Annotated in this window: 99 protein-coding genes, 1 other RNA gene and 1 pseudogene; 50 read left to right on the top strand and 51 right to left on the bottom strand. The window is 38.2% G+C overall.

All coding sequences use genetic code 11. The features are described 5' to 3' along the window. Positions 1-85 precede the first annotated feature (85 nt). The 6 genes from AC27G3_RS15430 to AC27G3_RS15405 form a co-directional block, all read right to left on the bottom strand. Complete coding sequence (locus AC27G3_RS15430; protein WP_487123055.1) at positions 86-559, bottom strand: Dps family protein; 474 nt, start codon at positions 557-559, stop codon at positions 86-88. A 537-nt stretch (positions 560-1,096) separates the two neighbouring features. Then, entirely contained in the window at positions 1,097-1,579 is a 483-nt protein-coding gene (locus tag AC27G3_RS15425; RefSeq protein WP_487123054.1) for a hypothetical protein, read from the bottom strand. Positions 1,580-2,024: 445 nt separating this feature from the next. Continuing rightward, positions 2,025-2,270, bottom strand: coding sequence for a hypothetical protein (locus AC27G3_RS15420; protein ID WP_487123052.1), 246 nt, complete (start codon positions 2,268-2,270; stop codon positions 2,025-2,027). Between the two features lie 446 nt (positions 2,271-2,716). Continuing rightward, positions 2,717-2,911, bottom strand: a complete 195-nt coding sequence (locus tag AC27G3_RS15415; protein WP_487123050.1) for a hypothetical protein — start codon at positions 2,909-2,911, stop codon at positions 2,717-2,719. A 918-nt stretch (positions 2,912-3,829) separates the two neighbouring features. Continuing rightward, an RNA gene (gene rnpB / locus AC27G3_RS15410) (RNase P RNA component class A) lies at positions 3,830-4,238 on the bottom strand. 42 nt (positions 4,239-4,280) lie between these two features. Beyond that, complete coding sequence (locus AC27G3_RS15405; RefSeq protein ID WP_487123049.1) at positions 4,281-5,198, bottom strand: LysR family transcriptional regulator; 918 nt, start codon at positions 5,196-5,198, stop codon at positions 4,281-4,283. Between the two features lie 169 nt (positions 5,199-5,367). Between AC27G3_RS15405 and aptA the strand changes: the two genes are divergently transcribed. The 5 genes from aptA (at position 5,368) to AC27G3_RS15380 (ending at position 12,202) form a co-directional block, all read left to right on the top strand. Further along, the gene (gene aptA / locus AC27G3_RS15400) at positions 5,368-6,723 is read left to right on the top strand and encodes an omega-aminotransferase AptA (protein ID WP_487123047.1); all 1,356 of its coding nucleotides are present in this window, start codon (positions 5,368-5,370) and stop codon (positions 6,721-6,723) included. Between the two features lie 88 nt (positions 6,724-6,811). Beyond that, a complete protein-coding gene (locus tag AC27G3_RS15395; protein ID WP_487123045.1) occupies positions 6,812-8,302 on the top strand; it encodes a CoA-acylating methylmalonate-semialdehyde dehydrogenase in 1,491 nt (496 codons plus the stop codon). A 46-nt stretch (positions 8,303-8,348) separates the two neighbouring features. Continuing rightward, complete coding sequence (locus AC27G3_RS15390) at positions 8,349-9,224, top strand: cupin domain-containing protein (RefSeq protein ID WP_487123044.1); 876 nt, start codon at positions 8,349-8,351, stop codon at positions 9,222-9,224. A 47-nt stretch (positions 9,225-9,271) separates the two neighbouring features. Beyond that, complete coding sequence (locus AC27G3_RS15385) at positions 9,272-10,753, top strand: aldehyde dehydrogenase family protein (protein ID WP_487123042.1); 1,482 nt, start codon at positions 9,272-9,274, stop codon at positions 10,751-10,753. Positions 10,754-10,786: 33 nt separating this feature from the next. Continuing rightward, on the top strand, positions 10,787-12,202 hold the full coding sequence (locus AC27G3_RS15380) for an NAD(P)/FAD-dependent oxidoreductase (RefSeq protein WP_487123040.1): 1,416 nt from the start codon (positions 10,787-10,789) through the stop codon (positions 12,200-12,202). 30 nt (positions 12,203-12,232) lie between these two features. Here AC27G3_RS15380 and AC27G3_RS15375 read toward each other — a convergent pair whose 3' ends face one another. Further along, positions 12,233-14,176: a methyl-accepting chemotaxis protein gene (locus AC27G3_RS15375; protein ID WP_487123038.1), complete on the bottom strand. Its 1,944-nt coding sequence runs from the start codon at positions 14,174-14,176 to the stop codon at positions 12,233-12,235. Positions 14,177-14,339: 163 nt separating this feature from the next. On the opposite strand from AC27G3_RS15375, the gene waaA reads away from it, so the two are divergent. Continuing rightward, entirely contained in the window at positions 14,340-16,340 is a 2,001-nt protein-coding gene (gene waaA / locus AC27G3_RS15370; protein WP_487123036.1) for a lipid IV(A) 3-deoxy-D-manno-octulosonic acid transferase, read from the top strand. Between the two features lie 37 nt (positions 16,341-16,377). Here waaA and AC27G3_RS15365 read toward each other — a convergent pair whose 3' ends face one another. Both AC27G3_RS15365 and AC27G3_RS15360 read right to left on the bottom strand, forming a co-directional pair. Next, a complete protein-coding gene (locus AC27G3_RS15365) occupies positions 16,378-17,538 on the bottom strand; it encodes an HDOD domain-containing protein (RefSeq protein ID WP_487123034.1) in 1,161 nt (386 codons plus the stop codon). A 103-nt stretch (positions 17,539-17,641) separates the two neighbouring features. After that, positions 17,642-18,298 (bottom strand): TetR/AcrR family transcriptional regulator, encoded by a 657-nt coding sequence (locus AC27G3_RS15360; protein WP_487123032.1) that lies wholly within the window; start codon positions 18,296-18,298, stop codon positions 17,642-17,644. Between the two features lie 170 nt (positions 18,299-18,468). On the opposite strand from AC27G3_RS15360, the gene coaD reads away from it, so the two are divergent. After that, on the top strand, positions 18,469-18,951 hold the full coding sequence (gene coaD / locus AC27G3_RS15355; protein WP_487123030.1) for a pantetheine-phosphate adenylyltransferase: 483 nt from the start codon (positions 18,469-18,471) through the stop codon (positions 18,949-18,951). Here coaD and mutM read toward each other — a convergent pair whose 3' ends face one another. The 8 genes from mutM to radC all read right to left on the bottom strand — a co-directional run bounded on the left by mutM (position 18,952) and on the right by radC (position 23,246). Next, positions 18,952-19,767 (bottom strand): bifunctional DNA-formamidopyrimidine glycosylase/DNA-(apurinic or apyrimidinic site) lyase, encoded by an 816-nt coding sequence (mutM, locus tag AC27G3_RS15350; protein ID WP_487123029.1) that lies wholly within the window; start codon positions 19,765-19,767, stop codon positions 18,952-18,954. A gap of 19 nt (positions 19,768-19,786) precedes the next feature. Continuing rightward, positions 19,787-20,347: a hypothetical protein gene (locus AC27G3_RS15345; protein ID WP_487123028.1), complete on the bottom strand. Its 561-nt coding sequence runs from the start codon at positions 20,345-20,347 to the stop codon at positions 19,787-19,789. A gap of 46 nt (positions 20,348-20,393) precedes the next feature. Next, on the bottom strand, positions 20,394-20,549 hold the full coding sequence (gene rpmG / locus AC27G3_RS15340) for a 50S ribosomal protein L33 (RefSeq protein WP_487123026.1): 156 nt from the start codon (positions 20,547-20,549) through the stop codon (positions 20,394-20,396). Between the two features lie 9 nt (positions 20,550-20,558). Continuing rightward, positions 20,559-20,795, bottom strand: coding sequence for a 50S ribosomal protein L28 (gene rpmB / locus AC27G3_RS15335; protein WP_487123024.1), 237 nt, complete (start codon positions 20,793-20,795; stop codon positions 20,559-20,561). A gap of 264 nt (positions 20,796-21,059) precedes the next feature. After that, a complete protein-coding gene (locus tag AC27G3_RS15330; RefSeq protein ID WP_487123022.1) occupies positions 21,060-21,449 on the bottom strand; it encodes a hypothetical protein in 390 nt (129 codons plus the stop codon). Then, complete coding sequence (locus AC27G3_RS15325) at positions 21,436-22,104, bottom strand: AAA family ATPase (RefSeq protein WP_487123020.1); 669 nt, start codon at positions 22,102-22,104, stop codon at positions 21,436-21,438. Before AC27G3_RS15325 ends, AC27G3_RS15330 begins: the two co-directional genes overlap by 14 nt. Before the next feature lie 87 nt (positions 22,105-22,191). After that, positions 22,192-22,497, bottom strand: coding sequence for a PilZ domain-containing protein (locus AC27G3_RS15320; protein WP_487123018.1), 306 nt, complete (start codon positions 22,495-22,497; stop codon positions 22,192-22,194). Between the two features lie 77 nt (positions 22,498-22,574). After that, the gene (gene radC / locus AC27G3_RS15315; protein WP_487123016.1) at positions 22,575-23,246 is read right to left on the bottom strand and encodes a RadC family protein; all 672 of its coding nucleotides are present in this window, start codon (positions 23,244-23,246) and stop codon (positions 22,575-22,577) included. Positions 23,247-23,366: 120 nt separating this feature from the next. Between radC and coaBC the strand changes: the two genes are divergently transcribed. From coaBC to AC27G3_RS15295, 4 genes are all read left to right on the top strand, one after another. Further along, positions 23,367-24,593, top strand: coding sequence for a bifunctional phosphopantothenoylcysteine decarboxylase/phosphopantothenate--cysteine ligase CoaBC (gene coaBC / locus AC27G3_RS15310; protein WP_487123014.1), 1,227 nt, complete (start codon positions 23,367-23,369; stop codon positions 24,591-24,593). A gap of 81 nt (positions 24,594-24,674) precedes the next feature. After that, positions 24,675-25,259, top strand: coding sequence for a nucleoid occlusion factor SlmA (gene slmA, locus AC27G3_RS15305; RefSeq protein WP_487123012.1), 585 nt, complete (start codon positions 24,675-24,677; stop codon positions 25,257-25,259). A 62-nt stretch (positions 25,260-25,321) separates the two neighbouring features. Then, positions 25,322-26,791: an aminoacyl-histidine dipeptidase gene (locus AC27G3_RS15300; protein ID WP_487123010.1), complete on the top strand. Its 1,470-nt coding sequence runs from the start codon at positions 25,322-25,324 to the stop codon at positions 26,789-26,791. Between the two features lie 45 nt (positions 26,792-26,836). Further along, the gene (locus AC27G3_RS15295) at positions 26,837-27,493 is read left to right on the top strand and encodes a response regulator (protein WP_487123009.1); all 657 of its coding nucleotides are present in this window, start codon (positions 26,837-26,839) and stop codon (positions 27,491-27,493) included. A 28-nt stretch (positions 27,494-27,521) separates the two neighbouring features. Here AC27G3_RS15295 and AC27G3_RS15290 read toward each other — a convergent pair whose 3' ends face one another. The 4 genes from AC27G3_RS15290 to AC27G3_RS15275 all read right to left on the bottom strand — a co-directional run bounded on the left by AC27G3_RS15290 (position 27,522) and on the right by AC27G3_RS15275 (position 33,570). Further along, positions 27,522-30,965: a hybrid sensor histidine kinase/response regulator gene (locus tag AC27G3_RS15290; protein ID WP_487123008.1), complete on the bottom strand. Its 3,444-nt coding sequence runs from the start codon at positions 30,963-30,965 to the stop codon at positions 27,522-27,524. A 73-nt stretch (positions 30,966-31,038) separates the two neighbouring features. Beyond that, positions 31,039-31,479: a hypothetical protein gene (locus tag AC27G3_RS15285; RefSeq protein WP_487123006.1), complete on the bottom strand. Its 441-nt coding sequence runs from the start codon at positions 31,477-31,479 to the stop codon at positions 31,039-31,041. Positions 31,480-31,585: 106 nt separating this feature from the next. Next, the gene (locus AC27G3_RS15280; RefSeq protein ID WP_487123004.1) at positions 31,586-33,322 is read right to left on the bottom strand and encodes a sodium:solute symporter family protein; all 1,737 of its coding nucleotides are present in this window, start codon (positions 33,320-33,322) and stop codon (positions 31,586-31,588) included. Next, positions 33,322-33,570, bottom strand: coding sequence for a DUF4212 domain-containing protein (locus tag AC27G3_RS15275; protein ID WP_487123002.1), 249 nt, complete (start codon positions 33,568-33,570; stop codon positions 33,322-33,324). The genes AC27G3_RS15280 and AC27G3_RS15275 overlap by 1 nt, the downstream gene beginning before the upstream one ends. Before the next feature lie 283 nt (positions 33,571-33,853). On the opposite strand from AC27G3_RS15275, the gene AC27G3_RS15270 reads away from it, so the two are divergent. From AC27G3_RS15270 to AC27G3_RS15260, 3 genes are all read left to right on the top strand, one after another. Next, complete coding sequence (locus AC27G3_RS15270) at positions 33,854-35,740, top strand: putative nucleotidyltransferase substrate binding domain-containing protein (RefSeq protein WP_487123000.1); 1,887 nt, start codon at positions 33,854-33,856, stop codon at positions 35,738-35,740. 10 nt (positions 35,741-35,750) lie between these two features. Continuing rightward, positions 35,751-36,425 carry an exonuclease domain-containing protein gene (locus AC27G3_RS15265; RefSeq protein ID WP_487122999.1) on the top strand — a complete coding sequence of 225 codons (675 nt, stop codon included), beginning with the start codon at positions 35,751-35,753 and terminating at the stop codon, positions 36,423-36,425. Positions 36,426-36,696: 271 nt separating this feature from the next. After that, on the top strand, positions 36,697-37,749 hold the full coding sequence (locus AC27G3_RS15260; protein ID WP_487122997.1) for a DcaP family trimeric outer membrane transporter: 1,053 nt from the start codon (positions 36,697-36,699) through the stop codon (positions 37,747-37,749). Positions 37,750-38,095: 346 nt separating this feature from the next. Here AC27G3_RS15260 and AC27G3_RS15255 read toward each other — a convergent pair whose 3' ends face one another. Then, positions 38,096-40,507: a Tex family protein gene (locus AC27G3_RS15255; RefSeq protein WP_487122995.1), complete on the bottom strand. Its 2,412-nt coding sequence runs from the start codon at positions 40,505-40,507 to the stop codon at positions 38,096-38,098. A gap of 201 nt (positions 40,508-40,708) precedes the next feature. Between AC27G3_RS15255 and AC27G3_RS15250 the strand changes: the two genes are divergently transcribed. Continuing rightward, entirely contained in the window at positions 40,709-40,981 is a 273-nt protein-coding gene (locus AC27G3_RS15250; RefSeq protein ID WP_487122993.1) for a hypothetical protein, read from the top strand. Positions 40,982-41,055: 74 nt separating this feature from the next. Continuing rightward, positions 41,056-41,556 carry a transcription elongation factor GreB gene (greB, locus tag AC27G3_RS15245; RefSeq protein WP_487122991.1) on the top strand — a complete coding sequence of 167 codons (501 nt, stop codon included), beginning with the start codon at positions 41,056-41,058 and terminating at the stop codon, positions 41,554-41,556. Here the strand turns inward: greB and traF are convergent. Both traF and AC27G3_RS15235 read right to left on the bottom strand, forming a co-directional pair. Next, positions 41,528-42,985 carry a conjugal transfer protein TraF gene (gene traF / locus AC27G3_RS15240; RefSeq protein ID WP_487122989.1) on the bottom strand — a complete coding sequence of 486 codons (1,458 nt, stop codon included), beginning with the start codon at positions 42,983-42,985 and terminating at the stop codon, positions 41,528-41,530. The genes greB and traF overlap by 29 nt on opposite strands. A gap of 115 nt (positions 42,986-43,100) precedes the next feature. Next, the gene (locus AC27G3_RS15235) at positions 43,101-43,958 is read right to left on the bottom strand and encodes a peptidylprolyl isomerase (protein ID WP_487122987.1); all 858 of its coding nucleotides are present in this window, start codon (positions 43,956-43,958) and stop codon (positions 43,101-43,103) included. 142 nt (positions 43,959-44,100) lie between these two features. Between AC27G3_RS15235 and AC27G3_RS15230 the strand changes: the two genes are divergently transcribed. The 9 genes from AC27G3_RS15230 to AC27G3_RS15190 all read left to right on the top strand — a co-directional run bounded on the left by AC27G3_RS15230 (position 44,101) and on the right by AC27G3_RS15190 (position 56,258). Then, on the top strand, positions 44,101-44,811 hold the full coding sequence (locus AC27G3_RS15230; protein WP_487122986.1) for a DUF445 domain-containing protein: 711 nt from the start codon (positions 44,101-44,103) through the stop codon (positions 44,809-44,811). 291 nt (positions 44,812-45,102) lie between these two features. Further along, the gene (locus AC27G3_RS15225; protein WP_487122984.1) at positions 45,103-46,290 is read left to right on the top strand and encodes an amino acid aminotransferase; all 1,188 of its coding nucleotides are present in this window, start codon (positions 45,103-45,105) and stop codon (positions 46,288-46,290) included. Between the two features lie 154 nt (positions 46,291-46,444). Further along, positions 46,445-47,116 carry a guanylate kinase gene (gene gmk / locus AC27G3_RS15220; protein WP_487122982.1) on the top strand — a complete coding sequence of 224 codons (672 nt, stop codon included), beginning with the start codon at positions 46,445-46,447 and terminating at the stop codon, positions 47,114-47,116. A gap of 132 nt (positions 47,117-47,248) precedes the next feature. Then, the gene (gene rpoZ / locus AC27G3_RS15215; protein WP_487122980.1) at positions 47,249-47,536 is read left to right on the top strand and encodes a DNA-directed RNA polymerase subunit omega; all 288 of its coding nucleotides are present in this window, start codon (positions 47,249-47,251) and stop codon (positions 47,534-47,536) included. A gap of 263 nt (positions 47,537-47,799) precedes the next feature. After that, a complete protein-coding gene (gene spoT / locus AC27G3_RS15210; RefSeq protein ID WP_487122978.1) occupies positions 47,800-49,908 on the top strand; it encodes a bifunctional GTP diphosphokinase/guanosine-3',5'-bis pyrophosphate 3'-pyrophosphohydrolase in 2,109 nt (702 codons plus the stop codon). 43 nt (positions 49,909-49,951) lie between these two features. Then, a complete protein-coding gene (locus AC27G3_RS15205; RefSeq protein WP_487122976.1) occupies positions 49,952-50,341 on the top strand; it encodes a RidA family protein in 390 nt (129 codons plus the stop codon). 47 nt (positions 50,342-50,388) lie between these two features. Next, positions 50,389-51,096: a tRNA (guanosine(18)-2'-O)-methyltransferase TrmH gene (gene trmH / locus AC27G3_RS15200; protein WP_487122974.1), complete on the top strand. Its 708-nt coding sequence runs from the start codon at positions 50,389-50,391 to the stop codon at positions 51,094-51,096. Positions 51,097-51,115: 19 nt separating this feature from the next. Next, on the top strand, positions 51,116-53,194 hold the full coding sequence (gene recG, locus AC27G3_RS15195; protein ID WP_487123060.1) for an ATP-dependent DNA helicase RecG: 2,079 nt from the start codon (positions 51,116-51,118) through the stop codon (positions 53,192-53,194). A 340-nt stretch (positions 53,195-53,534) separates the two neighbouring features. Further along, positions 53,535-56,258 carry a TonB-dependent receptor gene (locus AC27G3_RS15190; protein ID WP_487122973.1) on the top strand — a complete coding sequence of 908 codons (2,724 nt, stop codon included), beginning with the start codon at positions 53,535-53,537 and terminating at the stop codon, positions 56,256-56,258. A gap of 104 nt (positions 56,259-56,362) precedes the next feature. Here the strand turns inward: AC27G3_RS15190 and AC27G3_RS15185 are convergent, their stop codons facing one another. Continuing rightward, entirely contained in the window at positions 56,363-56,581 is a 219-nt protein-coding gene (locus AC27G3_RS15185) for a hypothetical protein (protein ID WP_487122972.1), read from the bottom strand. A gap of 148 nt (positions 56,582-56,729) precedes the next feature. Between AC27G3_RS15185 and ubiE the strand changes: the two genes are divergently transcribed. The 5 genes from ubiE (at position 56,730) to AC27G3_RS15160 (ending at position 63,304) form a co-directional block, all read left to right on the top strand. Beyond that, entirely contained in the window at positions 56,730-57,515 is a 786-nt protein-coding gene (gene ubiE / locus AC27G3_RS15180; RefSeq protein ID WP_487122970.1) for a bifunctional demethylmenaquinone methyltransferase/2-methoxy-6-polyprenyl-1,4-benzoquinol methylase UbiE, read from the top strand. A gap of 4 nt (positions 57,516-57,519) precedes the next feature. Further along, positions 57,520-58,188 carry a ubiquinone biosynthesis accessory factor UbiJ gene (locus tag AC27G3_RS15175; protein ID WP_487122969.1) on the top strand — a complete coding sequence of 223 codons (669 nt, stop codon included), beginning with the start codon at positions 57,520-57,522 and terminating at the stop codon, positions 58,186-58,188. Then, positions 58,148-59,830, top strand: coding sequence for a ubiquinone biosynthesis regulatory protein kinase UbiB (gene ubiB / locus AC27G3_RS15170; protein WP_487122968.1), 1,683 nt, complete (start codon positions 58,148-58,150; stop codon positions 59,828-59,830). Before AC27G3_RS15175 ends, ubiB begins: the two co-directional genes overlap by 41 nt. 306 nt (positions 59,831-60,136) lie before the next feature. Continuing rightward, complete coding sequence (locus tag AC27G3_RS15165; RefSeq protein WP_487122967.1) at positions 60,137-61,429, top strand: metal-dependent hydrolase family protein; 1,293 nt, start codon at positions 60,137-60,139, stop codon at positions 61,427-61,429. A gap of 45 nt (positions 61,430-61,474) precedes the next feature. After that, positions 61,475-63,304 carry a DUF885 domain-containing protein gene (locus tag AC27G3_RS15160; protein ID WP_487122966.1) on the top strand — a complete coding sequence of 610 codons (1,830 nt, stop codon included), beginning with the start codon at positions 61,475-61,477 and terminating at the stop codon, positions 63,302-63,304. A 108-nt stretch (positions 63,305-63,412) separates the two neighbouring features. On the opposite strand, the gene AC27G3_RS15155 is transcribed toward AC27G3_RS15160, so the two are convergent. The 3 genes from AC27G3_RS15155 to AC27G3_RS15145 all read right to left on the bottom strand — a co-directional run bounded on the left by AC27G3_RS15155 (position 63,413) and on the right by AC27G3_RS15145 (position 65,576). Next, the gene (locus AC27G3_RS15155; RefSeq protein ID WP_487122964.1) at positions 63,413-63,823 is read right to left on the bottom strand and encodes a GNAT family N-acetyltransferase; all 411 of its coding nucleotides are present in this window, start codon (positions 63,821-63,823) and stop codon (positions 63,413-63,415) included. A gap of 252 nt (positions 63,824-64,075) precedes the next feature. Next, positions 64,076-64,795 carry a subclass B1 metallo-beta-lactamase gene (gene bla, locus AC27G3_RS15150; protein WP_487122963.1) on the bottom strand — a complete coding sequence of 240 codons (720 nt, stop codon included), beginning with the start codon at positions 64,793-64,795 and terminating at the stop codon, positions 64,076-64,078. 52 nt (positions 64,796-64,847) lie between these two features. Further along, a complete protein-coding gene (locus AC27G3_RS15145; RefSeq protein ID WP_487122962.1) occupies positions 64,848-65,576 on the bottom strand; it encodes an SIMPL domain-containing protein in 729 nt (242 codons plus the stop codon). 194 nt (positions 65,577-65,770) lie between these two features. Here AC27G3_RS15145 and AC27G3_RS15140 point away from each other — a divergent pair, with 194 nt between their 5' ends. The 3 genes from AC27G3_RS15140 to htpX all read left to right on the top strand — a co-directional run bounded on the left by AC27G3_RS15140 (position 65,771) and on the right by htpX (position 68,418). Next, positions 65,771-66,403: a 1-acyl-sn-glycerol-3-phosphate acyltransferase gene (locus AC27G3_RS15140; RefSeq protein WP_487122961.1), complete on the top strand. Its 633-nt coding sequence runs from the start codon at positions 65,771-65,773 to the stop codon at positions 66,401-66,403. Between the two features lie 184 nt (positions 66,404-66,587). Further along, on the top strand, positions 66,588-67,115 hold the full coding sequence (locus AC27G3_RS15135) for a PEP-CTERM sorting domain-containing protein (protein WP_487122960.1): 528 nt from the start codon (positions 66,588-66,590) through the stop codon (positions 67,113-67,115). 406 nt (positions 67,116-67,521) lie between these two features. Then, positions 67,522-68,418, top strand: a complete 897-nt coding sequence (gene htpX / locus AC27G3_RS15130; RefSeq protein ID WP_487122958.1) for a protease HtpX — start codon at positions 67,522-67,524, stop codon at positions 68,416-68,418. A gap of 24 nt (positions 68,419-68,442) precedes the next feature. Here the strand turns inward: htpX and rep are convergent, their stop codons facing one another. Beyond that, the gene (gene rep, locus AC27G3_RS15125; RefSeq protein ID WP_487122956.1) at positions 68,443-70,467 is read right to left on the bottom strand and encodes a DNA helicase Rep; all 2,025 of its coding nucleotides are present in this window, start codon (positions 70,465-70,467) and stop codon (positions 68,443-68,445) included. A gap of 131 nt (positions 70,468-70,598) precedes the next feature. Here rep and ubiK point away from each other — a divergent pair, with 131 nt between their 5' ends. Next, complete coding sequence (gene ubiK, locus AC27G3_RS15120) at positions 70,599-70,853, top strand: ubiquinone biosynthesis accessory factor UbiK (RefSeq protein ID WP_487122954.1); 255 nt, start codon at positions 70,599-70,601, stop codon at positions 70,851-70,853. Positions 70,854-70,913: 60 nt separating this feature from the next. Here ubiK and AC27G3_RS15115 read toward each other — a convergent pair whose 3' ends face one another. From AC27G3_RS15115 to AC27G3_RS15070, 10 genes and pseudogenes are all read right to left on the bottom strand, one after another. Then, positions 70,914-72,404 (bottom strand): DUF418 domain-containing protein, encoded by a 1,491-nt coding sequence (locus AC27G3_RS15115; RefSeq protein ID WP_487122953.1) that lies wholly within the window; start codon positions 72,402-72,404, stop codon positions 70,914-70,916. A gap of 164 nt (positions 72,405-72,568) precedes the next feature. After that, entirely contained in the window at positions 72,569-73,438 is an 870-nt protein-coding gene (locus AC27G3_RS15110; RefSeq protein WP_487123059.1) for an SPFH domain-containing protein, read from the bottom strand. 260 nt (positions 73,439-73,698) lie between these two features. Next, positions 73,699-75,069, bottom strand: coding sequence for an oxygen-independent coproporphyrinogen III oxidase (gene hemN, locus AC27G3_RS15105; protein WP_487122951.1), 1,371 nt, complete (start codon positions 75,067-75,069; stop codon positions 73,699-73,701). An 86-nt stretch (positions 75,070-75,155) separates the two neighbouring features. After that, on the bottom strand, positions 75,156-75,644 hold the full coding sequence (locus tag AC27G3_RS15100) for a DUF2489 domain-containing protein (RefSeq protein ID WP_487122949.1): 489 nt from the start codon (positions 75,642-75,644) through the stop codon (positions 75,156-75,158). Positions 75,645-75,684: 40 nt separating this feature from the next. Further along, on the bottom strand, positions 75,685-76,269 hold the full coding sequence (gene yihI / locus AC27G3_RS15095) for a Der GTPase-activating protein YihI (RefSeq protein WP_487122947.1): 585 nt from the start codon (positions 76,267-76,269) through the stop codon (positions 75,685-75,687). A gap of 153 nt (positions 76,270-76,422) precedes the next feature. Further along, positions 76,423-76,947, bottom strand: coding sequence for a VOC family protein (locus AC27G3_RS15090; protein WP_487122945.1), 525 nt, complete (start codon positions 76,945-76,947; stop codon positions 76,423-76,425). A gap of 165 nt (positions 76,948-77,112) precedes the next feature. Then, entirely contained in the window at positions 77,113-77,970 is an 858-nt protein-coding gene (gene purU / locus AC27G3_RS15085) for a formyltetrahydrofolate deformylase (RefSeq protein ID WP_487122943.1), read from the bottom strand. A gap of 153 nt (positions 77,971-78,123) precedes the next feature. Then, positions 78,124-78,351, bottom strand: a pseudogene (locus tag AC27G3_RS15080) (VF530 family protein); the annotation flags it as partial. Between the two features lie 100 nt (positions 78,352-78,451). After that, a complete protein-coding gene (locus AC27G3_RS15075) occupies positions 78,452-79,180 on the bottom strand; it encodes a glutathione peroxidase (RefSeq protein WP_487122941.1) in 729 nt (242 codons plus the stop codon). Positions 79,181-79,234: 54 nt separating this feature from the next. Then, complete coding sequence (locus AC27G3_RS15070; protein WP_487123057.1) at positions 79,235-80,905, bottom strand: ATP-binding protein; 1,671 nt, start codon at positions 80,903-80,905, stop codon at positions 79,235-79,237. Positions 80,906-81,181: 276 nt separating this feature from the next. Between AC27G3_RS15070 and hutG the strand changes: the two genes are divergently transcribed. Both hutG and AC27G3_RS15060 read left to right on the top strand, forming a co-directional pair. Next, positions 81,182-81,973, top strand: coding sequence for an N-formylglutamate deformylase (gene hutG / locus AC27G3_RS15065; RefSeq protein ID WP_487122939.1), 792 nt, complete (start codon positions 81,182-81,184; stop codon positions 81,971-81,973). Positions 81,974-81,981: 8 nt separating this feature from the next. Continuing rightward, positions 81,982-83,358: a formimidoylglutamate deiminase gene (locus tag AC27G3_RS15060; protein WP_487122937.1), complete on the top strand. Its 1,377-nt coding sequence runs from the start codon at positions 81,982-81,984 to the stop codon at positions 83,356-83,358. 62 nt (positions 83,359-83,420) lie between these two features. Here AC27G3_RS15060 and AC27G3_RS15055 read toward each other — a convergent pair whose 3' ends face one another. Then, the gene (locus tag AC27G3_RS15055; RefSeq protein ID WP_487122935.1) at positions 83,421-83,777 is read right to left on the bottom strand and encodes a hypothetical protein; all 357 of its coding nucleotides are present in this window, start codon (positions 83,775-83,777) and stop codon (positions 83,421-83,423) included. Positions 83,778-83,889: 112 nt separating this feature from the next. On the opposite strand from AC27G3_RS15055, the gene ccoG reads away from it, so the two are divergent. From ccoG to AC27G3_RS15035, 4 genes are all read left to right on the top strand, one after another. Next, positions 83,890-85,326, top strand: a complete 1,437-nt coding sequence (ccoG, locus tag AC27G3_RS15050) for a cytochrome c oxidase accessory protein CcoG (RefSeq protein ID WP_487122934.1) — start codon at positions 83,890-83,892, stop codon at positions 85,324-85,326. Beyond that, positions 85,326-86,306 carry a serine/threonine protein kinase gene (locus AC27G3_RS15045; protein WP_487122932.1) on the top strand — a complete coding sequence of 327 codons (981 nt, stop codon included), beginning with the start codon at positions 85,326-85,328 and terminating at the stop codon, positions 86,304-86,306. Before ccoG ends, AC27G3_RS15045 begins: the two co-directional genes overlap by 1 nt. Positions 86,307-86,352: 46 nt before the next feature. Further along, positions 86,353-87,000: a thiol:disulfide interchange protein DsbA/DsbL gene (locus AC27G3_RS15040; RefSeq protein WP_487122930.1), complete on the top strand. Its 648-nt coding sequence runs from the start codon at positions 86,353-86,355 to the stop codon at positions 86,998-87,000. Between the two features lie 162 nt (positions 87,001-87,162). Further along, a complete protein-coding gene (locus AC27G3_RS15035; RefSeq protein WP_487122928.1) occupies positions 87,163-87,567 on the top strand; it encodes a VF530 family protein in 405 nt (134 codons plus the stop codon). Positions 87,568-87,706: 139 nt separating this feature from the next. Here the strand turns inward: AC27G3_RS15035 and AC27G3_RS15030 are convergent, their stop codons facing one another. The 3 genes from AC27G3_RS15030 to AC27G3_RS15020 all read right to left on the bottom strand — a co-directional run bounded on the left by AC27G3_RS15030 (position 87,707) and on the right by AC27G3_RS15020 (position 93,414). Further along, positions 87,707-89,857 (bottom strand): TonB-dependent receptor plug domain-containing protein, encoded by a 2,151-nt coding sequence (locus tag AC27G3_RS15030; protein ID WP_487122926.1) that lies wholly within the window; start codon positions 89,855-89,857, stop codon positions 87,707-87,709. Between the two features lie 632 nt (positions 89,858-90,489). Then, entirely contained in the window at positions 90,490-91,779 is a 1,290-nt protein-coding gene (gene gabT / locus AC27G3_RS15025) for a 4-aminobutyrate--2-oxoglutarate transaminase (protein ID WP_487122924.1), read from the bottom strand. A 168-nt stretch (positions 91,780-91,947) separates the two neighbouring features. Further along, positions 91,948-93,414: an NAD-dependent succinate-semialdehyde dehydrogenase gene (locus AC27G3_RS15020; RefSeq protein WP_487122923.1), complete on the bottom strand. Its 1,467-nt coding sequence runs from the start codon at positions 93,412-93,414 to the stop codon at positions 91,948-91,950. A 145-nt stretch (positions 93,415-93,559) separates the two neighbouring features. On the opposite strand from AC27G3_RS15020, the gene AC27G3_RS15015 reads away from it, so the two are divergent. The 3 genes from AC27G3_RS15015 (at position 93,560) to AC27G3_RS15005 (ending at position 98,714) form a co-directional block, all read left to right on the top strand. Then, positions 93,560-94,483, top strand: a complete 924-nt coding sequence (locus AC27G3_RS15015) for a LysR family transcriptional regulator (protein WP_487122921.1) — start codon at positions 93,560-93,562, stop codon at positions 94,481-94,483. A 609-nt stretch (positions 94,484-95,092) separates the two neighbouring features. Beyond that, entirely contained in the window at positions 95,093-97,837 is a 2,745-nt protein-coding gene (gene polA / locus AC27G3_RS15010; protein WP_487122919.1) for a DNA polymerase I, read from the top strand. A gap of 664 nt (positions 97,838-98,501) precedes the next feature. After that, a complete protein-coding gene (locus tag AC27G3_RS15005) occupies positions 98,502-98,714 on the top strand; it encodes a cysteine-rich CWC family protein (RefSeq protein ID WP_487122917.1) in 213 nt (70 codons plus the stop codon). Between the two features lie 30 nt (positions 98,715-98,744). On the opposite strand, the gene AC27G3_RS15000 is transcribed toward AC27G3_RS15005, so the two are convergent. The 4 genes from AC27G3_RS15000 to AC27G3_RS14985 all read right to left on the bottom strand — a co-directional run bounded on the left by AC27G3_RS15000 (position 98,745) and on the right by AC27G3_RS14985 (position 100,623). Next, positions 98,745-99,167 (bottom strand): hypothetical protein, encoded by a 423-nt coding sequence (locus AC27G3_RS15000; protein ID WP_487122915.1) that lies wholly within the window; start codon positions 99,165-99,167, stop codon positions 98,745-98,747. Between the two features lie 82 nt (positions 99,168-99,249). Beyond that, entirely contained in the window at positions 99,250-99,435 is a 186-nt protein-coding gene (gene arfA, locus AC27G3_RS14995; protein WP_487122913.1) for an alternative ribosome rescue factor ArfA, read from the bottom strand. 125 nt (positions 99,436-99,560) lie between these two features. Continuing rightward, on the bottom strand, positions 99,561-99,977 hold the full coding sequence (locus tag AC27G3_RS14990) for a VOC family protein (protein WP_487122911.1): 417 nt from the start codon (positions 99,975-99,977) through the stop codon (positions 99,561-99,563). 31 nt (positions 99,978-100,008) lie between these two features. Continuing rightward, positions 100,009-100,623: an NADPH-dependent FMN reductase gene (locus AC27G3_RS14985; RefSeq protein ID WP_487122910.1), complete on the bottom strand. Its 615-nt coding sequence runs from the start codon at positions 100,621-100,623 to the stop codon at positions 100,009-100,011. 229 nt (positions 100,624-100,852) lie between these two features. Here AC27G3_RS14985 and AC27G3_RS14980 point away from each other — a divergent pair, with 229 nt between their 5' ends. The 3 genes from AC27G3_RS14980 (at position 100,853) to AC27G3_RS14970 (ending at position 103,122) form a co-directional block, all read left to right on the top strand. Then, a complete protein-coding gene (locus tag AC27G3_RS14980) occupies positions 100,853-101,746 on the top strand; it encodes a dienelactone hydrolase family protein (RefSeq protein WP_487122908.1) in 894 nt (297 codons plus the stop codon). 117 nt (positions 101,747-101,863) lie between these two features. Continuing rightward, a complete protein-coding gene (locus tag AC27G3_RS14975) occupies positions 101,864-102,442 on the top strand; it encodes a Crp/Fnr family transcriptional regulator (protein WP_487122907.1) in 579 nt (192 codons plus the stop codon). Between the two features lie 167 nt (positions 102,443-102,609). Further along, positions 102,610-103,122 carry a YgjV family protein gene (locus tag AC27G3_RS14970; protein WP_487122905.1) on the top strand — a complete coding sequence of 171 codons (513 nt, stop codon included), beginning with the start codon at positions 102,610-102,612 and terminating at the stop codon, positions 103,120-103,122. Here AC27G3_RS14970 and AC27G3_RS14965 read toward each other — a convergent pair. Genes AC27G3_RS14965 through AC27G3_RS14955 form a run of 3 tightly spaced genes read right to left on the bottom strand, consistent with a single transcriptional unit; the run spans position 103,111 to position 106,384 of the window. Continuing rightward, positions 103,111-104,193, bottom strand: a complete 1,083-nt coding sequence (locus AC27G3_RS14965) for a lipase family protein (protein ID WP_487122903.1) — start codon at positions 104,191-104,193, stop codon at positions 103,111-103,113. The two genes, AC27G3_RS14970 and AC27G3_RS14965, sit on opposite strands and share 12 nt — an antisense overlap. A gap of 10 nt (positions 104,194-104,203) precedes the next feature. Then, positions 104,204-105,277 carry a hypothetical protein gene (locus AC27G3_RS14960; protein ID WP_487122902.1) on the bottom strand — a complete coding sequence of 358 codons (1,074 nt, stop codon included), beginning with the start codon at positions 105,275-105,277 and terminating at the stop codon, positions 104,204-104,206. A 9-nt stretch (positions 105,278-105,286) separates the two neighbouring features. Then, positions 105,287-106,384, bottom strand: coding sequence for a hypothetical protein (locus AC27G3_RS14955; protein WP_487122901.1), 1,098 nt, complete (start codon positions 106,382-106,384; stop codon positions 105,287-105,289). A gap of 238 nt (positions 106,385-106,622) precedes the next feature. On the opposite strand from AC27G3_RS14955, the gene AC27G3_RS14950 reads away from it, so the two are divergent. The 4 genes from AC27G3_RS14950 (at position 106,623) to AC27G3_RS14935 (ending at position 111,341) form a co-directional block, all read left to right on the top strand. Continuing rightward, positions 106,623-107,228 carry a DUF1294 domain-containing protein gene (locus tag AC27G3_RS14950; protein ID WP_487122899.1) on the top strand — a complete coding sequence of 202 codons (606 nt, stop codon included), beginning with the start codon at positions 106,623-106,625 and terminating at the stop codon, positions 107,226-107,228. A gap of 142 nt (positions 107,229-107,370) precedes the next feature. Then, entirely contained in the window at positions 107,371-108,558 is a 1,188-nt protein-coding gene (locus AC27G3_RS14945) for a JmjC domain-containing protein (protein ID WP_487122897.1), read from the top strand. 212 nt (positions 108,559-108,770) lie between these two features. Then, a complete protein-coding gene (locus tag AC27G3_RS14940) occupies positions 108,771-110,240 on the top strand; it encodes a carbon starvation CstA family protein (protein WP_487122896.1) in 1,470 nt (489 codons plus the stop codon). 282 nt (positions 110,241-110,522) lie between these two features. Further along, positions 110,523-111,341 carry a substrate-binding periplasmic protein gene (locus AC27G3_RS14935; protein WP_487122894.1) on the top strand — a complete coding sequence of 273 codons (819 nt, stop codon included), beginning with the start codon at positions 110,523-110,525 and terminating at the stop codon, positions 111,339-111,341. 168 nt (positions 111,342-111,509) lie between these two features. On the opposite strand, the gene AC27G3_RS14930 is transcribed toward AC27G3_RS14935, so the two are convergent. After that, positions 111,510-111,719, bottom strand: coding sequence for a hypothetical protein (locus AC27G3_RS14930; RefSeq protein ID WP_487122892.1), 210 nt, complete (start codon positions 111,717-111,719; stop codon positions 111,510-111,512). Between the last annotated feature and the right edge of the window lie 132 nt (positions 111,720-111,851).

Here is a 111,851-nt window from a genome sequence, read left to right as displayed (position 1 = left end):
GCAATAAGCGGCTTGAAACAGTTTGCTAAAATGTGCAGCGAAGCGAAACCAAGCAAACTGTTTCAAGTCCGACTTGATTGCCTTGTTATGATTTTTTAGTTGCTCTTAACATCCAAGCTGTTTTTTCATGTACACGCATACGGTCAGAGACAAGGGCGGCTGTTGATTCATCATCCGCACTCTGTGCAATCTTTAAGACTTCGCGAGAAGTTTTAATTACTTGTTCGTGACCTTTGGTTAGTAACTCGACCATTTCCGATGAACTTGGAACTCCATCTACCTCTTTGATAGAGCTAAGTTTTGAAAACTCCTTGTAAGTTCCCGGTGCTGGAACATCTAGAGTTCTAATTCGTTCAGCAATATCATCAACAGCAACAGCTAACTCTGTATAATGTTCTTCAAACATCAAGTGCAATTCACGAAATTGTAAACCAGTTACATTCCAGTGAAAGTTATGAGTCTGTAAATATAAGGTGTAAGAATCAGCTAATAGTTTTTTTAAACCATCTGATATTTCTGTTCTATTTTCCTTGCTAATACCAATATCTATATCTGTCATTTTTATTTCCTCATATGTGATTTTTGAAAAATCTACGCCTCGTTAAACGACTAAATCATAACGCCACAATAAGCGGCTAAGTACAATTTGCTATAATGCGCGAAGCGCGAGCAAACTGTACGTGTCCGTTTGATTGCCTTGTTATGCGCTGGTTGTGATGACCACAAACAGCGCAATTTATATAAGGTTTCGTGGCAGCCCGACCGTAGAAGTAAAAAACTCCCAAGCAGCGCGACACACCAAACCATGAATTTTGAGCCACTTAATAAACGTGGCTTTTACCACCCAAATTACCTTGGCGAAAAACTGCTTAGCCAAAAGCTAAATCAGTACATTTGGCACTAAAGTTACCAAGATAAAGTTAAGGCAACAAGTGCAATAATATTTGTGAAATGCTCACCGTGAAAAACAATTTAAATTGAATTCGCGTTGCCTGCATAACGCCTTGTTAAGAGGCTTTTTGCAATTGGCTAAAATGTGAAGCGAAGCGGAACCCAGCCAACTGTAAAAAGTCCTGCTTTAACAACTTGTTATATTTCATTTGCTATAAACGACAAGCGGACTCCCTAAATCAGACCACATACCTTTAATTATAGTTTGCCACTCTTCCTTTTCTTTAGAGTTTAAAGTGCTTAAGTCTTTTTCTACTTGCACTAGATCTATAAATGTTGAACAACCGCCAGTCGCGTAAAGACCATCTTTAGTTACGTGTGCGAACACAAGAAATGTATTTCCAATTGTTGGAGCGGGACCACCACAAGAATTGTTTTCAATATTTGTTTTAATAAAAACAGAGTTAAGTACAGCCTGATTTTTCCATACTTGCTGAACTTTCAATTCTGTTTTGTAAAATGAAGTATCCCAATCCCCTGATATTTTAACTGTTTTCAGTGCTACACCAGTGAAAATTGCGTCATATTCGTTCATTTCGTCTTTAAAGCTTTTTGCTTCGCTGAAACAAGAACATCCGAATACCGTCAGCGGAGAAAGCATAAGAGCAAATAAAATAATCCTCAACATATACCAAACTCCTTTGAAATATAACGCCTCAATTAATGGGCGAAAAATGGTTGGCTATAATCGCGAAGCGAAGCCAACTGTTTTTTGTCCTATTAAATTGCTTGTTAGTTATGCGGTGTTAATGCGGCTTGACCGCCCCACCTTACTAAAACAAACAACCGTAAATTTTGTAAACGCAACATTACCAACAAACTATTGAAAAGTTAAGGCTTAACGTGATTGAGATTACATGGAAGTTTGAACGCTAAACGCGACAGGTAAAACCTAGACACTTCCTGTGATGAACCACTTTGATTAACAAACTCACCAGAATTTGAAACCACTTTCCTTAGTAAAACTTAATAGCAAACTAACGCCCTGTTAACAGGCAAAAAATAGTTGGTTAAAATTAGCGACGAAGGAGCAAAACCAACTGTTTTTTGTCCTTGTTTAACAGCTTGTTATGTTACTTTTTACGAACAAAGTAATGTTTATAATAGTAATGTAAAACATAGCTAGATATTAAGATAGGGAAAAAGACAGAACTTAATACATTTACCAAACTCACCGCTGAAGGCTCAAGTAAAATAATACTAATAGAAATACTTAAACCTAAACCGAAAAGTACGCATAAAATAGCTATACCGAACAAAACTATTTTACGCGTAAAATCAGACTCTCGCGATTCTAAATTATTAACACCTACACTCATTGACTTCCCTAGTAACATAACGCCTCAATTAATGGGCGGAAAATAGTTGGCTATAATCGCGAAGCGAAGCCAACTGTTTTTTGTCCTATTAAATTGCTTGTTAGTTATGCGGTGTTGATGCGGCTTGACCGCCCCACCTAACCTAAACAAACAACTCTAAATTTTATTACCGCAACATTACCAACAAACTATTGAAAAGTTAAGGCTTAACGTGAATTGCACTACATGGAAGTTTGAACGCTAAACGCGACTGGTAAAACCTAGACACTTCCTGTGATGAACCACTTCGATTAACAAACTCACCAGAATTTGAAACCACTTTCCCTAGTAAAACTTAATAGCAAACTAACGCCTAATTAACAGGCAAAAAATAGTTGGTTAAAATAAGCGACGAAGGAGCAAAACCAACTGTTTTTTGTCCTTGTTTAATTTCTTGTTAGCTGTATTTACGATGCTGAGTCGTTATTAAACCGACCACCTATAATACTTGCCGAAACTGCACACCATACCGCAGAAACAGTTCCCATTAATGCAGGTGTAGATTCTATTGCAGATGACATGTGAAGACCAAATAATGTTGCTAATAGCCCAACTGATAAACCAGCAATTGCAAAGGATTGATTTCGTAATTGAATTTTCATGTAACACTCCATGTTTTGATAAATGATTATACTGCTAACAGCTTACTAGTTAGGTAAAACCCGTATTTAAACACGGGTTTTACCTTTCTTTCATGTTTTTTAATTAAAGTAAGAATACATGTGTTTTTTATCTTAATCAATTAGTTAAATAATACCTGGCCAACTGGTTGATGTGTAAAAGCGTGGTAAAACCCCTCTTTCACGCAAAACAATGTTTAAAAACAACAACTGTAGTTATAAACAGTGGTTAATTATAATAATTTCACTTAAAAGTTTTATTTATATAAATTGTTGATATCTAGGATGTGCCAAACAAAAAAAGTCGCTTTAGTTTGGGTATGAACGGATAGGACAATGATTGTCCAGAAAGCAAAAACCCCCCCACCGAATAGGCAGGGGCTTGATAATAGGTGAGTTGATCGTAAGCCGCTTTAGTTTAGGTATGAGCGGATAGGACAATGATTGTCCAGAAAGCAAAAACCCCCCACCGAATAGGCAGGGGTTTGATAATAGGTGAGTTGATCGTAAGCCGCTTTAGTTTAGGTATGAGCGGATAGGACAATGATTGTCCAGAAAGCAAAAACCCCCACCGAATAGGCAGGGGCTTGATGATAGGTGAGTTGATCGTAAGCCGCTTTAGTTTAGGTATGAGCGGATAGGACAATGATTGTCCAGAAAGCAAAAACCCCCACCGAATAGGCAGGGGCTTGATAATAGGTGAGTTGATCGTAAGCCGCTTTAGTTTAGGTATGAGCGGATAGGACAATGATTGTCCAGAAAGCAAAAACCCCCACCGAATAGGCAGGGGCTTGATAATAGGTGAGTTGATCGTAAGCCGCTTTAGTTTAGGTATGAGCGGATAGGACAATGATTGTCCAGAAAGCAAAAACCCCCACCGAATAGGCAGGGGTTTGATAATAGGTGAGTTGACCGTAAGCCGGGTTTTGTCTAGGACAATCATTCGTCTAGGCCTTAAATCGCTCTAAGGCTCAAGCAACCTACCCGGTTTCCACGCGAGCCACGCTTATACTAAATAATCGAAATTATATAGTCATGAAACCCTATTTGGTCTTGCTCCGGGTGGAGTTTACCCTGCAATTACTGTTACCAGCAATCCGGTGCGCTCTTACCGCACCCTTTCAGCCTTACCTGTTCCGCAAGCGGTCATCGGCGGTCTTCTCTCTGCTGCACTTGTCGTCGGCTTGCGCCGCCCAGGCGTTACCTGGCACCCTGCTCATTGGAGCCCGGACTTTCCTCCCCTTTATCCGTATACCTTCAGTTTACACCTTAGATACAACGATAAAGCAGCGATTGTCTGGCCAACTCGAGGCGCATTCTACCTGCTGTGTTTACTCTGGGCAAGTAGAAGCTAAACTTTCTGCAACTCTTCTAAATAGGCATCTAATATTAAATGACTGCGCGCGCCCTTACTGGTAATCGCAGAAAAATTGGTATAAAACTGTCGGCCATGTGTTTCAATTGCTCGAATTTTATCTTGCGAAGTCCAGCGTTGGGCAAAGTGCGTGGGTAAAAAGCCAATAAATCGCCCCGTTAAAATTAAAAAGGCAATACCTTCTCTGTCTGTCGATGTGGCTGTCGCTTTAAGCTTGCGCTGTTGCTGTTTTATGTCTGCCGACTGCGGATAATTTGGCACTACAGCGTCGTATTGTGCTAGTGCTTCATCACTTATTTCGTGCAGGTCATGCTTAAATAAGGGATGCTGTTCACTGCAATAGAGTAGCGATTGCTCTTTATATAATGGTACGTAAGTTAGCCCTGGCAAAGTACGAAATTCGGGGACAACACCAATATGCAATTTACCATTTAGCACCGCGCTTTCTATATCGTTTGGCGGCATCATTCTAATATTAATCACCACCTCAGGCGCACGATGTTTTAAAGCGCTAAGTGCACGGGTAATACTCATTTTTTCAATAGTTACTAAGTTGTCTGTGATACCAATATTAAGCTCACCCACCAACTCAGTATTCATAGCATTTATTTCAGCACGAAAATTTTCAATGCTCCCCAATAACAACAATGCCGATTGATAAACTTGCTCTCCTTGTGGCGTTATTGAAAATCCAGATCTGCCGCGATGACAAAGTTTCATATTCAATAATGATTCAAGTTCAGAAATGGCTAAACTGATTGCAGGGCGACTTATATTAAGTTCTACTTCGGCAGCAGCAAAGCCTCCCGATTCAATAACCACTTTATAAATGCGCAATAAACGGATATGGGCATCACCTAATTGTCTGGGTAATAAATTTTTACTTTTTGTCATACACAACCCCGCGATAATCAATAAATTGAGCCAATACTATAGTTAACCAATTACTTAACTTAACTTAAAAAACATTAACTTTAATAACGTATTAAATCATTGATAATAAGGTCAAGCAATCGCCTTGGGCGAAATTTATAAAAATGGTATTCATTGTTGAGGCAATCGTATGACTAACAACACAAACAATAATCATGGCATTAGCCAAGCTCAGCTTGACGCTCATTGGATGGCTTTTACCGGTAATCGTGAATTTAAAAAAGATCCTCGCATTATTGTCTCAGCTAAGGGTAATTATTATACCGACAGTAACGGACGACAAATTTTTGATGGGCTTTCAGGGCTGTGGACATGTGGCGCAGGTCATGCGCGTGAAGAAATAACAGAAGCAGTCAGTAAGCAAGTCGCTACTTTAGATTATTCGCCAGCCTTTCAATTTGGTCACCCAAAGTCATTTGAGTTAGCTCACCGTATTACTGAATTAATGCCAGACGGACTTAATCGGGTATTTTTTACTGGCTCAGGTTCTGAATCTGTTGAAACCGCGCTAAAAATTGCACGCGGTTACTGGCGTAAAAAAGGCATGCCAAGTAAAACGCGCTTTATTGGCCGTGCAAAAGGTTATCACGGCGTGAACTTTGGCGGTATTAGTGTGGGGGGGATTGGCCCTAATCGCGCTATTTATGGTCAAGGGATTGAAGCGGGTCATTTGCCACACACTATGATCAACGGCAATCAGTTTACTAAAGGGATGCCCGCACAAGGCGCTAATTTAGCAGATGAACTAGAAGAAATGGTGGCTTTATACGATGCATCTAACATTGCCGCTGTTATTGTAGAGCCATTAGCTGGTTCTGCAGGTGTTATTCCGCCACCAGTAGGGTATTTAAAACGGTTACGCGAACTTTGTACTAAACACAATATTTTACTTATTTTTGATGAAGTCATTACCGCTTTTGGCCGTATGGGTTCAAATACAGGCGCTGAAGAATTTGGCGTAACACCCGACATTATGACCGTTGCAAAGCAGTTAACTAATGGCGTTATTCCCATGGGCGCAGTAATAGCCAAACAAGAAATTTATGACACCTTTATGGAAACAGGTGGGCCTGAGTACATGCTAGAGCTGCCACATGGTTACACGTATTCAGCGCATCCAGTAGCTTGCGCTGCGGCATTGGCATCATTAGATATTTTAGCAAACGATAATTTACCTGAGCGCGTTAAATCAATCGCACCTTATTTTCAAGAATCGTTGCACAGCTTAAAAGGCGCATCACATGTAAGTGATATTCGTAATTACGGTTTAGCTGGAGCATTAAGCATCGCTGCTTTTGGTGCTGAACAAGGCAAACCAGAGCCAGGAAAACGTCCATATGAAATTGCCATGAAAATGTGGCAAAAGGGATTTTACGTACGCTACGGCGGCGACACTATTCAATTGGGTTTACCTTTTACTACGCAATTATCTGAAATTGATAGTTTAGTAAACGCCCTAGGCGAAACACTCGGTGAAATTAAGTAACCGAAACATTTACAATAAATCAAACGTATAACACGCGGACATGTACTTTCGCGTGTTGGCACAAATTTACAGCTTTAAGGATTACAAAATGACAACTGTTGGCCACCTAATAAACGGTGAAATAATTAATAACGATTCACGTACACAAGATATATTTAACCCAGCAACGGGTGAATCAAGCAAGAAAGTCGCGTTAGCAAGTAAGCAAACGGTTGAACAAGCCATTGCTGCAGCAGAAGCCGCCTTTCCACAATGGCGTAATACACCACCTATTAAACGTGCACGAGTGATGTTTCGCTTTAAAGAATTGTTAGAGCAAAATGCCGATAAAATTTGCCAACTAATTGGTCAAGAGCACGGTAAAATTTCACATGATGCGGCAGGAGAATTACAACGCGGCATTGAAAACGTTGAATACGTGTGTGGCGCACCAGAGTTATTAAAAGGCGAGCACAGCAAAAATGTAGGCCCTAACATTGACTCTTGGAGCGAATTTCAACCGTTAGGAGTCGTTGCAGGTATTACACCGTTTAATTTTCCAGCTATGGTGCCTATGTGGATGTTTCCATTAGCCATTGTCTGTGGAAATACCTTTGTACTTAAACCTTCTGAGCGTGATCCTAGCTCGACACTATTTATCGCGCAATTACTTAAAGAAGCAGGTTTACCTGACGGCGTAATGAACGTGGTTAATGGCGATAAAGAAGCGGTAGACACTCTGTTGAACGATCAACGCATTAAAGCGGTAAGTTTTGTTGGCTCAACACCTATTGCTGAATATATTTATGCCACAGCTAATGCGAACGGTAAACGCTGCCAAGCGTTGGGCGGCGCTAAAAACCATGCGATTATTATGCCTGATGCCGATATGGACAATGCAGTAAACCAACTACTTGGTGCAGCTTTTGGTTCATCGGGCGAGCGTTGTATGGCGCTTTCTGTTGCTGTTGCAGTTGGCGATGAAGCGGCTGATGCACTTATTGCTAAAATGAGTGAAGGTATGAAAGGTTTGAGTGTTGGCGATTACAGTAATGCCAATAACGATTTTGGTCCGGTAATTACTGCCGCACATCGCGATAAAGTCAATGGTTATATTGAAAGTGCAAAAGAAGAAGGCGCGAATATTGTTGTTGACGGTCGTAATCCAAGCGTTGCCGGTTTTGAAAACGGTTTTTTTGTTGGTGCCACGTTAATTGATCATGTCACCCAAGACATGTTTAGTTACCAAGCAGAAATTTTTGGCCCAGTACTCCAAGTGGTACGTGTTAAAACCATGCAAGAAGCTATGCAATTAATTAACGATCATGAATACGGCAACGGCACTTGTATCTTTACCCGCGACGGCGAAGCAGCGCGTTACTTCTCTGATAACATTCAAGTAGGCATGGTAGGTATTAATGTTCCATTACCCGTGCCTGTGGCTTATCATAGTTTTGGTGGTTGGAAGCGTTCACTATTTGGCGATTTACATGCGTACGGTCCTGATGGCGTTCGTTTTTACACCAAACGTAAAACCATTACCCAACGTTGGCCATCAAGTGGTGTTCGTGAAGGGGTAAGTTTTGCCTTTCCGAGCTAATGTAAAGTTAAATAATTAAATAACGCCATCTCAACAAATTAATGAGATGGCGATTTTTTCATTAAAAACAGACATACTCTTTTGTTACCCTAAAGTAGGTATCACCCGTTTAACAGCCAATAAAACGAGTAAAACAATGTCAAACAAACAAATTATTCGGTTAAGCACTCAACCAAAAAATTTCGGTAAAGTGACCGACGAGCTCGACAGCGACATGTTCGAATCAACCGTTCCCGAGCAACATACACACAGTTACTATGAGGATGAAACACTTGGCTTATACGTCGGTGTTTGGGATACCACTGACATGGTTGAAAACGCAACCCCATACGCTTGTGATGAGTTTATGGTGGTGCTTGAAGGCCAAGCGGCAATTAAAAATATCAAAACAGGTGAAATTGAAATTGTAAATGCAGGCGAAAGTTTTGTTATTCCCAAGGGCTATGATTGTCAGTGGCAACAAAGTGGTTATTTACGCAAGTTTTATATGATATCTGAACATCCCGACGAAATTATCCCTGTAGTGCCAACTTTTGATGGCATTGTTAATATTAGTAAGCTGCATAATAGCGCCTCTAAACACGCAATTGATATTAGCCAGTCAACCAGAGCTAATAAAAGCTTTATTATGAAGTCAGGCAAGCCGGTTAAAAAAGGCCAGCACCTGTATCAAGACAGTACCGGAAATTTTTTCTCAGGCATTTGGCAAAGCCAAGCATTTGAAACCGTACAACAAGCGTTTCCTAGAAATGAATTTATTTATATTCAATCAGGCACATTAGTATGCATAGACGAGCATAATAAAAGTCATACCTTTACTTGTGGTGACGCGGTTTTTATTCCTCAAGGTACCATGTGCCATTGGCGAGTAGATGACAGTGTTTGTGCTTTTTATGCGGTTTTACAATCTAACAACAAATAAAACTATCAACACACAACAAACTAAACTATCTAACAAGAGGTTAATCCATGATTACCGTTAAAGGGCATTACATTGATGGTCAATGGCAGCAGGCTAAAAGTGACACGACTTTTGCCACCATTAACCCTGCCACTGAACAAGTTATTACTGATATCCCTGCAGGCAATCAACAAGATATCGACCTTGCAGTAACAGCAGCACGACAAGCATTTGACCATGGCCCTTGGCCAAAAATGAGCGGTAAAGAGCGTGGCAGCTATTTGCGTAAAATGGCTGAGATAATTACTCGCCGGTTAGACGAATTATCTAAACTTGAGGTATTAGACAATGGTAAACCTTACCCAGAAGCGAAATGGGACATTGAAGATACCGCCGGCACCTTTGAATTCTACGCTAAACTCGCTGAAGAAATGGATACCGAAGAAGATCAAATTATTACCTTGCCTGAAGCTGACTTCTCTTCAACAGCTTCAAAAGAACCAATTGGCGTAGCAGGGGCAATTATTCCATGGAATTTTCCAATGTTGATGGCCGCTTGGAAAGTTGCGCCAGCTCTAGCTGCTGGTTGTACTATGGTATTAAAACCATCAGAAATAACGCCGATTACCGCCTTAGCACTAGCTGAAGTAGCCGACGAAGCAGGCCTTCCCAAAGGCGTACTTAATATTGTTAATGGCTTAGGTGTTGATGCTGGGCAAGCATTAGTTGAGCATCCTCAAATTGATAAACTTGCCTTTACAGGGTCTGTTCCAACAGGTTCAAAAATAATGGCTATGGCGGCTAAAGATATTAAAAACATCAGTTTAGAGCTTGGCGGAAAATCGCCTTTTGTTATTTTTGCAGATTCTGATATTGATAAAGCGGTTGAGTGGATCATGTTTGGTATATTTTGGAATCAAGGTCAAGTTTGCTCAGCTACTTCTCGCGTACTCGTTGAAGAATCTTTATACCCTGCTTTGCTAGAACGATTAACCATTGAAGCGAAAAAAATCACTATAGGCGAAGGTAACCAAGCAGGGACCTTATTAGGCCCCTTAGTGAATAAAGACCAATTCCAAAAAGTGCTCGTCGCAATCGAAAAAGGTGTCAGTGAAGGGGCTAAAATCGCCACTGGCGGCGTTCGCCCTGAAGGACTTACTCAAGGCTACTACCTTGAGCCCACGGTACTAACCGATATGGCAGAAGACAGCTGGATTTGGCAAGAAGAAATTTTTGGTCCAGTCGTTTGTATTAAGTCCTTTAAAACAGAACAACAAGCTATTGCCATGGCGAATAACTCTCGCTTTGGTTTAGCCGCTGCGGTTATGTCCAAAGATGATGCCCGTTGTGAACGCGTAGCAAAAGCATTTAGAGCTGGCATAGTTTGGGTGAATTGTTCACAACCTACCTTTGTTGAAGCGCCTTGGGGCGGTTATAAACAATCAGGTATTGGTCGCGAACTTGGAGAATGGGGCTTGAATAATTATCTCGAAACCAAACAAATTACCCGCTTTAACTCCACAGAGCCTTGGGGTTGGTACATCAAATAATTTAACGAAGTCACACAAGTTAACGAGTCATTTATGCAACAACATATTCAAGCGTTACAAGATTCAAAGTATTGTCCTCTGTGGCACGATCAAGCCGAGGTGAGGCCTGAGGTTTTGCCTGCGCTATCAGCAGATATAAGCTGCGACTTATTAATAGTTGGCGGTGGCTTTACCGGCCTTTGGGCAGCACTGCAAGCAAAAGAACGCCAAGCAGATGCTGACATCGTTTTAATTGAAAATACCTTTATTGCCGACGGCGCATCAGGTCGCAATGGCGGTTTTTTAAATTCGAGCCTTGCTCATGGTGAAACCAATACCGATCATCACTTTCCTGGTGAAGCAGACAAGCTGCATGCACTGGGTCAGCAAAATATGGCCGAGTTACTTGAAACCTTAGCTCGTTATAATATTGATGCCCGATACGAAAAAGTAGGCGAAACCGAAGTAGCCACTCATGCTGGCGCAGTAGAAGCATTACGCGAAGACTACGAATCAGAGAAAGCCGCAGGTGATGATGTGGTGTGGTTTGATCAAGACGCCATGCAAGAGCAAGTGAATTCTCCAACTTATTTAGCTGGGCTTTGGCGTCGTGATGGACAAGATGGTGTGGTTGATCCAGCACGAATTTGCTGGGGATTAAAGCGAGTATTATTGGAACTCGGCGTACGCATTTTTGAAAATACGCCTTTAACTCGTTGTGATCCGCTTGGTAAAACTAAAATGCGCTCTACAGCGCTTACATTTACTATTGAAAGCGATAAAGTGTTAATGGCAACCAATGCCTATCACAACCCTGTAGCTGCCGTTCGACGGACCACAATTCCTGTGTGGGATTATCAATTAGCGACTGAACCTTTAACCGATGAACAGCTAGCAAGTATTCGTTGGCACAAATCTCGACATGCTATTGGTAATCATGCGAATATGTTTCATTACTACCGAATGACCCAAGACAATAGAATTACCTGGGGCGGCGGCGGAGCAGTTCGCTATTATTTCAACAAAGACACTGACATAACTAGATGTGCCGATAAACCAGCATTATTTGAACAATTGTCGAAAGAATTTTTTGAAACCTTTCCACAATTGGCAGGCGTAAAATTTAGCCATCGTTGGAGTGGTGTTATTGCCACCTCTACGCGTTTTTGTATGGTGCCAGGTGCTACATACAATGGGCGTCTTGCTTGGGCGGTAGGTTATACAGGTTTAGGTGTTGGTGCGACACGTTTTGGTGCCAGAATAGGTATTGAATTATTAGGCTATCAGCCAAGCGATATATTGCAAATGCAGTTTGTCACTAAAAAACCTATGCCATGGGCTCCTGAACCCTTTCGTTGGTTTGGTGTTAAATTTACGCAAAAAGCTTTAGTTAAAGCCGATCAAAATAACGGTAAACGCGGCTTGTGGTTAAAATTACTCGATGCCATGAACCTTGGTTTCACTTGTTAATTCACGCTATGTTTTTGTTTTTTTAGCTGATTAATTCGTTTTAAATTGAGCAACTAACTGCTGTAAACGCGTTTTTTGCTCATCAAGATCTTCAAGCACTGACTTGGTATCTTGTGATAAGTCCACCACTTTAGTTGACATATCGGCAATACGAGTAATGTTAACATTTAGCTCGCCAATTACGTTAGACTGCTCGTTGGTTGCACTGGCGACTGAAGTATTCATGTTAGCAATTTCACTAATTTCCACGACTACTGAATTTAACGCATCGCTAGCAACATTCGTTTTTTCTAAGCCCTCTTTTGCTAATAAGCCATTTTGTGCCATCGCTTTTACTGTTTCTTGAGCTTGTTGTTGAAGCTTCTCAATAACATCCTTAATTTCGCCTGTGGAATTTTTTGTTCTCCCTGCTAGCGATCTTACTTCATCAGCAACTACAGCAAAACCACGTCCTTGCTCACCGGCTCGTGCGGCTTCAATGGCTGCATTTAAGGCTAATAAATTTGTTTGCTCGGAAATACTACTAATCGTTTCGACCACAGAGCTAATGATTTGAGTTTGATCGGCCAAGGCTTGAATTTTTTGTTGCGTATCTGCGTTACTCACATCTAGCTGTTGCATGGCATTGTTGGTATCTCGAACTTGTTGGTTAATCTCTTCGACTTGCGTTTGTGTGACTTCGGTTTTATCGGCAGTACTGCCGGCTAAATTACTAACTTCTTGAATACTTTGGTTCATTTGTGTTGTTGCTGTGGCTACCGAGTCTGACTCTAATTGCTGAGATTTGGCGTTTTCGTCAATATTATCGGCCATAGAATTGAGTGAAATAAAAGACGATGCCATCGTAGCTTCAGTTCCTTTTATATCGATCATTATGTTTCGCACTTTCTCAATAATAGCGTTAAATCCTTGAGCTAATAGCCCCAATTCATCTTTGCGGCTTTCATCAAGTTGTTGTGTTAAGTCGCCACCACGCTGCGCCATCTCCAGTAACCGATCACCAATGTCTACAATAGGTTTAGTAATACGTCTGGCGACAATACTCATTAAAAAGATAAAACCAATGGCAATCACTAGATTTAATAATGCCGTTTGCGACAATGCCGAACGCACAGCCGACATAGGCTCATCTACTGGTAACATCGCGAGCACCTTCCAATTAAATTCAGGCAAACCAATACTGGCAACATAATAATCAGTATTTTTATGAGTAACTTGGTCAAAAACATAGTCAGATCTCGACGTTAATAATTGACTAGATGCGCTGGCAAAGCCGTCAAACTCACGTAAATTTTTATTCGCTTTAGCTGTAATACTAGGGTGAATAATGACCTTACCGCTATTATCGGTAACAAAAACATAGCCTGTTTCGCCGACCTTATTCGTTAAAATATCGGCGCTGACCTGTCCTACTTTGTAACCCAAACCAACAACCGCTAAATTTTGCCCTTGATAAGTAACGCGATAATTAACAAAAGCAATAAGTCCTGACTTTCCTGCTTCTTCATCGAATGCTATTTCAAAATTATTATCGCTGGTTAAAAACGTATCAAACCATTGATCATTGTCACTGTCTAAAGTTCTGATAATACCTTCTTGGGTGATATAGTTTTTAGATAAGTTAGACACCCAATAGACAGAAAGCGCATTGTTTTCTTGCTGCATTAAGCTTAAAAAGTCGATAACTTGTTGCAACTCATCTTCTGGCTCGCCTGCTAGCGCCCAATCAATAAGAAATTTGTTTTGGCTGATGCTTTGCGACAAAACTAGCGGAGTGCTCAGTTGGTACCTAATTCTAGCCGCTACTTTTTCTAGTTGATTTGGCAGTAAATCAGACGCTATGCTTTGTTCTGAAACCTTAGTAAAGGCATTGTTAGAAAGAAGTATGCCCGCAATAGAAAGCGTTAATAAAGAGACTGCGATAATGGCAATTAATGCATGTCTTATTTGTATTTGATTAAACCATTCTCTCATTTTAAGCTCCTGTTCGATGATTTATTGAGTATAGATGTTCGCTTCATTTTTTCTAGTGAGCAGTCCGGTTTCATTGAAAATATTCTTTTAAAATAACTCACTTAAGCGCTAGTATTAGGTATACTTTAACTATCGATTTTGAGTTTTTTTCTAGAGCTATCCCTTGAAATATTTTTTCTCTCTACTGTTTTACCGATTAATATTACTATTGCTTTCACCTTTAGTTCTTGCCGTTTTAGTGATCAAATCTAGAAAGAACACTGCTTTTCGCCACCGCTTATTAGAACGTTTAGGTGTTATAAATCATAACTTCAAAGCTAACGGCATTGTTGTGCATGCCGCCAGTGTTGGAGAAGTTATTGCCATCAAACCTTTTGTTGACCAGCTATTACTTACTTACTCTGATTTACCAATAACTGTAACCACCTTTACCCCCACGGGATCTGCCCAAGTAACTAAATTATTCGGTGACAAGGTTCAGCACTGTTATTTTCCTATTGATATCTTTATTTGTTCTTGGTGGTTTTTACGAAAATTAAAGCCACAAGCCATTGTCTTTATGGAAACGGAACTTTGGCCAAATATTATTGCGCAAGCGGCCAATAAAAAAATTAAGTTATTACTAATTAACGCACGATTATCCGCTCACTCTATGCAGAGTTATCGCAAGTTATTATGGTTGATAAAACCAAGCGTTAATCGCTTTGATAAAATTTTGCCTCAATCGTTATCTAATTTACAAAACTTCATCGAGCTAGGTGCCAAACAAGAAAAATGTGAATGTTTGGGTAACCTTAAATTTGATATTAGCGCCAACCAAACCATTACAGATAAACAAGCTGAGTTAGCGGCTTTCTTACCCCAAGGTAGAAAAATATGGATCATGGCCAGCACTCACCAAGGCGATGAGGCACTTGCGCTGAGTGTATTAAAAGAATTACAACCCACTCACCCTGAGCTTTTGCTAGTTATTGTTCCTCGCCACCCAGAGCGGTTTCAGTCTGTTGCACAATTGTGTGCAGAACAACAAATCAACACGGTTACCAGAAGCAATAAAGCTAGGATTACCGATGCAACGCAAGTATGGCTGCTCGATTCACTCGGAGAGTTAATGGCGGCTTATGCTTTATCTGACATTGTCACTATGGGCGGCAGTTTCAGTGAAATAAATGGTCATAATCCCTTAGAGCCTGCGCTATTTAAAAAGCCGATTATTGTCGGTCCTTATATGGCCAATTTTTCAGAAATTAAACAGCAACTTGACGATGTTCACGGCATTTTATCACTAACATCTACTCATGCATCTGAATTGGCGCAGACTATACTTAGCTTACTTAATGACGAAAGTAAGCAACAACAACTAGGAGAAAATGCCTACCAAGTGGTGATGAATAACCAAGGAGCAAGTCAGCAAAGTGTCGCCGCATTACAAGAGATACTTTGTGCGAAAGATGTGATTGTCAGTGTTAAAGCAGCCAATAGCTATTATCAGTACAATAGCGCGTTAATCGAGAATTTCAGCCCTGAGATGCTATCAGCCACTTATTGGCAACAACAAAACGCTATTACAGGTTCTGCCCAAGGAAGAGGAACCACTTGGTTTATCCAGCATCATGAGCAACATTGGGTGTTACGACATTATTTTCGAGGCGGTTTAATAGGAAAATTTAATAAAGACAGTTACGTTTTTACTTCTGTAGCAGCAAGTAGAGCCGCGAAGGAGTTCAGCTTGCTCAGCCAAATGCAAACATGGCAATTACCAGCTCCTAAGCCTGTTGCTTATCAAGTAGTTAAACATGGAATGTTTTATCGAGCGGACTTATTAAGCTCTAGAATAGAAAATGCGCAAGACTTAGTGGCTCTTTTAAGCAAAGAAGCACTACCTGAAGCTGTTTGGTTACATATTGGTGCAACCATAAGACGCTTTCATGACAGAGGGGTTTATCATCACGACTTAAACGCTCATAATATTTTGCTTAATGAGCATAGCCAAGCGTGGTTAATAGACTTTGATCAAGGAGAATTAAGGACAGTTGACTCGCGTTGGCAACAAACGAATTTAGATCGCTTATTACGCTCTTTTAGAAAAGAGCAAACGCAATTAAGCCAATTTTATTGGCAAGAAAAAGATTGGCAGATGCTTTTAAAAGGCTATTTTCAATAAAATAGTTAATGCAAAAATAGCCTTAATAAAAAAGCGATTAAACAGCAGTTTGCTCTATAACCTTATTAATTTTCTTTCTAAAGCTTTCGTCTGCGATAACTTTATTAATTTTATCAAGACCCGCTTTTTTAATATTCTCCTGCGTGTAGTAAAACTCTACTTCACCAAGGGCTTCAAAGCTAACTTCTTCTAATTTAGAAATATCACGCACATCGCCAAATGCCACTAAATCACCCAGTCGGCATGACAAATAGCATAAAAGAATTTGACGAAGCTGCTCACCCGAAAGTTCTTTTTCCGCTGTACCATTAGTTAACAATAATAAACTGTAATCAATGCCAGCTTCAATTGACCGTGGTAATTGCCATTGCTGTGCTAAATGCTTACCGACGACTGCCGCGTTAGTGCCAATGGTACTTTGAAAGACTTTAGTCCGTTCATACAAGGTATAGTCATCGAGGTAGTAACCTGCAATTGACGGTTTATAAGATAAAATCGCCAAGTCACCTAAATATGAAAGTAAACAAAGAGTTGATAACTCTGCAGCATTGTCTTCGCCCATTTCTTTGGCAAAAAGTAAACAAAATGAGCTGGCAAGATAGCTCGCTGTCCATAACTTGTTATACGCTTCATTTTGTAGTTTATCTTCAAACTGCATGTCATTTTGAACCGCAAATTGTAAAGCGATATTTTTAACTTGGGTGATGCCTAAAAAGATAATGGCATGATTAATATTAGTTATCGGTTGGCGTAAAGCAAATAAGGGGGAATTAACGGCATTAAGTATCTTTGCTGTCATTTCGGCATCTGTTTTAATTAAATCGAAGAGCTCGTTTGGTTCAAACGTTCCCTGTGTTAACGGCAATAACAAAGGATGAGGTTTGCGAAAAGATTGACTAATTTCAGCGACAATACTTTGCTGCTTGTCGTCAAGTTTCTCTGATGGGATTAACTTAAAGGTTAAAAAATCAGCTGGAATTTCAAAAACAGGTTTGTCTTGGGCTAATGCGTTATTTGTGGTGCCCGAGTCATTACTATCTAGAGAAAGCTGATTAATTTTAGTGGTAGATTTTAAACCTTGATTATAAGTGTTGGAATTATTATGGCGGTTAGCTGCATTCTTCGAGCGATTTAATCGTAAAACAATATAAATTAAAATAACCAGTATACTTACTGGAATAACTATATCTGCCGACATATAAATATCCTTTTCAATAAATTCAAATTCGCTTAATGCTAATTAAAAAAATAGCTAAGCAAAGTTTTTTGTTAACTATATATAATTAATTAAGCTAAGGGAATTAGGCAACTGCTAATATTTCATTACAACGCTTTAAATACAATTCGCGTGCTTTCATAAACTCAGGCAATCCAAGTTCGGTTGTGTAAGGTCGAATAATAACAAGAATTTTTAATACGCCTTGATAAAATACCGCGTCGTTTATTTCTACCTTATTATTTTGCGTTTGATAAAAGCTTAACCAAAAAGTATTTACTAATCGCAATAAACTAACAATATCGGCTAACTCATTTTCTTCAAAATCAATCACACCAGCGCCTTTTAAAGAAAGCATCATATCGCTCACACGATCAGTAATAATATGTTGCACTTCCACGTACTTATCATGCAATAAAGGGTTTTTCGCTAATAATACAGGAAGGTTACTGTAGAAAAACCTAAACTTCATCATTGCTTGAAAAACCGCATCCATATATAAAATTATCGCATCTAGAGGTTTTACATCAGGTGTAACCTGAGGAAAAGTATCAAGAACAATATTACGGGCGTACTCTTCATAAATAGACAAGATAATGTCTTCTTTATTGCGAAAGTGATAATACAAATTTCCAGGGCTAATACCAAGGTGGGCCGCAATATGATTGGTCGTTACGTTTCGCTCTCCTTGTTCATTAAATAATTCAATGCTCGCCTGTATAATTTTATCGCGTGTTTTCATGAATTGTCGCTGTCACATTTTTAAAATTGAATTATTCCATCATACTATCAAAAAGACTAAAACTGGAAGCTTTTCGAGTAAATACTTTAATAAAACTTGTTTTGTTGGTTGTCATTTGGTAAAAATGCGCTTTACAATAGCCCTATCGGCGCACAAATTGACAACTAATTATGACAATAAAAGCAATTTACCCTGGTACTTTTGATCCTGTAACTAATGGCCATACTGATTTAATAGAGCGAGCAAGCCGCTTGTTTCCTGAAGTTATCGTGGGTATAGCAGCAAGTCCAAGCAAGAAACCTCTTTTTGAATTAGCACACCGTGTTGAAATGTTAGAGCAAGTCACGCAACACCTGCCTAACGTAAAAGTGATCGGTTTTAGCGGTTTGTTAGTGGATTTTGCTGAAGAAAATAACGCTAAAGTGTTAATTCGTGGTTTACGTGCGGTGTCAGATTTTGAATACGAGTTTCAGCTAGCTAATATGAACCGCCGTTTATCTCCCGACTTAGAAAGTGTATTTTTAACTCCCGCTGAAGAAAACTCATTTATTTCATCGACCTTAGTAAAAGAAGTGGCACTACATCGCGGTGATGTCAGCCAATTCGTTCATCCTGTAGTAGAAACTGCACTATTAAAAGCACTTAAAAAATAGCTAATCACTTTGGCAGCTTGGGCAAAACACTGAGCTGCGATTTGACTGCCTAATTTCTTCTAGTCTTGTATCACAATTTAAACACTTTTCTTTACCTCGCCCATAAACAAACAAAGACTGAGCAAAATAACCCGGTTTACCATCTGCCTGAGTAAAGTCTTTGAGCGTTGTGCCGCCTTGAGTGATAGCTTTTGACAGAACCGTTTTTACTATTTCTGTCAGCTTTTTTAATCTCGACTCACTAATGCTGCCAGCCAATGAGGTAGGTAAAATACCCGCTAAAAATAGTGCTTCATTTGCATAGATATTACCGACACCAACAACGACATTGTTATTCATTAGAAAGCTTTTTATCGGTACTTTTCTGTTTTTAGCTTTATTAAATAGGTAATCACTAGAAAATTCATCACTTAATGGCTCAGGACCCATTTTAGTTAATAAACCTTGTTCATCTATATGTTGATCGAACCATAATACAGCGCCAAAACGTCGAGTGTCATTCAGCCGCAACGTTTTACCATGAGAGAAGGTTAAGTCAAAGTGGTCATGTTTAGCGACTGGTGTTGCGCTATCAATGATACGGATAGTGCCCGACATCCCTAAATGTAAAACCAAGGTCCCTGTGGCAAAGCGAATCAATAAGTATTTAGCTCTGCGCTCTACTTTTTCAACTTTAAGCCCAGTAAGTAACTTTACTTCTTCAGGTATAGGCCAACGCAACTGAGCAACGCGCACAACAACATCAGTTACCGTTTGATCAATAATATGTGGACTAATGCCTAATCGGCATACTTCAACTTCTGGTAACTCAGGCATAAATAAGCTCGTAATTAAATTAAGGGTAAAGGGGAGTAGGCAGTAACTGGCGAAATAATTGTATTGGTAGGGCAATCCATTGATTATTTAACATGTTTTTAATTAATAGTTGATCAGCAAGGGGATATACCATTAATCGCTTGGCATCTTGTTGACCTGCTAAGGTAATGATCACTTCGATGGCTGTTTGACCTGAAATTTCAATATCGCCCGCTTGTAATAATCCCGCACTTTTTTGCCATGCTAACATCATTTGATCGATAGTCTGAGGCGTAATGGCAACTGAATTTTCGATAAATTCAATTCTCCATGATTGACCGACTCGTTCTATAGTAAATTTATTAGCGACAGTTAACGTTAAAATAACCGCATGATCAGATAAAACCAACTGCTCTCCATTATCGTTGGTTGATGCCTCAGTAGTATCAGGAAACAATTTATTATTGGTTAGATTAATTAATAAAATCATCACCATAACACTAATAATAATAACGTTGTTCCACGCTGTTCGAGATAATTTCATTGATGATTTATCATGTTGAGTATGTCGTAAAACACTATCATACTTAATTTTAGGCAATAAAAAACCCGGTAAAACCGGGTTTTTAACAATCCAAAAAGCTAAATTACTTAATTTTTGCTTCTTTGTAGACTACGTGCTTACGTACTCTAGGATCGAATTTTTTGATTTCCATTTTTTCAGGCATAGTCTTTTTATTTTTATCTGTAGTATAAAAATGGCCAGTACCAGCACTAGAAACTAAACGAATTTTATCACGCATGATGATTCCTTAAACTTTTTCGCCACGGGCACGAATGTCAGCTAATACTGCATCGATGCCTTTTTTATCGATAATACGCATTCCTTTCGGAGTTAAACGTAATTTAACGAAACAATTTTCGCTCTCAACCCAAAAACGGTGAGATTGAAGGTTAGGTAAAAAACGACGACGTGTCGCGTTTCTTGCGTGCGAACGGTTGTTTCCAACCATTGGCTTCTTGCCGGTTACTTGGCAAACTTTAGACATGTGAGTCACTCCAAAAATTAATGTCAGCTCGAGCTATTTTTTCCATTAGGCCGTCGCCTAAGGATCGTAAAATTAGGTGGCACATTATAGAGAAAGTAAATGTTGAATGCTAGTAATAATAAACTTAAAAGTAAAACCATTACTTTTATCTTTATATTACAGTCTATTAGGGAGTCAAAAACCGTTATTTTACCGTGATTTTTTCCCTTTTTTCGCTGAAAATTTGATCTGATCTCGCTAACAACTTGTACGGATATCGATCCTTTAATCGATCTTTGACTTTAAAAGACGTGATAGTTTTTTCTGCTGTTCTTCATTACACAGTTCGTTAATTAATATTCGAATAATTCGCGATTTAGCGAGTTTACTCTCTTTAGCGAGTAATTCTAACTGTGAAATAGCATCTTCACTTAAAGTAAAAGTCGCATGGCGTTTAGACTGCTTCAGCTTTTTAGAATCATGCTTAGGCCAATCGCTTTTCGCCGCTCTTTGTTTTGCAAGGACTACGGCTTGTTCAAGGTTAAGATTATCGGCATTAACAACTTTAGGCTTCCCTACAGCGTAATCTTCAGCGTCAGAGATAAACTCATCGACAGTAAAATCTTTCTTTTTAGTTTTTTCAGTGTTCGATTTTTTTAAATCAATTAAACTCATGGGAATCATCCGGTTTCATCGCCATTAACTCCTCTGCGATGGCAATCATTTCTTGCGCGGCCTTACCTTCTGGATCGAGCTCGATAACTGAAGAACCTTGTTCTTCACTATCATCGTAGATATTGCGGTTGTATGTCACGGCTTCTAATACATTGATGCCATAAGAGCTACAGACTTCTTTTGCTTCAGCAATACGTTTACCTTGGCTAGGCAAGGCAGGACATTGTGCAATTAAAAATGAAGCGAGTAATTTAGGGTTTACCATTTTACAAGTGCTCAGCATATCTTCCATATGCGGTACGGTTTTTAAGTCGCGCCTTTTAGGGCGTAATGGAATAACTACATGATCTGCTACCGACATGGCCGCACGAAGGGCTAGGTTGTCTTGCCCACCACAATCAACAATAACGTAATCATAATGTTGATTTAAGCTCATTAAGTCGTTGCGAATTTTTCCATACAGTTGAATACAATTAATAGTGGTTAATGTTGGGTCGGTATTGCGCGCTTGAATCCAGTCTGATGTGGTGCGTTGTGGATCACAATCAACCATTAAAACAATCGCTTTTTTATTACGAGCAAAATATACCGCTAAATTTTGAGCTAGACAGCTTTTTCCACTACCGCCTTTCTCACCACCTACTAATATCATCATTCGATTTTTCCTTCACTCTGTTGATCGATAACACTATTAACTATAGTTCAAATTAAGCATTTTATGATTATTGGCTGTGATTAATTATTACGAGGTCAATATTAAACCAATTTCGAACCAGCCATTTTTTTGTTCGATGCAGCGCAATACTTTACCATCTAATTTTTGAGCGTTTGGATTAGCTGCCTTAAATAAAATTGTAACAGGAGTAGACACAGGGATAGCCTCATCACAATCAAGCTTTAGGCCACCTCGAGAAAAATCCAAGCAGACAATTTTTTTCTTTTTTTCATGACCTTTTTCATCTGTCCAAGTGATATCGACTAGCTCTTTCTCCATATCAAGACGAAATGATTTTCGACGCTCTACTCCACCATTACTACTTTGTGTCATAAGCTGCTCCTGAATAACTGTTATTAAGGTTAATTTCAAATTAACTGGCATTTAGCCTTGTTGCAACATTTTATTGATTAAATATCACCATTTTCTGCAAATGAATAACAACAATTTCCTGCGACAATAATGTGATCTAATACGCGTACATCTATTAGTGCTAATGCTTGTTCAAGCCGAGTAGTAATTTGCTTGTCGGCAATACTCGCTTCGGCAACGCCTGATGGATGATTATGACTTAATATTACTGCCGCTGCGTGGTATTTTAATGCATGTTCAACCACGACTCTCGGGTAAACGGCCGCAGCATCAATAGTGCCAAAAAACATAGGCTCAAATTTCACAACCTGATGCTGATTGTCTAAAAACATCACCGCGAATACTTCTCGTGTTTCATGGCGTAATTCGGTAATTAAATAATCTCGAGTAGCTTGAGATGATGTTAACGCAATCCCTTTTTTAAGTTCCTCGGCTAAATAGCGTTTCGACATTTCTAAACACGCCTGTAATTGAACAAACTTAGCGGTTCCTAAGCCATGCTGCCCACAAAATTCTTGTTGATTAGCCTGATAAATACCAGCAATACTGCCAAAATTTGTAAGTAAATTTCTGGCTAAATCAACCACATGACAACCTTTAAATCCAGTTCGCAAAAAAATAGCAAGAAGCTCTGCATCACTGAGACTTGCTGCCCCTAAATTTAATAGTTTTTCCCTTGGGCGCTCATTATCAGGCCAATCTTTAATCATAGTTGCATCCTTGCATTTGTTTACAGTGAAAATGTCATTATCTGTCGCTTGTTAATTTCAACTATTAGCAATAAATGCTATCGTATTGCCAAGCGTTTATAACTTTAAGATTAGCAGGTTATGCAAATACTTCAGGATAAAAATATTGTTCTTGGTATCACAGGTGGTATCGCTGCCTACAAAACACCCGAATTAGTTCGTCGCCTTAAAGAACATGGCGCAAATATCAGAGTCGTCATGACTGAAGGCGCTAAAGCCTTTATTACCCCTATGACCTTACAAGCCGTTTCAGGTAATGGTGTCGCCGATAGTTTGCTCGACACCCAAGCGGAATTGGCAATGGGTCATATTGAGTTAGCTAAATGGGCTGATTTAATTATTATTGCGCCAACCACCGCAGATGTTATTGCAAAATTAGCCTGCGGCTTGGCCAATGATTTACTGTCGACTTTGTGCTTAGCTTCGTCCGCACCTATAGCGATTGCACCTGCAATGAACCAGCAAATGTGGCATGCAAAAGCGACACAAAGTAACATTGCCACGTTAACTCAGCGAGACGTTACCATTTGGGGACCGGGTTCAGGCGAACAAGCTTGTGGTGATGTCGGCTTAGGCCGTATGCTAGATGTTGATGACCTAGTTAGCCTGTGCTGTGAATTTTTTAGCGCAAGTACGTTAAATAAACCGCTGCTCAACCAACACTGGGTCATTACCGCAGGCCCTACTAGAGAAGCGATTGATCCTGTACGTTACATTTCTAATCATAGCTCTGGAAAAATGGGCTATGCCATTGCACAAGCCGCTGAAAATGCCGGCGCAAAAGTAACCATTATTTCAGGTCCTGTCTCAATTAAAGCGCCTAAAAATTGCCAATTAATTGCAATTAACAGCGCGATGGAAATGCACAAACATGCCTTAGAGCAAGCGCAAACTGCTCAAGTTTTTATCGCTTGTGCCGCTGTTGCCGACTATCGGATTGCTGAAGTTTCATCACAGAAAATCAAAAAGTCCGCAGACTCATTACAACTTAATTTAGTAAAAAATCCTGATATTGTTGCCGATGTTGCAGCCCTAGATAAAAAACCTTTTACTGTCGGGTTTGCCGCTGAAACACAAAACATGGCGCAATACGCATTAGGAAAATTACAAAAGAAAAAATTAAATATGATTGCTGCTAACGATGTCGCACAATCTGGACAGGGTTTTAATAGTGATGACAATGCGCTCACAATTTTTAGCCAACAAGATGGTCAAGTGAATGAAATTGAAATACCATTAGCAAGTAAGCAAGTAATTGCTAACCAGTTAGTAGCTATTATAGCGGACAACTATCAAAGCAAAAAATAAATACCAAGACTAAGCTCGCCTTATTTATAGGCATTTAGCACAACAAAATATCAAAATTAAGCCAAAAGAGAATAATAAAATATGACGGCCAACGCAAAACCTAACCGTAAACAACAAATATTAGAATGCTTAGCATTAATGTTACAAACAGAACAAGGTCAACGAATTACTACCGCTAAGTTAGCGGCAGAGGTAGGTGTTTCAGAAGCTGCTTTGTATCGTCACTTTCCTTCTAAGGCGAGAATGTTTGAAGGCTTAATTGAATTTATTGAGGAATCTGTTTTTTCACGTATTAATTTGATCTTAACTGATCACAAAGAAACATTGGTTCGTTGTCATCATATACTCCATGTTTTATTAATATTTGCCGAAAGAAATCCTGGTATGTGTCGTATTCTTTCGGGAGATGCTCTTATGGGAGAAAATGAGAGATTACGTGCCAGAGTACATTTGTTTTTTGAAAAACTTGAGTCTCAATTCAAGCAAGTGTTACGCGAAAGAAAATTACGCGAAGGCAAAGGCTTTACCATTAGTGAGCAAGCTTTAGCGAATTTACTTGTCGCATTTGCTGAAGGTAAAATTAGCCAATATGTTCGTTCTGATTTTGCCAAAAAACCCAGTGATGAATTTAACAATCAATGGCAATTTTTAATGGCTAGTAAATAACAAGCACATAGATAAAACGCCAGCATTACCAAGATTAATATACTACTTTATCAGGAAAAACAATGAGCACTTTGTCACACCTTGAACCTGCTTCTTTATGGCAGCTCTTCGAAAAAATTTGCAGCATTCCACATCCATCAAAGCATGAGCAAAAAATTTCTGCTTGGATCCAGCAATGGGCTATAGCGCTTGGTTTAGCGATTAAAGAAGATGCAGTAGGTAATTTAATTATTAAAAAACCAGCCACCGCAGGCATGGAAAACCGTCAAGGCGTTATCTTGCAAGCTCATATGGATATGGTGCCACAAAAAAATAATGACACAGAACATGATTTTTTAACCGATCCTATTCGCCCTTATATTGTCACCGAAAACGATGGTGATTGGGTAACCGCACAAGGAACAACATTAGGTGCAGATAATGGGGTTGGTTTAGCTTCTGCGTTAGCTGTATTGGCAAGTACTGATATTCCTCATGGACCTCTTGAAGTATTAGTGACCATTGATGAAGAAGCCGGTATGACCGGTGCCTTTGGTTTAGAGTCAGGCTGGCTAGACGGTGAAATATTAATTAATACCGACTCCGAACAAGAAGGCGAAGTATACATGGGCTGTGCTGGCGGGATCGATGGTTCAGCCAGTTTTGACTTAGCATTTGAACCGACTCCTGAACAAAGCCAAGCATTTAATTTGTCTATTACCGGTTTAAAAGGCGGGCATTCTGGTGTCGATATTCACACAGGACGAGCTAATGCGAATAAGCTATTAGTCCGCTTTTTATTAATGGCTAGCGAACAGTTTAGCATTCGCTTAACTGAGCTTAATGGGGGAAGTTTACGCAATGCGATTCCTCGTGAGGCTAATGCCAGTTTTGTCGTGGCTAAAGATCAAATTCCTGCCCTTAAAGCAGCACTAAGTGAATACCTTAATACGATTCGCCAAAATTTAGGCTCAATAGAAACTGCTATTGATATGCTATTAATATCTCCTGAAGATTTTAATGAGTGTTGGAGCCTTAGCGTACAACAAAATATTTTACGTGCGTTAAATGCTTGTCCTAATGGCGTTATTCGAATGAGTGATGATATTGAAGGCATTGTAGAAACATCTTTAAACTTAGGGGTTATTCGTTGTAAAGGTCCTAAATTTTTTGCGATGACTTTGATCCGCTCTTTACATGATGATGGTCGTTTAGAAACTCAACAGACTATTCAATCTTTATTTGAATTAGCTGGCGCTAGTATTAATTTTAGCGGTGCTTACCCTGGTTGGAAGCCAGATACGAGTTCTGCCATTATGCAAACGGTACGTGATACTTATCAAACACTCTTTGGTAAAATTCCAGAGGTTATGGTGATTCATGCTGGGTTAGAATGCGGTTTATTTAAAACGGCTTATCCAAATTGGGACATGGTTTCTTTTGGCCCGACAATTAAATTTCCACATTCGCCAGACGAAAAAATTCAAATTAGTTCTGTCGCGCAATATTGGCAATTATTATTAGCCACATTAAATGCTATTCCTTCGAAGTAAAAAGGGGTAAATTAACGCTTGGATTACACATAAGCAGGAAACTATATGATTCAGCCAGAAAAAATAATAATAGCTGATGATCATCCGTTGTTTAGGCAAGCTTTGTTAAGCACATTAAAAACAAAGTTTGCTCAAACTACGTGGTTAGAAGCACAAACCATTGAGGCATTAGAACAGTTATTAACTGACAATAATGACAGCGATTTAGTTCTGCTTGATCTTAATATTCCTGGCGCACATGGTTTTAATACCTTAATTCATGTGCGTACCCATTTCCCGCAAATTCCTGTGGTGATTGTTTCGGCTTACGAAGATCAAGAAACCATGAGTAAAGCTATGGAATTTGGTGCGGCGGGATTTGTGCCAAAATCAACACCTGTTGAAGATATTTTTAGTGCTATACAACAAGTGTTAAGTGGCGACTTATGGCTTCCCGCTAACTTCCAACCACTATCGCCTTCTCAAGATAGTAGTAATATAGCAGAGCGTGTTTCAAGTCTTACTCAACAGCAATATCGAATATTAATGATGTTTGCTCAAGGCATGTTAAATAAACAGATTGCCTATGACTTAAACGTATCAGAAGCAACCATAAAAGCTCATGCCACGGCGATATTTAGAAAACTTGACGTGCGTAATAGAACTCAAGCGGTGATCGCTATTGGCCAACTGGACTTAACAGACAAAGGCTTTTCTGCTTAGTTGTTTTGAATTGCCTTCCTGAGTATCACTAGTCGAGATAGTTAGCTGATAGCTTTTGCGCCAACTTGGCGCTCATTAACGCTCTAAGTGCTGCAGGTTTAACTAACTTACGCATAAAGCCAACGTCATGCTTTTTCGTTTTCTCTTCAATATCAATTTCTGTGGTGGCGGTAATTAGTATTGCTGGCAGATAGTGCTGACACATTTTTCTAAGTGTTTTAATTAATGCCAAGCCATTTTCACCTTGGTTGAGCTGGTAATCGACCAGTAAAATCGCAATTTCATCGCGGTGAGCCAAAAAAACTTCTGATGCTGATGCTACCGAATTCGCGGTATGCACTGTACATTGCCATGCTTGTAATAACTCTTTCATGCCATTGAGAATATCAAGGTCATTATCAATACATAGCACGGTTACCCCTTTAAAATTACTACTTAACTTAGGCTTAAAAGCTGAAATTACCGTTTCAGCTGACACTTTAGGAGTGCTAACACTAAAGTTACAACCTTGGCCTTCAATAGATTTAAGCTGCAGAGGGTGATGAAGTAACTGGCAAAAACTTTGAGTGATATTAAGTCCTAACCCTAACCCCTTCATAGAGTTTTTATTATTCATTGGTGTATCTAATTGAATAAACTGCTCAAAAACAATTTGTTGCTTATCTAACGGGATCCCGGGACCATTATCTAAAATGTGAATACTCGCTGTGTTATTAACACACCTTGCCCCCAACAATACTTTGCCAGGGCTTGCATAACGAAAAGCATTTCCAATAAGGTTTTGTAAAATACGATGCAGTAAGTTGCGATCGGAGCGTATCCAAAGGCTAGTGGCTACCACTTTAAACTCAACATGATATTCTTCAGCTTTAGCTGAAAACTCAACCGCTAAACTGTCAAAGACCTCCGACAAAGCAAAATTTTGGATCTGCGGTTTGATGTTCCCGCTTTCTATACGGGCAACTTCACTCAAGTCAGCCAATAAATCGTTTGCCACTTTTAACGAATGATCGATGTTTTGTACTTGCCGCATTTGCGTATTATTTAACTGGCTTTGTTCAGACAGTGCAGAGGTAAATAAACGGGCAGCTTCAAGTGGTTGCATTAAATCATGACTACAAGCTTTAAGGTATTGGCTTTTTTTAATGTGTGCTTGCTCGGCTTTTTCTCTGGCATTTGCTAATGCTTCATTGGTTTGAGCCAATTTTTGAGTACGCTCTTTTACCCGTGTTTCGAGATCTTGATTCGCTTCTTTTAATACGTTTTCAGCTTCTCTAAAAGCCGTGATATCTGAAAAAATCATCACAAACCCGCCATCGGGTAAAGGGTTACCTTCAATGCGGATCACTTGCCCACTGCGATGCTGTCGCTCTGATTTATGAGAGGAGCTCGTTCGTAAATGATCTAATCGCTTTTTCACTTCAAAATCAATATCGCCAGAGCCACATAAACCACGCTCAACATTAAAACGTATTAAATCTTCAATAGGGCTGCCGACAAACACAAGTTCACTCGGGTAATCAAACAAATCAAGGTAGCGTTTATTCCACGCCACTAGTTTTAAATTGTTATCAACAATAGACATACCTTCACTGGCATTTTCTATCGCACTTTGCAGTAAATTTTGGCTAAACACTTGTTGTTGATTCGATGCATCTTCGACCAAGGTAGCTACATCATCAAAGGCAATTTCTCTACCATCAAGGGCCGAAGACAGCACTAATCGCGCACTCGATGCCCCCATTACACTGGCTAAGGTTTTTTCAGTATGCAAGAGTAACAATTGGTTATAACTACTATTACCTTCTTCTTTATTAAAGTCTTGTTGTTGAAATTGGTTAAAACTTCGTTTTGCTTTATCAATGCCAACAAAACGAGACACCAATAATTCAAGCTCGCGGTAATCAAGCAGACGGTTTTTATGATAATTTGACAGCTTAGGTGGTTGCCACTCCATAAATAATGACGCTTGCACTCTTTCTTGAACACTTTGTCGACTAATTTGAGAAACAGCCCACATAACAATAATGTTAGCCGTTAAACTCATTAATGTTGCGGTGGTATTTACCGGTAAAAAACCTTGTTCAAAAGGCTGCGCGTATAAACCAAATTGCGGTAAAAAGTTAAGTGTTAGCCACAACATAAAACCAACTAAAATCCCACCATAAACGCCTGTTAAACTTGCTCGCCGCCAATAAAAAGTAGCAACTAAAGCTGGTGCTAATTGGGCAAATGCGCCAAAAGCAATTTCACCTAAAGAAGATAAGGTATCGGGCGATGCCATCAAAAATACGCCATAACCAAGCATAATAACTAAAAGAACTAACAGCTTACGTATGGTTAATAAGCGTAGTCGAAATTGATCATAGTCTCGGCTTTTGCTTTTCGATGACCGAAATAACATAGGAAAAACAATTTCATTACTGAGCATAGTGCTCAACGCTATCGTCGAAATTATGACCATAGAGCTTGCCGCAGAAATAGCGCCCAAAAATCCTAAAAGGGTTAACCAAGTTTGTTGGTCAGTCCAAGGTAGAAACAGCACAAAAGCATCTGATGGCACACTATCACCTAACAATAATTGACCGGCTAAACCAAGGGGAATAGGAAACAAAGCAAATACCAATAAATAAAGTGGAAAAATTCGGCGACTTAACCAAGTATCTTTCTCGTCTTTTAACTCAACGACCATCACTTGAAATTGACGAGGCAAGGAAATAAAAGCCGCCATGGTGATAACGGTCATCGCAAGAATAGCGGTAACATTAGGTAAGGCGAGTTGTTGTTCTAACAAAACATTAGCGCCTGCTTTTCGCCATATATCCATAGGCGAGTCAAACAAAACAAAGCAAACAAACAAGCCAACAGCAATAAATGCAACCAGTTTGACTAAAGACTCAAAAGCTATCGCTAACATAACACCGGGGTGGCGCTCGGTGACATCAAGATTACGAATACCAAAAACAATAGTAAAACCGGCTAACACTAAACTGGCAATTAAACCAAAGCGCCATGGCACCATGGTTTGCTCAACTTGTAATTGGGCAAAAGAATAGACAATCGCTTTTAATTGAAGTGCGATGTAGGGCATGGTGCCGATTAACGCAACTATGGTCACCATCATGGCTAATTTATGAGACTTACCAAAGCGAGCCGCCAGCAAATCTGCAATAGACGTTAAATTAAGTTTTAAGCTGACGCGAATAATTCGTTGAATAAAAGGCCAGGCAAATACGAATAAAACTATCGGTGCTAGGTATATCGGTAAATGCGAAAGAAAGTTAGTGGAAGCTTGCCCTGTTGTCCCCAAAAAACTCCATGACGTACAATAAACACCTAAGGTAAGGGCGTAAATAATCGGTTGAGATTTTTTAATTAAACTATGTCGATATTTATCCCCTAAATAAGCGATTAAAAATAGCAAACCAATGTAGGTTAAACTTAAGGTAATTAATTGCCAGTTAGGAAACATAATTGCTCAATACGATGCGACATATCACTAGATATTATTCGCTTTCTTTGTAATTGTCAGTTAAAAGTCGTGATTATTGAGTCGTTTGCGTATAAAACTCTGAAATATAACGACCACCTTTAATATTGGCGATTAACCGCATTTTATAGCTTTGCCCTTGCGCTTCAATTAGCTCTCTTAGCTGAGTATTGGCATGCCAATAATAAGGACTTTCAATCATACCCAGAGGATATTCCGTTGCGTGGTTGTCTTTATTCACTAAGAATAAAGTAGCGCTGTCCAGCGGAAATGTCGTGTTTACTGTGGTTTTGCCACTTTTATCATAAATGCTGATTTCAAACTCGCCTGCTTTTAAAATACAACTTTCATTAATAACATCACAATGCCCTACCGGAAAAAGTTGTACTATTTTTTCTTTATTTGCTTTGTTTTCTTCATAAAAATCAGCGGCGATAAAACCCAGAACCGCTAGAATGGGTGCAACCATAAAGGCTACTTTAGTGTGTCTACTCATTGATAATTAATCTTCCATTGCTAACAATAAAAAAGGAGCGCAAGTTGGTCACTTGCAACTCCTATTATTAAACTTGATGTAAAGCTAATTTGATAATGCGTTAACTCTAGTGATCACTAACCGCAGCTGTGCCACCTGGTGTACGCATATTCTCAACCATAGCTTGAACATTTGCTGGTGCTGGACCTGTTACTTTGAGTACGGCAAATGCTACCGCAAAGTTAACAATAGCGCCAACTGCACCAAAGGCATTTGGTGAAATACCAAAGAACCAGTTTGGTTCCATTGAGCCTAAGAACGAAGTTCCCTCAATAAATAATAAGCCTTTATGTTGGAAAACATACAACATTGTAATGCCAATACCAGAACACATACCAGCAACTGCTGCAGTACCACTCATGGTTTTAGAGAAGATGCCCATCATAAGTGCAGGGAATATTGACGATGCTGCTAAACCAAAGGCAAGTGCCACTGTTCCTGCGGCAAACCCAGGCGGATGCAGCCCCAAATAACCTGAAACTAATATCGCCAATGTCATCACTATTCGACCTGAAAGCAACTCATTTTTCTCTGATAAGTCAGGCGTAAGTACCCCTTTCATTAAATCATGAGAAATGGACGATGATATGGCCAACAATAGACCTGCTGCGGTTGAAAGCGCTGCAGCTAAACCACCCGCGGCAACTAGTGCGATAACCCAGTTAGGTAAATTCGCGATAGCCGGGTTAGCAAGTACCATAATATCATTATCAACTTTCACCATTTCATTGGTAGCTTTATCAGCGGTGTATTGTACTTTACCGTCACCATTTTTATCTTCAAATTGTAATAAGCCTGTTTTTTCCCAGTCTTTAAACCACTGTGGACGTTCTGAATATTCTAGATTTTGACCAGCAACTGGCTCAATAGTATTCATTAAGTTTAAACGTGCCATAGCGCCAACTGCAGGAGCAACGGTATACAGTAATGCAATAAATACTAAGGCATAACCTGCTGAAGAACGCGCTGCTTGTGCTGAAGGAACGGTAAAGAAGCGCATAATTACGTGAGGAAGACCCGCCGTACCAATCATTAACGACATGGTATAAGCGAACATATTTAAAGTGCCGCCCATGTTATCGGTAGTATATTCTTTAAAGCCTAATTCCGTTATCACTAAATCAAGCTTGTCGAGTAAATAAACACCGCTACCATCCGCTAACGTGCTACCTAAACCAAGTTGAGGGATTGGGTTACCTGTTAATTGTAAAGAGATGAAAACAGCAGGAATGGTGTAAGCAAATATCATTACACAATATTGTGCGATTTGTGTGTAAGTAATACCTTTCATACCGCCAAGTACTGCATATACCCAAACTACAAACATACCTATGCCTAATCCTAAACCATAATCAACTTCTAAGAAGCGTGAGAAGGCAACCCCAACCCCTTTCATTTGACCAATGATGTAGGTAAGGGAGGCAATAATTAAACAAACCACAGCAACAATACGAGCCGTTTTTGAGTAATAACGATCCGAAATAAATTCAGGAACAGTAAATTTACCGTGTTTGCGCATGTAAGGGGCAAGTAACATAGCCAATAGTACATAGCCGCCGGTCCAACCCATTAAAAATACCGAGCCACCGTAACCTAAAAATGCGATCATACCTGCCATTGAAATAAACGACGCCGCGCTCATCCAGTCAGCACCAATCGCCATACCATTTTGCATTGGCGTTATACCGCCACCAGCAACATAAAAATCACTGGTAGAGCCCGCACGTGCCCACCATGCAATACCAAAGTAAAGCGCAAATGAGCCGAAAACAGCGATATAAGTATAAAGTTTTAACTCATCCATTATGACTCCTCCACATGGTATTTTTTATCGAGCTCGTTCATTTTTTTAGAATACCAAAAAATTAAACCAACAAATGTATAGATAGATCCCTGTTGAGCAAACCAGAAACCGAGCTTGTACCCCCCAAGGCGAATTGAATTCAGCGGTTCTACTAATAACAAGCCAAAGCCAAATGAAACAACAAACCAAATGACGAGACATATTAATATTAAGCGCAGATTCTCCTGCCAATATGTTTTCTCTTCCACAATATTCTCCTAGCAACGTTAGCGTTTTTAGTTTTTTTATACGCTTGGTTATTTTTGTAATAATTTAGGAGCAGTTCATTGCAGATTTACTTTTAAACGTCACTCTTGTGTTAGAGAATTGATTAAAATAAATCCATAGTTAACTTATCCTAATAAACACACTAGCAAGCATCCTTTTTAACGGGTATTAAACTTTAGTCTAGATCTGCATCTTTAATATTGACTTAAACTGTTGAACGACACTAAATTGTTCATCATACGGTATTAAAAATAAGTAATAACTATGGACGCAGATTTATCTGAAATTACAGCTTTTGTAGAGAAAATCCCTCCTTTTGACTTACTTTCTCAAGAAGTCATCGATAAATTGGTGCGGGAAATTAGTATTACTTACCTACGTGCCGGGGAAAGAATTCCACGCAATACAGAGCAAGCGGCTCAATTATATATTTTACGAAAAGGCGCTTTAGCTTATTTAGCCGCAGATCAGACCTTAATTGCTAAATACGGCGAAGGAGACATGTGTACTGTTTTTTGCCGTGATGAACCTAACAACGCCAATAAAAGCCAAAGGGTAAACTCAACGACATGCGTGATGGTTGAAGAAGATGCTTTACTTTATTGTATTGATTATCAGACCTTAAAAGCTTTAGTAAACAACACACCTGAAATCAGTGCTTTTTTCGAACAAAATTCCGCTCAGCGTCTCAATAACCGTATGCTCGAAATTAACGAACAAGCCATCTTAGCTTCATCGTTAAGTAATACCTCGGTCAAAGACTTTTATCGCCACCCCATTGCCACAATTTCAGCCGACGCTAGCATTCAAAGTGCCGCCATAAAAATGACCGAACTAGGCTTTTCCTGTTTAGTTGTCATTAATAAAAACGCCAATATGACTCAACCAGCAGGAATAATAACCGATAAAGATATCCGTCAACGTTGCGTTGCACAAGGGTTGCCGATAACAAGTCTAGTCAGTGAAATAATGACTCGTGATATCACGACTATTGATATTAAAAGTAATGCCTTCGATGCATTAATCGCGATGACAAGTAAACATATTCAACATTTACCGATTACTGAAAACGCAAAGCTTGTCGGTATGGTAACCGTTACCGATTTAATTAATAACGAAGGCCATAATGCTATTAACTTAACCAGTATTATTCATAAAGCCCATAGCATTGATGAGTTAGTAAAAATTAGCCATCTTTTGACCAAGTTACAAATTAAGCTAACAAAGCTAGGAACAAGTGCCGATCATATTGGCAAAAGTATCAGCGCTATTGCAATGGCTTTTACTGCCCGTTTAATAGAACTAGCAGAAGCCAATTTAGGACCTGCTCCTGTTCCCTATGCTTGGTTAGCAGCAGGATCTCAAGCACGACAAGAACAACTAGCTCACTCTGATCAAGACAATGCACTTATTATCTCTGATAATATGACAGCAGAAGACGATCAATATTTCAGTCAACTGGCAACCTTTGTCTGTGATGGATTAGCCAAATGTGGTTTTGTCTATTGCCCTGGCGATATCATGGCAACGAACCCCAAATGGCGACAAACACAAAGCCAATGGCAGCATTATTTTGATCAATGGATCGATACCCCAAATCCGTCAGCGTTATTGTTTAGTAGTGTATTTTTTGATTTAACGACCGTGTATGGCGATACCAGTTTATTGAGTGAAGTACGTGAAAACATGCTGAAAAAAACCCAAACAAACACCTTGTTTATTGCCCATTTAACCGCTAACGCACTAAGCTTTAGACCACCGCTTGGTTTTTTTAGAGATTTCGTCTTAATTCAAAATGGTAAACATAAAGCGACATTAGACATTAAACACTATGGTATTGCTCCCATTGTTGATTTAGCCAGAATTTACGCGTTATCAGAAGGCATTACCGCGGTTAATACCATTGAGCGTATTCAACAAGCCGCAGGGACAGGGTCATTAAGTCGAGCCTCTGCAGACAATTTAATAGATGCCTATGAATTTTTAACTATGGTGCGCTTAAAGCACAGAGAAAAACAGCTGCATAATAATATTTCACCCGACAGTTATATTTCACCTAAAGAAATATCAAAACTGGAACGTGAGCATTTAAAAGATGCATTTAAGGTTATTAAAACGCTGCAAGATCATCGTCAATCGGCAGTGAGATAGGACCTCAAAAATGTTACTTAATTGGCTACTAAGCTATGAAGCACAACGTAAACGCTTATTAAAGAAAGTACCTGATGGCGCCCTAAAAGACTATTTAGCCGTCCCTTTACCGAACATGAATACATTAATTAAAGATCTACCAATCTTGTCGGTAGATTTTGAGACCACAGGCTTAAATGCCATTAATGATAAATTGCTCAGCGTTGGGTTTGTTGAAATTGTGCATCAACAAATAAAGCTCGGTAGTAGCTACCATCAAATTATTAACACGCAAAGTGATTTATCGGCAGACAATGTCATCATACATCAAATAACCGACGAGCAACGCTCAAAAGGGCAACCATTAAAAACAGTCGTTGAACAATTATTAAAAGCATTAGCTGGAAAAGTAATGTTGGTGCATTTTGCTCGAATTGAGAAGCAATTTTTAAAGCAAGCGTGTCTGGAGCTTTACGGCTTTGCACCACCTTTTTTAATGCTTGATACTTTAGCAATTGCAAAACGAAAACTGGACAGACGCGATGTTGCTTACGATCCGTCAGAGCTGAGGCTTTCATCGCTTCGACAAAAAAAAGGCTTACCCAACCACTTTGCTCATAACGCATTAAACGATGCAATTGCTACCGCTGAATTGTTTATTGCTCAAAACCGTGAGAGCGACGTAACCCTTAAAAAATTACTATAAACGCGTTTCAATTAAACAATAGAGCCGCCTCTTAAACGCTATCGAAATAACAAAATATGTGACTTCGATAACAATATTCTTTTGCTGTCCAGCTCATAAAATTCGACTATTCACGTCATCTTCTATATTTATTTTATGTCTTAGACTTAGGTCTAATTACAAATTGTAATTTTATTCACTATGTTAGTAACCAAGTAAAAAATAATAAAACACCGCCAAAAAAGTTAGCAGTATAAGGCTTTGGCTATTTTTTGATCATGGGGAAGATAAAATGTTTAACAAAACAAAACTATTATTAGCAACGGGATTATTAACAATGGCCGGTGCTGCTAATGCCAGTTATGAGTTTAAAATTTCAGAAGACGACACCTTAACGTTTGGTGGTTATATTAAAATTGATACCCGATATGTAGACGGTACAGCAGGCTATAAAGATTTTTGGACAGGCTCAGCTCCTGTTGTTGCCGACAGTTCGCAATTTAAAATGTTTGCCAACGAAACTCGTTTTAATACCAAATATGTACACGGTGATGTAACTGGATTTATTGAAATGGATTTTTACGGCGGTGGCGGTAATGAAATTATTTCTAACTCTGTTCACCCTCGACTACGTCATGCGTTTATTAAATACAAAGACATTTTAATTGGTCAAACTTGGACCACTTTTATGAACACTAGTGCACTGCCTGAAACTGCTGATTTTGCCGGCCCAATGGTTGGTGAGGCTTTCGTGCGCAATACACAAATTCGCTATACCATGGGTAATGTTCAAGTGTCCTTAGAAAATCCAGAATCGTACGGCGGTGATGCATCCCAAGACTCACTCCCTGATGTTATAGCCAAATACACCTTCAATGGCGATTGGGGTAATGTTTCCGTGGCGGGTTTGTTCAGACAATTAAACAGTAACCCAGCACAAACTCCCTCAGGAGAAAGTGAGTCTGAAACGGCATTAGGTTATTCTGTAGCTGGACAAATTAAAACCTTCGGTAAAGATGATTTTCGCTTTCAAATTCATGGCGGTAATACCGGTCGTTATGTTGGCGTAACAGCACAACAAGATATAGTAGGGACTGAAGCAGAAGAGTCGTTATCTTTTATGATGGCGTATCGTCATCATTGGACCAAAGACACTCGAAGCTCAGTGTTTTACGGTAATATTACTACTGACATAACCGATGCTGATCGTAGCCATTGGGGTGTGAATATTTTCAAGAACTACACGCCTAGCTTATCTTTCGGTGCAGAAGTAGGTCAATACCTTCAAGATGATACTGATTCTGACTCTATGTATCTGCAATTCTCAGCGAAGTATGTTTTATAAAGTGTGCTCTGAAAAGTGATACATTAAAAAGTTCAACCTTGCGTAGTAACCTCTTTTGAGGTTTTTTAGAGAAGTTTCGGCTTCTCTTTTTTTATGTCTATGAATTAAAATATAAGCAAAAAAAAACCAGCTGAAATACAGCTGGCTGATACCATCAAAAGTTTCTCTTTAGTGTCGCTAGAAGAGAACAATAATTCGTGCCTTAACCGCTATGTGTCCTAGGCATAACAGTCAAGCAAACGAATTATTGTTGCCGCAAAAATCTAGAGAGCAACCAGAGATAATGCGACAACAACTAAATAGTAATCATTCTCATTTGCATTGTCAATATTTTATTTGGAATCATTTATTTTTTTAGTTTGGCAAAGGCATCGGCAAACGCATTACCCATAGCAGCATTGCTTTCATCTTTTGCTTTACGCGGTTTATGGGATCTTTCGTTATGCTTATTTTGCACGTTTTTATTGGTAACTTTTCTTTCTTTAACAGGAAGTTGGCTAGAGGTTTTCGAGTTATTACTAGCTTGGGTTGTCTCGTCTAAGCGCATAGTTAAGCTAATACGCTTACGCGGTGCATCAACTTCCACCACTTTCACTTTAACAATATCACCTGCTTTGACAATCTCTCGTGGATCGCTAACAAATTTATTCGTTAATGACGATATATGTACTAAGCCGTCTTGATGCACGCCAATATCAACAAAAGCACCAAAGTTAGCAACATTTGAAATTACCCCCTCTAAAATCATTCCCACCGTTAAATCGGCAACTGTGTTAACTCCCTCTTTAAAGGTCGCTGTTTTAAATTCTGGGCGAGGATCACGACTAGGTTTTTCTAACTCATTTATAATGTCTGTAACCGTTAACTCTCCAAAGTGGCCTGCTGCATAACCCTTACTACTGATGTCTTGAACAAATTCGGCCACATTTAGTTTTTCTTGTACGGTTTTATTGCCAATAACAGATTTTGTATCTAGGTTGAGTTTAGCGATAATCGCTTCAACAATCGGGTAAGTTTCAGGGTGAACGCCTGAGGTATCTAAAGGGTTGTTCCCGTCGAAAATACGTAAAAAACCTGCGGCTTGTTCGAAGGCTTTAGGGCCTAAACGAGGGACTTTTTTTAATTCTTTTCGGTTATTAAATCGGCCATGTTCATCACGGTAATTCACCACATTTTGTGCCATAGTTTTATTTAAACCTGACACTCGCATTAATAATGGTGCAGAGGCACTATTTAAATCAACCCCGACAGCGTTTACGCAATCTTCAATCACATTATCTAACGATGAGCTTAACTGGCTTTGACTAACATCATGTTGATATTGGCCTACACCAATTGCTTTAGGGTCTATTTTCACTAACTCAGCTAATGGATCTTGTAAACGGCGAGCAATTGAAACTGCACCTCTAATTGAAACATCTAGCTCTGGAAATTCACTTGCAGCAAGTTCAGAGGCGGAGTAAACAGACGCCCCTGCTTCACTGACAATAATTTTAGCAACACTTGGCGCGGCACTATCAGGCGATTGTGCTTGATGCTTTTCTTTCAAGGTACTTATCACTTCACCGATAAGTTTATCGCTTTCCCTTGAAGCTGTGCCGTTACCTATAGCGACCAGTTCAACTTTATGCTGCACACATAAATTCACTAATGTACGCACTGATTTATCCCAATGATTTTGCGGAGCATGCGGGAATATCGTCGCGGTATGTACTAGTTTCCCAGTACCATCAACAATCGCTATTTTACAACCCGTACGTAAACCGGGATCTAAACCTAAAGTCGTTTTAGGACCCGCAGGTGCCGCCATTAATACATCATTTAAATTGGTTGCAAAAACCTTAATAGCTTCAACTTCCGCTTGTTCTTTTAAGTTGCCTAACAAGTCAGTCTCTAAAGTAGGAGACAGCTTAATTTTCCAGGCACTTCTTACTACTTTAGTTAAAAATTTTGCGCCTGCTTGCGAAGTTAAACGCAAATTATAATGCTCTGAAATTAGTTGCTCCGCGCTAGAGTGCTCATTAGCGGCTTGTCCTGGATCCACTTCAATATTTAATTGTAAGCAGCCTTCATTTCGACCGCGTAACATAGCTAACATGCGATGAGACGGTACCGATTTTAATTTTTCAGAATGCTCAAAATAGTCTTTAAACTTGGCACCTTCTTGTTGTTTACCTTTAGCCATTTTACTGGTGAGATGCGCTTGTTTTAACAAATGTTTACGCAATTTTTGTAACAAGTTAGCGTCTTCAGCAAAGCGTTCAATCAGAATATAAAGCACTCCTTCAAGCACAGATTTTTCATCTATAAAACCTGCATCTTTATTAATAAATGCTTGAGCCTCATCTTCTGGTACTAATAACCAGTTCTGATATAGCTTATTCGCTAATGGCTCTAACCCAGCCTCAATGGCGATTTGCCCTTTTGTTCGGCGCTTGGGACGATAGGGCAGATATAAATCTTCTAAACGGGTTTTATTGTCTGCTTGTTCAAGCTCTTTTTGCAGCGCTGGCGTTAATTTACCTTGTTGATCAATTGTCGATAAAATTAACGCTCGACGATCGTTTAATTCACGTAAATAATTTAAGCGCTGATGCAGGTGGCGCAGATGATTATCGTCCAAACCATTCGTTGCTTCTTTACGATAGCGCGCAATAAAAGGGACGGTTGCGCCGTCATCCAATAATGCGATTGCTGAATTAATTTGTGAGGTTTGTACATTTAGTTCTTGAGCAATTTGTTCTGCGATTGACATCATTGAATCGAAAATCCGTTGTTAATCATCTTAATATTAAGCGCATTCTATCAGTAATTTTACTGAAAGGCAGTGCTAAAAACTTACCACCATTTACTGTTTGTTTTACGTACAAAAAATAACATTTTAACAACAGCTCCATACAGTAACATTTAAGCTTTTATTTATTATTAAAGTTAACTAAAAAAAGTAAGAGATAGAATTATGCAATGTTCAACGATAGAGACAACTCAACAAACCAAAGCAACTAACGATCGTAGAATGACAGAGCCACCTTGTTTAGACACTATGTGGGATCAATTGACATTAGCTCAGCAATTTTCCCTATCGAGTTTAGGGCAATTTGGTTATACATTAAGTTTTACTCGCAACGTTTACTCTAGGGTAATTGCGGTTTTGCATTTAAATAATAAAACTGCAACCATCAACGAGGAAGGTGTAATTAATATTACTTCCAGCCTTGATGTTCGCCATTAGTGATTAAGGCGTGTAACTGAGTGAAATTATACATATAATACAATTTCAAACGGTTAACGATTAATGACTAGATCATGAAAAAATCAAACTACATCACTAGAGCGGGTTGGGATCGACTCGATCAAGAATTAAAATTTCTTTGGAAAGACGAGCGTCCTAGAATTACTCGTTCAGTCTCAGAGGCCGCAGCCCAAGGTGATCGTAGTGAAAATGCCGAATACATTTATGGCAAAAAGCGATTAAGAGAAATTGACAGGCGCGTTCGTTTTTTAATGAAGCGACTCGATGATTTAACCATTGTATACCCTGAAAAGCAGCAAGAAGGTAAAGTGTTCTTTGGCGCTTGGGTAACACTGATCAATGAAGACGATGAAACTAAGGTTTATCGATTAGTCGGCCCAGACGAGTGGGATGTAAAGCAAGGGGACATCAGTATTGATTCTCCTATGGCAAGAGCGCTTTTAGGTAAGCAAGTTGATGATGAAGTCGTAGTTCAAACCCCTGATGGCGAAAGAGTGTTTGACATAATCGCAATTCGATATACAGCTAGTATTCAAACTGAACACCCAATCTAACATTTATACCACGTCTTATTTTATCTCCTTCTAAATTAACCGTATCTAAAGTGGTGGCTATATCTAGGTTGATAAACTTCATTACTGTAATGCCAGCGTTTAAATAACTGAGTTTAGTCCCTGCTAAATTTCGACTTAAACCGACTCTTGCACTGGGCAGCCACCAACTATCGGTTGCATAACCTGCGGTTAAGGTTGCCCACTGATACTTATCTCTCATTGGATCTTCAACAGGATTTGCATCTATTTCTGCATGCAGGCTCCAATCTCTTTGCTCGGTAAAAATACCGGCTTCTAATCTCACTTGACGCTGCATGGTAAATTCTTTATTAAAATCAACTTTTTTTAATATTTCAGTAGATTGGAAAGCTGATTCATCTATTTCTGGGTATTTAAATGTCTGTTCTATCAAGTTGGTAACTGACATCCCTACTTGATAATGCAATGACGACCAAACGAGGCCAAGATCCATGTCAAAGCCATTTTTATAAATAAAATTGGTATTTCTAATATCATCAAATAATGCTTCAGAGTCTGTAATTTCACCAAGACGCGCGCTGACATTTGTTAAGCCGACCCGATAAAATGAAGGTTTTACTCCCCAATATAATTGACCTAAGTCGTTCTCAAATGCTTTATGGCTATACGATAGGGAAAATTGTGCAATTTTAGTCGCTTTAATTAGCAATAAACTGTCATTATCTATCGTAAATTTAGTTTTTTTATTTTGAGGATTATAAAATAGTGTAATACCACCAGATAAATCTAACGTTTGTACGGGATCATTTTCAGAAAAGCTAGGTAAGCTTTCTAATGCACTTTTTGCTTGTTCGGCATCAAATTCAATATTTTCAAAAAGTCCGGTAGCTCTGGCATTACCTTTAAAGGATAAGCCCATCAACAGCGTACCCTTGTATAAATTATCATTGAGAATAAAACTCGCTTCACTGGTCGCTTCTGCTTTTCCATATCCTTCAGCCGCGATAATAGCAAGCAGCGCAGCTGAAGCCACCGCTTTGTTTTTTATCGCCCCCACTCTATCTTCCAAGTCAGGATATTCCAGTAATAAATTATCCCATGTGTAATCTGTATTTGAGCCTTCAATTGATGTGGGAATATCTATACCACTAGTATCACTAGGTGACTTGAAATCACTCGATAATTCATCAATCTTATCAAATAAATCATCCAAATCGCCATATTCAAGACCACCGCCAATTTCTATAGCGCCGCCTTTCATAACTTGTGGATCATCTAACTCAATAACCAATGCTGCTGCAGCTGGATTTCCCGCATTAAACAAGGATTTTTGAGAATAATTTAAACTTGCACTTCGCGGCTGTATATCTGCCCAAGCAACAGGAGTGAAAAGTATGATAAGCCCAATAAATAGTAAAAACCTTTTATTGGAATAAAAATGAATAATCATAACTGCGGTAACCTTCCTTTATGGCAATAATATAGAACGCTATACTCGAATTATTATATTAAAATAAGCGATAAAATTATATAAATCACCTGAATTTACTGTATTAGTGCTGAATTTAAATTTCACCTAATCGACTTCGCACAACTATTTGACAGACATCTAAAACAGGTGGTGGTTTATGGTAAAAGAAATCATTATCACGGTGGCGTGTTTTTACTAACCGTTTCGCAAAACCTTCGCTGCCGGTATCCTCCACTTCAATAATCAGTTGCTGCGCCTTTGGCAGTTCAGACATCAGTTGAATATCAATAATTTTAGTATGATCTCGGCTATCTACGGCAAATTCACCTTCAATGGTTGATGTTCTTTTAATCGATTGTATATGTTCCATACCATAAACTACCCGACCGAAAATTGTCATGTTGCGATCTAAATAGCGAGGCGCTTGACCAATTGAAAAATAAAAATGACTTGTCGCAGTATCTTTGCCTGTTTCACGCGCCATTGCTAACGTCCCTGGACAATGGGTTAACCAAGCTTTTTGCTCTTTCGCTGAATAACCAATAGCAAAGCCATCTTTAAAACCTGTTTGCTCTGCAAATAAATCCTGCTGTTGTACGGGTGTAAAAGAAAAGCTTTTATTAGTGGTCCATTGGTCTTCGATAGCCAACTTAGTGATAGATTTATCTTTATCACTCCCATCTTTTGGACCTGCTTGAGCAACAAAACCTTCAATAACACGATAAAATGAAGTGTTTTGATAAAAGTCTTCTTGAGCGAGTGTTTTAAATCGTGCAACATGATTAGGTGAAAATTGGGGTGTTAATTCAACAACCACCTTTCCTTGGGGTAAGGTCATCAAGATTGTATTTTGCAGCTCTAATTGACGCCATTGAATTTCTCCTGAATCAGCTGCGCCACATGAATTAATAATTAACAAGCTGGCTAGCATCATAATTTTTTTCATCAACATTCTCACTCATTCAACAAAAACAATTCAGACAACTGTGGTAATTATTACCTACGAGAGAGCTAAAGTTAATTACTTTATTGCTTGGCATTAGCCAAAGTTGTTATTATGCCCGAAAATATTTAACCTTTTGATGGATTTTATTGTGAATAAAAGCATTATCACTAACCTTATTGCCCTAGCGTTAACTGTTGTAGGCTATTTTCTTGCCCAACCTATAGTATTTACTATTGGTTTATTTGCGCTTTCTGGTGCAATAACTAACTGGCTAGCCGTGCATATGCTCTTTGAAAAAGTTCCAGGTTTATATGGCTCAGGCGTAATTCCTGCCCGCTTTGAAGACTTTAAAGCAGGTATTCGTAATTTAATGATGGAACAATTTTTTACCAAAGAAAATATTGACCGCTTTTTAACGAGTGAATCAGGCACAGCTAAGGCTATCGATTTATCACCGGTCATCGAAAAAGTCGACTTAGCTCCGGCTTTTGATAGCTTAGTTGATGTTATTGAAAATTCCTCATTTGGTGGCATGTTAGCGATGGTTGGCGGTAGTGAAGCATTAGTTCCCCTAAAAGAACCTTTTATTGCAAAAATGAAAGTTACGGTTAGCGAAATAACACAAGGTGACGAATTCAATGCAATGTTGCGTACTGAACTTGAGCAACCCAATGTAATTGAAGGCATGCAAGAGAAAGTTAGTGATATTATTGAACAACGCCTTAACGAATTAACTCCTGTATTAGTTAAAGATATTATTCAAACGATGATCAGAAAACACTTAGGTTGGTTAGTCGTTTGGGGTGGTGTATTTGGCGGAGTTATTGGTTTGATTGCTGCTATTACTAAGACTTTTTAATACCACTACTTTTATTATTTTCACTATGCGGTAACGATTCAATTGCTGAAAGTTGCCGCATTTTTGTCAGATTGACAAACTTTGTAACCTCCACAGAAAACATTCATAAACTCCCTCGTTATTTGATAGTGCCAATTGGCATAAAACCAACTGTTTTTTTTCACACAAAATGCTTTAGTTTACCCCTATATTTAAGCTATGCTAGCTCTTTAAATCTAGGGCTATATGATAAAATAATTACGACGGCGTAATTATTGAAAAAAGTCCATCAGAAATAAGGTAAACGGAGTCATGTTTGGTCGTTTGAAAGCTTTGCCAGCCGATCCAATTTTAGGATTGTTGGCTAAATATAGAGAAGATGTTAACCCACAAAAAATCGATTTGGGTGTTGGTGTATACAAGAATGAAGCTGGTCACACCGCAGTTTTAGATTGTGTGAAAAAAGCTGAGCAACATCGAACAGATACCGAAGACAGTAAAGTTTACATTGGTCCAACTGGCTCGCCTTTATTTAATGAAGAAATGAGCAAGCTTATTTTTGGTGCTCATAAAGTGCTAATCGAAAACCGCGCTCGTACTTTTTCAACACCGGGTGGAACAGGCGCACTTCGCGTTGCTGGCGAATTTATTAACTCGTGTAAATCAGGAACGACTATTTGGGTGTCTAATCCTACATGGGCAAACCATAAAGCGGTTTTTGAAGCGTCAGGTTTAATCGTTAAAACTTACCCTTATTACGATTATGAAAACAAAACTTTAGATTTTGACGGCATGTTAGCGGCGCTAAAACAAGTTTCATCTGACGATGTTGTGCTATTACACGCTTGTTGTCATAACCCAAGCGGTATGGATTTAACCAACGAGCAATGGCAACAAGTGGTTGAAGTAACCAAAGGTGTTGGTTTTACACCACTGATTGATATGGCCTATCAAGGTTTTGGTGCTGGCTTAGATGAAGATGCTTATGGTTTGCGTTTAATGGCCGAAAACGTTAAAGAGATGATTGTATGTAGCTCATGCTCTAAAAACTTTGGTTTATACCGCGAACGTATTGGCGCTTGTACCTTAATTGCTGAATCAAGCCACTCAGCAGATTTAGTTGCTTCGGTTTTAGCCTATGTTATCCGCGGTATTTACTCTATGCCGCCAGCTCATGGTGCTGCAATTGTTGAAACCATTTTAAGCTCTCAAGAACTGACTGCCCAATGGCACAGCGAACTAAAAGAAATGCGCGATCGCATTAACGGCAATCGTCAATTGTTAGTTGATAAATTAGTTGAAAATGGTGTTACACGCGATTTCAGCTTTATCGCTCGTCAATCAGGCATGTTCTCTTTCTTAGGTATAACCCCTGAGCAAGTACAACAATTACAAGATGAGTACAGTATTTATATGGTAGGTTCTAGCCGTATGAGTATTGCAGGCATAGCGAATCAAAACGTTGATTACTTAGCGCAGTCTATTGCTAAAGTATTGTAATAAACCTGTCGACAATTATCGATAAAAAGGCTGACCTTCGAAAGAAGCTCAGCCTTTTCTTTTACCCTTATTCATAAAAGTATTACAATGCACTTATTAACACCTAGCTATAATTAATATTAGTGTAATAAAACGATTACTCCAAGGATAAAACGTGACAGTAACTGGTAACCTATTCATTCTTTCGGCGCCGAGCGGTGCAGGAAAATCAAGCTTGATCAATGCTTTATTAAATCCTGAGCAAACTCAAAATAACGCAGACATTAGCACTTGTGAAAAAAATAATGCAGCGCGCCCCATGCAAGTTTCTGTTTCTCATACCACACGTGCGCCACGCCCTGGTGAAAACAATGGTGAACATTATCATTTTGTTTCGGTGAATGAGTTTAAAAAGCAAATCAATCAAAAAGCTTTTTATGAATATGCCGAAGTATTTGGCAACTTCTATGGGACTTCTGAAAAAGCGATAGATGATCAACTCTCTCAAGGTATTGATGTATTTTTAGATATCGACTGGCAAGGCGCACAACAAGTACGCATGAAAAAACCAGAGGTAACGACTATTTTTATTTGTCCGCCGTCCAAAGAAGCGCTCGAAAGTCGTTTACGAGGTCGAGGTCAAGATTCTGATGAGATTATTCAAGACCGTATGGCTGCAGCAAAAAGTGAGTGCTCACATTTTGCAGAGTTCGACTACATTATTGTTAACGATGACTTTGATCAAGCATTACTCGACTTACGCACTATTGTAAATAACCAGCGTTTGAAGCAAAGCCAACAAGCCCTTAAACATCAAAAATTGTTTGAAGAGCTCACAAGTAGTTAAATTTTATTAAACCTTAACATAACAAAAAATTGAGTTTTTACTGCCTAGTTCGCTAGTCATTGCTTGCTTAATAGCCGTTAGCTAAGTAAACTACGCAACTATTTTATATATTTTGATTGTTGGAGAGACCAAATGGCTCGCGTAACTGTTGAAGATGCCGTAGATAAAGTCGGTAATCGTTTTGATTTGGTGCTAGTTGCATCACGTCGTGCTCGTCAAATTGCAACGGGCGGTAAAGATCCATTGGTTGAGTTAGAAAATGACAAACCAACTGTACTAGCTTTACGTGAAATTGAAGAAGGTTTAATTACTACTCAAATCATGGATAGCTATGACCGTCACACTCAAATTGAGCAAGATACTGCTGAGTTAGACGCAGTAGCGGCAATTGTTGGTGGACAACAAGAAGAAGAATTATAAAATTAGGTAATTCATATCAATTTCACTAACGATGTGATCATTTCTACTGATTAAAGATGATCGTCTAATTAATGAACTGGTATAATCTAATTGAGTGATTTGAAACGCGTGATAATTATCATAATTATCACGCGTTTTTTTTATTTTGAAAAAAAACGTTTTAATCTCCATTGAAATGTTTGGCTTTGCCTTTAAATACACGTATTCTACGAGAATAGTCGCATACCATTTCCAATCAAAAATTTATCGTGCAGGAGTTTTAGGTGTATCTATTTGAACCCTTAAAAGAATTAGTCTCTAGCTATCTATCAAAAGTACAGATAGATTTGCTGAAACAAGCCTATTTAGTGGCAAGAGATGCGCACGAAGGACAAATGCGTTCTAGCGGCGATCCTTATATTACTCATCCTGTGGCCGTTGCGCTAAACCTAGCTCATATGAAGTTAGATCACGAAACATTAATGGCCGCACTACTGCACGATGTGATTGAAGACACACCCGTCACCAAAGACGAGCTTGCAGAGCTTTTTGGCCATACAGTCGCCGAGTTAGTAGAAGGAGTGAGTAAACTCGATAAATTAAAATTTAATAACAGAGAAGAATTACAAGCCGAAAACTTCAGAAAAATGGTACTTGCCATGGTGCAAGACATTCGAGTGATTTTAATTAAACTCGCCGACAGAACACATAATATGCGGACACTCGAGTCATTACGACCTGACAAACGCCGTCGTATTGCGCGAGAAACCTTAGAAATTTATGCACCAATTGCTAACCGTTTAGGTATTCATGGCATTAAAAACGAGTTAGAAATTTTAGGTTTCGAAGCAATGTACCCTATGCGTTCACGCGCGCTGAAATCAGCGGTTAAACAAGCTCGTGGTAATCGTAAAGAAATCATTAATAATATCAGCGAGGAAATTTCTGCTCGCTTAAAAGAAAGTGGTATTAAGGCGCAAGTAATAGGTCGAGAAAAACACCTTTATTCTATCTATCGCAAAATGCTCAACAAAGAATTAATGTTCAATGAAGTCATGGATATTTATGCCTTTAGAGTTGTGGTTGAAGACAGTTTCGATAATTGCTATCGCGCTTTAGGTGCAGTGCATAATTTATTTAAGCCTATCGAGTCACGCTTTAAAGATTATATTGCGATCCCCAAAACTAACGGTTATCAATCATTGCACACCTCATTAATTGGCCCTCATGGTATCCCTGTCGAAATTCAAATTCGTACCAATGACATGGATCAAATGGCTGATAAAGGCGTTGCTGCGCATTGGTTATATAAACAAAATGGCGACGAAAGCGGCACTACCGCACAAATGAAAGCCCGTCGTTGGATGCAGTCTTTGTTGGAGTTACAACAAAGCGCTGGTAGCTCATTCGAATTTATCGAGAACGTAAAGTCTGATTTATTTCCTGAAGAAATATATGTCTTTACGCCCGATGGCCGCATTATTGAATTACCTATGGGCGCAACAGCTGTCGATTTTGCTTATGCAGTACATACCGATGTCGGTAACTCTTGTGTAGGTGTTAAAGTGGATCGTAAACCTTACCCGTTGAGCCATCCTATTGATTCAGGCCAAACCATCGAAGTTGTCACTTCTTCAGCAGCAAGACCTAATGCTACTTGGTTAAACTTTGTAGTTACGGCGAAAGCCCGTTTACAAATTCGTACCTATTTACGCTCACAAGAAAAAACGGAATCTCGCGCATTAGGCTTACGTTTATTAAGTCATGCTTTAGGCGAGAAAAAACTAGAAGACATCAATAAAGATAAGATTGAGCAAGTTGTTAAAGAAACAGGTAACCATAGCTTTGATGAATTAATGGTTAATATTGGTTTAGGTAATGCACTGAGTATCGGTATCGCTAGACGACTCACTGATGAGTTTACTGAAGACTCTCTTTTACCAGCACCTAGCACAAAAGCCAAAATGCCAATTAAAGGCACCGAAGGCATGTTAGTTAGCTATGGTAAATGCTGTCGTCCAATTCCGGGCGATTCTATTCTCGCCTATCTTAGTCCTGGTAAAGGGTTAATGGTGCATCAACAAGGTTGTCGTAATATTAAAGGCCATGAGCAAGGCAGCTTATTTCCAGTGAAATGGGATAGCGATATTAATCGAGACTTTATTGCAAAATTGCGTATTGAAATTATCAATCATCAAGGCGCATTAGCCGCATTAACGAACATTGTTGCTAAATGTGGTTCAAACGTACACACCTTAAACTCTGGTGAAAAAGACTCAGGGCTCTACACCATTGACATGGAAATTACCTGTCGCGATCGTATTCACCTTGCTGATATCATCAGAAAAATTAAAGTAATGGTAGATGTTCAACGCGTTATTCGTAACAAATAAAAACATCACTATTAAGTAAAGCTACACTCATTAGGAAATATAAATGAAAACTATTATCTCAACAGAAAAAGCACCAAGCGCAATCGGCACATACAGCCAAGCAGTAAAAGTAAAAAACACCGTGTATTTATCAGGTCAAATCCCACTTATCCCTGAGACCATGGAAGTTGTAGAAGGCGGCTTTGCCGAGCAAACTCAGCAAGTGTTTAAAAATTTAGTCAGTGTGTGTGAAGCAGCAGGCGGCACCATTAACGATATGGTAAAAGTGAACATTTTTATGACTGATCTCAGTAACTTCGCCACAGTTAACGAAGTAATGAGTCAATACTTTGATGAACCTTATCCCGCCCGTGCTGCGGTTCAAGTATCTCGTTTACCCAAGGATGTTGAAATTGAAATTGACGGTATTATGGATTTACCTAACGTAGATTAATTCCTTTTATATTGTTTATATTTTATCGCTAACAACTGAGCAACTTAATGACACCCGAAAGACATCAACGCATTAAAACAATGCTAGACAAACGCCAGCCAGACCTCACCGTATGTATGGAAGGCGTTCATAAAACTCATAATTTAGCTGCCGTTGTGCGAACCTGTGACGCCATTGGAGTGAGCGACGTACATGCCATTTGGAAAAACGAACAAATGCAAGTACGTGGAGGCAGCGCAGCAGGCAGCCATAACTGGATTGATGTACACAATTACAGTCAAACAGAAGACGCGATCAAGTCGTTAAAAGCGCAAGGTATGCAAGTTTTAGTGACCAACCTGTCTGACACCGCAATTGATTTTCGTGAAGTAGATTACACTAAGCCGACCGCTATTATTTTAGGACAAGAAAAATTTGGTGCCTCAGATGTCGCATTAGCGTTAGCGGATCAAGATATTGTTATTCCTATGGTTGGAATGGTGCAATCACTCAACGTTTCTGTTGCGTGTTCTGTAGTTTTGTATGAAGCACAGCGCCAACGTCAATTAGCTGGTATGTACGATAAACCAACATTAAGTGAAGAGCGCCGTCAAAAAGTTTTATTTGAAGGTGGCCACCCTATTTTTGCCGAAGCATGCCAACGCAAAGGTATCCCTTACCCTAGCATCGACGAAGATGGACAAATTGTTGCCAGTGAAGATTGGTGGCAAAAAATGCAAATGACCAAGGACGCTTGGCAAAAAATAGATGACTAACAAACCTTTGCTTAATGGAATAAGCAACCTTGCCCAAACGCCAGTGACCGTATTAAAAGGTGTTGGCCCAGGCATGGCCAAAAAACTCGAAAAGATAAATTTACATAGCTTACAAGATTTACTGTTTCATTTGCCCTTGCGCTATGAAGACAGAACACGCATAACCACTATCCGAGACTTATTACCTGGAACTCATACTAATATTATTGGTGAAATCACTAATAATCAAATAGTTAACGGTAAGCGCCGAATGTTAGTGGTTAGTTTGAATGATGGTACGGGTACCATTAATCTTCGGTTTTTTCACTTCACTGCTAGCCAAAAAAATAACTTAGCTATTGGCAGCAATATTCGCTGTTATGGTGAAATTAATAGAGGGCCACGTGGATTTGAAATTGTACACCCAGAATACAAACCCCTTGATCAAGACCAACCCTTAACGCCCGTTGAAGAAAACTTAACGCCTGTTTATCCCACGACAGATGGGCTCAGACAAATCTCGTTAAGAATGTTAACCGAACAAGCATTAGTTAGACTTAAGCGCGGTCAAGTTGAAGAGTTTTTACCCAAAGCATATTTAGACGAGCCTTATTCTCTTGCCCAAGCATTGGCATTAATTCATCGACCACCGCCAGAAACATCCGTTATTCAACTTGAAGAAGGAAAACATCCGGCTCAATTAAGATTAATTAAAGAGGAATTAATTGCTCATAACTTGAGTATGCTAAAACTCAAGCAAAGCCTTGTTCAACATCAAGCCGTTGCCTTAACGATTGACGAGCAATTAAATGAAAAATTCTTAGCGCAATTACCTTTTTCGCCGACAAATGCTCAAGCAAGAGTCGTTAATGAAATTCGAACAGATCTCGCCAAACCTATTCCTATGATGCGTTTAGTGCAAGGCGATGTCGGTTCAGGTAAAACTTTAGTCGCTGGCCTAGCAGCGCTCACCGCTATTGGCCAAGGTTACCAAGTCGCTTTAATGGCACCTACCGAAATACTTGCTGAGCAACATGCGATTAATTTTCAAAAGTGGTTTGAACCATTAAATATTCGTGTTGGTTGGTTAGCTGGTAAAACAAAAGTAAAAGCCAAAAGAATTGCTCTGGAACATATTGCAAGCGGCGATATGCAGTTAGTAATTGGCACGCATGCTTTATTTCAAGAGCAAGTAGTGTTTAATAAACTGACGCTAATTATTATAGATGAACAACATAAATTTGGTGTCCATCAACGCTTATCCTTACGAGAAAAAGGCGCGTTTGATGGTAATTATCCCCACCAATTAATTATGACAGCAACGCCTATTCCTCGCACCCTTGCTATGACCGCTTATGCCGATCTCGACACTTCGGTAATTGACGAGTTACCACCTGGTCGTACACCTATCACCACGGTCGCTATGCCAGATACCCGCCGTGACGATGTTATTGAGCGAATTAGACAAAGTGCTTTAAATGATAATAGGCAAGCATATTGGGTATGCACACTTATTGAAGAATCTGAGGTACTGCAATGCCAAGCTGCTGAAGACACCGCGCACTATTTGCAAGCGCAGTTAACAGAGCTAAAAATTGGTCTGGTTCATGGTCGAATGAAAGCCAATGAAAAACAAGAAATTATGGAGCAGTTTAAAGCAGGGGAGTTACATTTATTAGTCGCGACAACCGTAATCGAAGTCGGTGTTGATGTACCTAACGCCAGCTTAATGGTTATTGAAAACCCTGAACGATTAGGTTTAGCGCAGCTTCACCAATTAAGAGGCCGTGTCGGCCGTGGCAGTATAGCTTCTCATTGTGTCTTAATGTACAAGAGTCCACTATCCAAAACAGCCGTTAAGCGATTAAAAGTATTGCGCGAATCTAACGACGGCTTTGTCATTGCCGAAAAAGATTTAGAAATTCGCGGAGCAGGTGAATTATTAGGCACAAGACAAACGGGTCTTGCTGAGCTTAAAATTGCCGACTTAGTTCGCGATGCAGCTCTTATTCCGATAATCCAACAAACAGCTTACCTTATTTGGCAAAACTACCCCGATAATGCGAATGCGCTAATTAATCGGTGGCTAGCAAACCGAGAACAATACTCTAACGCCTAATCAAACTTGATTAAGCAACCTGCATTATTTAGGAAAACGCCATAATTGCGTTTAAATTAATGCTTGTTCGTATTTATTAATGCTCATTTTTTTACAAATCATTCCATTATTAGCACTAGCTGTTAACTTCATAATAGCCCTACAAAAAATCTACAATATTCAATATTTTTTCTATTGTGGTCAAAATTAAGACATACATTTGTACAAAAAACTTTAGGTATAACGTTTACATTTCAATTCATTTTATAGTATAAATAATATCAAGTGTTTATTTGTATTATAAATACTACCTCATTAACCAATCAAAAATAGAATAAAAAATGACATTAGGGGAAACATAATGAAAAGTAATAAAACATTTAAGTTAAGATATTTATCTTCGCTAGTTATGCTCAATCTTGGATTATCCTGCACCGCACTCGCGGCTGAAGATGCCAGTACTACTCAACTTACACAAGACGAAACAGAAGTGATTACTGTTTCAGGCATCCGTGGCAGTTTAGTCAAATCTAAAGACATTAAAATGGACGCTGACACCATTGTTGATGTGATTACCTCAGAAGACATTGGTAAGTTTCCCGATCAAAACGTTGCTGAATCATTACAGCGTATAACGGGTGTTGCCATCGATCGCCAAGGTGGTGAGGGCCAATTAATTACGGTACGCGGTATGGGGCCAGAATTTACTTCTGTTTTATTAAATAAACGTACTTTAGCCACCACCAGTGGCGGCCGCGCATTCAGTTTTGATATTTTAGCGTCAGAACTAATTAGTGGTGCAGAAGTCTATAAAACCCAAGCAGCCAACTTACAAGAAGGCGCTATTGGTGCAACTGTTAACGTAACTACTTTCAGACCTTTCGACATTCCAGGCTTTAAAGCCACGGGTACTGCTAAAGCGTTATATGATGAAATGTCAGGTGAAACAACGCCACAATTTTCAGGATTAATCAGCAATACTTTTGCTGACGATACTTTTGGGGTTTTATTCTCTTTCGCCCACAATGAGCGAAAAAGTCGCTACGACAGTGCGAATACCGCTTATTATGAAAAAATGGATTTAACAAGGGATGATGGTACCTATTACGACAGCATCTATTTTCCACAAAATTATGATCAAATTGCAAAAACAGAAGAAAAAACCCGTAACAATGCCAACCTTGTACTGCAATACAAGCCTTCTGAGAACTTAGAGTTTACTGCAGATGCACTTTATTCAAAATATGATGTTGAATATCGCCAAGATATTTTAGCTCACTGGTTTACCCCAGATCAGTTAACCGATGCTCAGTTAGATGAAAATGGCACATTGGTTAAAATGTCGATGGGTAAAGGCAGCAACAGTGATGTTTTAGTACGCCAATCTCAAACCAGTAATGAACTGATTGCTTTAGGCTTTAATGCTGACTGGAATGTAACAAACGACTTAAATTTAAACTTTGATGTCAGTTACTCTGAAGCAAAATCAGATCCTAAAGCAGGTACCACAGATACTGTTGCCTCTCGTCCGGGTGATTATACTTATGATCGCAGCTCTGGCGCACAACTTCCTGAATTAACTTTTGATCGAACACCTTCTGCCAGTGGTTTAAAAGCAGGTTGGGGTGAGCGTTTTGGCTCGACAATAGAAGATGAAGTATTAGAAGCGAAAATTGACGGCGAATGGATTATTGATACCGGACCATTATCAAAAATTGGTTTTGGTGTAATGTCATCAGACAGAACATTATCAAGTAAATATAGCCGCACAACTCGACCTTTACCTTGGTTATGGGGCGATAATACAACACCCATTATTCTACCTGAAAGCATGTTTAGTACTTATGATGCCGATGGATTTTTATCAGGCGGTAGCGGTAACCCTGAACAATCTTGGTTAACCTTTAACTCAGAAGATTTCTTTGATTATTTAACATCGCCTGCTGTAGTTGCCCAAATGGACGATCCTGCCACTGCGCAACAATTAATTGATGCGAATAATGGCTTTACCATGCACCAAGTACCTTGGACCTATGAAGTTAATGAAGCCCTTGCCGCAGCATACGCTGACTTTTACTTTGATGGCGACATAGCAGGCATGGCTTGGTCAATTACTACAGGTATTCGTTACGTTGAAACAACCAGTACCTCCGATGGTTTTGCTGTACCTTTATTAGATTTAGAACCTTCAGTAGGTAAGCCTGGTTTTGTTAATGCGATAGAAGGTGATGATTACGCTCCTGTGTCAGTTAAAAATACCTACGACAACTGGTTACCTAGCTTAAACGCAAAAATTGATATTGTTGAAGATGTTATTGCCCGTTTTGCTTACTCAAAAAGTATTACGCGTCCGGAGCTTGATGAACTGTCTCCAGAGTCGAGCTATAGCGGCGGCGATATTGACCATTTAACAGGCTCTGGTTCTAATCCTACATTAATGCCCTTTGAGTCAACAAACTTTGATTTAGGATTAGAGTGGTATTATGCCGAAGGCAGTTATGCCGCCGTTGCAATGTTTACCAAAGATGTTGATGGTTATCTGTCAACTGAAGAAGTAGACGAAGTAGTAATAGTACCAAGTGGTACTTATGATTATAAAATTTCTCGCCCAGTTAACTCAGATCAAGCTGATATTGAAGGTTATGAAATCGCGGTTCAACATATGTTTACTAGCTTGCCTGCCCCTTTTGATGGTTTAGGGATTATTGCTAATAAAACTTTTGTTGATAGTGAATCAGCCACTAATGACAATGAACAATCACTGCCGTTAATTGGTTTAGGCGATTCTGCTAACTTGATTTTGTTTTATGAAAAAGACGACATTCAATTACGTGTTGCTTGGAACCAACGTGATCGCTTTATGCAAGACAAACCAGAGTCATGGCGCGATGGTCACTACGTAAACGATTACGCGCAAGTTGATATTAGTGGTAGTTACGATATTAATGAAAACTTAACGGTTTTCTTTGAAGGTATTAACATTACTAATGAACTGTATGTTACCACTGCAAAATACCAAAATCAGTATCTAGATGTTACTGAAAATGGACCGCGCTATACCTTAGGTATACGAGGTAACTTTTAACTTAAATTTATAAACCAGTGAATTAAGTTAATTGTGTTTAAGATTGATAAAGGGTGCATAAATTGCGCCCTTTTTTATGCCTGAATTTTTCAATTATGGTTTACTTAACCTGAGCTCGGCTTAATTATTTCTTGTCGCTCTCTTTCATATTCTTCGTATGATTTTTTATTTAGTTGTTGTAAACATTTGTCACGTTCTACGCCTACCTCACGATTACAATCATGTTTACTCTGAATTTGCGTCGCGTTATAGAGTTCTTTATTACTACAAGCCCCTAGCAACAGCAAAGTTGTGAAAATGGAAAGAAGTTTTTGATGAGTCATAATCGTCATTACCATAGTTAAAACACCCTAAAAGCATAATGAATTCTACACGTATTAGCTATAATATCTTAGACCTTGATCTGAACAGTTAATTATTAGCAAAAAGTAAGTTAAACTATCGGTAATTATAGATTTAAGTGAATTTACCATGTCCAGTCACGACTCTCAGCAAAATAGCGATAACACTTCTGATAATCAAACGACACATTTTGGTTACCAAACCATTAATAAAGATGAAAAAGTCTCTAAGGTTGCCGGTGTATTTCATTCGGTTGCCGCGCAATATGATGTAATGAATGATTTAATGTCGTTTGGTATTCATCGTCTATGGAAACGCTTTACTATCGATGCAAGTGGTGTTCGTCCTGGTAATAAAGTACTCGATCTTGCGGGTGGCACAGGCGATTTAACGGCAAAGTTTTCTCAATTAGTTGGTCGTGAAGGACAAGTGGTATTAGCTGACATTAACAGCTCAATGCTTAATGTTGGCCGTGATAAGCTTAGAGATCGTGGCTTAGTTCAAAATATTGAATATGTTCAAGCTAATGCGCAATATTTGCCTTTTGAAGACAATACTTTTGATATCGTCACCATTGCCTTTGGTTTACGTAATGTTACCGATAAAGACATGGCATTACGCTCAATTTATCGTGTATTAAAACCGGGCGGACGTTTATTAGTATTAGAGTTTTCCAAACCAGAGCATGAACTGATTAATAAAGCTTACGATTTTTACTCGTTTAACATTTTGCCTAAAATGGGTGAAGTAGTAGCAAAAGATGGCGATAGCTATCAATATCTTGCAGAGTCAATTCGCATGCACCCTGATCAAGAAACTTTAAAAGGTATGATGGATGATGCAGGCTTTGAACAAACCAGTTATAAAAACTTAACCGGTGGCGTTGTTGCCCTGCATAAAGGCTTTAAGTTTTAGCACCATGATGGAATCTTTGCCAAAACCGCTATTAAAAATAATGCCGCAATTGATGTTACAGCAAGTATTGTGTTCGTCAGTAGAAGTAGTGACTAATAAAGCACTGGCGTTAAATAGTAATGGCGAAGAGCAACTCAACGCTTTAGAGCAAAAAACTTTAGCGATAAAGTTAGCTGAGTTAGGTTTTATTTTATGTTTATCGGTGAATGACGGTAAAGTATTGGTCACTAAATTAAGTGAGCGCGCTGACTGCACCATTACGACTAGTTTGAAAACATTAAAAACACTGCAAAAAGAACAACAAATCACCGAGCTTATTAAACAAGACAAACTTGATTTAGAAGGCGATATAAAAGTCGCTCAGCACTTTGCCCATTTGGCTGAAAATATTGATATTGATTGGCAATCAGAACTCGCCAAGCATATTGGTGATGTAGCCACTTATAAGTTGACGCAGTTAGGGCATAAAGTAAAAGGTAAACTTGATTTTGCCGCTGAACAAATTCAAGCCGATGCATCAGAATACCTTGTTCATGAACAAGGCTTGGTTATTACTCAAAGCCAAATTAGCCACTTTAGTCAGGCGGTCACGGCGGTTAAGCAACAAACCGCACACGTTGAAAATAGAATAAATGACTTGCTCAACTCTCTCACCATTAAACCAAAAGGTTAATCATACCCGCATGCGCCTTTATTTTATTATTAAAACATTTTTACAATTTGGTTTAGATGAATTACTGCCAAAAAAATCATTACCTTGGTATGCAAAGATTGCGCGTCACTCTTTATTTTGGTTACGAAATAAGCACAAAGATAAACCGCTTGCGCTACGCTTTCGCTTAGCAATTGAAGCACTAGGCCCCGTATTTATTAAATTTGGTCAAATGTTATCAACTCGCCGTGATTTATTACCCGACGATTTTGCTAACGAGCTAGCTCGACTACAAGACCAAGTACAACCCTTCGATGGTCAGCAAGCAAAAACTATTATTATTAATGCTATTGGTGAGCAAGCTTTTGAACAATACTTTAGTGATTTTGACTTAACACCACTCGCATCAGCTTCTATTGCGCAAGTACATACTGCAACACTCAACCAAGACAATAAGCCACTCGATATTGTTATAAAAGTGCTGCGTCCGAAAATAGATCAAGTGATTATCGCCGACATTAACATTATGACCAAGTTTGCAGGTATCGTTGCTCGATGGCTGCCTGATGGTAAACGCTTGCGTCCTAAGGAAGTAGTAAAAGAGTATCGAAAAACCATTTTAGATGAACTCGATTTAAACCGAGAAGCCGCTAACGCTATTCAATTAAAGCGCAACTTTGAGCAAGGAAGTGAATACGATAAATCACTCTACGTACCTGAAGTATATAGTGAATTTAGCCATGGAAACATACTAGTTATGGAGCGAATTTATGGTGTAGGCGTAGGGGAAGTAGACACTTTAAATAAACATAACGTCAACATGAAATTATTGGCTGAACGCGGTGTTGAAGTGTTTTTTACGCAAGTTTTTCGTGATAGCTTTTTTCATGCTGACATGCACCCGGGTAATGTTTTTGTTGACATAAGCACACCTGAAGATCCGACATGGATTGCCATAGACTGCGGTATTGTTGGCACACTAAATCGTGAAGACAAGCGATATTTAGCTGAAAACTTTGTTGCCTTTTTTAATCGTGATTACCGAAAAGTGGCGCAGTTACACGTTGACTCAGGCTGGGTACCACATGGCACAAGTGTCGACGAATTTGAATTTGCTATTCGCACCGTTTGTGAGCCAATATTCAATAAGCCATTAGCCGAAATATCTTTCGGACAAGTGCTTGTTAACCTATTTAATACTGCACGCCGTTTTAATATGGAAGTACAGCCTCAGCTCGTATTGTTACAAAAAACTTTACTCTACATTGAAGGCTTAGGCCGCCAACTCTACCCTCAATTAGATTTATGGCAAACTGCCAAACCCTTTTTAGAGGACTGGGTTAAAGAGCAAATGGGCGTGAAGGCGGTTTACACTAAAATTAAAGAAAACTTACCTTTTTGGAATGAAAAATTACCTGAATTACCAGACCTTGTTTACGATTACTTAAAGGCAGGAAAATCAGCCCAGCAAAACCAGCAACAGTTTATGTTGCAATTATCTCAACAACAGCAGCAGAATACACAAAGATTAGTGTTTGCAATTTTTGCTGCCGGGTTACTGATTGGTGCTGCACTATTATTGAGCCAAGATAAAACGCTTGCAGGTACATTAACGGCTACAGTCTCTTTATGTTTTAGTTTACTCGCTCTGAATAAACGTTAAGTTGTTATTCGTTAATTATTTGTTTACCACTCACTGCTGCTCAATGATTGTTTAAATTACATTCGTTGTCATTACGACAAGTCAACGTCTTCATCGAAAGTCCACGCTAAATGCTATTTTATCTTTAATGGTTGTGCTTTACTGTTAGGTGAAAATAACAAATATCACATTACAAATGAATTAGCCGTTTATTATAGGTAACACGGATTATGTTTTTCACGTGTAACATTCCCTGTTATTGTTGGGTGTGTGATCTCTATAACCATTGTTACAAATAACGCTATTTCAAATAATAAAGGAAAACAAATGAAAGCATTTAACCTTATTGCACTTACTTTAGCTAGCATATTATCTAATGCTGCACTGGCTGATACTCAAGTTATTCATGCAGGTGAATTATTGGCTGTGCCCGGTAATTCACCATTAAAGAAACAAACGATAGTGATCACTGACGGAAAAATTAGTCAAATCAAAAAAGGCTTTATTTCGCCAACATCAATCGATAAAGACGCCAATTTTGTTGATCTTTCAAAAAGTTTTGTTATGCCTGGCTTAATGGATATGCATGTCCATTTACAAGGCGAGCTTGGCCCTAATAATGATCGTCAGAAATTACGACTATCAGATGCTGATGTTTTAGCGCAAAGTGCTTTTTTCGCTAAAAAAACGCTTATGGCTGGTTTTACCACCGTGCGCGATTTAGGTGGTAGTCCAGAGCAAAGCTTTGCCCTGCGCGATGCGGTAAAACGTGGCTGGTTACAAGGCCCTCGCGTAGTTGCCGCAGGCAGTAATGTTGCGGTAACTGGTGGTCATGGCGATGTTGACGGTATGAGCCCAGATTTATTGGAAATACACACCGCAAAAACTATTTGTGATGGACCTTACGATTGTCGACGAGCTACCCGAAGAGCCATTAAATTTGGTGCTGATGTAATAAAAATTACTTCTACCGGTGGTGTACTTTCTGATACCGATACAGGTACAGGTCAACAAATGGCTGATGACGAATTACGTGAAGTCGTTAACGCAGCACATGCTTTAGGCCGCAAAGTGGCCAGTCATGCGCATGCAGCAAATGGCATTAATGCTGCACTTCGTGCAGGTGTTGACAGCATTGAACACGGTAGCTATGCCAACAAAGAAAGTATTAAATTATTCAAAAAAGGCGGTGCTTATTTAGTGCCAACACTAATGGCGGGCGATACTGTGGTAAATCTTGCTAAAACAACCAACTTTATGTCACCAGCCATCAGCGCTAAAGCAATTCGAGTAGGCGGCGATATGATTGCTAACTTTAAACGCTCTTATAAAGCAGGTGTTAAAATTGCGTACGGTACAGACAGCGGCGTATCAAAACACGGTAATAACGGTAAAGAAGCCGTGCTAATGTTTGAAGCCGGCATGACAACCAAAGATATTTTAAAATCTGCAACAGTTAATGCCGCTGATTTAATTGGTCAATCAAACAGTTTAGGCACCATAGAAGAGGGAAAAATTGCTGATATTATTGCCATGGATGCTAGCCCATTAACCGATATAAAAGAATTATTAGATGTCGATTTCGTCATGAAATCTGGTGAGATTGTTAAATCTCAGTAATCAGCAATTGCTAATCAATAAAAACAAATAAATCGAGAATAAATCATGCTCAATAAGATGAAATTAACGACATCCGTCACCAGTACTGTACTTGCAGTAACTATAGCGCTTTCAGGTTGCTCTACTGCAAATGTGTCTACGGTAGAAAACAAAACTAAAGAACAACGTCAAGTGCAAGAAAATACTGAGTTTACTGCCTTTAGCACACAATTTATTGAAAGTTTCTGGCAACTTTACCCAGGCTATGCGGTTTACATGGGGTATTACAAATATGATAGCCAGCTGCCGATTCCAAATGCACAAACAATTGAAAAAGAAACAGCGTTTTTTAATCAGCAATTAGCCCTTTTGCAAGCATTTGATCCTAAGAGTTTAAACTCAAGTGATGCCGGCGACTATTATATTTTGAAGAACCAGATAGAATCGAATATTTGGTACAACAATGAACTAAAATCAGGCGAATGGGATCCTTCAAACTATAATGTAGCTGGCGTTTTTGGCGTAATACTAAATACCGATTACAAGCCATTGAACGAACGCTTAACAACGATAATTAAACGAATGGAAAATATTCCTGCTTATTATCAAGCGGCCATTAACAACTTAAAAACCCCCACAGTCACACATACTCAATTAGCCATTGGGCAAAACCAAGGCGCTTTAGGTTTATTTGAATCTATCGATGAAAAAGTTAAAGAGTCAACACTTTCTGATGAACAAAAGATGGCCTTTAATCAACAATATAAACTCACTAAAACGGCTATTTCTAGTTATATCAGTTGGTTAGAAAAGCAATTGCCTGCACTAGAAAATAACGATAATACACGCGACTTTCGTATTGGCAAGTCGCTATACGACAAAAAATTTCAGTTAGATATTTTTTCAGGCTATACCGCCGAAGAATTATTTAATAAGGCGCTATCAGAAAAAAATCGCGTTCATAATGAAATGATTACAATTACTGACAAACTATGGCCGAAATATTTTGCGGATAAAGCCCAACCTACCAATAAACTTGTCGCGATTAAAATGCTGATAGATCATATTTCTGTTAAGCATGTAGCGCGTGATAATTTTGTCGATAGTATTCGTCAACAAATTCCAGAGTTAGAAGCATTTGTACTCAAAAATAATTTGCTAGCAATAGATAAAGAAAAACCTTTAGTGGTTAGAGAAACACCTAAATATCAACGCGGCTTTGCCGGTGCTTCTATTAACGCACCTGGGCCGTATGATCCAACAGCAAATACTTATTATAATGTGACGCCGCTCGATAATATGTCAGACGAGCAGGCAGAAAGCTATTTACGTGAATATAATCACTGGTTGTTACAAGTTTTAAATATTCATGAAGCTGTACCGGGTCATTACACCCAATTAGTGCATAGCAATAAATCTAAAAGCTTAGTTAAATCAATCTTTGGCAATGGCGCCATGATTGAAGGCTGGGCAGTTTATACTGAACGAATGATGCTAGAAGAGGGCTATGGCGATTTTGAACCTGAATTATGGCTAATGTATTATAAATGGAATTTACGCGTGATCATGAACTCCATTTTAGATTACCGCATTCAAGTTGAAGGCATTGACGAAGCCACCGCGTTAGATTTAATGGTTAATCAAGCATTTCAGGAAGATGCTGAAGCAAGAGGAAAATGGCGAAGAGCAACCTTGTCGCAAGTGCAATTAACCAGTTACTTTACTGGCTATTCAGAAATTTACCAATTACGTGAAGATTTGAAACAAGCAACAGGAGAGCACTTTAATCTAACAGATTTTCATAACCAATTTTTAAGTTATGGTAGTTCGCCTGTGCCTATTATTAGACAGCTGATGTTTGATGATTATGTGAAAAACCATAATGGCTCTAAATAAGGCAATCAAACCTTAGTTACCGCTAAAATAGGTACTTAAAAAGACGTTTATAGCAACTTCATTAATGAGTGGTTATAAACGTCTTTTTTGATCGCTTTTATAGAAAAACTAGATGAATTTACACATCCCTTGACCGAGTTGAGAGCCAGAGCGAACAAGGTAACCATAGCGCGAATAGAAATGCTCCTTCCCCTGAGCAGACAAAAGAGCAATAGTAGCTCCTTTTTTAACAGTTAACGCTAAATAATCTTCTATGGCTAACATTATTGCATGACCTACGCCTTGTTGTTGATGTGCAGGATCAACCACAATATCTTGAAGATAAAAAAACATAACGCCATCCCCAATCACTCGCCCCATACCAATAATAGTTGTGTCATGCCGAACGCTTACATGAAACAACGAATTGTCCAAGCTCGTTTTAGCCATTACAGGATCGGTAACACCCCAACCAACTTTTGCCCTAAGTGCGCAAAACTCTTCTGTTGTTGGAGGTTTATGCTCGATAGAATAATTCAATTTGCATCACACTTTTCTATTTAGTTGATTAATAATAAGTAAATTGACTTTGCTACTCAAAAAGTTACCCACCAGAACATGTACAAGCTAAATCACCGTTTTCTTGATACCACTGATTGTAATCACCGCCAACGCACTCTCATTGCACTTGAGTACAGTCTCGACTATTTACCCCGTTGCCTCTTATTGAATAGGTACAAGCAGATATTGTTAACGCGATAAATACGCTTAAAATCATCATAAAAATCCCTTTTAATGATGACTGTAATTCAAGGCTAGTGCAGCCGTATGTTTGAGTAAACTCATATCTCCTGCTTTACCATGACCCGGTACAACAACGTTAATGTCGGGATACTTTTTAATAAGCTTTTCAATAGAATACGGCCATTTTTTAATTGAAGCATCGGCGATATTTCCCAACGTTTTACTTTTAAGGCTTTTAATGAAGCAACCACCAAATAAAATCCGCTCTTTGGGTAGCCATACCACAATGTTATCGTCACTATGTCCAGCGCCCGGATAAAATACTTCAATGCTATTCGGGAGCACAGTATAAGGATTAGTATTAATTATCTGAGTTGTTTGATCACTAGATTTAGCTTCGAGTAGCTTATTCGTTAACGCAGTCGCATAGGTTGCTATATTTAACTCATTTAATAGCGATACACCTGCACTTGCATCATCATGAGAGTGGCTAATAATGGCACTTTTAAGGGTTAACTCTTTTGACTCAAGCCATTGCAATAGTTGCTTGGTATCGGCAATTGTCCAAGGGGTATCAATAAGATGAGCTTGTTGACCATCCACAACAATTAAGCCATTACCTCCTACCATACCCCAAGGTTCTACGTATAAATAAGAAGTAAACTGATATACATTTTTAGATAATGCTGTAATTTTCAGTTCTTTTTCTTGCGCATTAACCACAGAAAACCAAAACGTTAACAATAAAAAAACAAGGAGACTTTTCATCGTGACTTCCTCGCTAAAATGGTAAATAAGAGGTTAATTCAAACACGTGATTCTATTTAACCTCTAAGTCGAAAACAATGTTAATGGATGCAGAATAAACAATATTTTCCTGCAAGTATTTACCTGCTCTAGGCGGTGGAGTACTCATAGCAACACCAGAGACTGCGATATGCTCAACATCATAATTAGCGCCGTATCTATTGCGACTTTGGTTAGACGATGAGTTAATACTGTAAACCTTGCCTAACTTAGCATTAAAAGCACTGGCTAATGAGTGGCCTTGCGCTTTCGCATTGCTAACGGCTAACGCATTGACTTCATCTTTAAGGGATTTTTCTTTTGAAGATTTAAATTCAACATTACGAATTTTATCTATTTTAACGCTTAAGGCAAAATCCATAAAAGCGTTTAAATATTTGATTTTATTCAGTGTTACTTTCAAGGTTCGCTTTGCTATATAACCATTTACTTCTCTTTGACCATTTTTAAGGTACGAGTAATGGGCATCCGTAGTAATATTTGAAGCTGAAACATTTGCTTCGTCCACTTTAAATTTAACTAAACCATCGAGCAGGTTATTCACTCGATTGTCTACTTCCTTTTTAGCATCGGCACTTTGACTTTTTATACTTTCAACTTCTAAATAAACAACCGCAATATCGGGTTTTGCTTCAAGTTGTGCAGTACCTACAATCGATATATGGCGATTATCAGGTAAGTTGGTGTTGGCGTTTGAATAAAATGAGAGTGCGGCTAAAGCCATAAGTGTTAAATATTTCATTGAACCTCCTAGTAAATTAAAACAATTAATAGCAAATGTACTTTCAGTCATTAACGACTGCTGATCAGAAAAGATAACACTAGTTATCTCAGTTTTGAGTATGATACTTTATCGATTAAATATAAACACCTGCTACTGCTATGATATTAAATACCTTGAGGTTCCTTCTGCTTTGCAGCTTTAAAATAACCACTATGTTGTTTTATCGCTTTAAAATTGACTGGTTATCGCCTCAATATAAACAACAGTGGCAGGAAGTTAATTTTATTATATTTCTCAATCATACCAGCCTTTTTGAACCATTATTTATCCGCCTAGCGCCTTATAGTTTTCTTTGGCGCCTAGCCAACAACCTTATTGTACCTGGTGCAGATATTACTTTAGCCCGTCCCATTACAGGTAAAATTTACCGTACTTTAGTGCCGGGTTGTATTCCTATTACCCGAAAAAAAGACAGTTCATGGCAGTATTTTCTTGATCAAGTATCCAACGATAAAGTGAATGCGATTTTACCCGAAGGGCGCATGAAACGAAGAAGTGGTTTAGACAAAGAAGGTCAACCAATGGATGCGAGAGGCGGTGTGGTTGACATGCTACAACGGTTAAATAAAGGAAAAATTCTCTTCGTTTACAGTGGCGGCTTACACCACATCCAAGCGCCAGGCGATCGCCTACCTAGACTATTTAAAACCATTAGCGCCAATATGGAAATAGTTGATCTAGCTTCCTATAAAAACCAATTTAGTCATGATGGTAGTGAATTTAAGGCTGAAGTGCTAAACGATATCAACCAAAGGATAAATAGCTGCCCCTGCGGCGATAAATAACGCGACAATCAATTATAGTGTCACTTCCCTTTACACTATCAAAGAATTTAAGTTCCTCCCCCCTCCACATAACACAGTAAGCCAATGATATTTATATATTTTTATTTTATGGCGTAAATTTTGCTAAATTTAGTAATAAATTAACGAGTAAGTTATTCAATAAATAATACCAAAGGGAAATAAAATGAGTTTAAGAACGTTAAAAGCAATGATTGCAGGTTTAGTCATTACCGTAAGTAGTATGGCTAATGCTGGTGTAATGTACACTGTTGATTCTGGTTGGGCTGATTTTAGTTGGAGCGGCGGTGTTGAAACAACAACTGATCAAGGTGGCTTTACATTCGATTTATTAACTGATGGTGTACTAACTGTTACAGATGCTTATGCTTTTGGTGATGAATTTGAAATTTGGATTAATAGCGCGTTTAACTCTAATACGTCAGATGTATTAGCTTATGACTCGTTACATGTAGGTGGCGATGCAGATTTAGCCATTGCTTCTGGCTTTAGTCACGGTAGCGTATTTTTATCAGCGGGTAGCTACGACGTAGATTTCACTTTATTTCAAGATGGTGTAGATGAGCTTGATAATCCATACTTAGGTGGCGGTGCATTTTTCAAAGTAGAAACAGCGACTATCCCTGAACCTTCTACTCTTGCAATTTTTGCATTAGCGATTATGGGTTTAGCATCACGCAAATTCAAAAAATAATCACCTTGTTATTTGAATTATAAAAGCGCCGTATTACGGTGCTTTTTTTATTCTCTAATTAACTACTCTATATTTTACAATATTTAAATTTTATTGATTGTAGTTATTTATTAAAATGGCTGCTACGAGCCATCCCACGTATTTTAAACTAAATTCTTTTCATTACTGGTCATTAATGGCTTACAATAATATCACTAAATAAAAGATATCTATCATCCCTCAAAAAATTCACTCAATAGCCTTTCGTATTAACTAGTGCAACGAAGAAATATATTAAGCTAATACAATTCCAAATAATGATAGGGCGAAATAATACTCTTAGTATATAATTTTGCGAAGTTACTATGAGAATCCGCTAATATTCTCTATCAATCGAGTCCATTTAATTTTTACTACAGGAGTGAAAATGAAACGAATATTTCTTTTTATAATGACCAATATTGCCATTATGTTGGTATTAAGTATTACTCTTAGACTATTAGGTGTTGATAGTATTTTGGCGGAAAATGGCTCTGACTTAAATATTCAAGCGTTAGTGATACTGTCTGGTGTTATTGGTTTTGGTGGCTCCTTTATTTCGTTGTTTATTTCAAAATGGATGGCAAAACGAATGACAGGTGCTGTTGTTATTAAGCAGCCTGAAACGAATATCGAAAAATGGTTAATCACTACTGTTGAAAAGCAGGCGAAAATTGTAGGGATTAAAATGCCCGAAGTGGCGATATTTCCTTCTGAACAAATGAACGCTTTTGCCACTGGCGCAAGTAAAAATAATGCCCTAGTTGCTGTGTCACAAGGCTTGCTCGATAATATGGCGCAAGGTGAAATTGAGGCAGTGGTGGGACATGAAATGAGCCATGTCGCCAATGGTGATATGGTTACCCTGACCCTTATTCAAGGTGTTGTGAATACCTTTGTGGTGTTTTTATCTCGACTTGTCGGCCATGTTGTTGATCGCGTTATACTAAAAAATGAACGTGGTCATGGTATTGGTTATTTTGTTACCGTGATGATTGCTCAAGTGATTCTTTCTATTCTAGCCAGTGTTATTGTGATGTATTTCTCAAGAACACGTGAATTTATAGCAGATACCGGCGGTGCTGACTTGGCAGGACATCAAAACATGATTAATGCTTTAAAGCGTTTAGCTCAAAAAGAACCTGAAGCATTACCTGAACAATTAGCGGCATTTGGTATTAGTGAGAAAACTAAACAAGGATTAAGTCATTTATGGTCTTCGCATCCACCAATAGAAGCAAGAATTGAGGCATTAGAACTACGTGCTCAAGCACTAAACAAATAGCCACATCATTTTATAAAGGGGAATTTATTCCCCTTTATTTTTATTAAATAAATCACGTAAATTGGCAACGCCTACTTTCGCCGATTGTTTCTTGTGTTCATCTGTTTTCTTTACTTGCCCAATTTCCCAACTGAGATCATCTTGAGGCAACTCATGTAGGAAGCGGCTGACCTCAGTACGAGCAACTTCGCCAAATTGACGGCGCTCTTTCGCATAAGTGAATATAAGTTCACGTTGTGCACGTGTTATACCGACATAAGCTAAACGGCGCTCCTCTTCAATGTCACCTTCATCAATGCTTGTTTGATGTGGTAACAGCCCTTCTTCCATACCAATCATAAACACGTAAGGAAATTCTAAGCCTTTGGATGCGTGTAGAGTCATTAATTGTACTTGATCTGCCCCATCTTCATCTTCATTACGTTCCATCATATCGCGTAAGGTTAACCGGGTGACTATTTGCGGCAGAGTCATTGGCTCCTCGTCTTCTTCGCCTTCTAACATTTGAGTGACCCAACTAAAAAGTTCAGTCACATTCTTCATCCGCATTTCAGCGCCTTTAGCACTGGGGGTATTATCGTACAAATAGTCTTCGTAATTAATTTCGCGGATCATAGATCGTAATACAGCGGCAGTATCGCCTCGCTCACATTGATCGGCAGTGCCGACAAGCCAATGAGTGAAGCGCTGAACATTTTCTAGACCTCTACCGGTTAAGTGCTGCTCAAGACCTAGTTCGAAACTGGCGGCAAACATACTAATTTGTCGCATGTTAGCGTAATTACCAAGCTTTTCTAACGTTGCTGGTCCTAACTCTCTTCTAGGCGTGTTTACGATACGTAAAAAAGCATTGTCATCGTCAGGATTTACTAACACCCTCAAATAAGCCATAACATCTTTTATCTCAGCCCGTGAGAAAAAGGATGTACCACCACTAATTTTATAAGGAATGCGGTTAAGCATTAGCGCCTTTTCTAACAACCTAGACTGATGATTGCCGCGGTAAAGCACTGCATAGTTTTTAAATTGGCTTTTATTAATAAAGCGGTGGCCAATTAATTCACCAACTAAACGCTCTATTTCATGCTCTTCATTTTTCGCTTGTAGCACCCTTAATTCAACACCATAAGCAAGTTCACTAAACAGCGCTTTGTCATAAACATGAGGATTATTGGCGATGAGTATATTGGCACACTTTAAAATGCGTCCGCTAGAACGATAATTCTGCTCGAGTTTAATCAATTTTAAATTGGGATAATCTTTACCCAGTAATACCAGGTTTTGAGGACGAGCACCGCGCCATGAATAAATTGATTGATCATCGTCGCCCACAACCGTTAAACGGCCACGCTCACCAGTGATCAATTTCACCAGTTCGTACTGACTGGTATTGGTATCTTGGTATTCGTCTACCAACATATAACGAATTTTATTCCGCCAGCGAGTACGTACTTCTTCATAGTTTTTTAATAGCAGTGTGGGGATAAGGATAAGATCATCAAAGTCGAGTGCGTTATAAGCTTTCATGTGTTGTTGATAGCGACCATAAAGCTCTGCATATAAAGCCGTATCGGCATCAGTCGCCATTTTTATAACTGCATCGGGTAATAATAAGTCATTTTTCCAGTTGGAAATCATCCCTTGCAGTTTACTTAATAAGTCTTTATCGCCATCTAACTCTTCATGGGATAGTTCTTTTAACAAGGCTAACGAGTCTTGATCATCGAATAAGGTAAAACCAGGCTTGTACCCCAGTATTTTAATTTCTCGACGGACAATATCTAAACCAAGCGAGTGAAAGGTTGAAACCGTTAAGCCCCGCGTTAAATCTTTACCTAACATGCGCTTAATACGCTCTTTCAGCTCTCTTGCTGCTTTGTTGGTAAAAGTAACTGCAGCAATATTACGTGCCTTGTAATCACACTTTTCAATGAGGTAAGCTACTTTTTGACAAATAACCCCTGTTTTACCACTACCGGCACCAGCTAATACTAAGCACGGACCACTGATAAATTTTACCGCTTCATTTTGTCCGGGATTAAGTTTCATTGACAGTCTTTATAATTAATTGATGGCATTTTAAGAGCTGTGAATTTTACCTGTTTTTAATCATTGGCAAAATAGTTAATTACCTTACAATAGAGAGATTGAACAGAAATTGATATTTAAATGAGAAAAATATGATTAATGCAAAAAAAATTGAAGAAATTGCTCAACAAGTAACAGACTCTATTCCGCCAAGCTTAAAAAATCTTGCCAGTGATTTTGAAGATAAAACCAAAACAGTGCTGCAACGTAAATTGTCGCAGCTTGATGTCGTCAGCCGAGAAGAGTTTGATGTACAAACCCAAGTATTAATTAAAACACGAGAAAAGATTGCAGCCCTTGAAGCTAAGCTCGCAGAACTTGAAGCGTTAATTAAAGTAGAAAAATAATAAGTCATTATATTCATCAATAAACGAGGATTATTAATTCTCGTTTAAATAGATTGGCAATTAAATAACTCGCATCGGTTGCATTTTCTTGTACGTTAAACTGCGCCATAACCATTCAAGCGGGCCAAACTGAAAACGTTTTAGCCACCAAGTAGAAAAATACAGCTGTATAACAATCATAACTAGTACGATTAACATTTGTGGCGCCCGCGATATTTGACCGTACAAGCCTCCTGCATAACCATAAAATATACTGGTTAAAATAACAGAATGTGTAATGTAGTTGGTGAGCGCCATTCGGCCTAAAGGTGCAAATTTATTGAGGTATCTCGCCCAATTTTCAGACCCCAATAAACTAATAACTAAGCCTATATAGCCTGCCGAGAGTACATATTCACCAATAAAAAATAAAGTACTCCCAGTAGTAAAAAGTAGCATAATATTTTCAGTAGCTGGGTGTTGAGTAATGAGTAACCCGCCAATCGTTAACGGAAAACCTAACCCTAAGCCAATCCATGCCATGGATTTAAATAATGTTTGATGCTGCTGATGGTTTTTTAAAACACCACTTAAGATAAACCAATAGCCTAAGATAAAAAGTGGTAAATACATGGTAAACGCAAAAACCGGCGACAACATTAACATAAAGCTAGCAAAGCCAATTCTAAACTCAGTAGCTTGCCAATAAGAGCCTTCAGACAGTGCCAAAATTTCTTGTGCTTCTTCTGTTTCAAACTCTAATCTACTGGCAACAAGATCATCGACTTCTTGCTGAATTAATACTTGTTCGGCATTTTCTAGACTTTGCTCTTGTTGAACTAAATTGTCATTTTTTTCAGTTAGTTCAAGTGTTGGTGCTAATTCCAATTCTTCAAAGTTTTCTGAATTAACTTGCATGATTTTCTCATCTACAAGCATGGTTATATGCTGCTCTTGCTGCCACATTTCGGATAGTGACTCGCGATCAAAGGTTAAACCAAACCCAAAGCCAGCAAGCACCGACATTAACGCAGGAATTATTAACCAAATTAAACCGACTTTTAAAAGAGAACGTGGTTTATCAAATAATTGAGAATCACTTCGCTTCAAAAAGAATATCCAAGCTAACAACACTAAACCTGCAAAGGCATAATCATGTAAAATATCGCCACCCCATAAAAAAGCCATATGAAGTAAACCAAACACATATAAAACGACCATACGTCTGAGAAAAAGTGAGCCATAGGGCCTATTAGCTTCTTTTGCACTTATCAGCATAACAGCAAAGCCCATACCAAAAAGTAAGGCAAATATTTTATAGAATTTCCCTTCGACAAAGCAGCGAACTAACCAACCAGCGGTATGATCTAATCCCGTTAAATTAGTATCAAAACTGCCTAACGACAGCATGCTTCGTCCAAACCATTCTATATTCATCAATAAAATACCGACTAATGCCAAGCCGCGAAGTATATCCATGGCATCAATGCGATTGCTTGTAGATATTGGCTGTAGAGACAGTGGTGGAGGTGAAGCGACACTCAGGGGAGAGTTTATAACGGTGTTTGACATATCCTTCCTTGGCATGAACGTTAAATAAGTAATAAAGGAGTTAATTGTATAAACAATAAGGTCTAGAATATCTTAGCTACGAGCGATATTCTAGACCTATGTAGTAGTGTTAATTTATTGTTAAGTATTGCTACAGCCAACATTAAAGACTGTAGGCTAACTCGCTACTTTTCCTTCATATTCCATAAAATGTCTTGTCCATTGCCCATTACCGTTGTTGGCATTTGACCATTCCATTGCTGTGCTTTTACATATTCAACAAGCATTTTATTATTCTTTATAGCATTCGATTTCTTTTGCATTGATTCCGCTTCAGCTAAACCTTTCACTAAAATCGCTTCAGCTTGCGCTTTAGCCTCTATAGATATCGCATAAGCAGAACCGTCGGCACGTGCTTTTTCAGCATCACGTTTTGCTTCAGCGGTATTAACTTCTCGCTGTGCTTCTAATTTTTGACGTTCTAAACGATGCTTCTCCGCTTCAGCTAAGTTTTTTTCCGTTTGCTTAGTTTCAATACTTTGTAAGTATTTTGCTGGTAGTACTAAGTTTTCAATTTGAATGCTGTCTAACTTAACCGGAAATTCAATCATCGCATTGGCTAGTGTTTCTTCAATTTTTTGAATAACTTGACCACGGCTTTGAATAATTTGTTCTGCTTTAAAGCGCGCTAAGGCATCTTTTGCTGCTGAACGTAGACGAGGATCAAGAATTCGATTTTCAAATTGATCTAAGCCGCCGTAGTTTTTATATAATTCGAATGCTTCTGAGCGGTTAACCGTCCAGTTTACGCTAACTTCAACCTGGACAGGCATTTGCTCAAAGGTTGATGCTTTAAGCGCTTCGGTATTTTTTCGCGTTCGAATTTCTAATTCTTGAACCGTATCTGCGAAAGGTATTTTATAATGTAGCCCTGGATTTACTTGTGTGGTTGCTTCGCCAAATCGTTTAACAATGCCGACATGACCTTCGTCTATGGTGTAAAGTGCAGACCACAGCACGCCAAAGACAATAACGCCGGTTACGATTTTAAACATGTGCTTACCAAGTTTAGTGGTATCTATTTCTACTGAGTTTTTTGAGGTATTCGTTGTTAGCATCTGACTTCCTTAATCTGCTTTATTTTTTTATTAGCTTGCGCCTTGTGACATATTATGTCAAGAAAGAATTGCGCTTGATCATTAATCTTAGTAATTTTGAGACGTAATAATCAGTAAAATTAAGCAGTAAAAGAAATAAAAGATAGCCCAATTTCTGCTATCTTCCAGATTAAAATATTTTTGAGCATGAGTAAAAACTATATTACCCGAGAGAATCGCTGTTGGTTAATATGTTGCTTCATATAAGCATCGAAACTCATACAAATAATTCGAATCAGTAAACGTGCTTTTTGATCTACGCGAATGAATTCTGCAGAGTTTTCAACTAAGCCGTCATCTATAAAGGTCGATAATAAAGGTAAGTCTTCAATAAAGTAGTGATCAAAATCAATATCGTACTTTGCACTTATCATGTTTTTATCAACATATAAATTACACATAAGCTCACGTATAACATCACCCCGAATAACATCATCTTGGCATAAGCTTACCCCTTTTTCTTGGGCATTTTTGTTGTTATCTATGGCTTTATAATAACTTTGTAAATCTTTTATGTTTTGACTAAACGAGTGACCAATATTACTGATAGATGAAACGCCTAAGCCGAGTAAGTCACAACCACCTTTAGTGGTATACCCTTGAAAATTTCTATGCAAAGTGCCATTTTTTTGGGCAATAGACAGTTCATCTTCTGGCTTTGCAAAATGGTCCATACCGATAAAGTCATAACCAAAACCACAAAGTTTTTCGATGGCGAGTTTCATTAAAGCAAATTTTTGTTTAACGTTTGGCAACCATTCATCTCGCAGTTTTCGCTGTGCGGCAAACCGGCTTGGGATATGGGCATAACTAAATAATGAAATACGATCAACATCCATTTCATGCGCTTTATTTAACGTTTTCGTAAAAGTTTCAATAGTTTGGTGTGGCAAACCATAAATTAAATCAATATTAATTGACTGAAAACCTACTTTTTTAGCATGGGCAATAAAGTCACTAATAAATTCCGTTGACTGTACACGATTAATCGCTTGTTGAACTTTTAAGTCGATATCTTGCACACCAATGCTGAGGCGATTAAAACCTAAATCAAATAAATGCTCAGCAAGGTTCATTTCTATTTCTCGAGGATCAATTTCTATGCTCATTTCTACTTGATCAGCAAAGTTAAATTTCTCTTTTAGTAAAGACACGAGTTTAGTAATTTGAGGGTGTGTTAAAAAACTCGGTGTACCTCCTCCCCAGTGAAGTTGTTTAACCGTATATTCAGTAAAAAATTCTGCTCGAGCACTTATTTCTTCAGCCAGATATTCTAAATATGTATCGGCTTTATCGCGATGGCGAGTGATCACTTTATTACAACCGCAGTAATAACAAAGGCTATGGCAAAAAGGTATATGAACATATAACGAAAGTTCGCGGTTTGGCGAGTCCTGAACGGCTTGGATAAAATCTTCTTCGAGGAATTGGTCGTGAAATTCTAGTGCGGTAGGGTAAGAGGTATATCTTGGACCACTAGTATTATATTTTGAAAGTAATTGAGGATCGAAAAATTGGTTGGCTTGCATAACTAAGTACCTCAAATGAGCAGTGATCTAAATTCTGCTCATATTATACTTATTACATTTTTACTCGATCTTGATCGAGCGCAAGCTTATACCGTTAAAACACTAATACGCTCACGGGCATATTGATGAAGTAAATCAAGATCTGTCACTATTTTAGGGTGAAGTTCTGCTTCAGCTTTCATGCGTTGTAAATCTTCTTTCATCCGTTCTTTTTTAGCAAGCGCCTTACGAGAATCAAGAATACTTAGCGTTTTAATTCGATTGTACAATTCAAAAATAGCAGGGAATTGTTGCTCAAGTTCCTTGCTAGTTTTCAACGAGTCTAATAATACGCTTAAACGCCAACAGCCTTCAGAAAAATCGCACTGCTCTTCTTTCATAGCCCGAACAATAATAACGACCGAGTCGAGCACTTTTTTATCGTGAGCGTGTAATGCATGTTGTTGTGCTTGTTTAGCTTGCTGTTGCGCTAATGTTTGCGCTTTTACCTGCTTAAGTAACTTAGTTGCGTAGATGGCAAGTGCCACAATAATTATAACGCCAACAATAATAGTGATTAGCCAAAAATTAGTCATCAATTAACACCTAACAGTTGTTCGAGTAGCAGTATCTTGGTTATTCAAACTTTGATAAATCACTGTTATCAAATTTATCCCACAAATCGTCTTCGGTTACCTTAGCGCTAGAAGATTCATGCTCGTCTTCTTCATCTTCATCATCTAAACCTAATTGCTCACGAATATTTTGATGTTTGTCCATCTGCTCATTAAAAAAGTCTACTTCGCTCTCTGTAAGCTCAATCTCATCATCTTGTTTAGCTAAAATATTAAGTAAGCGTTGGTCTTGCTCTATGTCTGCTAATGCTTGCATTAGCGCATCAGTATCAATGAGGTTCTCTGGCTCTATGGTACGAATAGGTGCTACAGATGGCGTTGCTGGTTTAGCTTTTACCACAACAGGTTTTTTGTTTATTGGCTTACCCAATGCGATAGGGGTTTTACTACCAATACGTGGATCTTTTTTGGCTGTAGATTGCTGCTGCTTAACGACAGGTTTCGCTTCATTTTGTCGGTTACCTGCGGGTTTTCCTTTAAGCTTTTTTACTTTTTTGTCAGGAACGGGAGCAGGGGTTTTAACGGTACTTTTTATTGCACCACTTGAACCAACACCAGGTTTTCTAGATTTTTTTGAACGAGACATAGCAATTGTTAATCGATAATTAAAACATTGAGGCTATTTTACGTTATTCATGCCATAGATTACAGCCTTATGATACCACAAGCACTACTAAGTCAAATAAAGCGATAATGATTAACCGCTTACCGCTTTAATTGTCTTTTTTCTTAGTCATGCTTATTCATGTAACCATGCTGCGTGACGAGGTGCACGTTTTGTTTTTGCCCATTCATCAATCATGTCATGTGCCACTTGGTTTAACTGGTTAAATTGTTCTGGGGTACCAGTATTAGCGGCTAACTCTAAGCGATGACCATTGGGATCAAAGAAGTAAATCGACTTAAACACACCATGATTAACAGGGCCTAACACATCAACGCCTTTACTTTGTAAAGTTTCTTTTGCTTTAACCAATGCGTCGACACTCTCAACCCGTAGGGCTAAATGCTGAACCCACTCAGGTGTGTTGTTGTCTCTGCCCATTTCTGGAGAGTTAGGTATTTCAAAAAATGCTAAAACGTTTTCGTTGCCTGCGTCTAAAAATATATGCATGTATGGATCAGGCGCTTTGGTTGAAGGAACTTCATCTTCAGCAATCGCTAACACTAACTTCATGTTTAGTTTATCTTCATACCATAAAGTTGTTTCTTTGGCGTCTTTACATCGATAAGCGACGTGATGAATTTTTTCAATATTGATCATAATGCTCTACCACTTAATTAAAATTGTGTTGATAGTCAATTTTTATCATAAAGCATAGTCGAGTCGCTAATTTTCGCAGCAATTGATAACACCGCATATGGCAGAATTTAAATACGCCTGTATTTACATTTTTACAGCACCAAGAGAATATCCACTAAACCCTTATTAAAGAATAACCGTTCGGCAACCATTTAAACAAACACGATGTTCAGCATGAGCTTGTACCGCATGACATAAAGCAACAGCTTCTAAATCGTGACCAATATGCTTCATTTGTTCAACGGTGAAGGTATGATTAATCGGTTTAACTTCCTGAACAATAATCGGTCCTTCATCTAAGTCTGCAGTAACATAATGCGCCGTTGCTCCAATAACCTTTACACCTCGTGTATGTGCTTGATGGTAAGGCTTTGCCCCTTTAAAACTTGGCAAAAATGAATGATGGATATTAATCGCATGTCCAGACAGTTTAGTGCACATTTCATCAGACAATATTTGCATATACCGAGCTAACACTAACAATTCAGCATTGGTGTTTTTGATCACCTCAAGTATTTGCGCTTCTTGTTGTGGCTTGTTTGTCTTGTCTATTGGTAAATGATGAAACGGTATATTGTGCCATTGAGCTAACGCCTGGCAATCGGTATGATTTGAAATAACAGCAGTAATATTAACGGGCAAAACCCCTGCTTTGCATTTTGTTAATAAAGACACCAAACAATGATCATCTTTTGACACTGCAATAACCACATTCATCGGTTTGTTTTTATTATGCAGTTGGTATTGCATTTGTAGCGGTTGCGCTAAGCTTTCAAGCGCTTGCTTAAACTCTTCAATAGTTACCGTTAAATTACGGTCATCAAATGCAACACGTGAAAAAAACATATGGGTATCAGGATCGCTATATTGCGCGGTTTCTGTGATAAAAGCCCCATGAATAAATAAACATTGAGCAATTTTCGCTAAAACACCTGATGAGTCAGGACATTGCCAAGTTAAGGTGTAATGATTGATTGTTGACATTAGAAATGAACGTTAAATGATAGTTAACCTACATCATTATAAATTCTGACTATTTTTACTAGCTTTTGTTACAGTAAATTTAGAGCACAATGGTATATATAATGCCATTCGGTTTTCTCATGTAACCAAATAACTGATAAGTGAGTGTTATTGCTCGTTGTTAAAAAGGTGTTTACTTTTAATGTATAACGCTTCTACTTTTTCGCGTGCCCACGGGTTTTTCCTTAAAAATTTCAAACTAGATTTAATACTAGGATCATGAGTAAAACAGCGAATGTTAATCATTTGTCCTAGCTCATCAAAACCAAAATATTCTTCTAATTCGGTTACGATGGTTTTTAACGTTACACCATGTAACGGGTTGAAAGGTTGTGTGTTCATGCTTAAAGAGATTTCAAAGAAGAGTGATGAGCCTAGTATAGCTTTAGCTAAGCTAAAAGCAGAGCATTAATTCATGCTCTGCTAGCTCAATAATAGCATATTAGCTAAGGTACTCGGCTAATGCTTCACTATCGCCAATAAGTTTGCCCCCAACAAATGTTTGCGGGTAAGTGTCTGCATTGGTTAATGCTCTAAAAGCAATACCATTAAGACCATGCCCCAAGGTAAGCTCTTCAAAAGCTAAACCTTTTTTCTTCAACAATGCTTTAGCTTTAGCACAAAATTGACAGCCAGGTTTCGTTAATATGGTGATCGGTTCAGGCTTTTCTGCGTTAGGGTTAATATAATCTAGCATGGTATCAGCATCTGAAACTTCAAATGGGTCGCCAGGCTTATTCGGCTCAATAAACATTTTATCAATAACGCCATCTTTCACTAACATGGCATATCGCCAACTTCTTTTACCAAACCCTAAGTCTTTTTTATCAACTAATAAGCCCATTGCGTCAGTAAACTCTCCGTTTCCATCAGGAATTAAGCTGACATTTTCTGTTTGTTGATCTGCTGCCCAAGCATTCATAACAAAAGTATCATTAACTGACATACAGATGATTTCATCAACACCGTTGGCAAAAAATGTTGACGCTAACTCACTGTAACGTGGTAAATGAGCTGATGAGCATGTGGGTGTAAAAGCCCCCGGCAATGAAAAAACTACAACGGTTTTATTTGAGAAAATTTCGTTTGAGGTGCGTGTCGTCCATTCATCATTCTCACGCATTGGAAAAGATACGCTTGGTATAGTACTGCCTTCTTTATTGGTAAACATAGTGTACTCCTTTTCTATTGAGTTAAATTTAATTGCTTGTTATTGCTCAATCATTTACTTAATTTGGGTAAGCCAATGATTAATTTCACCTACTAGTTGTTCAAGTTGTCCGATAAAGGCTAAAGCAAAGCCTTCAATTTCTTTGCTATTTTTTGTCATCGCATGATGTTCTACTTGTTGCGCTAAAGTGTCTAGCTGTTGAAAGCACAAATAACGGACACTGCCTCTAATTTTATGTGTTTGCGCGTATACGGTATCAAAGTCGGTGTTCGACAATGCAATTTGTAGCGCTACTCTATCTTGTTGCCAATTATCGATAAACAACTGAGCTATGTTGCTAGACAATATAAGATCAGAATGATTCACTTTTAATAAAGCATCTAGATCAAATAATTGATAATTATTACTATCAGGAGGCAATAAATTAAGGTCTTTTTGTAACTTTAATTGTCGATAAGCCCAATTTAATTTATTAGTGATAATTTCCTGTGAACATGGCTTAGCAATATAGTCATCAAAACCAGCTTCAAGACACTTTTCAGCACTTCCACTTAAAGCATCGGCGGTAATAGCGATTAGCCATAATGGTTGACTATTTTTATTTTTTGATAATTTATTGGCAAGCTCAAAGCCGTCAACTATCGGCATATGACAATCAGAAATAATAATATCGTAAGGCGTTTTTTCATGCATTGTTAAGGCTTGGGCACCATCATTAGCAACGTCAGCTTCAATATTTATTCGAGCAAGTTGTGCATTAAGCACCATAATATTGACTAAGTTATCTTCAGCAATTAACACTTTTAATTGCTTAAAATCATCTGAATCTGTTTGATCTAATTCACATTCACTTTGCAGTCGTTCATCATTATTTTTTTCGCGATTAGCTTGCTTAAAGGTTAAAGTAAAATGAAAAGTGCTACCGATATGTTCAGTAGACTCTAAGTTAATATTGCCCCCCATTGCATGAATTATTTCTTGGCAAATACTTAACCCTAGCCCTGTACCACCATATTTTCGGGTAACTTCACTGTCTGCCTGTATAAAAGGCGTAAATAATAACGCTTGTTTATTGGGCGCTATACCAATTCCGGTATCAGCCACTGAGAGTTTCAAAGTATCGTAAGTGAGGCCATCAACAGATTTGCTTTCTAGTAATTTAATAGCAAGAGTAATATTTCCCTCTTCAGTAAATTTGACCGAGTTACTGATTAAGTTATTAAATACTTGGGTTAATCTTGTTGGATCAGTAAAATAATTGTGCGTTATTTTTTTATCTATTTTTAAATTGAAAACGATAAATTTATCTTTGTCGGGGTGAGAAAAACCATTAATAATATTTTGAGTTAACTCATGAAAATTAACGGGCATTAACTCTAAGGTTAATTTTCCTGCATCCATTTTTGAAAAATCGAGTACATCATTTAGCAACGCTAATAAATTACTTGCTGAACCTTGCAGGGTGGTTAACATTTCCTTTTGATTATCATCAAGTTCGGTGAAAGATAAAGCCTCAGCCATGCCAAAAACACCATTCATGGGCGTTCTAATTTCATGACTCATGCGCGCTAAAAAACTGGTTTTTGCTTGAGCTGACTTCTCCGCTGCCACTTTTTCAGCTTCAGCTGTTTTTAACGCTTTTTCGATTTTTTCTTGTTCAATTTTTCTGCGCAGCGATTTTCGATAATAAAGCCAAAAAAGTAATAAACACAGCAACAACAGCATCAACAATAAATAACTCGCTTGTTGATAAACTATCGCAACTTGTTCCTGAATATTTGATTCTTTGATTAGTTAATGTCTCCCATGCTTATTTACGTAAAAGGTTAATAGATAAAGACATAAATAAAAAGTGATTCTTATGTATAACACACTCATGATGATTCGCTAACCTCGCGTTACATAATATTGCAAATAACATCAGTTGCACCTACACCTAAGGACATGGTAAATTACCGCACAAGTTGTATATACAATTTATGCAAACGGAGAATAAAACGCATGTCGACAAGCTATACCTTAATTAAAGGCACCGCTCCTTTATTAATTAGTATGCCACACAATGGCCAAGCTATACCTGATGATATCGCATTAACCATGACAGATTCAGCCAAGAAAGTGGCCGACACCGACTGGTACAAGGATAGACTATATGACTTTGCTCAAGCCTTAGGTGCGTATATTTTAATCCCTAAATATAATCGCTATGTTATTGATTTAAATAGAGAGCCTCATGGCGAAGATTTATATCCCGGTCAAAACTCTACAGAGCTTTGTCCAACATCTGCATTTGATTTAACGCCGTTATATCTAGAGGGTAAGGAACCGAGTCAACAAGAAATACAGCGACGAATACGCTTATATTGGCAACCTTATCACAATACAATACAAAGCACTTTAGCAGAAATTAAAGCAAATTTTGGCCATGCTGTACTTTTAGAAGCGCACTCTATTTTGTCACACGTCCCGCGCTTTTTTGAAGGGCAATTGCCCGATTTTAACTTTGGCACAAATAACAATACTAGCTGTGCTAGTGCTTTAACTGAAGCTATTGAGCAAATAGATTATTCGCCCTACAGTCAAGTGACGAATGGTCGCTTCAAAGGTGGATTTATTACCCGAAATTACGGGCAACCCGCTAATAATATTCATGCAATTCAACTAGAGTTATCTCAGCGTACGTACATGAATGAGCCAACTAATGAATACAATGAAGCACTCGCAGCACAGGTAAAACCTAAACTAAAAGATCTGGTGAGTTGTTTACTTAATTATGCCAAGGCGACGAATTAGGATTAATGATGAATATTGATAAAAAAATACATGCTCAAAACATATTATTAGCAACTGGCTGGGCAACAGATAAAACCTTAACTATTACTGGTGGCCAAATAAAAGCAATTGAGTCTGGCTACATTGAAGGCGCAGAAAAAGTAGCAGGCACGATAATACCAGGCATGATAAATTGTCATTCTCATGCCTTTCAACGAGCATTTGCAGGGTTTAGTGAGCAAGGCAGCGAAGGCCAAGATAGCTTTTGGACTTGGCGAAAAATTATGTATAAGTTTTTAGCACAGTTAACAACAGAAAATGCTGAAGTTATTGCTAGCCAACTGTATATAGAAATGCTCAAAATGGGCTACACTCGTGTCGCCGAGTTTCATTATTTACATCACGATATTAATGGCGACAACCACGCTTCACTTTCGGCAATGGCTAAAGCGCTTTTCAATGCAGCAAAAACCTCTGGTATAGGTTTAACTATGCTGCCGGTACTTTATCAGTTTAGTGGTTTTGGCTCACAAGCCCCAAATGACGGGCAAAAGCGATTTATTAACTCGACCAAGCAATTTAATGAATTAGTAAGTGATTGTTTTAAACTGAGTGAGCATTATGACAATAGTAACGTTGGCATTGCGCCTCATTCATTAAGAGCTGTTGATAAAGTGTCACTGCAACAAGCTGTCAGTCATGTCCGTAACTTAGATGCAAAGGCACCAATTCATATTCATATTGCTGAACAACAAAAAGAAGTAGACGATTGTCTTGCGCATTTTGGCAAGCGCCCTGTGCAATGGTTACTCGACAACATGGAGTTAGACGCCAATTGGTGTTTAATTCATGCAACACATATCGATAAAGAAGAACGCCAAGGCATTATTAATCGCCAAGCTGTTGCGGGAATATGTCCAACCACAGAAGCTAATTTAGGTGATGGTATTTTCCCCACTACCGAATTTTTAGCGCAAAACGGCACCTTTGCCATTGGATCAGACAGTCATATATCAGTGAACCCTATTGAAGAATTACGCTGGTTGGAATATGCCCAACGATTAATTAAACAACAACGGGCAATTCTTGCTTCTAATCAAGAGTTGTCAGTTGGTGCTAATTTATGGAAAAAAGCAGCACTAGGCGGCGCGCAAAGTACCAACAGCAATACAGGTGAATTAGCCGTAGGTAAGCAAGCCGACTTAGTCGTACTCGATGATAATCAAACCCGTCTATTCGCACACAGTAAGCAGCACTTATTAGACAGTGTTATTTTTGCCAGTCAAAAGAATCCGGTTAAAGATGTGATGGTTAATGGACATTGGGTGATTTTGGCTGGTCAACATAACAGTGAAGTTATCGTTGAAAATGCTTTCGCCAAAATATTAAATCAATTATCGGCTTAACGATAAATTAAACGAAAACCAGTTATGCATCTCAACAACAGGGTTAAGATGCAAACTGTTATTTATAAAAGTCTGGTGTGTTTAGAAATTGTTTTACAAATTGCCTTTTGCACGCCCGCACGCATTTTAAATTCTCGTTTATTCACTAAACAATAGTCAGTATAAAATGCTTTAACCGAGCGACGTGAGTCCGCAATATCTTCTAACTGCTTACGCTCTTTAGGGGTAAATAATTTCATTTCTTCTTTTAAATCAATTAAAATCACATCTGTTTTGAGTCTTGCTTCAGTGTCAAATGTGTCTGAAAACCCATCTAATGCATCAGATTTTAGTCCGTTGTACCACTCTTCTAGTTCAGGCTGAGGATAAAAGTGCAAAAATAATGCGAATCCTACGATTAAGATCAATAATTTTTTCATAGTATGTCGTATAATCAAACGGTAGGCATAGGATAATCAATTTTTAATCAAGAAACTAGACTATGTCGTTCATAACTCAACGCTTACTTTTTTCTGTTACCAAGGATTTACTGTGAAAACAGACGACAATCAAGCCAATCAATCAACGCGTATCCCAGTTAAAAATATAAAAATTCATCAGCCCAATAAAGGCGTGGAACAATACAAGCCTAGGGACCAAATTTATGTAAGAAAAGTAAAAGGTTTTTTTCAGCGCTTCCGCCAACGAATGAACTTTGTATTTTTAACTCTTTTTGCCGTACTACCATGGCTGCAGTACAACGATCATCAAGCCATTCTTTTTGATATCGTCGATCAACGCTTTTACCTTTGGGGTCTTACTTTATGGCCTCAAGATTTAACATTACTTGCTTGGCTCTTTATTTTAAGTGCTTTTGTCCTGTTTTTTGTCACCACCTTTCTGGGTCGGGTTTGGTGTGGCTATTTATGCCCACAAACCGTGTGGACTTTTATTTTCATTTGGTTTGAAGAGAAAATTGAAGGTACAGCTAATCAAAGAAAGAAGCTGGATAGCCAAAAATTAGATTTTAATAAATTCTGGCGAAAATCTTTAAAACACACTTGTTGGATGTTTTTCTCGGTACTAACAGGCTTAACGTTTGTCGGTTATTTTGTGCCAATGCAAACCCTGTTTAGCGACTTTTTCACCTTTAATGCCTCTTTAGCAGCTGCCTGTACGGTATGGTTTTTTGCTTTGTGTACATACGGAAATGCAGGTTGGATGCGAGAAATTATGTGTTTGCACATGTGTCCCTATGCACGTTTTCAGTCAGCGATGTTTGATAAAGACACAGTCACCGTTTCATATGATTATAACCGCGGCGAGGCAAGAGGTGGTCGCAGCCGTAAACAAGATCATAAAGCGTTAGGTCTTGGTGACTGTATAGATTGCAGCTTATGTGTACAGGTTTGTCCAACAGGCATAGATATTCGCAACGGTTTGCAATACGAGTGTATTAATTGTGGTGCATGTATTGATGCCTGCGATGGTGTTATGGAAAAAATGAATTACCCTAAGGGCTTAATTCGTTATACCACCGAACACGAATTAAAAGGAAAGAAGGTTCATTTAGTTCGTGCGAAATTAATTGGTTATGCCATTGTTCTAATCGTGATGTCTAGTTTACTACTGATGGAAATTGTCAACAGAGTGCCGGTTGCACTTGATATTATTCGCGATCGTAATGAGCTTGTGCGTGAAAACTTTAACGGTGAAATTGAAAATGTTTACACATTAAAAGTGTTAAATAAATCACAAACCGATAACGTATATCGCTTATCAGTTAAAGGAATTGACCAAGTTAAATGGATTGGCGAACAAGAAATAACCGTTAAAGCGGCAGATGTATCCACTATTGCAATAAGCCTAGCGGTTGATCCGTATGATTTAGAAACGTTAATGACAAAAATTACCTTTGTAGTTGAACAAATATCCCCTGATGACGATGTGGTATATGAACAGCAAAGTCGATTTTTTAAGAAGCGCTAATGTCAGTATTTGATTTCACTTCACTGACCCCCGATCTAATTATTGATGGCTTAGAGTCCGTTGGCTTTAACGTTGATAGTGGCCTGCTTGCTTTAAACAGCTATGAAAATCGAGTGTATCAGTTTCATAATGAGCACATGGAGCGCTTTGTCACTAAATTTTACCGTCCACAACGTTGGAGTGATGCACAATTAAAAGAAGAGCATACGTTTGGCTTTGAATTAGCTCAACAAGAAATTCCGGTGATCGCACCGCTTAAAATTGATAATGACAGTTTATTTACCTATGAGGGTTATCAATTTGCTGTGTATCCTTGTCGGGGTGGCAGAATTTTTGAAGTGGATAATTTAGATCAATTGGAGTGGATGGGCCGTTTTGTTGGTCGAATGCATGCCGTTGGTGCAAAATCACCTTTTGTCTATCGCCCAAGCTTTACCGTTGATGAAATGCTTTACCAAGCAAAAGAAGTCATTGCTGAGTCTGGTTTTGTACCTTCACAGATAAAAAGTGCTTTTTTTACTATTCTTGATTTAGTGATCAACGAAGCAGCAAAACAATATCAACCTAAAACGCAAATACGCCTCCATGGTGACTGTCATGCAGGTAATATTTTATGGCGCGAAGGTGAAGGTCCGCACTTTGTTGATTTAGATGACTGCCGTACGGGGCCCGCTATTCAAGATTTATGGATGATGCTGTCGGGCGATAGACAACAACAATTGTTACAATTAGATACCATTTTATCGGGCTATGAAGAGTTCTTTACATTTGAAAATAACCAATTAGTTTTGATAGAATCATTACGAACCATGCGTGTGGTAAATTATATGGCTTGGTTATGTAAACGTTGGCAAGACCCTGCTTTTCCGCGTAACTTTCCTTGGTTTGAAAGTGACAAATATTGGGAGCAGCAAATATTAATGTTAAAAGAGCAGATGTCTGCTTTACAGCAACCACCATTAACCTTAATACCCACTTAACAGATTTTATAACCGGCATATGTTGGTTATCTATAGGAATTAAATAATGATAAAAAAAATGACCACCTTATTGTTCACTCTAAGCTTAGCACTTGCTTTGCCATTAACCGCCAATGCAGCGAATTACAAAGAAGGTAAGCAATACACGCAAATTAGTGAAACAGCTTCGAGCAAATCTGAAGTAAGAGAATACTTCTCTTTTTATTGTCCACATTGTTTCAAGTTCGAACCGTTTATGGAACAAGTAAAAAAAGAATTACCGAGTAAAACAAAATTTGAACGTAATCACGTAGATTTTTTACGTGCCGCTTCACCAGAAATACAGTTTATGTTATCTAAAGCCATTGTTGTTGCTCAACAATTAAAAATGGAAAAGAAATTGGTAAATGCGCTTTTTAGTTACATTCAAGTTCAACGTGCAATAATCTCATCAGAAAAAGATATCCGTAATATCTTCGTCTTAAATGGTGTGGATGGTGACAAATTTGACAAATTAATGTCTAGCTTTACCGTTAATAGCCAAGCTAAGAAAATGAAAAAGCATCAAGATGAATTAACACGTAAGCGTGTACTAAAATCAGTGCCGACTATTGTTGTTAACGAAAAATACTTAATCAATATGAAAGAACTTGATAAAAATGATTTTGAAAACGACTATAAACGATTAATCAAATATCTATTAACTTTAGATTAATTCGGTAAAACAAGAGAACACATACTTTAAATAAGTATGTGTTCTACTCCTCTTTAAGACCCAAAAAACACCAAAAAAATACCAAAAACTTATAATTAGTGAAGAAAACCAACAAAGAATATCAATCTATAATCACCGTTCAACAAACAATGCAGGACTTTTATGAGCTCAGACAACATCTACGAAAATAACCCACTACATGGCGTTAAATTAGAGCAGGTATTAGATGAATTAGTTGACTATTATGGTTGGGAAATCCTTTATGCGTACCTCAACCTTAATTGCTTTAAAACTAATGTAAGCATGGCCTCAAGTTTAAAGTTCTTAAGAAAAACAGCATGGGCACAAGAAAAGGTTGAAGGCTTTTATATGTACCAATATAAAAACTTACCACGCGCTGATGATGAACAGTTTCTTTTGCCACCAAGAGATCGCATCGTCCCTGCTCACCACAAAGTAGGTGAGCCCGCAGAGTTAAGCATAGAAGACGCAGAACAATTAAGACAAAAACGAGCTAAAAAAGCACGTGCTCGCAATAGTAGCCCAGCAAACCCTTGGGGCAATTAGTACAGTAACAATAAGCCTTGAATTAAGAAAAGCTATCAAGCTAGAGTGGAGTAAAATAATTATTTACCTATTTTTCAAACTGTTAACCATCTCTTAAACCGAGTTCAGGTTAACTATTGAGCGATTTAAGCAACGTCTGTTAATTAAATTGCCAATAAAGCGTTAACCTAATTTCCCTTCCCGGTTGTGGGATTTTTGCATTATAAAAGCTATTACTGCCAATCCACACACCATTGGCATCTAAGTCACCCATATTACTTTCACTCGCCGAAGCGCTTCTTACCCCTGGATGAAAATAATCTTCGTTTAATAAATTAGTAACATCCATAGCAATTTTAAGTTGCTCTATGGCGGCAGGTTGGTAAATTAAATTAGCATCAAGACTCACGTAACTTTCAATTTCATTAACTTCATTGGTGCTAACAGTAGTTCGATCACCATAATAGCGGCCTCGAATATTGAACTGCCAATGTTGATTAAACGTAAAGTATGCGCCTGCGTGAAAAGTAAAATCTGTTAAATCCCCCACTTTATCCCACGCTAATTGCTGTTGTTCATGGTAGTACTGTTCTGTCGCATTTAACCAAGATAATGTGCCCCACAACAAAAAGTTATCAATAAAGTCAGCTTGATTCTGATATTTAATCCGAACATCTCCTCCCTTTGCAAGCCCTTTACCGCTGTTAATTGTAGCACTTTCTGTTGTGTTAAATATATTTTTACTGCGCATTTCAAAATAGTTGGCTGACAGTAAGATGGTGTTCACTTGATAGTTAATATTAACTTCAATCGTCTCAGTATTTCTGGGCTGTATTTCTGGGTTGCTTGCAGCTCCCTGCCAACCTCCATATAAAAGTCTGGCAGAAGGCTCTTGATAGGCTTGGCCATAAAATGCTTTAAACGTTGTGTTGTACCATTGACCAACATAGCCTGTTCTAATACTTGTTTCTCGGCCAAATATCGCATGATTGTCATTTCGAACGCCAAAATGAATATGTTGCTGTAAAGGATCTAACGTATCACTTAATTGATATTGAGATAACAAGTATAAGGCCTGTTGGTTAGTGCTTACTCTATTATTAGGGACCGAATCTTCAACAGGAGGAGAAGGCAATGCATAATTTGTATCAACAAACTCTGGTGCTAAGCTCGGCCCATAATTAATGTTATAGGCTTTTTGTAAGTTTTTATCTTCATATTCAGCCCCAACTAATAAATTTAACTGAGGTGTCGCTTGCCAGACAAGTTCCGCTGAGCCTACCCAACTGTAGTTTGTTGACTCCCAATAACTGGCATCAAGCAATCGCTGATTAACGCCTGTAGCAGGATCTACAGTTAAATATCCCTCAATAAAAAAAGACTCTTTATCAATGTTGCTACTGCGATACCGAAGTAAGGTATTCACTTGCAGGTCATCACTCAATTCAATCATTTGCTTCCAATGAACTGAGTGCTCATTTTCTGTCCATAAGCCAGCATCAGGTAAAGCATGATCAAAGGTATACTCTAAGCCATAGCCTGTACCAAGCTCATGATATTGCAGAGTAACTTCAGTGTGTTCATTAAACAAACTGAAGGCGAGCGATTTATTACTGTGCTGAGATCTTGCATCACCATAAGTGGCAGCAAAGCCTCCCCAAATGGCTGAGTTTTCGAGTAGAGTAGGATCTGTCCATCGATAGTTTTTTGCATTAGACATATCCAGATCACCTTTATCAAAACGCCCACTAAACCTCAGTTGAAAGCGCTGCCCTTTAATAAAGCTAGAAAAATCGATTACCTCACTATTGTTATTACCGACCTGTAAAAAGGCTTGGCCTTGTTTTTCATCTTTATTGGTAATTACGTTAATAATACCTACAACAGCATCCCCCCCATAAGCAACAGAAGCCGGACCATACAAGACCTCAACATGCTTGATATTAGATAAAGGAAATGCCGCCATAATTTCCGCTTCATTGCTGTACAAATGATTAAACTTAATACCATCAATTAAAATTAAATAAGCGCTTCCTGCCGTCTGACGAACACCCCGCCATAAAGCGTTAAAATAGCTATCACCAAAAGTGCGGGTGAGCTGTACACCAGCAATGTCATCGAGTAAATAACTCAAATCTTTATAGCCACGGCGTTTAATATCGTCTTGAGTAATAATTTCTATGAGTGCGGGACTTTCATCTAGGCTTTCTTCTTGTCGTGATGCGGTCGTCACTGGCATGTTGAGTAATGCCTCAAAATCGAGCGAATAACCATTTCGCTGTTCAGCGGCAAACGAAGAGGAACTGCCCATAGATAAAATGAACAAATAAGGTAGGACGCTACATTTAAACAGTCTAAAAAACATAATACCTTCAAGCACTAAACGACATACTTTAACTATAGACTAAATTTAATTATCTAACCTGAGCTCGGCTTAACAATGTTTCTCTAACAATTATTTTTAGATGATTTTACATTAAGTTTATTGAAATTTTCTCACTAAAGAGAACTTGGTAAGAACAAAAAATCAACGACATCAGCTGATGTACATCCTAGCTAAAAAGACAGCTAAAAAGACAGCTAAAAAAGGGGAAGAATACAAACAAATAGCAATGGAAAGGCTCCGCCAATAGAATAAATTAAGACCATGATAGGGGACGTATTTAAAATTCATATTGGCGATTGCTTCTAATGAAACAATGGACCGCGATAAAGCAGCGGAACGAGCAAAACTTTTACGTACTGTTAATTAACCTGAACTCGGTTTAAGAGATGGTTAACAGTTTGAAAAATAGTTAAATAATTATTTTACTCCACTCTAGCTCGATAGTTTTTCTTAATTCAAGGCAAATTTCGCGTCAATAGCTGGCCTATTGCAAGAAATTTAACGAAGAAGTAAGGAAAAATAGCTGCTAGAGAAATATTTGTTAAGCCGAGCTCAGGTTAATTAGCAATATTGGCAAATAGCTTTTCAAAAGCGTCTAAACCTTCATTGGCAATTTCATTACTAATAGTGAGTGCAGGTAAAAATCGAATGACATTACCGTAAAAGCCACAAGCTAATAAAATTAAGCCATATTCTGCAGCTTTACCAATAATGGCTTGAGTAAGCTCAGTATTCGCACTTTCCACATCTCCATCTTTCATTAGTTCAATCGCAATCATAGAACCTTGATTACGAACATCAGAAATAAGTTGCGGGTATTGGCTTTGCAATGCCGTTAAACGTTCATTAAATAATGCGCCAATTTGGTTGGATCGTTCAATTAAATTTTCTTCTTCAATCACTTCTAATACTGCAAGTGCTGCAGCACAAGCAACAGGTGAACCGCCATAAGTTCCGCCTAAACCACCAGGCAATGGCGCATCCATAATGTCACTTTTACCCACAACCGCTGAAATTGGAAAACCACCAGCAATACCTTTCGCCATCGTCATAATGTCGGCTTCGACACCTGAATGCTCAAAGCTGAACATTTTGCCTGTGCGGCCAAAACCTGTTTGAATTTCATCGGCAATTAACACAATGCCATGTTCATCGCATATCGCTCTAAGCGCTTGTAAAAACTCAGTAGGTGCTGCATAAAATCCACCTTCACCTTGAACAGGCTCTACAATAATAGCTGCTACATCGGTTGGTGCTATATCCACTTTAAATAAATTTTGTACTGCTGTAATTGAGTCTTTTACTGAAATACCATGTTGCTCAATGGGAAATGGGGCATGAAAGATATCTCCCGGAAATGGACCAAATAAATTCTTATAAGGGGTAATTTTACCCGTTAGCGCCATCGTTAAATTAGTGCGTCCGTGAAATCCGCCATTAAAAGCAATAACACCACGTCGTCCTGTATGAGCGCGAGCAATTTTTACACAGTTTTCAACTGCTTCAGCGCCAGTAGAAACAAATATAGCTTTTTTATCACTCTCGCCAGGTGCAAGCTCTGTTAATTTTTCAGCTAATTCAACAGCGACTTCATAAGGATTAACCATGACGCAAGTGTGACTAAACTTATCAACTTGTGCTTTTACTGCAGCAACAACTTTAGGGTGGCTGTGACCAGTATTACACACGGCAATACCTGTACCAAAGTCGATAAATCGATTGCCTTCCACGTCCCATAATTCCGCATTTTTTGCATGCTCAGCATACACAGGATAAACATTACCTTGCCCACGTGCGATCACTTTAGTTTTACGTGCTTGTAGTTGTGCATTAGTTGATTGTGTCATTTTCTTTACCTATAAAATTTATGTCAGTACATTTATGTCAGTACTTTATTACCGTTAATGTCGTTGTAATAAGTGGTTGATGTAAGAATTGGCTCTTCATCAATGCAGCGTAAATGGATACCCCCGCTTAAACTGAACTGATGAAGCGCCTAATATCATTATTTGTTCTTATTTATCTAAACCGCCCATACATAAGTACTTGATTTCTAAAAAGTCGTCTAAACCATATTTAGAGCCTTCTCTGCCGTTACCCGACTGTTTAACACCGCCAAATGGCGCGGCAGCATTAGAAATTAATCCTTCGTTAATCCCCACCATGCCATACTCTAAACCTTCAGCGACTCGCCAAATACGGCCGATGTCACGAGAATAAAAATAAGCGGCTAAACCATATTCGGTGTCATTTGCCATAGCGACAACTTCAGTTTCATCCTTAAAAGAGATAATGGGAGAAATAGGACCAAATATTTCGTTACTTGCCGCTGGCATATCATTCGTCACGCCAGTTAAAATTGTAGGAAGATAGAAGTTCTCGTTTTCACCTTGCTTGCCCCCTAACGCCACTTTTGCGCCAGCGGCAATAGAGTCTTCAACTAATTTAGCAACATCTTTCACTGCACTAGCGCTGATCATAGGACCAATAGTAACGCCATCGGTTAAGCCGTTACCAACAGACAACTCGCTCACAGCAGCAACAAATTTTTCGGTAAATTGCGCTAAAACGCCTTCTTGAACAAAAATTCGATTGGTACAAACACAGGTTTGTCCTGCGTTACGATATTTAGACACCATAGCGCCAGCAATCGCGGCATCAATATCGGCATCATCAAAAACGATAAAAGGTGCGTTACCGCCCAACTCCATTGATACCTTTTTAACCGTAGACGCACACTGGCTAATTAACGCTTTACCTACAGGAGTAGAGCCGGTAAAAGTGAACTTGGCAATATCTTCATGCTCAGTTAGCACTTTACCCATACCGCGGGCATCATCGCCAACAACAACGTTAAAGACTCCAGCAGGAATTCCTGCACGCTCGGCAAGTTCAGCCATGGCTAAAGCTGACAAAGGTGTTTGTGTCGCAGGGCGAACGACAAAGGTACAACCTGCCGCTAACGCTGCTGCCGCTTTACGGGCAATCATTGCATTAGGGAAATTCCACGGCGTTATAGCGGCAACTACGCCGATGGGTTGTTTGATCACCACAATTCGCTTATCGCCTGATGGCGCAGGAATGGTATCGCCATAAACACGTTTACCTTCTTCGGCAAACCATTCAATAAAAGCAGCGCCGTAAGCAATTTCACCTTTAGCTTCTGCTAACGGCTTACCTTGTTCTAAAGTTAGAATTCGGCCTAAATCTTCCTGATTTTCCATCATTAAGTTAAACCAATTACGCATTAACGTTGCACGTTCGTTAGCTGACTTTGCTGACCACATTTTAAACGCGTTTTTAGCTGCTTGAACGGCTAATTCAGTTTCAGCAATACCTGCATTACTTACTGTAGTAACCACTTCATTCGTTGCAGGATTTACCACCTCGATATCACTCACCTGTTCAGATGAGCTTGGGTGCCAACTGCCATTAATGTATGAAAAGTTTTTAATCAGTTGGTTATCTTTAATACCGTGCATCTTACTTTCCCTTATTGATTAGTTATTACTTCAAAATTTACTTAACGCTATTGAAACCCATTCATAACTCAGGTTAAATATAAAACATTCAACCTAAAAGTTTGACTAAATCAAACTTTATAAACAAATCCGAGCTAGTAAGAGTATGGCCAAATATTCAATTATCCCCAAGCCCGTCACCGAATATGATTTACGACTATTGCGTATTTTTAAAGCCGTGGTTGAAAATGGTGGCTTTGCAGCAGCGGAAACCGAATTAGGCGTCACGCGATCAACCATCAGTTTGCATATGTCTAACCTTGAAACACGCATGAAATTAAAACTTTGTTTGCGAGGTAGGGGTGGGTTTTCATTAACGGAAGATGGTCAGGCGGTTTATCAAGCGACCATTAATATGTTCGACTCTTTAGATGATTTTTCATTGTTTGTTGGCTCGCTGGGAAAAGAATTAAGTGGCGAATTGGTAATTTTATGTGCCGATCAATTAGGCATTAATAAACAAAAAAAGTTGGCCGAGGTTATTCAAATTGTTCATGACAAATCGCCGAACTTGCATCTAGTGCTTGATGGCGATTCTATTCAAGATATCGAAAAATCACTACTAAAAGATAAAGCCCATGTAGGAATATTTCCCGGTTACCAACAAATTGAAGGGCTTGATTACACAGCCCTCAGTAGTGAACCTATATATTTGTGCTGTTCAAATCAGCACCCATTTTTTAATCTCGTCGATCAAGAAATATCCGCGGATATGCTCGCCGATACCCCTGCGATTCATCCCGGTATTGATATCGATACCCAAGGTCGAGAACAACTTAAAAAACTTAACCTCGCCGCAAAGGCTTATCAATTTGATACCCGAAAAGCGATGATTTTATCCGGCCGATATTTAGGATATATGCCACAAAGTTACATCCAAAAAGAATTGAATAAAGGTTTGATCAGAATTATCAAGCCGAGTGAATTAACCTATCAATTTGACTTATCTTTAGTGGCAAAAAATTCACCTAGAGAAAACAATAAAGTCGCTTTGTTGCAACAAGCATTTCAACGGGTATTTTCTCTTTAGCTATATTTCGTTATTGCTTCATTATTTCTTCTTTCAATTAAGAAAAACTATCAAGCTAGGGTTGAACAAATAATTTTTTATTAGCAGAAATATTTCATGTACATTTTCCGCTACAATTTTTCATATTATTAAGGCATAAATTTTATTTGGCCACTTTTTTTGTCAAATAAAAAATTGAAATATTTTTGTTGATTTCACGCTAAGTCAGGTTGTTTCTACTTATAATATTTTGTTCTTTCGTCCTGTCATATTTCTATCAAAATAGTTTAATAATTCTCTGGTAATGGAGCAAAATTCTGGTAACCTCTTAGCTCGTTATTTAACTTGCTTAATTTTTAAACCAAAAGTTTCCTAACGGTGATAATTAAATTATCCACAAATATAAAAATAATAATATTGTGCTGTAAAAGGATTTTTACCTACCTTTTTTTCAGTAAAATCAACACATTAAACATATCATCTATATCCTTTACTGTAATCGATATGATATTTTTCGTGCTTGTCAACAAAGTTATCCACAGATTAAAAGATTTATCTTAACGCAACTATAGAGTGAAACCCTTGAATGTGGCATTCTTAGCACACTTTATTGTTAGCCATTAAATTACCATGCCAAATTCTTCATTATCACCGCTTATTTTAGTCGACGGATCATCTTATTTATTTCGCGCATATCATGTGCCTTATTTACAAGCATTGTCTACCGCAGATGGTCAACCCACTGGAGCGATCACCGGTGTATTAAATATGATAAAAAGTCTTAAAAAAGACTATCCCAATGGCAATATCATCGCGATTTTCGATGCAAAAGGTAAAACATTTCGTAATGATTTATACCCAGAATATAAAGCGAACCGTCCGCCAATGCCCGACGATTTGCGCACACAAATAGAACCTTTACATAATATTATTGCTGCCATGGGATTACCGCTTATTGTTACCCCTGGTGTTGAAGCGGATGATGTTATTGGTACCTTAGCCGCTCAAGCGACCGCGTTAGGCATTGAAACCGTTATTTCAACGGGCGATAAAGACATGGCTCAATTGGTTAATCAACATGTACGTTTGATCAATACCATGACTAATGTTGAGTTAGACGAAGCTGGAGTTTTGGAGAAATTTGGCGTAAAACCCGATCAAATAATTGATTACCTAACATTAATGGGTGATAAAGTTGATAACATCCCAGGTGTTGAAAAATGTGGCCCTAAAACCGCTGTAAAATGGTTAACAGAGTATGGAACTTTAGAAGGTGTAATGGAAAATGCCGACAAAGTTAAAGGCAAAGTGGGTGAAAACTTACGTGCTGCATTACCTCAACTCCCTTTATCTTACCAACTTGCCACGATTAAACTTGATGTTGAACTGACTCAAAGTGCAGAAAAACTTCAACCTAATGAAGCCAATGTTGAAACTTTAACTGAGCTCTATCAAAAATTTGAATTAAAACGATTATTAACTGACTTGCAATCAGGCCAAGCTAATAGTGTGCAAACCGCTAACACAGAAACAGAGCAAGAAACGTTTATTGACAACAATATAACCACAGAATATGACGTTATATTAGATCAGTCGAGCTTTAACCAATGGGTGTCAAAACTCAATACCGCTGAATACTTCGCTTTTGATACCGAAACAACCAGTGTCGATTACATGAAAGCTGAATTAGTTGGTTTGTCATTTTCCATAGAAGCCGGCAAAGCGGCTTATGTACCGGTTGCTCATGATTACGATGGAGCTCCCGAACAACTGGATCGAGACTGGGTGCTTGATAAATTAAAGCCCCTATTAGAAAGCAAGCAAATTAAAAAGCTGGGACAAAATCTTAAATATGATGCGAATGTGTTATCGCATTATGGAATTAAATTACAAAATATCGCTTTCGATACCATGATCGAATCTTATTGCTACAATAGTGTCGCCACTCGACATAATATGGATGCGTTAGCACTTAAGTATTTGGACTACAAAACCGTTCACTTTGAAGACATTGCTGGAAAAGGCGCTAAACAGTTAACCTTCAATAAAATCGATTTAGAGCAAGCAGGTCCTTACGCAGCGGAAGATGCTGATATTACATTAAGACTACATCAAGCCATCTTTCCTAAACTTGCCCAATCAGAAAAACAGCTTGCCGTTTTTAATGACATTGAAATGCCCTTGCTTTTGGTAATAGCTAATATGGAGCAACATGGTGTTTTAATAGACAGCGACATGTTATCCGAACAAAGCACTAAAATTGGCGCACGCTTAGACGAACTAGAAATAAAAGCGCACGATCTGGCTGGTAAGTCATTTAATTTAAGCTCACCTAAACAATTACAAGAGATTTTATTTAATGAACTGAAAATTCCTGTCATTAAAAAAACGCCAAAAGGTGCACCATCGACAGCAGAAGAAGTTTTGCAAGAGCTTGCTTTAGACTACCCACTACCTAAAATTATTTTAGAGCACCGCGGCTTAAGTAAACTTAAATCGACTTATACCGATAAATTACCTTTACTTATTTCGCCTAAAACTAACCGAGTGCATACGTCTTATCATCAAGCAGTAACCGCAACAGGGCGTTTATCATCAACCGATCCAAATTTACAAAATATACCTATTCGCTCTGAAGAAGGTCGTAAAATTCGTCACGCTTTTATCGCCCCAGAAAATCATAAAATTGTCGCCATCGATTACTCGCAAATTGAATTACGCATTATGGCGCACTTAAGTGATGACCCAGGCTTAGTTGCCGCATTTTCAGCGGGTAAAGATGTTCATAAAGCGACCGCTGCTGAAGTATTTGATGTTGCTATCGATGACGTTACCAGTGATCAACGTCGTAGTGCGAAAGCCATTAATTTTGGATTAATCTATGGCATGTCAGCTTTTGGTTTAGCAAAGCAATTACATATTGGTAGAGCGCAAGCTCAAGAATACATGGATAAATATTTTGAACGCTATCCTAATGTGTCCACTTACATGGAAGACACTAGACAACAAGCAACTGAGCAAGGTTACGTAGAAACTCTGTTTGGTCGTCGACTCTATTTACCTGAAATAAAGTCTAAAAACGCCATGAGAAGAAAGGGTGCCGAACGTGCAGCAATTAATGCCCCGATGCAAGGCACAGCAGCCGATATAATTAAAAAAGCCATGTTAGCGGTATCTCAATGGATTACAGAACAAAACGATCCACGCATTGTAATGACCATGCAGGTACACGATGAATTAATATTTGAAATCCATCAAGATATACTTGAAGAAACAACCGCTAAACTTGTAGAACTAATGAATAACGCGGTTGAGTTAAGTGTACCATTAATTGCTGAAGCAGGCGTTGGTGATAACTGGGAGCAAGCACATTAACGCTATGTGGTTAATCCTGATAAACATATAAGAAAAAGTTAGCCGTGTTGGTCTTTCAAATTAATCTCTGCGCTTTGAATAAATTGAATGAAAAAGTTAAAAACAAATAATTGAAAGTTTTTTGATCAAAAGCCGTTCTTATTCTATAACACCAATAATGAATCCCTTTATGTTGGTGTTTCACAGCTTGGATCTCACTTGTGAGGTCCTTTTTTTTATCGACTAATTTAACCAGAACTCGGTTTAATTTACTCTTCTGTATAACTAAGACAAAATTATCTTTCATATTTATGTTTTTCTGAATCAAAAATGAATAAAAAACAACATACCCTCGTTAAATATGACTAATTTATGAAGGGAATATGACTTTTTTATATGTTATTTGTAACTTTACAACATAAAATGAAAATTAATTACATATTTTACTTTACAAGGTTAGAGTGGTTACTCTATAATGCTCTTGTTCCCAAACACGAACGCTTGTTGAAATATTTTATTCTAGCTTTCCTCATAGCTAACTACGCCGATAACCTTGTTATCGGCTTTTTTTGTCTACGATTTTTTCCATCAAAGCACCCAAGCTACTTCGATTAAACAAACATTTGATCAAATAACAGATATAATTTATCAATAATACTGCTTAAATAATGATGAGATTTAATAGATGACAATAAAAAATTCAGATGCAACAGCTCTGCAGTGTCCCATCTGTGAAAGCCAAAATTTGTGTGATGTGAATAATGAAAACGGCTGCTGGTGTTTTGATCAACCCGTGCCACCTGGTTTGATCAAAAGTGTGCCATCAAAAGAAAAAGGTAAACGTTGTATTTGCCAAGCTTGTATTGAAAAATTCAAACTTGGCAAGAGTGTGGTATAAATTTATTGACGTTTAATGAAGACTAAAAATTTATTTTTCGGCTGGCTCAGGGTCCATGCTTTTAAGCGAGCGTAAAAACAAACCTAAACCACCCATAGCTAAAACTAAAATAACAATTAGATCAAAAGCGCTCATACTTTTAAAACTAAATCGGATAGTAGAAATAACACCAAAAATCAGTCCCGTTAACGAACCCAGTGCAAGTAACCAACCTATAAAGTTTTTGCTATTGTAGAAAATCATACCAACACCAAAAATAAATGGGATCATAATTAAGCCACTGGTAATACTGTAATTGCCACCAAAAGCCGAAAACCCATAGAGTCGTGCGCCCATACCAAAGTTTGATGAAACAGAAATAGCATTGAGCAACAGATAAAAGCCGCCACACATCATAATAAAACCAATAAAAAATTGGCCTAAGCCGCCTGATGTTCCACCTGCTCCACGCATAATATTTCCTTTTTTGTTGTTATTACGTTAACTAATAAGATAAAAACCCTATTTAATAATCACTTAATATTACCAGTGTAACTTAAGCGATTATTAAATAAGGTTCTTGTTCCTTATGTTTTGCTTTGCGTTGGAAAGCTCCTTTGCCTTTTTTCGCTTTTACTACCTGTACTTTATATACTGTAGAAGTCACGATTGCGGCAAGAAAATTATCTTTAATCGTGCCTCTGCCTATATCAATAGCTACAGCTTTTTTCTTTGATTTCATTTTTACTCTCATTATATTAAATACACCTACCCTAGGTATATATTGCAGCAGCATTATATATTAGCTCAATAAGTATTCCATAATGAAATTATCGATTAACAGCAAATCTTTAGTTTAATATCCTTTTAATATCGATTTCTTTGGTTAGGTAAATCACTTAAATATTCAACAAATTCAACTTCGAAGCCACTTGGATCCAAAAAATAAACATTTTTTCGGTAGGCATCTTCTGGCCCTTCTTTATCAACAAAAAAACCTGCTTTTGCTAATCGATTGATTAACGCCTCTAGGTTAGTTGTTACAAAAGCAAAATGCGCTAAGCCAACTTGATGACCACTGAGATCTCTGTTGCTATCAACACCATTATCATTGAAGGTTAAAAATTGATAGTCGTCGCCAAAGTGCAACCACCTTCTTGGCTTGCCTGACCACTCATCTTCACCTTCCCCTCTAATCGACCAATGAGGAAACGCAGCTTGATAAAAACTAAGCGTGTTAGAAATATCACTTACCACTAAATTTAAATGCTCAATATGTAACATAGTTTTTCCTTTATTTGTTTATCGTTGAAAGCTACATGCCGTAGGCATATTCTTGTTGATTGGGATAACGATCACTTAAGGTATTAATTCTAACCATTGTTAAGGCATGGCAATATTGATGCAGCATAGCTAACGAATACCCAATACGCCCCCGTAAATTAATCTCTCGTTGTTCAAGTATAGAATCAGATGGGTAATTAAGAACGTTCTCAACATTCCTAATAATTAGATGATCGGGTATCGCGACCAACTTGTTATTTTTCAAAGCATTCATCCTTAGCTCTGCAATAGGATAAGCACCACTAATGCCATTAACTACAGAAATTATTAACGCTGGCTTATGTCCTGTTTCAGCGGTGGTAGCCATAAGTAAAAAATTTTTTAAGATAGGAGTTGCCATTCCGCCCCACTCAGGAGTAATCAAAATAAAGCCATCTGCTTGTGAAAGTTGCTCACAAATATGCTGCCAATCTGAAGAGTTATCATTTTTACTAACCTCATCACCATCCCAAAAAGGCAAATGGTAGCGACAAAGCTCAATGTGACTCACTTCATCAAAAATATCAGCATGACATTCTAGATATTGCGCTACTTTAGCGCTTTGCGACCCTGTTCGTTGACTACCGCTAATGATAACTAACTTCATATGAAAACCTTTTTGTTTATTAATTAATATATAAAGTAAAACATTTAGATATTAATGTAAACACTATATAAACTTTTTTGTTTATATAGTGACGCTTCACTTCAACTCAAATAAACGTTAATTAAACGTAAAAAGTTGCGAAATCCCCAGAATGGCTATAATTTTATAATTAGATACAAAACGCTAATGCTTCAAATAAACCAATAAACCTCACTTATAGGCTAACGACATGTCACAAAAATTAAAAACAGATATCCCTCAAGAAGCATTTGATTGGTACGACGATTACGCTCACGGAGGGATGGATAGAAGAACCTTTGTTAAAAAGTTAGGCACACTGGTAGCAGTAGGCTATTCAATGAGTGTTTTAACCTCAGCATTACTGCCTAATTATGCCTTGGCAGAGCAAGTTTCTTTTAATGATGAAGACATCAAAGCGAGTTACGAAACATTTGACTCTCCTCAAGGTTACGGCAAAGGCCAGGGGTATTTAGTCGTACCAACAAATAAAACAGGTAAATTACCTGTTGTGTTGGTTGTGCATGAAAACAGAGGACTAAACCCATACATTAAAGACGTTGCAAGGCGACTAGCTAAGGCGGGGTTTATTGCATTTGCTCCCGATGCCTTATTTCCAATAGGAGGTTATCCTGGCAATGACGATGAAGGCCGAGCAATGCAAAGGGGTATGGACCGTTCTAAAATCCAACATGACTTTGTAGCTGCTGCTAAATTTTTAAAAAGTCATGAAAATAGTAATGGTAAACTTGGCGCAGTAGGTTTTTGTTTTGGTGGTTATATCGTAAATTACTTGGCCGCTATTGAATCAAACTTGCTGACAGCAGGTGTTCCTTTCTATGGAACGCCTGCCAAGAAAGAATTGTGGAAAAACATTAATGCATCATTGTTAGTTCAGTTGGGTGAATTAGATGAACGCGTTAATAAGTCGTGGCCTGAATATAAACAAGCACTGAGCCAATTACATGTGCCATTTAAAGGCTACATTTATAAAAACGCTAAGCATGGTTTCCATAACGACTCTACTGCCAGATATGACAAAAAGAATGCAGAGCTCGCTTGGAGTCGTACACTTGAATTCTTTAATGAGAAACTGCGTAGTTAATGAACAATAAGACAAAACGCAATGTTGAACTCAACTTTGCGTTTGCTTTTCTTTTAAATTTGTCTTCCTTTCGTAACCTAATATAATCAATGTTAAGCTCCTCCTTAGTATGTACTTATGACTCACAAAGCACTTAGCCCCCTTCATAGCTTTTTCAACAAACTCAATATTGAAAGCACCATCATTAATGAAGTAAATCCACAATGTAAGCATTTTACAATTAACTCGCAGCATGTACTGCTTCGCCAAGGAGAACAACAGGAGTACGGTTATTTTATTTTGTCAGGCATTTTAAAAGCTATTCACTATTCGACAAACGGTAGTGAGCATTGTAAAGAATATTATTTTCAAGACGAAATGTGTTTTTTATATTCAAGCTGGCTCACGAATTCGCCCGCTAATTACCAAATTGAAGCGGTAAACGATAGCGAAATCATCAAAATTCCACTGACATTATTTAATCAACCTAACTGGTTATTAACGAAAGTCACATTACTTGAACAACAGTTACTGTACAAAGAAGATAAAGAGGTTTTTTTATTATTGAAAAATCCTGAAGAACGCTACCTCCATTTACTTAATCACTCGCCACTATGGATCGAGCGCCTTAACAATAAGCAATTAGCCACTTATATTGGTATCACTCCAATAAGCTTATCCCGCATAAAAAATAGAATTAATAAGCGAAATAAGTGAGCCATTTCTTAAAACATTAAAGATTCAAGCAAACTAATTGAGAGACATTAACTTAAGTTAATTATCACACTGTCTAGTTTATTCATAATGCGCCTCATTATTATATTCTAAGTTCATACTTAATTTAACCATGCTTTGGTTGTATTTAAGTCCATAGAGAAACTGACATGTCTGCATTTTACTGGTCACAGTTGTTAATAGGCGTTGCAATAATATTTGATTTAGCTTCTTTTCAATTTAAAGATCGGCGAAAAATCGTGGCATGTTTATCAATTGCTGGTGTGTTAATTTCTAGCCACTTTTTTTTACTGGAACAATATACTGCCGCAGGATTAATGGCAGTTGCTGTTACTCGCTACTTTTTAAGTGTATTTACGACGTCAAAATTGGTGATGTTAGTTTTCATTTCTATCGCTATGGTAGTAACTACCTTTACTTACGTTGGCGTTATTAGCTTAATTAGTTTTGCCGGAGCTAGCATGCAAACCATTGCGGCTTTTTGTCAAAACGATAAAAAATTACGGCAATTAATGATTATTGGCACCAGTTTTTGGTTACTACATAATGTGTTAGTTGGCTCTCCGACAGCTGTCATTATGGAGGCCCTATTTATCACGAGTAACTTTATCGGTTATTATCGTTTTTATATTTCTCCTAACACAAACAAATTAAATTACTGATTTATTACGCTTTTTAGCAATAACCATTAACTTTTTTCGATAAACCATAATGCTGTGATCCGACGCTAGCTCTCTAAAAAGACTGTGTTGGATAACCGCAACAATCCGATAGGCAAAACTGACACTGTAAAGGAGTTTTACTTCTTGAAAATCATTAGGTACGCAATTGGTTAAATAGCGCATATTCCCTGCATGCACATAACCATTATATTTAGATAACCAAGCTTTTAGCTTTTCGCCAATTGAAGGGATTAAACCTAAAACAAATGAAATTCCTGATATTGCAATAGCGCCTGGCGGTAGCATAGTGACAGAATCGGCAGCATTAACTAGCCGGTAAATAGGTGACTTAATTCGGTTTATCCAGTTTTCGTTACCCACTCTTGGTGAGCCAAAGGTATAACATGCGGCAATATGAATTGGGGGGGTAATATCTCGAGTGGCAATCGTCGCTAACGCGCCACCTAAACTATGGCCTGTAATATATAGCGGTTTACCCTTTAATTGTGCTGATTGTAAACGTTGATTTATTGTCTCACAAACACTGTTAAAAGCCGTTTGAAACCCTTCATGAACTAATCCATTTGATGGACTGGTAATTAGATTTGCTCGGGTGTCGGTTCTTATATCCCCAATGCTGGTTGCTTCTGTACCTCGAAACACCAATACCGTATATTCATCGTTAAAAGTAATAAAGGCTTGCGTGTCGGTTTCAGGATCAGAAATCCATGACAACTCATCATCTACCTGAAACGCAAAATCTTTAAGCATTTCAATTAACATAGTTTTGCTTTCACTAGTGTCTTTGAGTAACGAAACAACATAATCTGTCAGAAATTTTTTATTACTGCTATTAGATAATTTATCAATGACATGAGATTGAAATTTGTCGGCTATATTTTTATCTAACCCTTCAAATCTTGATTCCCAAACGATATACGAAAGTTCGCACAAGCTTGCCATAATAAACGCCGTTTTATCGCTGTATGCTTTTCGATAATTGGGCAATTTAAGGGATAAAATATGTTGGCTTACCTCTTGTTCTTCTGCTGAAAATATACCGTTTGTCATGTTAATTCCTCTATAGGCCTACATTTTTCTTATACGATTTATACTTTCCTTGTTTTTCACCAAACCAATCCATAAATTCAATATTAATATAAAAACTATTATCGCCACTGCCTCTGTTGGCAAAACCAAAACTAAAATTGTTATAGACATGAAACATCAACCCATGACCGACTGAATCTCCCGAGGCTCTATCGGAATAAACGGAAGCGATTGACACACCCCACGGAATTTTAGCATCCCAACGGTTAAAGCCTGCCCACTCTAGCGCAAGGCTCAACTCTGTTTTATCGCCTGCTTGCGCGGCCGAAAAATGATCAATAACCACGCTCGGATGCAGTAAAAAATACTGGCTACTTGGTGGTAACTTTAAATTTCTGCCATCTGATAACTCTTTATGATAAAGCCATGAGGTAATAAAAATATCGACCGGTGTTTGAAATCTCGAGTTATCACTAAATTTATCCCACGCACGACTTTTGTCTCTAATACCAGCAAGCGCTTTATCTGAACTATTTTTTCTGATGAAATGGTTTTGAATACGACCGACGCGTTCTATTTCACTAAAGAAATCTTTACAGCTGCTATAACCCAATGACAAACACTGAGCTTCTGTTTCTTCGGTGCTAGTAAATGTCGGTAAATTCACTGCATTAGGGCCACTGAATCTGAGTTTCCGCCCAAGCGGGTATGCCAATGTAAGTTCATACGTATTCATTTGTAGTGTTTCGGGGTATTGATAGGCGGCCCACAAATACTTAGCTTCTTTAACGCTAGGGAAGCTAGTTTCTGGGAATGAGGTACTATAAAAACTGAGAGCTTCTTGCCTTACTTCTTCAGTTAAGCCTCCTGTTAAAAATGTCGAATCTTTCACCGCTCTCACATCATCTGTTAGCATCGCCTTGCAAGTGTTAAGGGCAAAATCGCGAGATAAATCGTAAAGTTTTGCTAAAACAGGTTTTGTGGATAATTCGGGTAAAGGACATTGCTCATCAGCAATAGTTAATTCTTGTGCCAAAATTGAAGGGCTATTAATTGCAATAATGAACAGTACTATCAATTGGATACGCTTTTTATAAATATTCATTATGCCTCCTTATTGTTTAGCCTTGAGTGTTTTCAACAGATCGTAGGCTTCCTTAACGTGTTCAAATATTTCAATGGTTAACGTTATTTTTTTAATTAAACTAGCACCTTGGTCTACTTGGGCTTCTAATTCTTTTAATGCCTTTTTTACGGCACTATACTTGTCGGAAATAGGACCTGAAATCGTCGTTTTTTTATAAGCTGACTTCGCTTTTTGAATTTGGCTCGCTCCTATAGTTAACGACGAAAATTCTGCAAGAAAAATGCCTCCAACTTCAGGATCGGCTAAATACTCCATCAAGTCGTGCGGGTTAACATTAAGCTCGTTATCGCCAATATTACGTATTTCGTTGGTGCGGATCAGATCGCCTACTTGTGGGTCAACGGCAAAACGCTTAAATACGGTAAAGGGATCGTATTGATTATAAACAGGATAAAAAAGATGGGCGACGCCATCATGTGCATTGTTATTGTCTCTGACAATTGAATGGTTTGGATCTTCTAATTTGGTAATCAGTTGCGTCATACGAGAGACATTAGCGATTGTCCAAAGGCCATCAATGGGATAATTAGCAAAACGAATATGATCTGGTCGATCAGGCTCAGACGAGAATAAATATAGCTTGGTTAGTGCGTCATGCAATACCGCGGTGCCTAGACTATGGCCAACAATAATAACTTGCCGGTAAGTGTCTGGATTATCCTTTGCTGCCTTTAAAACCGTTAGAATTTTATTCATGCAGCGCGCTAAAATAGTTTCTCTTAGTGTGCCAAACAAACAATATAAAACTACATCTAACCAGTGCGTATATAAGAATGAATCTTCTTTCAATTGACTTTGAAAAGATAACATTCGTTGTAAAAATAAAGGTCCTGCAACCAAGTACTCTGTTATTGCTGTGGCTTCATCGCCCATTTCATTTCTTTTTTCATCAATATATTCAGAGTAATTAAATTCTTCAAAATCAAATTCTTCGTCAGGATTAAAATCTGCGATATTTAAAAAAGAGGCAGATTCTGTTAATCCTTTTTTGAACTCTTGAGTGATATTGCCGGGTAGGTGAGTGCCCATTCCATGAATGAGCAAGACGATTGGTTTGTTGTTCATCACGCTTTCCTAGGTTGATTTAAGTTATGCAATCAAACTGCAAACAAATCGAAGAAAGCTAAAAACATCCATTTGATAATTCAGCAACTAAGTCACTATTGCTCCTTATACTTAATAAACTTTAGTCTAAAAAAAATTAATTTCAAGTTTACCCCATACCTGATTATTTATGGCAAAATATAGGGATTATTTAGAGTGTGTATAACGCATACAAGTCAGCGGTAAAGGATTAAATGTAATGCGATTAAAAGGGAAGTTAATCAAATGGGATGAAACCAGAGCTTTTGGTTTTATTTCACCTAATGGCGGTGGCGACCATGTTTTTATTCATAAAACAGCGTTTTCTAATCGCCAACGTACACCGCAAATTAGTGATGTGATAACTTTTTCTATTACTAAAGATAAGCAAGGGCGATATTGCGCGAATGATGCGACTTTTTCGGGTGAAAAATTAACGAAAAAACAAGCTAAAAACGTGAACAAATTTTCAATTTATCTTGCTGTTGTTTTTTTATGCTTATTAATGGCTGCATTTATGATGAACTATATTCCTCAAAATTTGCTATTAGGCTATTTGGGCTTAAGCCTTGTTACCTTTATTACTTACGCATTTGATAAATCTAAAGCTCAACGCAATGAGTGGCGTACGCAAGAAAGTACTTTACATTTATTTGCCGTTATTGGCGGTTGGCCCGGTGCGGCTATTGCTCAACAAACATTAAGGCATAAATCTCAAAAAAGAGAATTCAGAGTAACCTTCTGGTTCACGGTGATTCTTAATTGTTTAGGTTTAGTATGGTTGTTATCTGCTTATGGCGCTCAAATGTTAAACATTTTTAAGTAACACTAGTTCAGCTTTGCTAACTACTCTCAGTTAAAACACTTTATAATTACAGGTGGTAGTGTTAAATTTTTGAGTGACATAGCACACATTTATTAAAAATATTTTTTATTGAAATATAAGCCAAACCTAAGACAGATTATTTATGACATTAACAGACGCACAGAATATATTTTCGAGTATTCTTAGCCCATATTCTTACGAAGACTTTTTTAATCAAATTGTTGGCCATAAACCTTTAGCGCTTCTTAATAATGAAGATCACCCTCGAGCCAATATTCTTGGTCACTTTCCCAAAGACGTTATTCTTAGTACCTATGAAAAACATGCCCCTTTACTCACCTCACATATTCATACAGCAACCGTTGCCCCACCCAAAGCAAAAGCAGTTGAAAGCCCGCAAGCTTTTCAATCGTTAATTAATGAATACCATAAAACAGGCTATACCGTTCGCGTTCCTGACGCGTCAAACTTGTCACCTGCATTAAACGAATTTAATCGGGCATTGGAAGTGATATTAGAAACTCCTGTCGATGTGGTTGTCTTTTGGAGTGATGCCGATGCAAAAGCGCCGATTCACCACGACGAGGTTGATGTAATTGTTATTCAGTTAAGGGGCAGTAAAAAGTGGTATATTTCTGACGAACCCGCATCACTGCCTAATAAGTGGAAAAGCCATGCAGAACAGCCTCCTGAATTAGGCCGATACAGCACATACGATGTCAAACAAGGTGATTTGCTTTACATTCCTAGAGGCACCACACATACAGTGCACTCTACAAGTGAGTCTATCCATCTTTCAATTGGTTTTGTTCCTGTTACTGTGCGAGATGCCATTAACAGTGTCTTAGATCAACTTTCCGAGCTTAATAAACCACTAAGAGCTGACTTAGGCGTAAGAGCCGATGACTTAGCACAAAAGAAAAATTTAACGGCAATTGTTGAACAAATCAAATCTGGGATCGATAAACTTAACACTCAAATTCAGTCTGACGCTTTCATTCGTGATGCTCTAGCGTTAAGGCGATCCAGAATGATTTTCGATCTACCCAAACTTACACAAGCAAGCATAGTGCAACCAATTTCACCTACAACTCAAGTTAAACATACACCGTTAGCCGTTGCTCAACTGGTAACAACTGCAGATATAATTGACTTCAGACAACCTGGCGAGCAATTGTTAATACACAAAAGGGTGGAAGAATGTATGCGCTTTATTATGAATACTTCCACTTTTTTTGTGCATCAAATTCCGGGGAATGTGGGTGATGATATTCGTCTATCATTAACCAATAAATTGCTCTCTAATGGCTTTCTTGAAGTGGTCGAATAGCAACACATATACTTGTTACAAGCTTACATCCGTATGTCCAACAAACGCTATTTCTCTTTAAGATACATTTTTTGGCTGATGTTTGTTAACAGAAAAATAAAAAATAATGTGGGCTAGCCATAAATAGGTAATACTAACAAAAGTATTACTTAGCCAACTAACTATTATGCATTTTGCTAAATTAATCTAATGAAACGGAGTAAAACACCCTCATGATTATCTTTTTTATCTGCCTCACGTTATTAATATTGGGTTATAAGTTTTATAGCCCCTTTGTAGAAAAACAAGCGGGAATCGATCATACCGTAAAAACGCCTCAAGTACGTTTTGAAGAAGGTGTGGACTATGTTGCTATTCATCCGGTTAAAGCTTTTCTTATTCAATTCTTAAATATTGCTGGTGTTGGTCCTATTTTCGGCCCCATTCTTGGTGCCTTATATGGCCCGGTAGCACTAGTTTGGATTGTATTAGGCAATATTTTAGGTGGTGCGGTACATGATTACTTCTCGGGTGTTATGAGCATAAAAGAAGATGGTAAAAGTTTACCTGAAATTGCTGGCCATTATTACAACGTTTATTTTAAAGGGGTGATGCTGGTCTTCACGACCATGCTACTCTTTTTTGTTGGCGTGGTATTCATCATGAGCCCTGCAGGTTTGTTAAGTAATTTAAGTTATTTCGAAGGCACTTTTTTATCCGGAAATACCTTTTGGGTGTTAGTTATTCTTGGTTATTATTTACTAGCGACGTTATTACCTATTGATAAAATAATCACCAAACTTTATCCGCTTTTTGGTTTGTTGATGATAGTAATGACCTCACTAATTGCCATTGCATTACTTGTAAACGCACCTCATCTCCCTGTTGCAGGTGATTTTTGGGGCTACTTCAATGCCGATCATTACAGTCATGATTTCTTAGAGCCTAATGCTGACGGTCTTCCTGTTTGGCCCTTATTATTTATCACCATAACGTGCGGTGCCATTAGCGGCTTTCATTCAACACAAGCACCTATTATTGCCCGTTGTTTAACCAATGAAAAATATGTTCGTCCTGTTTATTATGGCGCTATGATGTGTGAAGGTATTGTTGGCTGTGTATGGGCATTAGCAGGTATAGCAGCATTCCCAGAAGGTTACTCTGAGTTAAAATCGCTACTTGACCAAGGTGGTCCAGGTTTAGTCGTTAACCACATAGCAAACAGTTACCTTGGCGTGCTTGGTGGAATTATGGCGATTATTGCCGTGGCGATATTCCCAATTACTTCTGGTGATACCGCATTTCGTTCATTACGTTTAACCTTAGTGGATGCATTTAATATCTCTCAAAGTTTACGTAATCGCTTATTGGTAGCAGTACCTATTTTGATTATTGCGTATTTCATGACCAAATTAGATTTTTCAATTATTTGGCGCTACTTTGCTTTTTCCAACATGCTACTTTCTACCAGCGTATTATGGCTTGCCACTAAGTTTTTATTTGACCGTGGCACTTTCCATTGGATAGTGAGCATACCTGCCATTATTGGCACGAGTGTTTCTGCTTCTTATATAATGACCGCAGGCATTGGCTTTAATTTACCCATGGAGCATGGAAAATTGATTGGTGCAGTAGTAGCTGTGCTTTCGTTTATATTATTACTAATGGCACATAAAAAACAATCAAGTGTGGCTTCAGTTTAAGTTTGGCATTAAAAAGCAGTGTTAATTACACTGCTTTTATAAAATACCTTGATAAAATATTCTGTTAAGAACAACCCCCGCTTTCAAAATACCCTTCACTTGTTTCTGACCCCTTGTGATGGAGTAATGAGCAATGGCTAAATATCAAAATTTTTTATTGAAAAAAAACAAAACACTTACCAAACACATATTTACTCTAGGCCTAAAAATCTACAGACCTAGTTTAAATACAGTTATATTGCTACTCTTAAATAACGACTAATTATATAGAGAAAGTGTCAGTTGAATAAGCCTCATAACCAATTAATCATTATGCTCATACTAATGCTCTACAGTATTGACCTGCGTGGTAACGAGCTTAATTTATACACAGAACAATTCCCGCCTTTTAATTACACGTTAAATGGCAAGTTAAAGGGAATCAACCTCGATATTGTAAAATTAGCATGTAAACGCTCAAATATAACCTGCCATTTAACCTCATTACCTTGGAGTAGAGCATATGAAAACGCCTTAAGGTTAGATAACTCCGGAGTATTTTCAACTTCAAGATCAACTGAACGAGAAACTAGTTTTCTATGGGTAGGTCCTTTGGTGTATGGCAACACGTGTTTTTACAAGTTATCTTCTAGGGAAGATATACAGATTACAAATTCACAATCGGTAAAGCACTACTCTGTTGGTATTATGCGTGAAGATATCTACCAAAAAACGTTAGAAAGCTTAGGGTTAGAAAAAGATAAACACTTTATAACTTTTGCTGAAAAAAATAAAGACACTCGCATGTTTGCAATGGGCAAGTTAGATTTAATTATCGGTTCCTCATTAACCTTAAAATCACAATTAGCCCATGTTGGTTTAACACTCAATGATGTAACGCCAGTCTTAGAATTTAATGATAAAGCATTAAAAGGAAACTATTTAGCGTTAAACAAAAAGGTGAAACCAGAGCTAATTAATACACTTCAACATACTCTCACCCAACTGAAAAAAGATGGGAGCATTCAGAAAATTATAGAAAGCTATATAGATGCCCCAACAGTAAATTCTTCGCAGCAAGAAAAGTTTCCCATGTGCTTAAACGGCAGTGCAAATTACTAGATTGTTTTAGCGTCAATATTGGTGAGTCATATAACTTCAATAAATCAGCTTCAAATTCACTTGCCAGTTCCTGCATTTCGGTTCTACTCAATAAAGTTTCTCTCCTTTTAGTAATTAGCGGAACTTATAGACTAGACTTTGATATCAAAGACAACATTGTTTTGTTATTTACTGACTTTCAGACAAGAATTTAACGCCACAAAAACAATAAGCTGACTGGCTCATTACTGCGAGAAACTCTTCGTTTGATAGTACCGCTATTCCTTCGCAACGGTACTGTGCACGAGAACCAGCATGAAAAACATATTTATCTAATAGCTTTTCATTAATATATTTATTAACCGAGTTTTTACTATATGTTGTTCGTTCAGCAACCATATCACCAGTAAAAACCGTTCCATTAATTTCAAACTCTCTTAAAGTGTCTGGCTAATTTAATGAATTCCTTTTACGTAATGTAAGTTCATAAATTACCGTTATTTGATGGAAATAAAAAGCCCCGACTAGCGA

Source organism: Colwellia sp. SU-HH01217, from assembly GCF_057543495.1.
Note: the sequence above shows the minus strand (reverse complement) of the source record. Positions and strands in the feature narration are given on the sequence as shown.

Coding starts and splice junctions, on each gene's coding strand:
- AC27G3_RS15260 (WP_487122997.1), top strand. CDS start 36,697: ATGTTTAACAAAACAAAACTATTATTAGCAACGGGATTATTAACAATG.
- AC27G3_RS15255 (WP_487122995.1), bottom strand. CDS start 40,507: ATGATGTCAATCGCAGAACAAATTGCTCAAGAACTAAATGTACAAACC.
- AC27G3_RS14955 (WP_487122901.1), bottom strand. CDS start 106,384: ATGAACAACAAACCAATCGTCTTGCTCATTCATGGAATGGGCACTCAC.
- AC27G3_RS15000 (WP_487122915.1), bottom strand. CDS start 99,167: ATGCGTGGAGCAGGTGGAACATCAGGCGGCTTAGGCCAATTTTTTATT.
- AC27G3_RS15250 (WP_487122993.1), top strand. CDS start 40,709: ATGCAATGTTCAACGATAGAGACAACTCAACAAACCAAAGCAACTAAC.
- AC27G3_RS15075 (WP_487122941.1), bottom strand. CDS start 79,180: ATGTTTACCAATAAAGAAGGCAGTACTATACCAAGCGTATCTTTTCCA.
- ubiB (WP_487122968.1), top strand. CDS start 58,148: ATGACTTGCTCAACTCTCTCACCATTAAACCAAAAGGTTAATCATACC.
- mutM (WP_487123029.1), bottom strand. CDS start 19,767: ATGCCTGAGTTACCAGAAGTTGAAGTATGCCGATTAGGCATTAGTCCA.
- AC27G3_RS15285 (WP_487123006.1), bottom strand. CDS start 31,479: ATGAGTAGACACACTAAAGTAGCCTTTATGGTTGCACCCATTCTAGCG.
- AC27G3_RS15375 (WP_487123038.1), bottom strand. CDS start 14,176: ATGAGAGAATGGTTTAATCAAATACAAATAAGACATGCATTAATTGCC.
- AC27G3_RS15015 (WP_487122921.1), top strand. CDS start 93,560: ATGGCCAAATATTCAATTATCCCCAAGCCCGTCACCGAATATGATTTA.
- AC27G3_RS14965 (WP_487122903.1), bottom strand. CDS start 104,193: ATGACAAACGGTATATTTTCAGCAGAAGAACAAGAGGTAAGCCAACAT.
- AC27G3_RS15405 (WP_487123049.1), bottom strand. CDS start 5,198: ATGACAAAAAGTAAAAATTTATTACCCAGACAATTAGGTGATGCCCAT.
- AC27G3_RS14980 (WP_487122908.1), top strand. CDS start 100,853: ATGTCACAAAAATTAAAAACAGATATCCCTCAAGAAGCATTTGATTGG.
- aptA (WP_487123047.1), top strand. CDS start 5,368: ATGACTAACAACACAAACAATAATCATGGCATTAGCCAAGCTCAGCTT.
- AC27G3_RS15290 (WP_487123008.1), bottom strand. CDS start 30,965: ATGTTTCCTAACTGGCAATTAATTACCTTAAGTTTAACCTACATTGGT.
- AC27G3_RS15270 (WP_487123000.1), top strand. CDS start 33,854: ATGGACGCAGATTTATCTGAAATTACAGCTTTTGTAGAGAAAATCCCT.
- AC27G3_RS15060 (WP_487122937.1), top strand. CDS start 81,982: ATGAATATTGATAAAAAAATACATGCTCAAAACATATTATTAGCAACT.
- AC27G3_RS15135 (WP_487122960.1), top strand. CDS start 66,588: ATGAGTTTAAGAACGTTAAAAGCAATGATTGCAGGTTTAGTCATTACC.
- AC27G3_RS15035 (WP_487122928.1), top strand. CDS start 87,163: ATGAGCTCAGACAACATCTACGAAAATAACCCACTACATGGCGTTAAA.
- AC27G3_RS15265 (WP_487122999.1), top strand. CDS start 35,751: ATGTTACTTAATTGGCTACTAAGCTATGAAGCACAACGTAAACGCTTA.
- AC27G3_RS15005 (WP_487122917.1), top strand. CDS start 98,502: ATGACAATAAAAAATTCAGATGCAACAGCTCTGCAGTGTCCCATCTGT.
- ubiE (WP_487122970.1), top strand. CDS start 56,730: ATGTCCAGTCACGACTCTCAGCAAAATAGCGATAACACTTCTGATAAT.
- greB (WP_487122991.1), top strand. CDS start 41,056: ATGAAAAAATCAAACTACATCACTAGAGCGGGTTGGGATCGACTCGAT.
- rpmG (WP_487123026.1), bottom strand. CDS start 20,549: ATGCGTGATAAAATTCGTTTAGTTTCTAGTGCTGGTACTGGCCATTTT.
- AC27G3_RS14975 (WP_487122907.1), top strand. CDS start 101,864: ATGACTCACAAAGCACTTAGCCCCCTTCATAGCTTTTTCAACAAACTC.
- hemN (WP_487122951.1), bottom strand. CDS start 75,069: ATGCAAGCCAACCAATTTTTCGATCCTCAATTACTTTCAAAATATAAT.
- AC27G3_RS15185 (WP_487122972.1), bottom strand. CDS start 56,581: ATGACTCATCAAAAACTTCTTTCCATTTTCACAACTTTGCTGTTGCTA.
- rep (WP_487122956.1), bottom strand. CDS start 70,467: ATGAAACTTAATCCCGGACAAAATGAAGCGGTAAAATTTATCAGTGGT.
- AC27G3_RS14940 (WP_487122896.1), top strand. CDS start 108,771: ATGATTATCTTTTTTATCTGCCTCACGTTATTAATATTGGGTTATAAG.
- AC27G3_RS15205 (WP_487122976.1), top strand. CDS start 49,952: ATGAAAACTATTATCTCAACAGAAAAAGCACCAAGCGCAATCGGCACA.
- radC (WP_487123016.1), bottom strand. CDS start 23,246: ATGATTAAAGATTGGCCTGATAATGAGCGCCCAAGGGAAAAACTATTA.
- AC27G3_RS15030 (WP_487122926.1), bottom strand. CDS start 89,857: ATGGGCAGTTCCTCTTCGTTTGCCGCTGAACAGCGAAATGGTTATTCG.
- gabT (WP_487122924.1), bottom strand. CDS start 91,779: ATGACACAATCAACTAATGCACAACTACAAGCACGTAAAACTAAAGTG.
- AC27G3_RS15115 (WP_487122953.1), bottom strand. CDS start 72,404: ATGTCAAACACCGTTATAAACTCTCCCCTGAGTGTCGCTTCACCTCCA.
- polA (WP_487122919.1), top strand. CDS start 95,093: ATGCCAAATTCTTCATTATCACCGCTTATTTTAGTCGACGGATCATCT.
- AC27G3_RS15360 (WP_487123032.1), bottom strand. CDS start 18,298: ATGAAAACACGCGATAAAATTATACAGGCGAGCATTGAATTATTTAAT.
- htpX (WP_487122958.1), top strand. CDS start 67,522: ATGAAACGAATATTTCTTTTTATAATGACCAATATTGCCATTATGTTG.
- AC27G3_RS15040 (WP_487122930.1), top strand. CDS start 86,353: ATGATAAAAAAAATGACCACCTTATTGTTCACTCTAAGCTTAGCACTT.
- AC27G3_RS15140 (WP_487122961.1), top strand. CDS start 65,771: ATGTTGTTTTATCGCTTTAAAATTGACTGGTTATCGCCTCAATATAAA.
- AC27G3_RS15160 (WP_487122966.1), top strand. CDS start 61,475: ATGCTCAATAAGATGAAATTAACGACATCCGTCACCAGTACTGTACTT.
- AC27G3_RS15385 (WP_487123042.1), top strand. CDS start 9,272: ATGATTACCGTTAAAGGGCATTACATTGATGGTCAATGGCAGCAGGCT.
- hutG (WP_487122939.1), top strand. CDS start 81,182: ATGTCGACAAGCTATACCTTAATTAAAGGCACCGCTCCTTTATTAATT.
- coaD (WP_487123030.1), top strand. CDS start 18,469: ATGACAATAAAAGCAATTTACCCTGGTACTTTTGATCCTGTAACTAAT.
- AC27G3_RS14960 (WP_487122902.1), bottom strand. CDS start 105,277: ATGAATATTTATAAAAAGCGTATCCAATTGATAGTACTGTTCATTATT.
- rpoZ (WP_487122980.1), top strand. CDS start 47,249: ATGGCTCGCGTAACTGTTGAAGATGCCGTAGATAAAGTCGGTAATCGT.
- AC27G3_RS14945 (WP_487122897.1), top strand. CDS start 107,371: ATGACATTAACAGACGCACAGAATATATTTTCGAGTATTCTTAGCCCA.
- trmH (WP_487122974.1), top strand. CDS start 50,389: ATGACACCCGAAAGACATCAACGCATTAAAACAATGCTAGACAAACGC.
- AC27G3_RS15280 (WP_487123004.1), bottom strand. CDS start 33,322: ATGGATGAGTTAAAACTTTATACTTATATCGCTGTTTTCGGCTCATTT.
- AC27G3_RS14950 (WP_487122899.1), top strand. CDS start 106,623: ATGCGATTAAAAGGGAAGTTAATCAAATGGGATGAAACCAGAGCTTTT.
- AC27G3_RS14970 (WP_487122905.1), top strand. CDS start 102,610: ATGTCTGCATTTTACTGGTCACAGTTGTTAATAGGCGTTGCAATAATA.
- AC27G3_RS15390 (WP_487123044.1), top strand. CDS start 8,349: ATGGCGATTTTTTCATTAAAAACAGACATACTCTTTTGTTACCCTAAA.
- AC27G3_RS15090 (WP_487122945.1), bottom strand. CDS start 76,947: ATGATCAATATTGAAAAAATTCATCACGTCGCTTATCGATGTAAAGAC.
- slmA (WP_487123012.1), top strand. CDS start 24,675: ATGACGGCCAACGCAAAACCTAACCGTAAACAACAAATATTAGAATGC.
- AC27G3_RS15070 (WP_487123057.1), bottom strand. CDS start 80,905: ATGCTGTTGTTGCTGTGTTTATTACTTTTTTGGCTTTATTATCGAAAA.
- traF (WP_487122989.1), bottom strand. CDS start 42,985: ATGATTATTCATTTTTATTCCAATAAAAGGTTTTTACTATTTATTGGG.
- AC27G3_RS15190 (WP_487122973.1), top strand. CDS start 53,535: ATGAAAAGTAATAAAACATTTAAGTTAAGATATTTATCTTCGCTAGTT.
- coaBC (WP_487123014.1), top strand. CDS start 23,367: ATGCAAATACTTCAGGATAAAAATATTGTTCTTGGTATCACAGGTGGT.
- AC27G3_RS15100 (WP_487122949.1), bottom strand. CDS start 75,644: ATGACTAATTTTTGGCTAATCACTATTATTGTTGGCGTTATAATTATT.
- bla (WP_487122963.1), bottom strand. CDS start 64,795: ATGAAAAGTCTCCTTGTTTTTTTATTGTTAACGTTTTGGTTTTCTGTG.
- AC27G3_RS15430 (WP_487123055.1), bottom strand. CDS start 559: ATGACAGATATAGATATTGGTATTAGCAAGGAAAATAGAACAGAAATA.
- AC27G3_RS14985 (WP_487122910.1), bottom strand. CDS start 100,623: ATGAAGTTAGTTATCATTAGCGGTAGTCAACGAACAGGGTCGCAAAGC.
- AC27G3_RS15420 (WP_487123052.1), bottom strand. CDS start 2,270: ATGAGTGTAGGTGTTAATAATTTAGAATCGCGAGAGTCTGATTTTACG.
- AC27G3_RS15415 (WP_487123050.1), bottom strand. CDS start 2,911: ATGAAAATTCAATTACGAAATCAATCCTTTGCAATTGCTGGTTTATCA.
- AC27G3_RS15235 (WP_487122987.1), bottom strand. CDS start 43,958: ATGTTGATGAAAAAAATTATGATGCTAGCCAGCTTGTTAATTATTAAT.
- AC27G3_RS14930 (WP_487122892.1), bottom strand. CDS start 111,719: ATGGTTGCTGAACGAACAACATATAGTAAAAACTCGGTTAATAAATAT.
- AC27G3_RS15395 (WP_487123045.1), top strand. CDS start 6,812: ATGACAACTGTTGGCCACCTAATAAACGGTGAAATAATTAATAACGAT.
- AC27G3_RS15365 (WP_487123034.1), bottom strand. CDS start 17,538: ATGTCGGCAGATATAGTTATTCCAGTAAGTATACTGGTTATTTTAATT.
- AC27G3_RS15055 (WP_487122935.1), bottom strand. CDS start 83,777: ATGAAAAAATTATTGATCTTAATCGTAGGATTCGCATTATTTTTGCAC.
- AC27G3_RS15380 (WP_487123040.1), top strand. CDS start 10,787: ATGCAACAACATATTCAAGCGTTACAAGATTCAAAGTATTGTCCTCTG.
- AC27G3_RS15320 (WP_487123018.1), bottom strand. CDS start 22,497: ATGACACAAAGTAGTAATGGTGGAGTAGAGCGTCGAAAATCATTTCGT.
- arfA (WP_487122913.1), bottom strand. CDS start 99,435: ATGAAATCAAAGAAAAAAGCTGTAGCTATTGATATAGGCAGAGGCACG.
- AC27G3_RS15330 (WP_487123022.1), bottom strand. CDS start 21,449: ATGAGTTTAATTGATTTAAAAAAATCGAACACTGAAAAAACTAAAAAG.
- rpmB (WP_487123024.1), bottom strand. CDS start 20,795: ATGTCTAAAGTTTGCCAAGTAACCGGCAAGAAGCCAATGGTTGGAAAC.
- ubiK (WP_487122954.1), top strand. CDS start 70,599: ATGATTAATGCAAAAAAAATTGAAGAAATTGCTCAACAAGTAACAGAC.
- AC27G3_RS14990 (WP_487122911.1), bottom strand. CDS start 99,977: ATGTTACATATTGAGCATTTAAATTTAGTGGTAAGTGATATTTCTAAC.
- AC27G3_RS15225 (WP_487122984.1), top strand. CDS start 45,103: ATGTTTGGTCGTTTGAAAGCTTTGCCAGCCGATCCAATTTTAGGATTG.
- purU (WP_487122943.1), bottom strand. CDS start 77,970: ATGTCAACAATCAATCATTACACCTTAACTTGGCAATGTCCTGACTCA.
- yihI (WP_487122947.1), bottom strand. CDS start 76,269: ATGTCTCGTTCAAAAAAATCTAGAAAACCTGGTGTTGGTTCAAGTGGT.
- AC27G3_RS15045 (WP_487122932.1), top strand. CDS start 85,326: ATGTCAGTATTTGATTTCACTTCACTGACCCCCGATCTAATTATTGAT.
- AC27G3_RS15425 (WP_487123054.1), bottom strand. CDS start 1,579: ATGTTGAGGATTATTTTATTTGCTCTTATGCTTTCTCCGCTGACGGTA.
- AC27G3_RS15300 (WP_487123010.1), top strand. CDS start 25,322: ATGAGCACTTTGTCACACCTTGAACCTGCTTCTTTATGGCAGCTCTTC.
- AC27G3_RS15325 (WP_487123020.1), bottom strand. CDS start 22,104: ATGATGATATTAGTAGGTGGTGAGAAAGGCGGTAGTGGAAAAAGCTGT.
- AC27G3_RS15175 (WP_487122969.1), top strand. CDS start 57,520: ATGATGGAATCTTTGCCAAAACCGCTATTAAAAATAATGCCGCAATTG.
- AC27G3_RS15145 (WP_487122962.1), bottom strand. CDS start 65,576: ATGAAATATTTAACACTTATGGCTTTAGCCGCACTCTCATTTTATTCA.
- AC27G3_RS15110 (WP_487123059.1), bottom strand. CDS start 73,438: ATGTTTAAAATCGTAACCGGCGTTATTGTCTTTGGCGTGCTGTGGTCT.
- AC27G3_RS15165 (WP_487122967.1), top strand. CDS start 60,137: ATGAAAGCATTTAACCTTATTGCACTTACTTTAGCTAGCATATTATCT.
- AC27G3_RS15295 (WP_487123009.1), top strand. CDS start 26,837: ATGATTCAGCCAGAAAAAATAATAATAGCTGATGATCATCCGTTGTTT.
- AC27G3_RS15020 (WP_487122923.1), bottom strand. CDS start 93,414: ATGCACGGTATTAAAGATAACCAACTGATTAAAAACTTTTCATACATT.